A 115,343-nucleotide genomic window follows, 5' to 3' on the forward strand; every position below is an offset into this window, starting at 1 on the left:
TTCGACGTCATCACCGGCGCGCAGGCCAAAGCCCCGGCCAACGCGCCCGCCTACACTAAGGTCTTCGCGGAGAGCCTGATACAGGAAGCGCGCGAGGACGACCGCATCGTCGCCATCACAGCCGCCATGCCGAGCGGCACCGGCCTCGACCTGTTCGGCGAGGTGTTCCCGAAGCGGACCTTCGATGTCGGCATCGCCGAACAGCACGCGGTGACCTTCGCGGCGGGGCTCGCCACCGAAGGTTACAAGCCCTTCGCCGCCATCTATTCCACTTTCCTGCAGCGCGCCTACGACCAGGTCGTCCATGACGTGGCGATCCAGAAGCTGCCCGTGCGCTTCCCCATCGACCGCGCCGGCTTCGTCGGCGCCGACGGCGCCACCCATTGCGGCGCCTTCGACACCACTTTCCTCGCCTCGCTGCCGGGCTTCGTCGTCATGGCGGCGGCCGACGAGGCGGAGCTTCGCCATATGGTGCGCACCGCCGCGTCCTATGATGACGGCCCGATCGCCTTCCGCTATCCGCGCGGCAACGGCGTCGGCGTCGACATGCCGGAGCGCGGTTCGCTGCTCGAAATCGGCAAGGGCCGCATCCTCAAGGAAGGGACCAAGGTCGCGCTGCTTTCCTTCGGCACGCGGCTGCAGGATTGCCTGCTGGCGGCCGAGGAGCTCGGCGCCGCGGGTCTCTCCACCACCGTCGCTGACGCCCGCTTCGCCAAGCCGCTCGACGAGGATCTCATCCGCCGGCTCGCCCGTTCGCACGAAGTGCTTGTGACCGTGGAGGAGGGCGCCATCGGCGGCTTTGCCAGCCAGGTCCTGCATTTCCTCGCGCATGAGGGCTTGCTGGAAGGCGGCCTCAAGGTGCGCCCGCTGGTGCTGCCCGACGTGTTCACCGACCACGCCAAGCCCGAAAAGATGTATGCCGATGCCGGCCTGGACTCGGCCGGCATCGTGCGCACCGTCTTCGCGGCGCTCGGCCATGGCGTGCAGGCGCAGCGCGCCTGAATCGGAACGTCAAGATGCTCAATCAGTTTGCCGGCTTTCGGATGTAAGCGTTTGTTAACGCTTCCGTTTGGCGGTTCGCTTACCCTGTCTCTTGGCCGATTTTCAACGGCGCCCGGCTAAGACGTTGGTCCTAGGCAGGGATAAGAACAATGAAGTCGTCCATTTGCGGCATGGCGCTCTTGGCGGCCGTGATTGCGCCGGCGGCAGCCGAAACGCGTTACGACTGCAATATCGAAAAGGCGGCGATGGATATCGTCGCCGGCAAGATGGGCAACATCCGCGGCGGCTTCTCCTACAAGCAGGTTCCCCAGCTCGTTGTGCGGCCGGATGCCTCGCCACCCGCGCCGGTGCCGGCCGAGCCTCCGCACGAGGAAGCCTCCGGCAATGACGGCCTGGCACCGGCCGTCGAGCGTCGGGTCTCGCGAACCGTTTTTTAAAACCACATATCGCGAACGCAACGCCCATCGCGCGGCAAGTCGTCGAATGTGTCGAGGCCGTCGAAATGGTCGATCGGCAGATCGGCGATCTGCTCCGGCGGCGCCAGCCTGACATTGACCGCAATGCGCGTGCGGCCGCTCTTGCTTGAGCGCAGGCCGCGCCAGGCGACCACGCAGGCGCAGGTCGGGCAGAACAGGATTTCCAGCGCGGGCTCCGCCACCTCGGCGCGTGTGTACGACTTCAACGGTCCGGCGACGCGGATGCGCTCGTCGGCATGATCATAAGCCCAGAGCGCGCCGTAGCGGCGGCAAAGCGTGCAATTGCAGGCGGTGATTCCACCGGGATCGCCTTCCAGCGTCCAATGAGCCGCGCCGCAATGACAGGTCCCCTTCAGCATCGCCACCTCCGATCGACAGCCGCCGTGGCGGCATTCTGTAGCCTCTTGCGTCATATTCAACCCATTGCGTTCGCGTCCGGCTTTCGCCAATGAAGGCCGATGGGTTCCCCTTTGCCATCAAGCCAGCGCCAGCGGCTCGACGAATTGCTCGTCGGGCGCGGCTTGTTCGCCAGCCGCTCGCGTGCGCGCGATGCGATCGAGCGCGGCACGGTAACGGTCGACGGCACAATTGCCCGCAAGCCGGGACAGCCCGTCGCGTCGGATTGCCTGATCGCGATCGACGACCCGGCTCAGGCCTATGTGTCTCGCGCCGCGTTGAAGCTGATAGCCGGGCTCGATCGTTTCGGCCTGGACCCTTCCGGCAGCGAGGCGCTCGATGTCGGCGCCTCGACCGGCGGCTTCTCCCAGGTGCTGCTCGAGCGCGGCGCGGCGCATGTCACGGCGATCGATGTCGGCCACGGCCAGATGCACCCAGACATTGCCGGCGACCCGCGCGTGACGGTGATCGAGGGATTGAACGCGCGTGATCTGACGGCGGCCGATCTCGGCGACCGCGTTCCCGGTTTCCTGGTTTGCGATGTCTCCTTCATCTCGCTGAAGCTGGCGCTGCCGCCGGCGCTGGACTTGGCGGGCGAGGGCGCCAAGGCAGTTCTTTTGGTTAAGCCGCAATTCGAGGCCGGACGCGAAGCGATCGGCAAGGGCGGCCTGCTCAAGGATCCGGGCGATGCCGAGCGCATTGCCGGGAATTTGCGCCATTGGCTTGCGGACATTTCCGGCTGGCGCGTGCTGGGACTCCACCCGTCGCCGATCGAAGGCGGTGACGGCAACCGCGAGTTCCTGCTTGCCGGCATCAAGGACGCAGGACCATTGCGATGAGCACACGCTTCACCATCGCCAGGCTCGGCTCGCAGGGCGACGGCATTGCAAATGCCGAGGGCGGGGAGGTTTTTGTCCCGTTCACGCTGCCGGGCGAGACGGTCACGGCCGCGCGCCAGAAGGACCGCGCTTCGCTGATGTCGGTGCTGGAAGCCTCGCCGCTCAGGGTCGATCCGGCCTGCCGCCATTTCACCGAATGCGGCGGCTGCGCACTGCAGCATTTCGAAGCGGAAGCCTACCAGCAATGGAAGCGCGAGAAGGTCGTGCAGGCGCTGAAGGCCAAGGGCATCGGTTGCGATGTCGCTGCGCTGGTGCCTTGCGCGCCACACACCCGCCGCCGCGTCACCTTCAGCGCCAGGCGCACAGAGGCTGGCATGCTGCTCGGCTTCGTGCGCGCGCTTTCATCCGAGATCATCCCGATCCAGGAATGCCCGATCTCGCTGCCGACGATCGTCTCGGCGCTCGATAAATTGCGTGCCCTGACCGGATTGGTCTGCGCCACGCCGAAAGCGTTTCATATGACGGTGACCGTCACCGCTTCGGGCCTCGACATCGCCGTCCATGACGCCGGCAAGCTTGGCGACTACCAGCGCCGCATCGCGTCGAATTTCGTCATGGCCGAGGGCTTGGCGCGGCTTTCCGTCGACGGCGAGATCGTCGTCGAGCCGAAGAAACCGGTGGTGCAGTTCGGACCGGTCGCGGTCGCCGTGCCGCCCGGCGCCTTCCTGCAAGCGACGGAAGCCGCCGAGCAGGCGATGGCGGACCTTGTCGGCCAGCATCTGTCGCGCGCCAGGAAGGTCGCCGACCTGTTCGCCGGCTGCGGCAGCTTCGCGCTTCGGCTTGGCGCGAAGTCGGAGGTCCATGCCGTCGAAGGCGATGCGCCGGCGCTCGCCGCGCTCGACCGTGCCTACCGCTTCGCCAGCGGGCTGAAGCGGGTGACCAGCGAACGTCGCGACCTGTTCCGCCGGCCGCTGACCTTCAAGGAGTTGAACGCTTTCGACGGACTGGTCTTCGATCCGCCGCGCGCCGGCGCCGAGGATCAGTCGAAGCAGATCGCGCGCTCCGACGTGCCGCTGGTCGCCGCCGTCTCCTGCAATCCGGTGACGCTCGCGCGTGATCTGCGGATCCTCATCGATGGTGGCTACACGCTGAAGAGCGTGACGCCAATCGACCAGTTCCTGTGGTCGCCCCATGTCGAGGCCGTGGCGCTGCTGGAAAAGCCGGGAAGGCGACGGTAGCCAGCCAACATGATCACATTTCGTTGAAGCCGCCGCTTCCGGCGCCCTTGCTCGCGAGCCGCCGGAATCGCGCCGCAAAGCCGCCTCTTTGCACCGTCTAGTCTGGATTCGCTGGAGGAGGGGAAGGGCCTCGTCAGCGTTGGCTCTTACCCACGGTGGCCTGAAAATGCGGATGCTCCAGAAATTCCTCGCTTCGCTTGTTCTCATCATCCTCGTCGCCGTCTCGGCGACCGGCGCGCTTGCGCAACAGCAAAAGCGCCTTGCATTCGTCATCGGCAACGCCGCCTATCCGTCGGGCGCGCTGGCGACGCCGGCAAACGATGCCGGCCTCATCGCGCAGACCTTGCAAGCGGCCGGCTTCGATGTGGTCGGCGCGCGCGACGTCGACCAGGAATCGTTGCGTGGCGCGCTGCGCGATTTCCTTGGAAAGGTTTCCGCCGCCGGTCCGGACGCGACCGTTTTCGTGTACCTCGCCGGCCGCGGCGTGCAGTTCGAAGGTGAGAACTATTTCTTGCCGGTCGATGCCCAGATCGCCAATCCGGCCGACGTGCCGCTGCAGGCCATGCGGCTCTCCGACATCACCAGGTCCCTGGCGGGACTACCGACCAAGGTCAATATCGTCGTCCTCGACGCGGCCCGGCCGAATGCCCTTCCGAAAATGAGCCAGCCGCTGGCCAGCGGTCTCGCGCTGGTTGACCCCGACCCCAACATGCTGATTGCGTTCAATGCGGCGCCTGGAACGGTTGCGCCGGAAGGCAAGGGCCCATACGGCGCTTATGCTCGGGCGCTCGCCGAGATGATGCGTGAAGGCGGCTTGTCGCTTGACGATGTTTTCGACCGCACGCGGCTACGCGTCAACGAGGTGACGCAAGGCGCCGAAGTCCCTTGGGACGCCTCGAAAATCACCGCGCCTTTCGTCTTCTTCGACCGCGCTCCGGACGCGCCCCCGCCGAAAGTTTCCGAGGCCGAAGAACGGGCCAACCGAAGCAGGCCAGTCCGCGACTTCAATGCGCACGACGCCTATGTCGCGGCGCTCGATCGCGACACGATGCGCGGCTACGAGGATTTCCTCGACGCCTATCCGCACGATCCGATGGCCAAGCGCGTGCGCGCCATCGTCGCGGCGCGGCGCGAGGCGATCACCTGGCGCCAGACCTGGATGCGCGATACGCCGGAGGCTTATTGGTCCTATCTTGAACGCTATCCGCACGGCCCGCATGCCTGGGACGCGCGGCGCCGGCTGGAGCATTTCGACGCCGAGCTAGAGCCGCCGCCGAGCTTCTCCGTAATCGTCTATGACGTGCCGCCGCCCCCGCCGGAGGAAATCGTCTATGTCGACAGGCCGGTGCTCTATTTCGATGATCCCGATTTCGACTTCGAGCCGCCGCCGCCGGTCGATGTGATATTCCTGCCGCCGCCTCCGCCGGATTTCGTCGCGCTGCCGCCGCCCCCGCCGCCGGACGATGTTTACGTTCTGCCGACGCCGGTCTTCGTCCCCGTGCCGGTCTGGGTCAGACCGCCGCACGACGTCGTGCCGCCGCCCAACGACATCATCTTCAACAACATCCACAACACGACCGTCATCAACAACATCAACAACACGACGATCAACAACGAGACGGCCAACCAGGCTGGACAGCCGAGCGCCAATGCACCGGGCGGTCTCACTGCCGGGCAGAAGATGGCGGTTGGTGCGGGCGCGGCCGCCCTGGCGGCCAAAGTGGCACTGCCGCCGTTGCTGCAGAAAAGGGCAGTGCTGTTCAAGCAAAATCAGGGCGGCCAGCCGCTGAAGCCCGGCCAGGCTGCAACACAGGGCCAGCAGCTCAGTGCGACTCCGCAACCGCTGAAGCCGGGCCAGGCCGTCACGCAGGGCCAGCAGCCGGGCGCGACGCCGCAGGCGAGGACGATGGGCAAGCTCTCGACCGATCACGCCTTGCCGGGAGCTGACGGCAAGGCGCTGCCGCTCGTCAACGGCAAGCCGGTGCTCAACGGCCAGAACGTGCCCAACAGGAAGGTGCTGGGCAAGCAGGGCACGGTCAACGGCAACCCGAAGGCTACCGGGGGTGCTGGCGCCCCCGTTATGGGCAATGGCCAGCAGAACGGAGCAGTCACCGGTCAGGGCAAGAATGGCAAGTTGCGCAAGCTACCGACCGTCAATGGCGCGCCGGGCGAGAACGGACAGAACGCCCAGCAGAGTTTGGGGAAGAACAACCCGAACGCTTTGTCCGACCAGAACGCAGGCAAGCCGAAGAAGCTGACACGCAAGGATTTGTCGGCAGGACGGGCTGCTGTCGGACCGAGCGATCAAGGCTCTGCCAACGGAGGCGACAGGAGCAAGAAGTTCCACAAGCTGCCTACCGTGAATGGCGCGCCGGCCGACAACCGGCCGAGCGTGCAAGAGCGACTCAGGAAGAACAATCCGAACGTATTCTCCGGCCAGGACCAGGGGGCGGCCAATGGGAATAGGAAGTTCCGTAGGCCGCCGAACGGCGAAGAGGGTTCGGGCGCGGGCGCCAACGTCCAGCGTAACTTCAAGCAGGAAAAACCGAACGTGCAGGTGCTCAGGCCGCAAAAGCCGGAGTTCCAGGCGCAGCCAAAGCCTCAGGTGCAAGAGCGGCGCCTGCCGCAGCCGGGGCCTCAGGCACAGGAGCGGCGCCTGCAACAGCCGAGGCCTCAGCCTCAGGAACGGCGCCTGCCGCAGCAACCCAAGGAGCAGCCGCAAGGCAACAAGAAGCCCACCTGCGGGCATCCGGGCGAGCCGCCCTGCAAGTAGCAGGCTCGTCGCAGGCCGGGACGGCAGCTCAGTTGATGGGCCGGCCTTCCTGGCCCATCAGTCCGCCGATCAAGCGATCATGGGCCCGTGGCGGCGTCGATCCGCCTGAGGGGACGAGCGGCCGGGCAGGCAATGTCGGTTATGAGCTTGGAGACAGCCGTTTCGCCGTGCCGCCCCGCTGGTTGAGCGAAACCCAGACATTCGGGTTCTGCTGCGACTGTCGCTTCAGGAAATAATAGCCGGTGGCGTTCCACGGCCGGATTTCGTCGACCAGATTGTCCAGCACGAGATCGCCCTTGTCGGTCTTCACCGTCAGGATGGTGTGGCCCTCATTGTGCAGGTCGCGCACCACCGTCATCAGCAGCGCCTGCCGGGGAAATCCCGCTTCCTGGAGAAGCTTGCGCTTGTAGAGCGCGTAGATCTTGCAATCGCCCTTGCCGTCCGTCGGATAGTCCCAGTGGTCCATCATCGTGCCCCAGTGGTCGTAGTTGCTGACGGGCTTGATGGAACGGTTCGCCTTCTGGTTTATCCGCTTGAGTATGCTCAGGTTCTGGGCGGTCAGCTTGACGCTCGCGGCCGGCAGGGCGGGTACCTTGCACTCCTTCGGCCGGCGATGACAGAAATCGAGCCAGCCATACGGCACGCTGGTGCTGGCGCCCACGGTGGCGGAACTGGCGCCAGTGGCAGATTGTGCCGCCATTCGCTTTAACCATGTCGACTGGGCCGCCGCGGCAGGGCTGGCCTGCAGCGAAGTTGCACCAATCAACGAAACGAAACCAAGAAGGAAAGAAGAGGTCAGGACGCCAGGGGAACGCTGCATTGCCGACACCACCGCAACGAGAAGACTGGCGGCAGGCTAATGCGCAAACATCCGCCCCGCCAATTAAACAATTAATAATGTCCTAACACGATTGTGTTCACTTCAAGGTGCGGCCCGCGCTCAGGCGAGAAAACGTGAGCGCTCAGCCCTTGCCGGACAAACGCGCTCGACGAAAGCCGGCATGACCTGCGTGGCCGGCCCCTCGATCTGCTTGTCGAAACGCAACGCCCAACCGGCGCATTTCAGGTTGAGCTCGACGATCAGCGCGCCGGACACCGACCGAGAACTATCGTTTGGCGGATGCTACCGGGACATGCCGACGCGCTCAAACGCGAGCACGGCGCCGTGCCTCAGCGAGCACGCCTGCGTGCATCTCTTCCAGCGTCTTCGGTTTGCGCCGGGATGGCAGAGAGCCAAAAACATCCTTCGGCCGCGTCGCCGAAAACGCTGGCGAGAGCTTCGAACGCACCCCCTTCGCCCCCTTGGTCGAGACGATCATCATGAGTTTTTCAGAGGCGGACATCGTGGCCTTTCCGGCGTTCACGCTCAAACCCTGGTGCCGCCCACCGTCATCTGGTTCATCCTGAGATGCGGCTGGCCGACGCCGACGGGCACGCCCTGTCCGGCCTTGCCGCACATGCCGATGCCGCTGTCGAGTTGCATGTCGTTGCCGACCATGCTGACGCGATGCATGGCATCCGGTCCGTTGCCGATCAGCATCGCGCCCTTGATCGGCTGCGTCACCCTGCCATTCTCGATCATGTAGGCCTCGGTGCAGCCGAACACGAATTTGCCCGAGGTGATGTCGACTTGGCCGCCGCCGAAGGAGACCGCGTAGATCCCGTTCTTGACCGAGGCGATGATCTCTTCCGGCTGCATGTCGCCCGCGGTCATGTAGGTGTTGGTCATGCGGGGCATCGGCTGGTGCGCATAGCCCTCGCGGCGGCCGTTGCCGGTCGCCTTCATGCCCGTCAGCCGGGCGTTCTGGCGGTCCTGCATATACCCGACCAGTATCCCGTCCTCGATCAGCACATTGCGCGCCGAAGGCGTCCCTTCGTCGTCGACGGTGAGCGAGCCGCGCCGCTCGGGAATGGTGCCGTCATCGACCACCGTCACGCCCTTCGCCGCCACCTGTTGGCCCATCAGGCCGGCGAAGGCCGACGTCTTCTTGCGGTTGAAGTCGCCTTCGAGCCCATGGCCGACCGCCTCGTGCAGCATCACCCCCGGCCAGCCGCTGGACAGCACGATGTCGAACGTGCCCGCCGGCGCCGGAACCGCTTCCAGGTTGACCAGCGCCTGCCGCAACGCCTCGCCTGCCGCGTGGTTCCAGCTTTCCTCGCTGACGAACTCGCCGAAGCTCTTGCGGCCGCCCATCCCGTAGGAGCCGCTCTCCTGCCGGTCGCCGTTGCCGACCACGACCGAGACGTTGATGCGGACCAGCGGGCGGATGTCGCGCACGATCTGGCCGTCGCCGCGCACGATCTCGACATGCTGCCAGGAGGCGGCGAGCGAGGCCGTCACCTGGCGCACGCGCGGATCCTTGGCCCGCAGCCAGCCGTCGATCTCCTGCAACAGCTTGGCCTTGGCCTCGAAGGACGGCGAGGGGATAGGGTTCTCGTCGCCATAGAGGTGGCGATTGGTGCGGGCCGGCGCCCCGGCAAGCTGCCCGGAATAGCCGCCCTTGACCGCCGAGACGGCATCGGCCGCGCGCAGCAGCGAAGCTTCGGAAAGATCGCTCGAATGCGCGTAGCCGCTGGCTTCGCCGGCCACGGCGCGCAGGCCGAATCCCTGGTCGGTGTTGAAATTGGCCGTCTTCAGCCGGCCGTTGTCGAACATCAGCGCTTCGCTTTCGCTGTATTCGAGGAACAGCTCCCCGTCGTCGGCGCCCTTGATGGTGTCGGCGACGATCTCTTTGACGCGATCGTCGGAAATGTCGAATTGGCCGATCAGGCTGTTCATGGCAGATCCATTCGTGGAAACAAAATCGTTGCACCGGATGTAGGCGCGAAGCCGCCGTCGCACAATCGCCAACCGGGGTGAAGCCGGTTATTGCGCCGCCGTCACCCGCCGCTCAGGAAGTTCTTGATGTTGCCGGTCATCGCATCCCAGTTGGAAAACTGTTCCTGGAGATTGGCTTTGGTGATGCCGCCGGCGAAAGAGACGTCCATCTTGAAATTCGAGCCGTCGCCCGAATAGGCCTTCACCCAGCGGTATCTTGCGTTCCAGGCGTTGGCCTGCTCGGCGGTCAGCGGGTCGGTGTAGCCGGTCGAGAATTGCAGCGACTTGCAGTTCTCGTGGTCTTCGCAGCCATAGAAATAGATAACGTATCTGACGCCCTCGATCCGCCCGGAAATCATCGGATCGCCATTGTCGTCCTTGCCCATCTTGGCCGAGCCGAAACCTTTGGCGATATCGAGGATGGCCGCCGGCTCAGGCTTCTGGAGGATTTCGTCATCCTCGGCCCGTGCGGCCGAAACCGCGGCGACCAGCGCCAGACAGGTGAGGAAGGCGGATACATTCGCGCGCATTGAGCCTCCTGGCCGCCAAACGCGCATTCGCCATCGGACCTCGGCGTCAGGAGCTGCGCGTGGGCAAGAAGATCAAGGTAGGGCGGCGAAACCTTCCGCAAAGCCCTTGAGGTCGACGGGAATGCCGATGCCTTCCTCAGGCGTCTGGAAGACGATGAAGGTGGCCGAGGTGCCGCTCTTCAATGTATCGAGCAGCGGCTTCTCGAGGATCACCTCGGCATAGCAGCCGTCCTGGAAGCAGCGCACAAAATAAGCACGGCCGATATCCTTGCCGTCGACATTGAGGCCGAGTCCGTTGGGAAGCAGCACACCGAGCGGCGCCAGAACGCGCAGGATCTCGGCCTTATTGTCGGCGGTGCGCAGCACCACGACCGAAAGGCCCATTTCAGGACGATCCTCGGCGACGACGTTCTGCATCATCACGCATTGCTCGGAGGTCGCTCCCGCCGGCGTATCGCAGATGATCGACCACGCGCCATGCGTCGACTTCACCGTGCCGCTGGGCGGCGTGGCATTGTTCGGCTGGGCGGCGGCGCCAACGGCTATGCCGACGCCGAGCAAGGCGACGGCAAGAACGACCTTCGCCAAGGTTCTCGAAAGCCAGGAAGTCATGACGGCTCCATTGCGAATCACGGCACTTTAAGCCGCGCCGGGGCCAAGTAAAGGACGAGACCGTCGCCGGCGCGCCCCGATACCGGCAATTGCGTGCTTTTCCAAAGCAAATTCGCCCGAATTGGGGCCATTGCGCATCTAGCATGGCGAGCGCCGAACACGGCCTTCGGGTTGCGCGCAAAAATGCCGCACGGTTTCCTCCGCTCCTTTCTTGCGGAGGGAAAAAGAGTATGGTTTGAACCACCCAGGGACAGACCGGGATTCCCAATCCCGGCATCGTCCGTTATTGGTGCGACAAGATCGCGGGAAGCGGGAGACAAGAGGGCGATGAGGAAATTCCTGGCAAGCGCTGAATTCTTGGCAGGTGCGGCAGCTTCGGCCGTGCTCTTCTCCAGTGCGGCGGCCCATGCCGACCAGCCGCGGGAATGGGAGGTGACCTTCCAGGCTCCGGCGACCGACATGATGCGGCAGATCGAGCGGTTCGGGAACTACACAATGTGGTTCATCGTCCCGATCACCATCCTCGTGCTGGTGCTTCTGCTGGTCTGTATCGTCAGATTCCGCGCCAGCGCCAACCCGGTGCCCTCCAGGACCAGCCACAACACGCTGATCGAGGTGATCTGGACCGTCGGTCCGGTGATCGTGCTTCTGCTCATCGCCATTCCTTCCTTCCAGCTGCTCACCGCCCAATACACCCCACCGGAAGAAGCCAAGCTCACCGTCAAGGCGACGGGCAACCAGTGGAACTGGGATTATGAATACCAGGTCGACAAGACCTTCTCCTTCAATTCGGCGGTTCTCCAGGATGCCGACAGAGCCAAGGCCGGCAAGGAAGATCGCGCCCGATATCCGCGCCTGCTGGCGGTCGACAACGAGCTGGTCGTGCCGGTCAACACCATGACCCGCGTGCTGATCACGGCGACCGACGTCATCCACTCCTTCGCCGTGCCGTCCTTCGGCATCAAGATGGACGCCGTGCCCGGCCGCACCAACGAGACCTGGTTCAAGGCGGAGAAGGAAGGCCTCTACTACGGCCAGTGCTCGCAGCTCTGCGGCAAGGACCACGCCTTCATGCCGATCGCGGTGCGCGTCGTGTCCGACGCGCAGTTCAAGACCTGGCTGGAGACGGCCAAGACCAACGTGCCTGCCGCCAACAAGGCGCTGATGGCCGAGATCGATGGTACCAACAAGGTGGCGGCCGCCGGCAACTGATGCCGCAGGTTAGCAAGATTTAGGGAACGGAGCGGAACATGGCAGAGGCTGCAGCTCACGATCACGACGACCACAGGCCGCATGGCTGGGTCCGCTGGGTCTACTCGACCAACCATAAGGACATCGGCACGCTCTACCTGATCTTCGCGATCATCGCCGGCATCATCGGCGCCGCGCTCTCGGTCGCCATCCGCATGGAGCTGCAGGAACCGGGCATCCAGATATTCAGCGGCCTGGCGCAGATGGTCTACGGCATGCAGGGCGACGCCGCCATCGACGGCGGCAAGAGCATGTACAATGCTTTCGGCGCCGCGCACGGCCTGATCATGATCTTCTTCATGGTGATGCCGGCGCTCATCGGCGGTTTCGCCAACTGGATGGTGCCGATCATGATCGGCGCGCCGGACATGGCCTTCCCGCGCATGAACAACATCTCGTTCTGGCTGCTGCCGCCGGCTTTCATCCTGCTGCTCTGCTCGATGTTCGTGCCCAGCGCTCCGGGCGCTTTCGGTCCTGGAGGCGGCTGGACGATCTATCCGCCGCTCTCGACGTCCGGCCAGCCGGGACCTGCGCTTGACCTGGCGATCCTGTCGATCCACATCGCCGGCGCCTCGTCGATCCTCGGCGCCATCAACTTCATCACCACCATCTTCAACATGCGCGCCCCCGGCATGACGCTGCACAAGATGCCGCTGTTTGCCTGGGCGGTGCTGATCACCGCCTTCCTGCTCTTGCTCTCGCTGCCGGTTCTGGCGGGCGCCATCACCATGCTGCTCACCGACCGCAATTTCGGCACCGCCTTCTTCGTGCCGGACCAGGGCGGTGACCCGATCCTCTTCCAGCATCTGTTCTGGTTCTTCGGTCACCCCGAAGTGTACATCCTGATCCTGCCGGGCTTCGGCATCGTCAGCCATATCGTCTCGACATTCTCGAAGAAGCCGGTCTTCGGCTATCTCGGCATGGCCTACGCCATGGTGGCGATCGGCGCCGTCGGCTTCATCGTCTGGGCGCATCACATGTACACGACCGGCCTGTCGCTCGACACGCAGCGTTACTTCGTGTTCGCCACCATGGTCATCGCGGTGCCGACCGGCGTGAAGATCTTCTCCTGGATCGCCACCATGTGGGGCGGCTCGATCTCCTTCAAGCCGCCGATGCTGTGGGCCCTGGGCTTCATCTTCCTGTTCACCATCGGTGGCGTCACCGGGGTCCAGTTGGCCAATGCCGGTCTCGACCGCTCGCTGCACGATACCTATTTCGTGATCGCCCACTTCCACTACGTGCTGTCGCTGGGCGCCGTGTTCGCCATCTTCGCCGGCTGGTACTACTGGTTCCCGAAGATGACCGGCTACATGTACTCGCCGGTTATTGCCAACACCCATTTCTGGGTCACTTTCGTCGGCGTCAACCTGATCTTTTTCCCGCAGCACTTCCTCGGCCTCGCCGGCATGCCGCGCCGCACCGTCGACTATCCGGACGCATTCGCCGGCTGGAACATGATCTCGTCCTACGGCTCCTACATCGCGGCCGTCGGCGTTGCGATCTTCCTCTACGGCGTGTTCGAGGCCTTCCAGAAGAAGCGCGTCGCCGGCGCCAATCCCTGGGGCGAGGGTGCCACCACGCTCGAATGGCAGCTGCCTTCGCCGCCGCCGTTCCACCAGTGGGAACAGCTGCCGAAGATCAAGTAAAGGCAGCATCCCGACGCAAGCGAGGTCGCCGGCGAGCCCGGCGATCTTGCCAACGCAACAATGGACCCTAAGTACGCATGGCCCTTGCCGACGACAGATTGATGGAGGAAGCGGGCTTTCGCATGTCGGAAGCAACAGCAGGCGATTTCTTCGCCCTCCTGAAGCCCCGCGTCATGTCGCTGGTCGTCTTCACGGCTTTTGTCGGTCTGGTCGCGGCTCCCGCCGCCATCAATCCGCTCATGGCGGTTATCGCGATCCTGGCGATCGCCATCGGTGCCGGTGCCTCCGGCGCGCTCAACATGTGGTACGACGCCGACATCGACGCCGTCATGACCAGGACCGCGGGCCGCCCGGTGCCGGCCGGTCGCGTCACGCCAGGCGAGGCGTTGAGCTTCGGCCTGGTGCTCTCTGTGCTGTCTGTGATGACGCTCGGCGTGCTGATCAACTGGCTGTCGGCGTCGCTTCTCGCCTTTACCATCTTCTTCTACGCCGTCATCTACACGATGTGGCTGAAGCGCTGGACGCCGCAGAACATCGTCATCGGCGGCGCCGCCGGCGCCATCCCGCCGGTGATCGGCTGGGCCGCCGTGACCGGGTCGGTCAGCCTCGAGAGCGTAATCCTGTTCCTGATCATCTTCCTGTGGACGCCGCCGCATTTCTGGGCGCTGGCTCTCTTCAAGTCCGACGACTACGCCCGCGCCGGCATCCCGATGATGCCGAATGTGGCCGGCCATGCCTCGACCCGCCGGCAGATCTTCGCCTATGCGGTGATCCTGGCGCCGGTCGGCGTGTTGCCCTGGGCGCTCGGCTACACCACGGCCGGTTATGGCGTGGTTTCCGCCGGGCTTGGCCTCGGCTTCGTCTGGTATGCCTGGAAAGTGCTTGCCATGGCCGACGACGACCGCGCGATGAAGCCCGCCAAGGCGCTGTTTGCCTATTCGCTGCTCTATCTCTTCGCCATCTTCGCCGCCTATCTCGTCGATTGCGTCGTCGGGCGCGCACTCATGATGGGGGGAGTATGATCGTGGCCGATAAGAACCTCGAACTGGTCACGTTGACCGAGCGTCAGCGCAAGGCGCGCCGCAACCGCTCCATCGCCATCGGCGTCGCGCTGGCCGCATTGGTCATCATCTTCTATGCCGCCACCATCGTGCGCTTCGGCCACCACGGCGCGAGCCTCACCGGCTCGGGCCTGCTTGGGGGCGGCTGATGAGCAGCGACGCGAGCAAGCCCCGCAAGGTAAACAACGGCGTCGTTGCCGCCGTCTGCCTCGCCTTCTTCACCGGCATGGTCGGCATGGCCTATGCGGCGGTGCCGCTCTACAAGATGTTCTGCCAGGTCACCGGCTATGGCGGCACCACGCAGCGCGCCGAGAAGCAATATGCCGGCCGGGTGCTCGATCGCGACATCACGATCCGCTTCGACGCCAACACCAATGGCATTCCGTGGCAATTCGAGCCCGTCGCCCGTTCTGTGACGATCAAGATCGGCGAGACGACCCAGGCGCATTATAGCGCCACCAACAAGTTCGACCGCCCCATCACCGGCCGCGCTTCGTTCAACGTGCAGCCTGAAATGGCCGGCGCCTATTTCAACAAGGTGGAGTGCTTCTGCTTCACCGACACGACGCTGAAGCCCGGCGAGACGCTGGACATGCCGGTCGTGTTCTATGTCGATCCAGACATCGTCAATGTGCCGGAACTCAAGGACTTGAAGACGATCACCCTGTCCTACACGATGTTCCCGGTCGAAAAGAAACAGCCGGTCGCCTCGTCGGCGCCGGCCGCTGGCAACAGCAGCAAAGTTCCAGATTCCGAAGCAAGCCTCGGGGGTTGATATGGCAGACGCGCACGCAAAACCACAACACGACTACCATCTCGTCAATCCTAGCCCCTGGCCTTTCCTGGGCTCGGTCGGCGCGCTTGTCACCGCCGTCGGCGGCGTCTGCCTGATGCAGTATCTGAAGGGCGGCAACTTCCCGGTCTTCGGCCACAACATCGCCAATCCGTGGCTGTTCTTCATCGGCATGATCATCGTGCTCTACACGATGTTCGCCTGGTGGTCGGACACCATCAAGGAAGCGCATGAAGGCTACCACACGCGCGTCGTATCGCTGCACCTGCGCTACGGCATGATCATGTTCATCGCCTCCGAGGTGATGTTCTTCGTCGCCTGGTTCTGGGCCTTCTTCGACGCAAGTCTCTTCCCCGGTGAAGCGAACCAGTATGCCCGTACCGCCTTCACGGGCGGCGTCTGGCCGCCGAAGGGCCTGGAGGTGCTCGATCCCTTCCACCTGCCGCTCTACAACACCATCATCCTGCTTCTGTCGGGCACGACGGTGACCTGGGCGCACCACGCGCTGCTGCATGGCGACCGCAAGGGCCTTATCAACGGCCTGGTGCTGACCGTCGGCCTCGGCATGCTGTTCACCATGGTGCAGGCCTACGAGTATATGCACGCTCCGTTCGGCTTCAGGGATTCGATCTACGGCGCCACTTTCTTCATGGCCACCGGCTTCCACGGCTTCCATGTCATCATCGGCACCATCTTCCTGCTGGTCTGCCTAGTGCGTGCTATGCGCGGCGACTTCACGCCGAAGCAGCATTTCGGCTTCGAGGCAGCCGCCTGGTACTGGCATTTCGTCGACGTGGTCTGGCTGTTCCTGTTCAGCGCCATCTATGTCTGGGCCTCGAACGGCGCGCTGATCGAAGGCCACTAAACCGACGGGTTTCGGAGTCCCAAGAGGGCGGCTGCGGCGACGTGGCCGCCTTATTATTTGGGGCGAAAGGGTCTACGGTGCGGACATGAACGAAGACAAGGCGATCTGGCCCCCTATCGATCCGATCTCGGCCGGCCTGCATGGCCGCTGCCCGCGCTGCGGCGAGGGCAAGCTGTTCTCCGGTTTCCTTACCATCGGCAAGCGCTGCTACAATTGCGGGCTAGATTATTCCTTCGCCGATGCCGGCGACGGACCGGCGGTGTTCGTCATCCTGATCATCGGCTTCATCGTCGTCGGCTTGGCGCTGTGGATGGAGGTGACGCTCAGTCCGCCGCTCTGGCTGCACTTTATCCTGTGGATACCATTAGCGCTGGTGCTCTGCCTGACGGCGCTGCGCCTCATCAAGGGCGTGCTGATCACCTTGCAATATTCCAAGAAGGCCGCCGAAGGCAGGCTGGAATCGCACGAATGAATGGGACGACGGACTCGGTGGCCGGCCGTTCGCGGACGCGCCCAGCGTTGCTGATTGGTCTCGGCCTTGTCCTGTTCGCCGTCCTGATTGGGCTCGGCACCTGGCAGATCCAGCGCCTGCACTGGAAGGAAGACCTGCTTGCGACCATCGACAAGCGCAGCCATTCCGCGCCGTTGCCGCTGGCCGATGTCGAGAGGGAGTTCGCCGCTTCCCATGACGTCGACTACACGCCGGTGACGGTGACCGGCACTTTCCTGCACCGGGGCGAGCGACACTTCTTTTCCACCTGGCAAGGCGACAGCGGCTTCAACGTCTACACGCCCCTGCAGCTCGAGGACGGCCGCTTCGTGCTCGTCAACCGCGGCTTCGTTCCCTACGACCTCAAGGATCCGGCCAAGCGCCAGCAGGGCGAAATCGCCGGCAAGGTGACGGTAACCGGGCTCGCCCGCAATCCGCTGCCCGCAAAGCCGTCGATGATGCTTCCCGACAATAACGTCGCCAAGAACATCTTCTATTGGAAGGACCGCGACGTCATGGCGGCGACCGCCGGCCTGCCGGCCGGTTTCGTCCTGGTGCCGTTTTTCATCGATGCCGACAAGACGCCGAATCCTGGCGGCCTGCCGGTCGGTGGCGTCACCATCATCGACCTGCCGAACAACCACCTGCAATATGCCGTCACCTGGTACGGGCTGGCCGCCGCCCTTGCGGCCGTGCTGATCCTGAGGTTACGCCGCCCGGCGAAAGAGCCGTGAGCGCCGCCGCTCTTGACAGCGCAGGGGTGCGCACCTCATTTCGCGTCCAGCGCTACGACTTAACCGGCCCGAATTCATGATTGAGAAAAAGCCACCGCTGACGATCAGGCTCTGCCAGCCGCGCGGCTTCTGCGCCGGCGTCGACCGCGCCATCCAGATCGTCGTGCTGGCGCTGAAGAAATACGGCGCGCCGGTCTATGTCCGCCACGAGATCGTGCACAACCGCTACGTCGTCGAAGGGCTGCAGAGCCTCGGCGCCGTCTTCATCGAGGAACTCTCCGAGATTCCGCCGGAGCATCGGCAGTCGCCGGTAGTGTTTTCCGCGCATGGCGTGCCGAAATCGGTGCCGGCGGACGCCGAGGCGCGTAATCTCTTCTACCTCGACGCCACCTGCCCGCTCGTCTCCAAGGTGCACAAGCAGGCGATGCGCCACCAGCGGCTCGGCCGCCATGTGCTTTTGATCGGCCATGCCGGGCACCCGGAAGTGATCGGCACGATGGGCCAGCTGCCGGAAGGCGCCGTGACGCTGATTGAGACCGAGGCCGACGCCGCGCGTTTCGTGCCCGCCGACGCTTCGGCGCTGGGCTTCGTCACCCAGACGACCTTGTCGGTCGAGGACACCGCCGGCATCATCCGGGCGCTGCAGGAGCGGTTTCCGCAACTGCATGCGCCGGCCGCCGAATCGATCTGCTACGCCACCACCAACCGCCAGGAAGCGGCCAAGGAGACTGCGGTCGGGGCTGATCTCTTTCTCGTCGTCGGGGCTCCCAATTCGTCCAACTCGCGCCGCCTTGTCGAAGTGGCGGAGCGTGCGGGTGCGACGATGTCGCTTCTCGTGCAGCGCGCCGCCGAAATTCCGTGGGATGAGATCGCCGGGATCAGGACGCTTGGTCTGTCGGCCGGCGCCTCGGCGCCGGAGATCATCGTCGACGAGATCGTCGACGCCTTCCGGCAGCGCTTCGACGTCACCATCGATCTGGCCGTCACGGCCACGGAAACGGAGGATTTCCCGGTGATGCGGGTGCTGCGCGATGTCGAACTGACGGCGGCCGACATGGCCTTCGTCAACGGAGCGGCTTGAAACCGGATGGCCGTCTACACCGACGTCAACGAAGGCGAACTGACCGCGTTCCTCAAAGCCTATCCGGTGGGAGAACTGCTCTCTTACAAGGGCATCGCCGAAGGCACCGAGAATTCCAACTTCCTGGTCCACGCCTCGACCGGATCCTACATCCTGACCCTCTACGAGAAGCGCGTCGACAAGGCCGACCTGCCGTTCTTTCTCGGCCTGATGGGCCATCTCGCCAGGAAGGGCATTTCCTGCCCGCTGCCGGTGACTGCGCATGATGGCACCGTCATCGGCACGCTGGCCGGCCGTCCGGCCGTCATCATCACCTTCCTCGAGGGCCTGTCGCTCAGGCGGCCGACCGCCGCGCATTGCGGCGAAGTGGGCAAGGCGCTCGCGGGCCTCCATCTTGCCGGCCAGGATTTTCAGATGAGAAGGCCGAACGCGCTGGCGATCGACGGCTGGCGCAAGCTCTGGGCCGCCTCGCGCCACCGCGCCGAAGAGGTCGAGCCGGGCTTGGCGGCCGAGGTCGATGCCGATTTCAGGGATTTCGAGTGCAACTGGCCGACCGGCCTGCCGCAGGGCATCATCCACGCCGATCTGTTCCCGGACAATGTCTTCTTCCTTGGCGAGAGGCTGTCGGGGCTGATCGACTTCTACTTCGCCTGCGACGATCTCTACGCCTATGATGTCGCCACCTGCCTCAACGCCTGGTGCTTCGAGAAGGATTTTTCCTTCAACCTGACCAAGGGAGCGGCGCTGCTTTCCGGCTATCAGTCGGTGCGGCCGCTCTCGGGCGACGAGAAGGCGGGGCTGCCGATGCTGGCGCGCGGCTCGGCGCTGCGCTTCATGCTGACGAGGCTCTATGACTGGCTGACCATTCCGGATGGCGGGCTGGTGATGAAGCGCGACCCGACCGAATATATCCGCCGCATGCGCTTCCACCGCGCCATCAAGTCGCCATCCGAATACGGGCTGACATGACCAAGCAGATCGAGATCTTCACCGACGGCGCCTGCTCGGGCAATCCCGGGCCGGGCGGCTGGGGCGCGGTGCTGCGCTACAACGGCGTCACCAAGGAACTGTCGGGCGGCGAGGCCGAGACCACCAACAACCGCATGGAGCTGCTCGCCGCCATCACGGCGCTCAACGCGCTGAAGGAGCCTTGCGCGGTCGACCTCTACACCGACAGCAAATACGTCATGGACGGCATCTCCAAATGGATCCATGGCTGGAAGAAGAACGGCTGGAAGACCGGCGACAAGAAGGCGGTGAAGAATGGTGAGCTCTGGCAGGCGCTCGACGAGGCCAACCGGCGCCACAAGGTGACCTGGCATTGGGTGAAGGGCCATGCCGGCCATCCGGAAAACGAACGCGCCGACGAGTTGGCCCGGCAAGGCATGGCGCCGTTCAAGAAAGGCCCTGTGAAGACTGCGGTGGCGGCGCAGCCCGCGACGCAGCCGAAGCGGCCAGCGGTCGCCAGGGCGCGACGCTCGACCCAGAGCTATTGATTTTGATGGCTGGATTCGCGCTCTGACCGGGGACGCATGTCGTGCCGATCGCCTATTACATCACCCATCCCCAGGTCCGCATTGACGCCAATGTGCCTGTGCCGGAATGGGGACTGTCCGATATCGGCCGGGCAAGGGCCGTCGCCATGCTCGACCAGCCCTGGATCGGCTCGATCGGCCGCATCGTGTCGTCCGCTGAACGCAAGGCGATTGAAACTGCCGAAATCCTGGCGGACCATCTCGGCCTTGCGGTCGAGGTGCGCGAGCGGATGCTCGAGAACGACCGGTCGGCAACCGGCTTCCTGCCGCCGCCGGAATTCGAGGCGGCTGCCGACCAGTTCTTCGCTAACCCGCACGAGAGCATCCGGGGCTGGGAACGCGCCATTGATGCGCAGAGCCGCATTGTGGGGGAGGTCGAAGAGGCGCTCGCCGCCAGTGGCGGTGGGAACGTCGCTTTCGTTGGCCATGGCGGTGTTGGAACGCTTCTGCTGCTTTTGCTCGATGGCAGGGAGATCAGCCGTACCGCGGATCAACCCGCGGGCGGTGGTAACTACTTCGCCTATGACGTTGCGTTGCGCCGCGTCCTGCACGGTTGGCGGCCGATCGACGAACCGGTACCGCATCACGCCAATTGATCGTCACCGGATCAGCAGCGCCGTCGAGAACATGCCGAGCGCGAACACCGTGTGCGCCACGAGGTTGAGCGCGCGCACCTTTGTCGGATTGGGCAGCTTGGATGCCGCCCAGCCGGCGCCCATGCCTGGCGCCAGCAGGAACCAACCGGCTCCAACCGTGACGATGCCGAGGATGAAGGCCGGCAGGAAAGTCGGCGCCGCCAGCCAGCCGGCGCCCGCGAGCACCACCAGGACCACGCCGTAAAGGATGCCGACCAGATAGTGGAATCCCAGCCCAGCGCCTTTTCATGCGCATAGGGCGTGGCCTTGCCGATATCGTCGTGGAAGACTTTCCCGGGCAGGTGCCAAACCCAGCGCCCGACCATGCCCCAATTGGGCAAGGGCTGGCCGATCGCCTTGTTGAGGATGATCGCCCAGATGTCCATGAACACCGTGGCGCCGATGCCGATCGCTACCGCGCGCCAGATGGTGTCGAGCATCAGAGCTGCTCAAGGATTTTGGCCGCGCCGCTCTCGTTGACGCCAGGCTTTGTCTCGACATTGAGCGCGGTGACCTTGCCGTCGTCGACGATCATCGAAAACCGCTTGGAGCGCAGGCCCATGCCGGCCGCGGAAAGATCGTTGTCGAGCCCCACGGCCTTGGCGAAATCACCGCTCCCGTCGGCGAGATAGAGGATATTGCCTTCGCCGCCGGAGAAGCGCGCCCAGGCGCCCATGACATGCACATCGTTGACCGAGACGACGGCGATCGTGTCGACCCCGCGCGCCAGGATGGCGTCATGGTTTTCCAGATAGCCCGGCAGATGGTTGTTGCTGCAGGTCGGCGTGAAGGCGCCGGGGACGCCGAACAGCACCACCTTCTTGGCGGTGAAGATCTCTGTGCCTTTTATATCCTTCGCGCCATCGGCGGTCATCGTCTTGAAGGTCACGTCGGGCAGTTTTTCGCCAACCGAAATGGTCATGGGGAGCCTCGTTTGGGAGAGATGGGAAGAACCGACGTCTTCGATATCGGACTGCGCGGACTCCGGCAACCTCTTCACAGCCGCTGGATCAAGGGAAAGGCAGCAACCCGTCCACCGAACCCTCTGCGCTGGTCAGCGTGTAATACAGCCCGCCATCGGTCGGCGTCGCCGACGGCCGGTCGAGGATCGGCACTGTGAAGACGAGCTTGCCGTCCTTCTGGCTGCGCACCGGCGCGCCGAACATGTAGTCGCGCTTGCCGGCGATGAAGAAGTCGACGGATTCCGGATCGCCGGGCGACTGCGCCTGGACGACAAGCGTTTCGTGGTCGCCCGGCAGCACGCTGATGCCGAAATCGGGCCGCGCCGGGGAGGGCAGCGTGGCGAGCGCGGTCTTCACCAGTGCTGCGTCGATCGCGTTGTCGGGATCGGAGCCGGGGTCGACGCTGAGCCGGGTCTGCACCGGAATGCAGATCGTCTCGCAAATGCCGAGGAAGACATGGGCGTCGATGGTCGCCGGTTGGCCGGGCGAAGACACGGTAAAGGTCACCGGCAGCGACACCGGACGGTCGTAGCCGGCCCATTTGCCGTAGCCGTCGTCATGCCGCTGCGGCGGCGGGAACGACAATTGGGCGTCGGCGATGTTGGTGCTGCCGGAGATGTCGAGCTGCGGCGGCACGCCGGCATCACCCGGATCGCGCCAATAGGTCTTCCAGCCGGGCTTCAAGGCTATGTCGAGCACGCCGTGGATCTTGCCGGCCTCGTCGGGCTTGCCGGTGGTCACCAGCCGGACCTTGCCGCCTTCACTATTGTACCAGTTCGAAGAGGAGGCCTCGGCCGGGAGGCCCGCAGCCCACCCGAAAACGATGCCGAGAACCAGTATTTTCATATATCGCATGGCGGTGATTTGACCGTCCGTTCTTGGCCGCGCAATGACTTCGTCACCTTCCCGGTATCATATTTGCGTGACATCGGGGACCGGCACCATCTTTTCGGCGCTGCCGAAACGCGTTACGCTCAAGCCATGGACTTGCTGCGCCACAAGAAGGCGGCCGCCGGCCGCGGCTTCCTCGACGATCAGTTCCTGATTGCCATGCCGGGCATGAAGGACGACCGTTTCGCGCGCTCCGTCATCTACGTCTGCGCCCATAGCGACGAGGGCGCGATGGGCCTGATCATCAACCAGACGCAGCAGATGCTGTTTCCGGACCTGCTGGTGCAGCTCGGCATCATGAACGAGCAGGAAGCGATCCGCCTGCCGGCGCATACACGCGATTTCGTCGTGCGCAATGGCGGGCCGGTAGACCGCAGCCGCGGCTTCGTTCTGCATTCCGGCGACTATCGCGTGGAATCCTCGCTCAACGTCTCCGACGACATCTGCCTGACGGCAACCGTCGACATCCTGCGCGCCATCTCCACCGGGCGCGGCCCGCGTCATGCGCTGATGGCGCTCGGCTATTCCGGCTGGGGCGCCGGCCAGCTCGAGACGGAGATCGCCGAGAACGGCTGGCTCACCTGTCCGGCGACGCCCGAGCTTCTCTTCGACACCGACATCGAGCGCAAATACGACCGCATCCTGGCCTCGATCGGCATCGACCTTGCCCATCTGAGCGCCGCCGCTGGGCATGCTTAGCCTACCGTGCCGAGCAGACGCAGAGGCCGTTTCGAAACTCGCTCATGCGAGTCATATGGTGGTGATTTCGAGAACCGGAGCGGAGCGTGCTTAATGCACGTGAGCACCGGAAGCGCAGAAAGCGCCGCCAGATTGCCGCAGGAGTAGAGTTTCCAAACGGTCTCTAAGCCTGGGTCAGCGGATACTGCTCCCTCAGCGTCTTCAGCACCTGGTCGCCGGGCATCGGCGCGCCGAACATGAAGCTCTGGACATATTCGCAGCCCATCTGGCGAAGCTCCAGCGCGTCGCTTTCGTCGGAGATGCCTTCCGCCACGACCGAAAGCCCAAGCTCATGCGCCATGTTGACCATGGATTTGAGCAGCACCGCGCGCTTCGGCGTCGCGTCGTCGACGAAGCTCTTGTCGATCTTGATCGTGTCGAAGGGGAAGCGCGTCAAATAGGACAGCGAGGAATAGCCGGTGCCGAAATCGTCGAGCGACAGTCCAATGCCGAGCTGCTTGAGCTTGCTCAGCACATGCGCGGTCTGCTCGGGATTGTCCATCACGAGCGATTCGGTGAGCTCGAGCCGGAAGCAGCGCGGTTTCAGATTGGCGCGCGCGATGACGGAGCGGACATCGCTGACTAGGTCGCGGCGGATGAGCTGACGGCTGGAGAGGTTGACCGAGACCGACAGCGGCGCGTCGCCGATCTGCTTTTGCCAGGCGGCCAGGTCCTCGGCCGCCTGCTGCATGGCGAACAGGCCGAGCTGCACGATCAGTCCGCAATTCTCGGCCACCGGGATGAAATCTCCTGGGGGGATCATGCCGCGGCGCGGATGGTCCCAGCGCAGCAGCGCCTCGAAGCCGGCGACGCTGCCGTCCTCCAGCCGCACGATCGGCTGGTAGGCAAGCGTGAACTCGCGCCGCTCGATGGCGCGGCGAAGGTCGGATTCGAATTGCAGCCGGTCGGTGCCGACGGTGCGGAAGGCAGGGCGGAACGGCTCGATCCTGTCGCCGCCGAAGCGCTTGGCCTGGTGCATGGCAAGCTCGGCATCCTTGACCATGTCCTCGGCCGAAGTCTGCGCCGTCGTCCAGGTGATCAGGCCGATCGAGGCAGTCAGCACGATCTCGCGCTTGGCGAAGGTTATCGGATTGTTGATCGCGTGCTTGATGGCGTCGGCCACGGCCGCGATGCGGGCCGGGTCCTGCTCTGAAAGCAGCATCAGCGCGAACTGGTCGCCGGCGAAGCGCGACAGTGAATCCTTCGGCTTCAGGAGCCGGTGCAGCCGGCGGGCGACGGTAAGAAGGATGGTGTCGCCGGCGGAAATGCCGAGACCGTCATTGACCTGCTTGAAGCGGTCGATGTCGATGATGAAGACCGTAGGGCGCACCTTGTCCTCGGTGCGGGCGATCGAGATGATCGCCTCCAGCCGGTTCATGAACAATTCGCGGTTCGGCAGGCCGGTCAGGTTGTCGTGCACGGCGTCGTGCAGCAGCCTTTCCTCGGATTTCTTCTGCTCGGTGACGTCGACCATGGTGCCGACGCAGCGGATCACCTCGCCGTCGGAGCCGATCACCGGGCGGGCGCGCAGCGAGAACCAGTGATAATGACCATCGGCGCCGCGTAGCCGGAAATTCTGCGCGACCTTGCCGCGGCGGTGCTCCAGCACCACGTCGAGCGTGGTGCGGAACGTGTCGCGATCGTCGGCATGCAGCACCGGCAGCCAGTTGCGGGCCGCACCGCCAAGGCTGTTCGGCGCCAGGCCGAGCTGCAGGCTGATGTCCGGCTTGGTCACCACGCGGTCTCGCAGCACGTCCCAGTCCCAGACGATGTCGCCCGAGCCGGCCACCGCCAGCGCCTGCCGCTCGAGATCGGAGAACAGGCTCTGGTGCAGCACGCCGCCGGCAAAGGCATGCTGCATGACGGTGAAGCCGATGAGCAGGATGATCAGGATCAGCCCGCCGCCCAGCGCCGGCTGGGCGATATCGTTGTCGAGCATGCCGGTGATCGCCATCCACGACCCGCATAGCCAGAGCAGCACCATGACCCAGCTGGGCACCAGCATGATCGCCCGGTCATAGCCGCGAATGCCGAGGAAGATGATCAGGCCGAGGCCGGTGAGCGCGGTGGCGGCGAAAGAGATGCGGGCAATGCCGGCGGCGACCGCCGGATCGACGATGGCCACGCCGGCGATCAAAAGCAGGCCGAGGATCCAGACCAAGGCGCCATAGCTGAAATGGCCGTGCCACCGGTTGAGGTTGAGATAGGCGAACAGGAACACCACGAAGGTTGCCGCGAGCGCCACCTCTGTGCCGGCCCGCCAGATCTGCTCGTTACCGGGCGATATCTCGATGATCTTGTTGAGGAAGCCGAAGTCGACGCAGATATAGGCGAGCACCGCCCATGCAAGCGCCGCGGTCGCCGGGAACATCGAGGTTCCCTTGACCACGAACAGGATCGTCAGGAACAGCGCCAGAAGGCCCGAGATGCCGATGACGATGCCGCGGAACAGCGTGTAGGAATTGACCGAGTCCTTGTAGGAATCCGGTTCCCAGAGATAGACCTGCGGCAGCTTCGGCGAGGCGAGTTCGGCGATGAAGGTCACCACCGTACCGGGGTTCAGCGTCACCCGGAACACGTCGGCGTCCGGGCTTGTCTGGCGGTCGAGCGCGAAGCCTTCGCTGGGCGTGATCGCGGCGATGCGCGTCGAGCCGAGGTCGGGCCAGAAGATACCGGAATTCACCAGGCGGAAATGCGGCGCGACGATCAGCCGATCGAGCTGCTGGTCGGTAGTGTTGGCGAGCGCGAAGACGGCCCAGTCGCCACTCGATCGCGCGTCATTGGCCTCCACTTCGATGCGCCGCACGATGCCGTCGGGGCCGGGCGCGGTCGAAACCTGGAAATTCTCGCCCTGATTCCGGTAGATCTGCACGGCGCCGGAGAGGTCCAGCGCCTTGTCGTCGCGCGCGATCTTGATCGGCTCGACGGCGAAAGCGGGCACCGCCGAAAAAAGCGTGATGACGACCGTCATGATGAGGGCGAACAGCGACGCTAATCGCGGAGAATTCGTCACAGTCAGCCCTTCGTTCCATCGCCCGGCGGATCGTCCGCGATCCGGGCGTAGAGATAGTGATCCTGCCAGATGCCATTGATCCTGAGATAGGATCGCAGCAGTCCTTCGCGCCGGAATCCGGCTTTTTCAAGCACGCGGATCGACCGGGCGTTTTCGGGAATACAGGCAGCTTCGATCCGGTGCAACCTGAGCGTATCGAAGGCGAACCGCGACACCAGCTTGACCGCCTCGGTCATCAGGCCGCGGCCGCCGAAGCGTTCGCCGATCCAGTAGCCGATATGACCGCTCTGCGCGACGCCGTGGCGGATGTTGCCGAGCGTGATGCCGCCGGCAAGCTTGCCGCTCGATTTTTCGAAGATGAAGAAGGCGATGGCCGTGCCTTGCGCGTAATCCTCGCGGTAGCGGCTGATGCGCAGCCGCCAGGCGGCGCGGTCGAGCTCGTCCGGCTGCCAGCGCGGTTCCCAGGGTTCCAGAAAGGCGCGGCTTTCGCCGCGCACCGCCGACCATTCGCGGTAGTCGTTGGTGAGCGGCACGCGCAGCGTGACCTTTTCGCCTCTCAGTGCCGGCAGGTCGCGGCGAAAGAAAGGGAGCGCGAACACGGCGCTTGTAGGGTCAGACGGCTAGCCGGCGGGCCGTCGTCTGCGGACCCGCAAGCGATTCGAGGATCGCCTCGTAGGGCGCAAGCGTGCCCACGGGCCCGACTGCGGTGAGCGTGGGCTTGGTCGAAAACAGCCGCGAGGAGAGATCGGTCAGCCGCTCGACGGTCAGCGCCGAAAGCCGCTCCATCAATTCCTCCTTGGCGATCGGCCGCCCGAACAGAAGCAGTTGCCTGGCGATCTGCGAGGCGCGGCTGGCCGGGCTTTCGGCAGACATGATGAGGCCGGCGCGATATTGCGCGCGCGCCCGGTCGAGCTCGTCCTGCTGGATGCTCTCGCCGGCCTTCTGCAATTCGTCGATGATCACCGGCACCAGCTTGGCGATGTCGCTCTGCCCGGTCGCGGCATGCACGCCGAAAATGCCGGTGTCGGAAAATCCCCAGTGGAAGGCATAGACCGAGTAGCAGAGGCCGCGCTTCTCGCGCACCTCCTGGAACAGCCTCGACGACATGCCGCCGCCCAGGATCATCGAAAGCACCTGCGAGGCGTAGAAATCGCGCACGTGATAGGCGCGGCCCTCAAAGCCCAGCACGATCTGCGCATCCATCAGGTCGCGATCCTCGCGGAAGTCGCCGCCGACATATTGCGCATATTGCGGGATATTGCCCGCCGCCTTGGAACGAAAGCCGCCGAGCTGTTTTTCCACCTCGCGCACGAAATTGTCATGCTTGACATCGCCGGCGGCCACGATGACCATCCGCTCTGCGTCATATTGTCGTTCGATGAAGTTGTGCAGCTGCTTGGAGGTGAAGGATTTGACCGTCTCCGGCGTGCCCAGGATCGAGCGGCCGATGGTCTGATGGCGGAAGGCCGTTTCGGTGAAGCGATCGAAGACGATGTCGTCGGGCGTGTCGTGCGCGGCGCCGATCTCCTGCAGGATCACATGCTGCTCGCGTTCGAGCTCGTCGGGATCGAATTCGGACTCCTGCAGGATGTCGGCCAGGATATCGACCGCCAGCGGCACGTCGTCCGAAAGCACCCTGGCGTAGTATGAGGTCGTCTCGACGCTGGTGGCGGCGTTGATCTCGCCGCCGACATTCTCGATTTCCGAGGCGATCTCGAAGGCGCTGCGGCGCCTTGTGCCCTTGAAAGCCATGTGCTCGAGCAGATGGGCCATGCCATGCTCGTCGTCCCGCTCATTGCGGGCGCCTGACTTGACCCAGGCCCCTAGGGCAACCGATTCGATGCTTGGAAGGGTTTCGGTGGCGACTGTCAGGCCGTTCGACAGACGGCTTACCTCAACACCCATATGGCAAGTACTCCTTAACGCGCCGCCCGCGAGTGGCGGCTCACGTAATCTTCCACCATTTTCAAGTCGGATGGAAGTATCGTGTATTTTTCGTCGGCTGTCATCAAGCCGCCTAGCCATGCGGGCAGGGCAGGGGTGATGCCGCACGCAGCCTCGACCGCCGCCGGGAATTTCGCCGGATGCGCGGTGCCGAGCACCACCATGGGCACCGGACCGGAGGCGTGGGAAGCGGCGACATGAACGGCCGCCGCCGTGTGCGGATCAAGCAGGTAGCCGCTGTTCTCCAGAGTCGCGCGGATGGTGGCGGCAACCTCCTCGACGGTAGCGCGGCCGGCGTCGAACTCGGCGCGGATTCGCTTGAGCTCGCCGTCCTCGATGGTGAAGGCGCCCGATTGCTTCAGCCCGTTCATGTAGCGCCTGACCGTCTCGGCGTTGCGGCCGGCCGCCTCGAACAGCAGCCGCTCGAAATTCGAAGACACCTGGATATCCATCGACGGCGAGGTCGTGGCGAACACGCCCCTGGTGCGGTATTCGCCACTCGCCAATGTGCGCGCCAGGATGTCGTTGTCGTTGGTGGCAATGATCAGCCGATCGATCGGCAAGCCCATGCGCTTGGCGGCGTAACCAGCGAAAATATCCCCGAAATTGCCGGTCGGCACGGTGAAGGACACCGGCTGGTCGGGTGCGCCGAGCGACAGGGCCGAGGAGAAATAATAGACGATCTGGGCCATGATGCGGGCCCAGTTGATCGAATTGACGCCCGACAGCGACACCCGGTCGCGGAAAGCGTGGTCGTTGAACATGTCCTTCACCAGGCCCTGGCAATCGTCGAAATTGCCCTCGACCGACAGCGCATGGACGTTGGCGGCGCTCGACGTCGTCATCTGCCGCTGCTGCACCGGCGAGACCTTGCCATGCGGGAAAAGGATGAAGATGTCGGTGCGGTCGCGACCGGCGAAGGCGTCGATCGCAGCACCTCCCGTGTCGCCCGAGGTCGCGCCGACGATGGTGGCGCGCTGGCCGCGTTCGGCAAGCACATGGTCCATAAGGCGGGCGAGCAGCTGCATCGCCACGTCCTTGAAGGCCAGCGTCGGACCGTGGAACAGCTCGAGGATGAAGGTGTTTTTCCCTGTCTGCACCAGCGGGCAGACGGCCTCGTGCCGGAACGTGGCATAGGCTTCGCGCACCAAGCGCTCGAAGGCGGGCGCCGCGATCTCGCCGCTGAGGAACGGCGTCAAGACGCGGATGGCAAGGTCTGGATAGGCAAGTCCGCGCATGGCGCGGATGTCGGCGGCCGAAAACTGCGGCCACTCGCGCGGCACGTAGAGCCCGCCGTCGCGCGCCAAGCCTGCCAGCACCGCGTCCGAAAATCCAAGCGCGGGCGCATCCCCGCGGGTACTCACATATTGCATCGTCAAGGCCCACTGCTGCCGGTCGCGTCATCCACGGCAATTGGTTAATTTTCCGAGCCGGCTCAGTCGCATTTTTGCCGCGCGGTTGCTATACGTCACCGGCTTTGTGAGAGGGAAGTGCAGTTTCATGGCGTTTTATTCGGTCAACCGTCGTTTTGTCGCGGGTCTGGCGCTCACCGGCTTTATGCTTGCCGCCGCCGGCTGCCAATCGAGCGACAATGGCATTCTTAACTTCGGCCTAACCAAGAAGGATCCGGCCGCACCGCCGCCGCCGCAGGATCCCAAGATCCTCGCCAGCCAGTTGCGCGCCTATTGCCCGAAGGTGACGCTGCGCGACGGCACCGCCTATTTCAACACCTATGCCAAGGGCGCCACTGCAAAGCCCAGGAAAAAGAAGCTTGATCCGGCGGCGCAAGCCGAGGCCGAGGCAGCTGCTGCTGCTCAGACCGGCCCCAACGGCCAGCCGATCGATCCGGACCATGACCCGTCGAAGATCATCTACCAGGCCTCGATCACCGACGTGACGCGCGATTGCACCCATGCCAATGGCCAGATGTCGATGAAGATCGCCGTCGCCGGCAAGGTCGTGCCGGGGCCGATGTTCGCGCCCGGCACCATCACCATGCCGATCCGCATCGCGGTTCAGCACGGCGACGAGGTGCTTTATTCGCAATTGCATCCCTACCAGGTGCAGGTTACCGACCCGTCGGCCGCTACCCAGTTCGTCTTCGTCGACAACAACGTCGTGGTGCCTGAGCCGACCGCGCGCGACTACCAGGCCTATGCCGGCTATGACGAGAACACGCCGGCCGCCTCGGCGGACAAGTCGAAAGGCAAGCGGAAGAAGCGCGCTCCGGCGACGAACTGAGCGAAGGCAGAAAACACAGCATGTTTCGTTGGCCAACGAAACATGCTGTTCGTTGTCTATTCAGGTAATCCGGGTCTACTCAGGTAATCCGGCTGCCCGTAATGCGCTACCAAGAACCTGCGCGAGCGCAGGCGCGCAATTCACGCCTGCAAACTGGCGGCTGTAGCGAAAGCCGGGCTGAAGCTCGATCACGCGGGCGGCGGCCGCCCTCGCTTCGTCCAATCGGCCAAGCTTGACCAGCGCGGCGGCCAACTGCACATAGGTGATGCTATGCGCCGGGTTGGCTTGAACGGACTTGTAGGCAGCACGGCAAGCCTCTTCGTAATGGCCGCGCAGCAAATGGCTCATCGCCTGCGCGTCGAATGCGGCCCAAGCCCATGAATCGAAAGGGCTCAGCCGCATGCCCTGCTCGCTCCACTCTATCGCGCGCTCCGCTTCACCGCCCCATCCGAGCATGACGCTGCCGAGGATATAGGTCAGCGCCGATGACGGGCTGATGGCAAGCGCGGCTTCCAATGCCGCAAATGCACCGGCGCGATCATGCGCATCCATTCCGATGGAAAAGCCCGCCCATGTCAGGGCGAGCGCGTCATCCTGCCCGTGGACGATGGCCGACCGCGCGTGGCGGATCGAAGACGCACGGTTGATCTCCCGCAGGCCGGCGCGAAGGAACAGGCAATGATGGCACATCGCGGCATTGCCATGCGCCAGCGCATAGGCCGGTTCGAGCGCGATCGCGCGCTCTAGGAGCACCAGCGCCCTGGTCACCTGCTCCGGCATGCCTGAATCCACGTCAGGCTGGGCCTGCAGCACGAGATCGTAGGCATCGAGACTGTCGGGGCGCTTGCGCCTGACTCGTTCGATTTCGGCTTTCCGCACGCTTGGCGCAATCGCGCCCACCGCTGCCAGGGCGATCTCGTCCTGGAGCGCAAAGATGTCGTCGGAACTGCGGTCGTAGCGCTCGGCCCAGACATGTGCGCCGGTCGATGCATCGATCATCTGCGTGGTGACACGCACGCTGCCGCCGGCCTTGCGCACGCTGCCTTCGAGCACATAGCGAACACCAAGCTCGCGGCCGACCCGCTTCACGTCGACGGCGCGACCTTTGTACGAGAAAGTCGAGTTTCGCGCGATGACGAACAGCCATTTGATGCGTGCCAGGCCTGTGATGATGTCGTCGACCATCCCATCGGCAAAATACTCCTGCTGCGGGTCGCCGCTCAAATTCGAGAATGGCAGGACTGCGATGGAGGGCTTTTCAGGCAAGCTCGGCGCCGAGGCGGCGCGGGCGGCCGCCGGGATATCGGGAACATTGGCGGCGCCGGCCGGTCCGATGTAGCGATAGCCGCGGCGCGGCAGTGTTTCGATCCAGTCCGCGACATTCGCCGCGTCGGCCAGTGTCCGGCGCAAGGCTGCGATCTGAACCGTCAGATTGTTGTCGGCAACCGCCGATCCGCCCCAGCCGGCTTCGATCAGCGCGTCCTTGGACACGGGTTGGCCCGCGTTCTGGATCAGCAGCCGCAGCAGAGCCACGGCACGCCGCCCGAGCATGGTCGGCTCGGCCCCGTAGAAGAGAATCCCCACCTCAGGATCGAGGCGGAACGGGCCGAACTGGTAGACGTCGCCCCTGGCTGTCATTTGAGTCTTTTAGCAAATTTTTGGCAACGGATTCACGACTTTTCGGCGTGAGCGGCCGATGTTGCGCGAACGCTTGCCGGAAACAAGCGCCCTGTCAGAGGAGGATCATATGAGCGCTGATGCCGTCATCCGCATGCCCGACGAGAAGAAGGGCGTCATGTTGCGTGGCCATCCAATGGCTTTCCTCGTTACCGATGAAAATACCAGGCATACGAGCATGTTCGACTGGACGATTCCGCCGGAGTTCGCCACCGGGCGGCATGTTCACCGGGTGCAGGAGGAGACTTTTTACCTGCTCGAGGGCGAGTGTGAATGGCATGTCGGCGACAGGACGATCCGTGCAACGCCAGGAACCTTCCTGTTCATCCCGCCGGGAGTGCCGCACAACATCACCAATGTCAGCGAAAGGCCGGCGCGCGTGCTGATGACCGTCTCTCCACCCGGTCACGAGCATTATTTCGAAGAGCTTGCCGAACTGGCGGCGCACGGTGCCCCGGATCCGAAAGCGCTCGCCGATCTGCGAAACCGCTACGACACCGACCAACTGTCGACGCTGACGACGCGCGCATAGGCGCGATCCTCGGTCTTCCAGAGCAATTCCAGGAAAAGTGTGAGCGGCTTTCCGCCCGGAATTGCGTAAAAAAAGGGATAGAGCGGTTCGCCGTCTCCGTGAAACGGTGAAACGCTCTAGGCGTCCTCGGACCACTCCGACAATGCAGCGATCGTGCTGCTGAGTTCCGCCCAGCGTCGGATGACCGTTTCGGCGCCCGCCTCGGTCAGCGCATCGGCATGGCCCGGATAGCTGTGCCCGGCGCCGGTGAAGCCGATGACGCGCATGCCGGCCGCCCTCGCGCCGGCGATGCCGTGCACTGAATCCTCGATCACGAAGGTGTTCTTCGGGTTGGCGCCGAGCTTTTCGGCGGCATAGAGGAACACGTCCGGCGCTGGCTTGGTCTTCTTGCTGGGTATGTCCAGCCCGGAAAAGATACGGCCGGCGAAGAACGGCAGCAGCCGCACCTTCTCCAGCATGAATTCGACCCGCTCGGTGCGCGAGTTGGAGCAGACGGCGCGCGGCGCCGTGACGGCGGCTACCGCCTCGCGGGCGCCCTCGATAATGCGCACGTCGCTGCGCAGCTTGCGGTCGACCAGTTCCTCGGCGCGGTCGATCAGCGAGGCCTGGAACGGGACCTCGGACTTCTCCTCGAGCCGCAGCATGATGTCCTTGAAGGTCAGCCCGGCATAGGTCTCGAAAATCTCCTCCGCCGAGATCTCGAACCCGGCCGATGTCAGAAGCTCGGCCTCGACGCGCGCGGCGACGATTTCAGAATCGACGAGCACGCCGTCGCAATCGAAAATGACAAGATCTGGCTGGGGCATGGCAATCCGCGTCGTTGGGGGAAGGGCCTGACGGCTCAAGCGGCGCGGCATACACCAACGGGCCGGCCCGCGCAAACCTCCCCAGCCGGGCCGCGAGCCTTCACCGAATGTTTACGCTGATCGGTAACCATAACGGAGAGTAAAACCGTAACGCGTTCTTTTGGGTGTTTCGATGTCTGCCGTGCGTCTTCTCGACGAGCTTTCCCATGCTCCCTCGCAGTCCGAATGGCTGGACACGATCCTGAAAGGCGATTGCGTCGCCGCGCTGGACCGGCTGCCGGAAAAGTCGGTCGACGTCATCTTCGCCGACCCGCCCTACAATCTGCAGCTCGACGGCGACCTGCACCGGCCTGACCAGTCCAAGGTCGACGCCGTCGACGACGACTGGGACCAATTCGAGAGTTTCGAGGCCTATGACGCCTTTACCCGCGCCTGGCTTCTCGCTGCACGCCGGGTGCTGAAGCCTAGCGGCACCATCTGGGTCATCGGCTCCTATCACAACATCTTCCGGGTCGGCGCCCGCATGCAGGATCTCGGCTTTTGGATCCTCAATGACATCGTCTGGCGCAAGACCAACCCGATGCCGAATTTCCGCGGCCGCCGCTTCCAGAACGCGCATGAGACGATGATCTGGGCTTCGCGCGATCAGAAGGCCAAGGGTTACACCTTCAATTACGAGGCGCTGAAGGCTTCGAACGACGACCTGCAGATGCGCTCCGACTGGCTATTCCCTATCTGCACCGGCGGCGAGCGCCTGAAGGACGAGAACGGCAACAAGCTGCATCCGACGCAAAAACCGGAGGCGCTGCTGGCCCGCATCATGATGGCCTCGACCAAGCCGGGCGACGTCGTGCTCGATCCCTTCTTCGGCTCTGGCACCACGGGCGCCGTCGCCAAGCGCCTCGGCCGCCACTTCGTCGGCATCGAGCGCGAGCAGGCCTATATTGACGCCGCCAATGAGCGCATCGCCGCGGTGCGCCCGCTGGAGGGCGCCGACCTCACCGTGCTTTCCGGCAAGCGAGCCGAGCCGCGCGTCGCCTTCATCAGCCTGATCGACAACGGTCTGGTAACGCCGGGCGCCACGCTCTACGACGCCAAGAAGCGTTGGGCGGCAAAGGTGCGTGCCGACGGCACGCTGGCGATCGGCGACAGCGCCGGCTCGATCCACAAGATCGGCGCCGAGGTGCAAGGTCTGGATGCCTGCAACGGCTGGACCTTCTGGCACTATGAGCGTAGCGGCGGCCTCACCCCGATCGACGAGCTGCGCCGCATCGCCCGGCTCGGCATGGAGCGGGCAGGGGCCTGAGCGGCCGTCCGCTCTTGAATCAAGACTTCAACGGATCGCCGCAAGCGATTCAGTTCAAGCCGCAATCCCGAACCGTTCAAGGTCCGCTTTAAGCGTCCTGGCATCGGTGAACAGCACCGCCTGCCAGCCGGCGGCCCTTGCGCCGTCGACATTCTTCTGGCTGTCGTCGATGAACAGCGAAGCTGCGGGATCGAGCCCGAACGAAGCGACGTGGTGGTCATAGATTGCGCGGTCCGGCTTGATCAGGCCGATATCGCCGGAAACGGTGATGCCGCGCGGTTTTTCAAGGAACGGAAAACGGGCCCGAGCCTCGCGGAACGTGTCCGAAGCCCAGTTGGTGAGCAGCGTCACGTCGCGGCCATCCTCGATCAGACCCTCGAGAAGCGCTACGCTGTCGTCATAGGCATGCGGCACCATGTCGTGCCAGTGGCGGCGGAAGTTGCGGATATTTTCGGCGTGATCAGGATGCTCGGCGATCAGCAATGACTCGGCTTCTTCCCAGGTCCGGCCACGATCCTGCTCGAGGTTCCAGGCGCTGGTGCAGACATTGTCGAAGAACCATTTCCGCTCCGCGACCTCCGGGATCAGCCGGCTGAACGGGATGTCCGGATCGTAGTGGACCAGCACCTTGCCGATGTCGAACACGATATGGCGGATTTCGGTCATTGCATGCCTTTCGGTTTCTTGATCGCGCCCGGTATCGCCGCTTCGATTACCTTTTTCATGACGGTGGGCAGCGCTTCCCCGGAAATTTCGTGGGCCAGCGACCAGAAATGCCCAGCAGGCGCATCGCCTTTGATGTGGGCATGGAAGATGTCGAGTTCGAGCGCGAAATGGGTGAAGACATGCCCTATCTGCCCGGCGCGGCGCCAATCGGCGGCAAAAGGCGCGGCGTCGGCCGTCGTGGCGCCGTCAATCCGCGCCGTCCAGCCCGTGGTCGGCACCTCGGTCATGCCGCCAAGCAGGCCCTTTTCCGGCCGTTTGCGTAGCAGGATGGCGCCGTCGTCACGCTCGGCGACGAAGGCGGCGCCCTTGCGCAGCGGCTTGTCGTCCTTCGGCAGGCGGATCGGGAAACGTTCCGGATCCCCGCTGAGAATGGCGCTGCAATCTTCGCGCACCGGGCAGAGCATGCAACGCGGCCGCTTCGGCGTGCAGATCGTCGCACCGAGATCCATCATCGCCTGGGCGAAATCGCCGGGCCGCGTTTGCGGCACGAGCTTCTCGACCAGCGCCCGGATTTGCGGCTTGGCCTCGCTAAGCGGCGTTTCGATCGAAGAGAGCCGGGTCACGACCCGCTCGACATTGCCGTCGACGACCGCGGCCGGCCGGTCGAAGGCGATCGCCGCGATCGCCGCAGCGGTATAGGCGCCGACGCCCGGCAATTCGCGAAGGCCGGCCTCGGTGTCGGGAAAGCGGCCGCCCCGCTGCGCCACAATGTCGGCGCAGGCCTTCAGGTTGCGCGCCCTGGAATAGTAGCCGAGCCCGGCCCAGGCCTTCATCACGTCCTCGGCGGGCGCCGCCGCCAGCGCCTCGACCGTCGGCCATTTTTCGACGAAGGTGCGGAAATAGGCCTTCACCGCCTCGACCGTGGTCTGCTGCAGCATGACCTCGGACATCCAGACGCGATAAGGATCGGACCTGATCCCGCGCGCGAACGCGCCGGGCGTGACGCGCCAGGGCAGGTCGCGATGATGCGCGTCGTACCAGGCGAGCAGGCGGGCAGCGATGCCCGCGTCGTCGGACGCGGCTTTCTGTGATGCCTTGCGGGTCTGGTCTAGCGGTGCCATTGATCGGACGAGTTGGGGACTGGAGAACGCACATGGCAGGGAAAAGGCCCTTCGGCAATCCCGTTCCGGTGAGCGATCTCGCGACCGAGATCCTCGATCCGGTGCTGAGGAAGCGCGCCGGCATCTCGATCGGGCTGGTGCAGTCCTGGGAGGCGATCGCCGGGCCGCGCCTGGCCACCCATTCGCGGCCGGAGAAGATCCAGTGGCCGCGCCGCCTGCACGAGGACGATCCGTTCGAGCCGGCGACATTGATCATCGCCTGCGAAGGCATGGCGGCGCTGCATCTGCAGCATGAGGCCGGCGAGGTCATCAACCGCGTCAACGCCTTCCTGGGTTTCAATGCGATCGGCCGCATCAAGATCCTGCAGAAACCGGTGCTTTCGCAAAAGGCGCGGCCGAAGCCGGCGCCGCGACCCTTGAGCGAAGCGGAGAAGTCGAAGCTTTCGCACCTGGTCGGCAAGATCGAGGATGACGGCCTGCGCGCTTCGCTGGAGCGGCTTGGCGCCACAATTATGGGTGAACGGAAGCCGAAAGGGTCGTAAGAAGCGTCATGAATGCGTCACCAATCTCGCGCATTCGTGATGCTTATGATCAAGTTTCGCGATTGGATTGGGGATCGCGATGCCTTAATTCGCGCCAACTCTCGCCTTTTCTAGCCCTTGCATTGCAAAATCCAACCGATATCAGGTGATTCGCATGAACCGTGCCCCGTCTGGCAAGACCTTGTCCCGCAGAAACCTTCTGACTGCGCTGGCCGCTGTTCCTGCGGTAGCGCTGCTGGCCGCATGCAGCGACTCTGGCGAGGAGGCCAAGGCCGCCGACGTGAAGCCTGCCGACCCGTCGACGCCGGCTAAGCCGGCCACCACTCCGGCCGCGGTCCAGGTGCCCGAGGCGCAGGGCACCGTCGACATGGCTGAACTTCTCAAGCCCGGTGCGCTGCCCGACAAGCAGCTTGGCAAGGACGACGCCAAAGTCACCATCGTCGAATACGCCTCGATGACCTGCCCGCATTGCGCGCATTTCAACGACACGACCTTTCCTGAGTTGAAGAAGAAGTATATCGACACCGGCAAGGTCCGTTACATCCTGCGCGAATTCCCCTTCGATCCGAGCGCCGAAGCCGGCTTCATGCTGGCGCGCTGCTCCAAGGACAACTACTTCGCCATGGTCGACGTGCTGTTCAAGCAGCAGCCGAGCTGGGTCGGGGTCAACAACACCAAGGAAGCGCTGCTGCAGATCTCCAAGCTCGCCGGTTTTACACAGGAGTCCTTCGAGGCCTGCTTGACGGACCAGAAGCTTCTGGACGATGTGAGAGCAGTCCAGAAACGCGGAGCGGACGAGTTCAAGGTCGACTCGACGCCGACCTTCTTCATCAACGGAAAGACCTACAAAGGGGCGATGTCGATTGAGGAAATGTCGGCCATCATCGACCCTCTGCTCTGACATCCAGGCCGCGCCGAAGCGGTCCGGCTTCGGCGCCATGGCCTGTAGTGTAGGAAGGCGCGAATGAAATTTTCGCGCCTTCGCCTCCTCGGTTTCAAATCCTTTGTCGAGCCCGGCGAGTTCGTCATCGAACGCGGGCTGACCGGCATTGTCGGGCCGAACGGTTGCGGCAAGTCGAACCTCGTCGAAGCTCTGCGCTGGGTGATGGGCGAAAGCTCCTACAAGAACATGCGCGCGTCCGGCATGGACGACGTGATCTTCTCCGGCTCCGGCGCCCGCCCGGCACGCAACACCGCCGAAGTCACGCTTTTCCTCGACAATACCGACCGCACCGCGCCCGCCGCCTTTAACGACGCCGACGAATTGCAGGTCTCGCGCCGCATCGAGCGCGAGGCCGGCTCGCTCTACCGCATCAACGGCAAGGAAGCGCGCGCCAAGGACGTGCAGCTTCTGTTCGCCGACCAGTCGACCGGCGCGCGCTCGCCTTCCATGGTCGGCCAGGGCCGCATCGGCGAGCTGATCCAGGCCAAGCCCCAGGCGCGCCGCGCGCTGCTGGAAGAAGCCTCCGGCATCTCCGGCCTGCATACGCGCCGACATGAGGCCGAGCTCCGGCTGAAGGGCGCCGAGCAGAACCTCGAACGGCTGGACGACGTCGTCGGCGAGCTGGAAGGCCAGATCGATAGCCTGAAGCGCCAGGCGCGCCAGGCCTCGCGCTTCAAGAACCTGTCGGCCGATATCCGCAAGGCGGAAGCGACGCTTCTGCATCTGCGCTGGACGCTGGCCAAGACCCAGGAAGGCGAGGCGCGTTCGGCGCTCGCCATCGCCACCACGCTGGTCGGCGACCGCGCCGCCGCCCAGATGGCGGCGGCCAGGGAACAAGGGATCGCCGCGCACCGGCTGCCGGATCTGCGCGACGCGGAAGCCGCCGCCGCGGCCGCCTTCCAGCGGCTGTCGATTGCCAAGACCCAGATCGAGGAAGAGGCCGGCCGCATCCGCGCGCGCCAGACCGAGCTCGAACGCCGCCTGCAGCAGCTCGACGCCGACATCGCCCGCGAGGAACGGATGGTGCGCGACAATGCCGACGTCCTCGAGCGCCTGCGCGCCGAGGAAGCCGAGCTCAACTCGGACAATGCGGGCGCAGCCGAGCGCGAGGCGACCACGCGCGCCGCTTTCGAACAGGCCGGCGCGACGCTCTCGCAAAGCGAGGCAAAGCTTGCCGCGCTGACCGCCGAGCGCGCCGAGGCGGCCGCCTCGCGCCATCAGATCGAGCGCACGCTGCGCGAGACCGCCGAGCGCCGCGACCGTTTCGCCCGCCAGCTCGCCGACGTCGATCGCGAGCTTTCCGACGTCGTCGCGCGCATTGCCGGCCTGCCCGATCCGGCCGAGAAGCGGCTTCTGGTCGAGGATGCGCTTGCCCGGCTGGAAGAGAGCGAGGCCGGCATTATTGCCGCCGAGCAGGCCGTCGCCGAGGCGCGCGCGGCCGAAAGCGCCGCCCGGCCGCCGCTGCAGGACGCCAGGGCGGAACTGGCGCGCATCGAGACGGAAGCGCGTACGCTGGCGAAGATCCTCAACGCCACCAGCGGCGGCGATCTTTTCCCGTCGGTGCTTGAGCAGATCAGCGTCGAGCGCGGCTACGAAACCGCGCTGGGAGCGGCCTTGGGCGAGGACCTCGATGTCCCGCTCGACCGCAGCGCTCCTGTCCATTGGGGCGAAAGCGCGATCCAGCCTGGAGATGCGGCGCTCCCCGAAGGCGTGAAGAGCCTTGCCAGCGTCGTGCGCGCGCCGGCGCAGCTTGCGCGCCGCCTCGCCCAGATCGGCATCGTCGATGCCGCCGACGGCCGCCGCCTTCAAGCGCTGTTGGCGCCCGGCCAGCGGCTGGTGAGCCGCGATGGAGCGTTGTGGCGCTGGGATGGCCTGACCGCGAGCGCCGACGCCCCGACCGCCGCCGCCCAGCGGCTGGCGCAGAAGAACCGCTTGGCCGAGCTCGATGCCGAAGCCGTGCAGGCGACGCGCGTCGTGCGTGAGGCGGAGGAAGCGCTGGCGCGCGCCGAACAGGCGATGCGCCAGGCAAGCGAGGCCGAGCGCAATGCGCGCCAGGCCGGACGCGAGGCCCAGCATGCGCTGGATGCCGCCCGCAACGCGCTGGCCGAGGCGGAGAAGGCCGGCGGCGAGCTGGTGAGCCGCCGCGCAGCCCTGGACGAAGCCCGGGCTCGCATCGTCGAAAGCCATGAGGAGACGCAGGCCGCCTTCCTCGAAGCCGAGGAGATGCTGAAGGACGCGCCCGATCTCGGCGATCTCCAACTGCAGCTCGAACAGGCTTCCGCCAATGTCGCGCGCGACCGCGCCACGCTTGCCGATGCGCGCGCCGTGCATGAAGGGCTGCGCCGCGAGGCCGAGGCGCGCATGCGCCGGTTGGACGCCATCGGCGCCGAGCGCAGGAATTGGGTCGAGCGCGCCGAAAACGCCTCGACGCAGATCGCCGCTCTCGGCGAGCGCAAGGCCGAGGCCGAAGCCGAGCGCGAGCGGCTGGCCGACGCGCCGGACGAGATCGACGCCAAGCGCCGCGCGCTCTTGACCCAGCTTTCCGAAGCCGAAGCGCTGCGCCAGGCAGCAGGCGACCGCCTGCAGGAAGCGGAAAACCAGCAGGCAGAGCTGGATAAGGCCGCGACCGCCGCCATCCAGTCGCTCGCCGAGGCGCGCGAAACCCGCGTCCGGGCCGAGGAGCGGCTCACCGCCGCCGACGAGCGTCGCGCCGAAGTCGAGGCGCGCATCCAGGAAGCGCTGAACACGCCGCCGCATCTCGTCATCAAGCATACCGGCCTCGAAGCCGACGATCCGATGCCCGACATGGGCGAGATCGAACGCCAACTCGACCGGCTGAAGATCGAGCGCGAGCGGCTGGGCGCCGTCAATCTGCGCGCCGAGGAAGAGCAGAAGGAATTGTCCGAGCGGCTTGAGACCATCGTTTCCGAGCGCGAGGACATCATCGAGGCGATCAGAAAACTGCGCCAGGCCATCCAGAGCCTCAACCGCGAGGGCCGTGAGCGGCTACTGGCGGCCTTCGAGGTGGTCAACGGCCATTTCCAGCGGCTGTTCTCGCACCTGTTCGGCGGCGGCACGGCCGAATTGCAACTCATCGAGTCCGAAGACCCGCTGGAAGCGGGCCTTGAAATCCTCGCCCGCCCGCCCGGCAAGAAGCCGCAGACCATGACGCTGCTGTCCGGCGGCGAGCAGGCGCTGACGGCGATGTCGCTGATCTTCGCCGTGTTTCTCACCAATCCGGCGCCGATCTGCGTGCTCGACGAGGTCGACGCGCCGCTCGACGATCACAATGTCGAGCGCTTCTGCAATTTGATGGAAGAGATGGCGAAGACGACCGAAACGCGCTTCGTCATCATCACCCACAATCCGATCACCATGGCGCGCATGGACCGGCTGTTCGGCGTCACCATGGCCGAGCAGGGCGTCAGCCAACTGGTCTCGGTCGACCTGCAGGCCGCCGAGGCGATGCGCGAGGCGAGCTGAGCTCGCCTTTCTCAGGATTGCACGACCAATCCTACTTTTCCGGAGCGGTCGCCGGCGCCGTATACCTGCGTCGCACGGCCTCGATCACCAGCTTGCGGCTCTCCTCGGCCGACAAGGACTTGTTCTTCTCCGCCTCCGCCGTTTCCCGGGCGAGGTCCTTGTCCCTGATCTGCTGGCGGAACCATTTGGAATAGTCGCCGGCGCGCAAATGGTGCTCCCATGTCTTGTCATCGATGCCTTCCGCCATCTGCGCAAAGATGATGAGATTATGGGCCCTGAGGTTCATCGCCTTCTTCGGCCCGGTGAAATAGAAGCTGCCCGCCTCGTCGAGCTCGCCTTCGGCATATTTGCGGCTGTGCCGCTTCAGCGACTGGTCGGGCTCGATCGCCTTGACCGTGATCGGCTTCTTGCCGTCGTGCGGGCGCCAGAACAGCACCCGGTCGCCCTTGGGCGATGGAATGTCCTTTGGCGCCTGGAGCCCTGTTTCCTTGCAGAAGGTCCTGATGACGCCCTTCGCCTTGGGCCCAAGCGCGATCACCGCCGTCACGAGGCCGAGAGCATCGGTCGAGATGGCTTCGGGATGGACGGTGATCAGCACAGTGCCGGGCAGTTCGATCGACAGCACCGAACGCGTATCCCCGCGTCGCTGGGGCATCAAATGATGCGCTTCGTCGATGATCAGCCAGTGCGGCCTTGCCGTGCGGTAGCGGACGTTGCCGAGGCCGGGCAGCAATTCGGCGAAGAAATCGGGCCGCTCGTCGACCTTCAGCGCCAGGCCGTTGACCACGATGTTGGTCTGCGGTTTCTCGATCAGTTCCAGCAACTGTTCCTTGTTCGGCGCGGTCGAGCCGTTGCCCAGCGGCACCGCGCCTTTCAGTCCGTCATAGTCGCCCTCGGGGTCGAAAATGCAGAATTGCAGACCCTTTTCGACCAGCCGCTCGGTGAGCGCCGTGGCTAAGGTCGATTTGCCGATGCCCGAGCTTCCGGCGATCAGCACCGTTTCCATCGGCGACAGATAAATGTCCTTGCCGCGCGAGGTTCCGAGCAACACACCGCCCAAACGTTTCTTGGCCAGCAGGTAATCGTGCTTAATCAGTCTGCGGATCAGCTCCTCCACGCCCTTGCCGCGCGCCTCCTTGGTGACGAGGTCGGCGGTTTCCTTGACGGCGGGCAATGCGTTGGCCACCGCAACGCTGCAGCCAGAGGCCCTGAGGAAAGCGTGGTCGTTTTCGGCATCACCGACTGCCACGACATTATGCGGTGACAGTTTCAGGTCGTCGAGCGCCGCCGCCAACCCGGTCGCCTTGTTGATGCCGGAAGGGAGGATCATCACCGCGCCCTTGTTGAAGATGATCTCCAGCTCCAGGCCGAGCTTCTTGATGACGTCGAGCACAGTGGCCTGATGCGGTTCCCATGTGGCGACGATCGAGCGGCCGACCGACAGCGGCTTCACGCCGCGCTTCTTCAGCCTGTCGACGAGATCCGCGGAAGGCGAGGGCGAGATCGTGCGCTCCTCCTCGCTGGCCGGCGTGTAGATCAGCGCGCCGTTCTCGGCCACGACCTTGTCGAACAGGGAAAGTTCGGGAAACACCTCCTTGAGATCGGGCAGCTCGCGCCCGGTGACCAGGATGAGCTTTCGCCCGGATTTCTTCAGCTTCTCCAGGGCCGAGATCGTGCTCGCGGTGACCAGGCCGTCATGCGCCAGCGTGCCGTCATAGTCGGTGGCCAGTGCCATGAAATACATCGGTTGAACCTCTCCGCTGGCTGTTGTGTCCGTCCGTCTGCAACGAACAACGCCTGCCGCCGGAAAAGGTTTAGGCTGACGATAAGTCGCGGATTTGGGCATCGACTTTCCCGATTTTCGGAAGAATGTCGGGCCGCTTTGAGCCGCTAAACAGGTTTTTCGACAAGATGAGCCTAAGGCATGCCTGCGGCGCGCTGCCCTGTGGGACGAGGCGGAGCAAAGCCGATCGGCCGCCGAAGAGCCTAATCCAGGCTTGCCGCGCGGCAACGTCTTCGCTACTGCCATTGCATGGCGACGCACGAACTCATCAACACTATTTGGCACAATGTTCTCGGCACGGTCGCGCCGGTGCTCACAATTGCATCCGGCGATGTCGTGACGACGGAAACCCTGGATGCTCGGGGCTTCGACAAGAACGGTGTGCAGCGGGCCCGAGGACCAAACCCGATGAACGGGCCGATCTTCGTGAAGGGAGCCGAACCTGGCGATGCGCTCCGCGTGGACATCCTGCGCATGGACCCGATCCGCTCTTCCGGCTGGACGATCTCGTCCTTGGCCGCGAATGTTATCGATCCGGAGGCTGCCCGCGATCTGCCGGTAAGGGACAAAGTCACCTGGCGGATCGACCTCGAATCGCGAACGGTGATGCTGGAGGAGCCGCCGCCAGGCCTTGAACGGTTCATTTTGCCGGTTGAGCCGATGATCGGCTGCTTTGGCGTGGCGCCATCAATGGGCCAGGCTTTCTCCACTGCGACAAGCGCGGAGAATGGCGGTAACATGGATTACCGCGGGTTTCGGCCCGGCGCGACCGTTTGGTTTCCTGTTGCCACAGAGGGAGCGCTCTTCTTCGCAGGCGATTGCCATGCGGCGCAGGGCGATGGGGAGATCGTCGGAACCGGTATCGAAACCTGCTTTGAGGTTGAGCTTCGCTTGACCGTGGAGAAAAACAGGCGGCTGGTGTGGCCTCGCGGTGAGAACGAAACCCATATTTTCTCTATGGGCAACGCGCGGCCGCTTGATCAGGCCCTGCAGCATGCGACAACGGATATGCTCAACTGGTTGACCAGCGACTATGGCTTGTCCGCCGAAGCAGCATCTCATCTGATGGGCCAAGTTGTCCGGTATCACGTCGGCAACGTCTTTGACCCTGCCTACACGATGGTTTGCCTTATCGAAAAGCGGTGGCTAACGAAGCCAGCCTCTGCCGGCTGACGGGCAAAGGCAGGAAAGAACGCCTTCCGTCCGGTCAGAACAAAGAGATAGGGCGGCTCGCCGTTCCATGACGAGGTGAAACATAGTCTGGCTGGCCAGATTCGCGTGATGGCGGTTGGCTGGGGCGCCAGGATTCGAACCTGGGAATGTCGGTACCAAAAACCGATGCCTTACCACTTGGCGACGCCCCAGCAGGCGGGCCGTGCCCGCTGCGCGCGGCCTTATAGGACGAGCCGGTGGAAAGCTCAATGCAGGAGATCAACTAAAATCGGCGGCGATGCGGGCCGCCATTCCGGCCGGTTCGTCGCCCATCGCTGGCGGTGGAGAGCAATCCGCACGCGCTGCGTGGCAGTTCGCGGTTGTGCTGGCACGCGGCGGTTCACCTCAGGCTCTCAGGAAGCAGGCGATCATCCTACCTGCGCCCTGGCCACGCGCGCGCGGCAATCCTCCAGGACGGCCGCAAGCGTATCTTCGAAGGGATGCTCCGGCGCCCAGCCGAGCAAGGTCCGGGCGCGGGTCGCATCGCCGACGATGCACGGCAGGTCACTTGGTCGCAGCCGCAGCGGATCCTGCTCCATGACGATCTCGGCGCTGCTTTGCGCGAGCAGCAGATCGAGCACGTCTCCCATCCGCCAGGACACTCCGGATGCAATGTTGAAAATGGTGTTCGGCGCAAGGTCGCGGCTGTTCAGGACCGTGCGGGCATAGGCGTCGGCGATGTCGCGCACATCCAGGAAGTCGCGCCTTGCGTCGACGTTGCCGACGCGGAAGCCACCCCGAACACCGCTTGAGCCGAATTTCATCAGTCCGTTTTTACTGTTGGAGGTGCTGCCGTTCACTGGAATGAGCCCGGCTGCCCCCTGGCTGTCAACAGCAAAACAACCTGAAATCGCGACTTCCCTAATGTCCCCAAACGGCAAGTTCGTTGCCGGCTGGATCGGTGAAGTGGAATCGCCTGCCGCCCGGGAAAGAAAAGATCGGCTTGACGACGGTGCCGCCGGCACCCTCGACCGCGTCCAGCGTTTCCTCGAGATTTTTGGAGTAGATGACCGGGAGCGGCTTGGCCGGCGCTTCGCCGGCATCTGCCTGGAAGCCGCCGTCGAGGCCTTCGGCAAAGGCGGAATAGGTCGGGCCATAATCGGTGAACGACCATGAAAACGCGGCGCTGTAGAAGGACTTGACGCTGTCCAGCCTGCCGCCCGTCGCCGGCAGTTCCAGATAGTCGAGTTTTCCGTTGAGTTTCATCCCGCTACTCCACCATGTTCCCGTTATGTTCTATATTGCTATGGCCGCTCCGGCAAGTCTTTTTGACGCAGCTTTGCTTAATCGATTGTAGTGGCGGCAAGGGCCGGTCGGTGCCTTGCCTTTCGCACTGCAGCATCCTATCGCTCGGATCGCGAAGGCGGGGAACCTGGCCGTGGCCCGGCTGTTTCTATCTTCCACGAACTGGAGGGCAAGCATGACCAAGTGGGTTTACACCTTCGGCGACGGCGCCGCCGAAGGCCGAGCCGGCGACCGTAACCTTCTCGGCGGCAAGGGTGCCAACCTGGCCGAGATGTGCAGCCTCGGGCTGCCGGTGCCGCCCGGTTTCACCATCACCACCGAGGTCTGCAACGCCTATTACGCCAACGGCCGCACCTATCCCGAAGGGCTCGAGGCGGATGTCGTCGCCGCGCTCGACCATGTCAGCCGCATCACCGGCCGCCGCTTCGGCGATCCGTCGAAACTGCTTCTGGTCTCGGTGCGCTCCGGCGCCAGGGCCTCCATGCCCGGCATGATGGATACGGTGCTCAATCTCGGCCTCAACGACGAGACGGTCGAGGCTTTGGCCGCCGATTCCGGCGATGCGCGTTTTGCCTATGACAGCTACCGCCGCTTCATCCAGATGTATTCCGACGTCGTCATGGGCCTCGACCATGAAGTGTTCGAGGAAATCCTCGAGGACCAGAAGGCCAGCCTCGGCCACGAGCTCGACACCGAACTGACGGCCGCGGAATGGCAGGGCGTGATCTCGCTCTACAAGGCCAGGGTCGAGGAAGAGCTCGGCAAGCCGTTCCCGCAGGACCCGCACGAGCAGCTCTGGGGCGCGATCGGCGCCGTGTTCTCGAGCTGGATGAACAACCGCGCCATCACCTATCGGCGCCTGCACGACATCCCGGAAAGCTGGGGCACGGCGGTCAACGTCCAGGCTATGGTGTTCGGCAATATGGGCGACACCTCCGCCACCGGCGTTGCCTTCACCCGCAATCCCTCGACCGGCGAAAGGCAGCTCTACGGCGAGTTCCTGGTCAACGCCCAGGGCGAGGACGTGGTGGCCGGCATCCGCACGCCCCAGAACATCACCGAGGCGGCCCGCATCGCCGCCGGCTCCGACAAGCCGTCGCTCCAGAAGCTGATGCCGGACGCCTTCCAGGCTTTCGTCGACATCTCCGACCGGCTGGAAAAGCACTACCGCGACATGCAGGACCTCGAATTCACCATCGAGCGCGGCAAATTGTGGATGCTGCAGACCCGCTCCGGCAAGCGCACCGCGAAGGCCGCGCTGAAGATCGCCGTCGAGATGGCGAAGGACGGGCTGATCACCAAGGAGGAGGCGGTCGCCCGCATCGATCCGGCCTCCCTCGACCAACTGCTCCATCCGACCATCGACCCAAAGGCGGCGCGCGACGTTATCGGCGTGGGCCTGCCGGCCTCGCCGGGTGCGGCCACCGGCGAGATCGTCTTTTCGTCCGCCGATGCCGAAGATGCCAAGGCGCAAGGGCGCAAGGCGATCCTGGTGCGCATCGAGACCAGTCCGGAAGACATCCACGGTATGCATGCCGCCGAAGGCATCCTCACCACGCGCGGCGGCATGACCAGCCATGCCGCGGTGGTGGCGCGCGGCATGGGCAAGCCCTGCGTATCGGGCGCCGGTTCGCTGCGCGTCGACTACAAGGCCGGCACGCTCATCTCGATGGGCCAGACCTTCCGCAAGGGCGATATCATCACCATCGACGGCGGCAACGGCCAGGTGCTCAAAGGGGCGGTAGCCATGCTGCAGCCGGAGCTCTCCGGCGATTTCGCCGCCATCATGGAATGGGCCGACGCCGCGCGCCGCATGAAGGTGCGCACCAACGCCGAAACGCCGCTCGATGCGCGCATGGCGCGCTCTTTCGGCGCCGAGGGCATCGGGCTTTGCCGCACCGAGCACATGTTCTTCGACGGCGACCGCATCGTCGCCATGCGCGAGATGATCCTGGCGGACGCCGAGAAGGACCGGCGTGCGGCGCTGGACAAACTTTTGCCGATGCAGCGCTCGGATTTCCTCGAACTGTTCGAGATCATGGCCGGCCTGCCGGTGACGATCCGCCTGCTCGACCCGCCGCTGCACGAATTCCTGCCCAAGACCGAGGCCGAGCTCGCCGAGGTTGCTTCCGCCATGAACGTCTCGGCCGACAAGCTCCGGCAGCGCACGGAAGCGCTGCACGAATTCAATCCGATGCTTGGCCATCGGGGCTGCCGGCTCGCGGTCTCGTATCCGGAGATCGCGGAGATGCAGGCGCGCGCCATCTTCGAAGCGGCGGTCGAGGCCGGCCGCAAGGCCGGGGCGCTGGTGGTGCCGGAAATCATGGTGCCGCTGGTTGGCCTGGTGAAGGAGCTGGAATACGTCAAGGCGCGCATCGATGCAGTGGCGCAAAGCGTCATGCAGGAGACCGGCACCAAGATCGACTACCTGACCGGCACGATGATCGAGCTGCCGCGGGCGGCGATCCGCGCCCATGTCATTGCCGAAGCGGCCGAATTCTTTTCCTTCGGCACCAACGATCTTACGCAGACGACTTTTGGTATCTCTCGCGATGATGCCGCGTCCTTCCTCGAAACCTACCGGCAGAAGGGCATCATCGAGCAGGATCCCTTCGTGTCGCTCGATGTCGACGGCGTCGGCGAACTGGTGCGGATCGCGGCCGAAAAAGGCAGGGCGACGCGGCCCGCCATCAAGCTCGGCATCTGCGGCGAGCATGGCGGCGATCCGGCCTCGATCCGTTTTTGCGAGAAGGTCGGCCTCGACTATGTGTCGTGCTCGCCCTACCGCGTGCCGATCGCCAGGCTTGCAGCCGCGCAAGCTGCCGTGGCCACGGCGAAGAGCGCGGCAAAACGCACCTGACGGGCTTGGAGCAATTCCAAGAAAAGTGTGAGCGATTTTCCGTCCGGAATTGCGTAAAAACAATAAGATAGGGCTTTTCACCGTTTCCGTGAAAGCCCTGGGCGTTCCGATGCCTTACGGTTTTGTATGCAATGTCACGCGAACGTGCGCGTGACGACCCTGAATCTCGACACCGTTCCAAGGGAGTTTCCGACACCGGATTTATTGGTGCCAGAAACCCATGCTGCAGATTTCCCCCACCGCTTTCCGATCGATTCTGATCGTGCAGACCAAGTTCATCGGCGACATCGTCCTTGCCTCGGCGCTGGCGAAGAACCTGCAGCTTCAATATCCGGGCGTCAGAATCGTGTTTCTCTGCGAGGCGCATTTCGCCGGCTTCCTGACGGGGCACGGCATTGCCACCGAGGTCGTCCCCTTCAGCCGTGCCAAGATGCGGGGTTCGCCGCTCGAGCGAGGGCTCGAGCTCTTCCGCATGGTGCGGACATTGCGGCAACACAGCTTCGACATGACGATCGATATCACCGACTCCAAGACCTCGCGGATCATTTCCGAACTGGTCAACGCTCCGGTCAGGGTCGGCTATTTTCCGACGGAGCGGCCTTTGCGCTGGCATGAGCGCCAACCCGCCAACGTCCGGATGAAACCCTACGGATTCGGCAAAAAGCATTATCTCTATCGCTATTTGTCTCCGCTGGAGGCGCTTGGTATCGCCCTGCGCGTCAGGGCTCCGGCCATTCGACCGTTGCCCTTCGAGACGACGCGCGCGCTGGCGCTGCTCGCCAGGCATAAAATTCAGCCAAACGCCTTTATTGCCGTTCATGCCGGCGCAAGCTTCGTGGGCCGGCGCTGGCAGCCGGAGCGCTTCGCCGAAGCAATCGACAGGATCGCACGGGAAACCGCCCTGCGGGTGGTTCTGGTCGGCGGCCCGGACGAGAGCGAAGCGACCGACAGGATCATCGCGGCGGCAAAGACGTCTGTCATCAACCTTGCTGGCATGCTGCGGCTGGAAACCTTGCTGGCGCTGCTCAAGGAAGCGCGGTTGTTTCTCGGTAATGAAAGCGGGCCCATGCATATAGCGGCCGCGACAGGCACGCCGGTGGTGGGCCTGTTCGGCCTGACCAACCCGGTCCGTTGGGCTCCGCTCGGCGTGCCGAGTATCTCGCTCAGGCCATCCATGCCTTGCGACTGCGTCGGCGGCGACCTGTGCCGCCGGACCGATCCGAGCAAGGCATGCTGTGTCTGGCGCCTGGATGTCGATCCGGTCGTCGAGGCTGCGCTGGAGCTCCTGGCACGGACGGAAATGCCATTGGAGACCGCTGTCTGACACAGGCGGAGATTTGGTGCCGTCCATTCGCCGCATTGCAAAATAACAAAATATAGAATTTCGCAATTGCATGAAATAGCGAAGCGCTCTGCCGGGACGTGCGAGTCACTCTGGTCCAAGGCCTTGCCGTCTTGTATATGAGAGCCACGTGAAACATGCGCGTGGCGGCCCCGGATGTCGACGTCTCAATTCAGTTCGGGTGCCCCGACACGGATATTGCAAGGCCCCTTCGAAGACGTCCGCTCGATCCTGATCCTGCAAACGAAATATATCGGCGACCTGGTTCTTGCCTCGGCGCTGGCGAAAAATCTGCAGATCGCCTATCCGAACGCCAGGATTGTCTTCCTTTGCGAGGCTCGCTGCGCAAACTTCCTGACTGCCCACGGTATCGCGGCTGAGACGGTGGTTTTCAAGCGGTCGAGCGCGCGCGGCACGATTTTGCAACGCGGCGTGGAACTCTACCAGGTGTTGCGAAAGCTGCGTCGCTTGGCTTTCGATATGACCATCGACTTGACCGATTCAAGAACGACGCATTTCGTCGCCATGGTCGTCAACGCCAGGATCCGGGTCGGCTATTTCCCGACTGAGAGGCCCTTGCGCCGGTTGGAGCGCCAATCCGCCAATGTTCGGGCCAAGCCGTTCGGCTACGGCGAGAGGCACTTTCTCTATCGGAATCTTTCGCCGCTGGAGGCGCTTGGCGTGGACCTGCGGGTGAGATTTCCCTCAATCCAGCCGCTGCCGCAGGAAACCGCGCGCGTCCAGGCCTTGCTGGACAAGTTCAGACTCCGGCGCAATGCCTTCCTGGTGGTACATGCCGGCGCAAGCTTCCCGGGGCGCCGCTGGCTGCCCGAGCGCTTTGCCGCGGTCATCGACACGATATCGACCGAAACCGGTCTCCCCGTCGTTCTGGTCGGCGGTCCCGATGAGGCCGAAGCGAACGAGAAAATCATGACCCTGGTAAGAACGCCGGTGGTCAACCTGGTAGGGGCGCTATCGCTTGAAACGCTGCTGGCCCTGCTCAAAGAGGCGCGGCTGTTTCTCGGCAACGAAAGCGGCCCGATGCATATGGCAGCGGCCGCCGGCACCCCGGTGGTTGGCCTGTTTGGGCTGACCAACCCGATCGTGTGGGGGCCTGTCGGGGTGCCCAGCATCTCGCTGCGACCCTCCATGCCTTGCGAGTGTGTGGGCGGCGACCTGTGTCACCGGACCAATCCGAGCAAGGCATGTTGCGTCTGGCGCCTCGATGTCGACACGGTCGCCGATGCCGTGCTCCAACTGCTGGCGCGGACGGAAGGGGACCCGGACACTGCGGTGTAGGGCGAAAGCAAATTTTCGCGACTGTCGCTTCTTGTGCTGTTTGCCGTCCCGATTTTCGCCTAGATGCCGGTCTTGTAGAGGCAAAGTTTGTTGGCGCGGCGCGACTATGGCCGTGCGCGCCGGGTTGGAATGGATGATGGGTTTTCGAAATTTCCTTTGCGCGATGGCGCTGTCGCCGCTCGCGGCGTCGGCGGGCAATGCTGCGACACTGCTCGAGCCGACGCTGCATCTGAAGCCGCAGGGCGTTGAAGGCGGCGGCGGTCGCGTCGCCCTGACGCTCGATGCTTGCGGCGGCAAGACCGACACAAGAATCCTTTCGGCGCTTGTCGACAACAAGATACCGGCGACGATATTCGTGACCGGCATCTGGCTGAAGCGCAATGCCGAAGCCCTCGAGATCATGCGGGCGCATCCCGACCTGTTCGAGCTGGAAAACCATGGCGGCCGCCACATTCCGGCGGTCGATGCGCCGCGCAAGATCTATGGCATCCGCAGCGCCGGCAGTCCGGATGCCGTCCAGGCCGAGGTTCAATCCGGCGCCGCCGCCCTTGCCAGGGCAGGAGGGCCGGCGCCCAAATGGTTCCGCGGCGCCACCGCCGAATACAGCCCTTCGGCGATCGCCATGATCCGCAGGCTGGGCTTCAAGATCGCCGGCTTCTCGATCAATGGCGATGGCGGCTCGTTGCTCGGCGCCAAAGAAACGGCGCGCCGCATAGGCGCCGCCAAGGACGGCGACGTCATCATCGCCCACATCAATCAGCCGACCCATGCGGCCGGCGAGGGCGTGGTTCAGGGCCTGCTCGCCTTGAAACAGAAGGGCATGACCTTCGTGCGCCTCGACGACGCCGAAGGCATTGGGAACGACGGCACGACGGACTGAAGTGCCACGATATCCAGGTGAGGCCGCCCGCGAACAGCGAGTTTCCTGCGCTTCCGGTCTTGGCCAGCCGATAAGGCTCAGCCCGGTTCTGCTTCGACCGTCACCTTGTTCGTGTAGAACGCGCCGTGATTGCGGATCTCGGTCATTTCGTCGAACGGTTGTTCGTAAGCCCACATCGCGTCATGCCGGCTTCGCCGGCCGGCTGGACGCTCCAGTAGCTGGCATCGCCCTTGTAGGGGCAATGCGTGGAATGCTCAGTGGCGGCGAGCTTGCTGAAGTCGATGTCGTCGAAGGAGATGTAGAAGGCGGCTGGGTAGGGCGGCTCCGACAGCACCTTGGCCCGGGCCGAGCGGGCGATGACGGTGTCGCCGGCGCGCACGGTGACGTTGCCCCGATACAGTTCGACGGTGATCACCTTGTCGGGATTGCGCTGGAAGCCGGGGGCGGGGTTGGCGGGCTTGTCCATAAGTGGTCTCCTGGAGCAATTCCAGGGAAAGTGGGAAGCGTTTTCCGTCCGGAATTGCATCGAAACGAAGTGGAAGCGTTCATCGTTTCGGTAAAACGATGACATGTTCTCGGGGAAGATTTACATGTGTCGGCCAAGCGCATCGCGCAAGCGCGGATCCCGCCGTACGTCATCACCATTCATTGAACGTCTGTTTTCCGGCGGTCAGGCGGCCGTCTTGAAGGCGTCCATGAGGCCGGCATAGGCAGCGGCAATACCCGCGACGGGATTGGTGCTGCGCGCCGCGGTCTCGACCTTCAGCGCACCGCCGCTGGTCGGCAGCGTGAGGAGCAGGAATTGCCGGTTGCCGGCGTCGCCGATGCAGGCGGCGGCGACATGTTCGCCCTCGGCGCCGTTTTCAACGCGCATTTTGAACAGCAGCGTTCCGCCGACGGCCTCAAGCGCGCCGCCGACAACTTCGGCAAATTCATCTTCGGAAACGGTTTTGACGTCCGGCGTCAGGTCGTCCAGACTTTCGGCAAGCGTGCTTTCGAGGGCTTTTTCGTCGAGCTGCGCGTCCATGCGAATCTCTCCATTCGCCAATCTCACCCAGCCCGTTAATGAAGCTTAACGGCGACGATGGCCGGATTATGGCGGTTTTGCCGGTTCTTCGATTCGTCCACGTCCTTCGACTTATGACGGCTGGACAAACCGACCGTTCATTCCACAATGCGTGAAAAGATGACGCGAATGCGCAAAGGGGAGGAATTGATGCTCGGATTGATGCAGGAATGGCCGCTGCTTTGCCATAAGCTGCTCGACCATGCCGAACGCCAGCACGGCAGCCGGGAAATCGTGTCACGTTCGATCGAAGGTCCGATCGTACGCACCACCTTTGCCGAAATCCATCGCCGGGCGCTCAAGGTTGCGCAGCGGCTGGAGCGTGACGGCTTCGTACTCGGCGATCGCATCGCGACCCTCGCCTGGAACACGGCCCGCCATATCGAAGCCTGGTACGGCATCATGGGCATCGGCGCGATCTATCACACGCTCAATCCGAGGCTTTTTCCCGAGCAGATCGCCTGGATCATGAACAATGCCGAGGACAAGGCGATCTTCGTCGACCTGACCTTTGTGCCGCTCCTGGAAAAGATCGCCGGCGCGGTACGATCGCTGCGGCGGGTGATCGTGCTGACCGACCGGGCGCATATGCCCCAGACGTCGCTGGCGAACGCCGTCGCTTACGAGGAATGGCTGGCAGAGGCCGACGGCGCCTTCGCCTGGAAGACCTTCGACGAGAACACCGCCGCCGGCATGTGCTACACCTCCGGAACGACGGGCGACCCGAAGGGGGTTCTCTACAGCCATCGTTCCAACGTCCTTCACGCCATGATGGCGGCGATGCCCGACGCCATGGGCCTGTCGACGCGCGATGTCGCCCTGCCGGTCGTGCCGATGTTTCACGCCAACGCTTGGGGGCTCGGCCAGAGCGGGCCGATGATCGGCGCCAAGCTGGTGATGCCGGGTTGCAAGATGGACGGCGCCTCGATCTATGAGTTGCTCGATACCGAAAAGGTGACGTTCAGCGCCGCCGTGCCGACCGTCTGGATGATGCTGCTGCAATATCTGGAAGAAACCGGCAAGAAGCTGCCATATCTGAAGAAGGTCGTGATCGGCGGGGCGTCCTGTCCACGCGCCATCACGGCCAAGTTCCAGGACAACTACGACGTGCAGGTGGTGCATGCCTGGGGCATGACCGAGATGTCGCCCCTGGGCACGCTCTGCACCTTGAAGCCGCAATATGAGACGCTGACCGGCGAGGCGCGGCTCGATATCCAGGCCAAACAGGGTTTTTCGCCCTTCGGCGTCGAGATGAAGGTGACCGACGACGACAACAACGCGTTGCCCTGGGACGGCAAGACCTTCGGGCATCTCAAGGTGCGCGGTCCCGCAGTGGCGCGCGCTTATTATGGCGGCGCCGGGGCCGAGCAGTTCGATGCCGATGGCTGGTTCGACACCGGCGACGTCGCCCACATCGACGCCAGTGGCTACATGCAGATCACCGATCGCGCCAAGGACGTCATCAAATCCGGCGGCGAGTGGATATCGACCATCGATCTTGAGAATCTCGCGGTCGGCCATCCGGACGTGGCGGAAGCGGCGGCCATCGGCATCCCGCATTCGAAATGGGGCGAGCGGCCGTTGCTCGTCGTGGTGAGCAAGCCCGGCAGGGAGCCGAGCAAGGACGACATCCTCACCTTCATGAGCGGCAAGGTGGCGAAGTGGTGGATGCCCGACGACGTCGCCTTCGTCGGCGAAATTCCGCACACCGCCACCGGCAAGATCCAGAAGACCAGTTTGCGCGCCCGGTTCAAGGACTACCGCCTACCGACGGATTGACGAAAAATGTTCGATCTTCGGCTTCAAGCCCGCGCCAAAAACCTCTAAGTCTCGGTTCGGACTGGGGTAATGCGGCAGACCATGGCTACAATTCCTGAACGGCAGACGTCGAGGGCGGCCGGCTGGTCGCGTCGGATCGGGGCATTTTCTCTCGTCCTTCTGCTCACCGTCGTTGCGAGCTATCGGCTCGACCTTGTGGAGACACTGCCTTTCCTGTGGGTGCTGGCGGTCGTGGCGTTGCTGGCGGCGCTTGCCCTGTTGCTGGCGGGCCTTGCCTTCTCGCGGGTCTGGAGTTTCGGCGATCGCGGCGGCCGCGATCTCAGCATCGGCGCATTGCTGGCGCTGCTGGTGCTGGCCCCCTACGGCGTCGCGGTCTACTGGGCGACGATCTATCCGCCGCTGCGCGACATCTCGACCGATCTCGACGATCCGCCGGCGCTGGACACCAGCGACCGCACCGCCGACATGAACGAGCTGTCGCCGCCGACGCCGGGCGAACAGAGCCTGCAGGCCGATGCCTATCCGCTGGTCAACGGGCGCAGCTACAATCTGCCTTTCGAAACCGTGGTCGACGCTGTCGAAACCGTGCTCGACCGCCGCGACTGGCAGCTGACGGCGCCTTATCCCGACATCAACGGGCAGAGCGAGGCGACGATCAATGCGCTGGCCAAGGGCTTCGTGCTCGGATTGCCGGCCGACGTCGCCATCCGCATCACCGACGACGGCGATCAGGTGATCGTCGACATGCGCTCGGCCTCGCGCTACGGCCGCTACGATCTAGGCGACAACGCCGCCCGCATCACGGATTTCCTTGGCGAGCTCGACCAGGAGGTCGCCGGGCAGGTCGGCGCGGCGCCGGCTGAGTGATCACGCGGCGGGGCTGAAAATGCCGTCGATCGCCGGATCGCCTTCTGTGGCCACGAGCCCGCGGGCAACCAGATCCTCGAGATGGGCAAGCACCGAAAGACCGGCGGCGCCGTGTAGCCGCGGGTCGGTGTCGCGATAGATCGCCGAGACCATTTCCTTGATAGTGCGGTCTCCGGCCCGGATGCGCTCGAGGATTGCCCTTTCGCGCATCTTGCGATGAGTCTTCAGGCCGCGCATGAACCTGCCCGGTGCGGTCACAGGTCCGCCATGGCCCGGTAGCAGCAAGCGATCCTCGCGCGCGAGGAGCTTGTCGAGGGAGCTCATATAGTCGGCCATGGCGCCGTCCGGCGGCGCGACAATCGAGGTCGACCACGCCATGACATGGTCGGCTGAAAACAGGGTGCCGGTTCCCTCCAGGGCAAAAACGGCGTGGTTGGCGGTGTGGCCGGGCGTCAGCACGGTGCGAATGGCCCAGCCGTCACCCACAGTCAACGCATCGTCGGCCAGCACGACGTCGGGAACGAAGGCGAGATCGGCGCTGGCATCGAGCGGATTGACCTCGCTGATGCGCAAAGCGCGGGCCGGCCGATGCGGGCCTTCGGCGAGCGTCGGCGCGCCGGTCAGCTCTTTCAACCGCGCCGCAAGCGGCGAATGGTCGCGATGCGTGTGGCTGACGAAGATGTGGCTGACCGGCCGGCCGGCCATTGCCTTGAGCAGCGTTTCGAGATGGGCGTCGTCTTCCGGCCCTGGGTCGATCACCGCCAGCGTCTCGCGGCCGACCAGATAGCTGTTGGTGCCGTGGAAGGTGAACGGGCTCGGATTTCTGGCGGTGATGCGCAGCACATCCGGCGCAACCGCAACAGCCTGGCCGTAGGCGGGATCGAAGCTGGTGTCGAATTCAAGGGCCATGCCGGCGGGCTCCGTTGCAACGCGGCAAAATGATTGCCGCCCAATACGGAAGCCAATATAGGAAAATCAATGCGTGTCGCCCAAAACTGCGCAGCGGTTTTGGGTGAACGGCATGCATCAACACAAATTTGCAAAGCGCGTCGTTGAATCCGTTGATGCGCGGCGCACTTTAAAAGCCAGCAAATCAGCCAGAATGGGGAAGACCATGGCAACTGCAACCACGATGCGTCCGCTTGTTTCTCTCACCCTGCCGGATCGCGGCGCTGCCCGGCTCGCGAGCCAACTCTTCCTGGCGCTTGCCGGAACCCTGCTGCTGACGCTTTCGGCCAAGACCAAAGTGGTGCTCGGCCCGGTCGACATTTCGCTGCAGACGCTTGCCGTGCTGTTGATCGCCTCTGCATTCGGCCTGCGCCTGGCCGTCGCGACGCTTCTTCTCTACCTCGCCGAGGGTGCTTTTGGCTTGCCGGTCTTTCAGGGTACGCCGGAAAAGGGCATCGGCATCGCCTATATGCTGGGCTCGACCGGTGGCTATCTTGCCGGCTTCATGGTCATGGCGGCGATCGCCGGCTGGGCCGCGGATCGCGGCTGGGACCGCAATCCCTTCAGGCTGTTCGGCGCCATGCTGGCGGCGGAAGTCGTCATGATGGCCATGGGCTTTGCCTGGCTGGCGATCCTCATCGGGCCGGAAAAGTCCTGGCAGTTCGGCGTCTTGCCTTTTATCGTCGGTGACCTGATCAAGGTGGCCTTGGCCGCCAGCCTCGTGCCGGCCGTGTGGGCGTTGCTCAAGCGCGGCTGAGCCCGAGCCAAGAAAGCCGGCGGGCCGAGCACCCGCCGGCTTTTTCGCCTTCACACGCGCCCAATCGCATGACTGCAAGGGGCGGCATTAAATCCGATATTAGTACATGCTGGGGCATAAACGGACGAGCCGACACACGAAACGCGACCGCGGGCATCTCGATATCTGAGCGCGCCCCGGCAGCTCGACGGAGAGCCTGTTGAAGGGAATAATCCTGGCCGGGGGCAGCGGAACACGCCTCTATCCGCTCACAATAGCGGTTTCCAAGCAAATCCTGCCGATTTACGACAAACCGATGATCTATTACCCGCTGAGCGTGCTGATGCTCGCGGGAATACGCGAGATCATGGTGATCTCAACGCCGCGTGACCTGCCGATTTTCCAGGCTCTGCTCGGCGACGGCTCGGAATTCGGTCTTGAGCTGTCCTATGCCGAGCAACCACAGCCCAACGGCCTAGCCGAGGCTTTTATCATCGGTCGTGATTTCATCGGCAAGGACAACGTGTCGATGATCCTCGGCGACAACATCTATTTCGGCGACGGCCTATCCAAGCTCTGCCGGACGGCGGCTGCGCGCGAAAGCGGGGCTTCGGTCTTCGCTTATCATGTCGAGGATCCCGAGCGTTATGGCGTGGTCTCGTTCGACAAGGCCACCGGCATGGCTTTGACGATCGAGGAAAAGCCGCTCAAGCCGAAATCCAACTGGGCCGTCACCGGCCTCTATTTCTACGACAACAGGGTAGTCGACATCGCCTCCACCATCCGACCCTCGGCACGTGGTGAGCTTGAGATCACGGCGGTCAACAACGCCTATCTCCATCGCGGGGAACTGCAAGTCCACCGGCTCGGCCGCGGCTATGCCTGGCTCGACACGGGAACGCATGACAGCCTGCACGAGGCGTCATTCTTTGTGCGTACTATTGAACATCGGCAAGGAATCAAGGTCGCTTGCCCCGAGGAAATCGCTTTCGAGCAAGGCTGGCTCGACGCCGACAAGGTTCTGGAACGCGCGGCGCGCCTCGGCAAGAACGAATATGCCGCCTATCTGCGCAGGCGGGTCGCCGACCTGACGGAGGATCAAGGTGCTTGAGGTCAGGACGCTCGGCCTGGAGTGTGTGCTGGAGATCGTGCCGAAGCGGCATGGCGACGCGCGCGGCTATTTCTGCGAGACCTGGAACGCGGAGCGGTTTGCACAAGCGGGTATCGACCTGACCTTCGTGCAGGACAACCATTCCTATTCCGCGGCCGCCGGCGTCCTGCGCGGCCTGCACTATCAGCTGCCGCCCCGCGCCCAGGACAAGCTGCTGCGGGTTGTGCGGGGCAGCGTGTTCGACGTCGTCGTCGATATCCGCCGCTCCTCGCCGACATTCGGCCAATGGTCGGCGCTGGAGATTTCAGCGGAGAAAGGAAACCAGATCCTGGTGCCCAAGGGATATGCGCACGGCTTCGTCACGCTCGTGCCGGACACCGAGATTCTGTATAAGGTCACCGATACCTATTCGCCGGAGCATGACAGGTCGATCCGCTTCGACGACCCGGCAATCGGCATTGCGTGGCCGTCGTTCGCAGGCGATTTTCAGCTCTCGGACAAGGATCGCAAGGCGCCACTGCTAGGCGAGGCGGAGGTTTTCGCGTGAGGGAAGAGGGCGGGCTGAATTTCCTGGTCACTGGCGGCGCCGGCTTCATCGGCTCGGCCGTGTGCCGGCATCTGTGCGCCAATCCGGCCTACCGCGTCACCAATCTCGACAAGCTCACCTATGCGGGCAACCTCGCTTCGCTAAGGCCGATCGAGAATGCGCATAATTACCGCTTCGAGCAGGCCGACATCTGCGATGAGCGCGCGGTGCTGGAGATCTTGCGCCGCGACGACATCGATATCGTCATGAACCTGGCCGCCGAAAGCCATGTCGACCGCTCGATCGACGGGCCGGGCGCCTTCATCGAGACCAACATCGTCGGCACCTACCGCATCCTGAATGCGGCGCTGGAATATTGGCGCGGCCTGTCCGAGGAGCGCAAGGCGGGCTTCCGCTTCCATCATGTCTCGACCGACGAAGTCTTCGGCGACCTGCCCTTCGACGGCGGTATGTTCGTGGAGGAAACGCCCTATGCGCCGTCCTCGCCCTATTCGGCGTCGAAGGCCGCCTCCGACCATCTGGTGCGGGCCTGGCACGAGACCTATGGCCTGCCTGTGGTGCTGTCCAACTGCTCGAACAATTACGGCCCCTATCATTTCCCGGAAAAGCTGATCCCGCTGGTCATCCTCAACGCGCTCGACGAGAAGCCGCTGCCGGTCTACGGCGCCGGCGCCAATGTGCGCGACTGGCTGTTCGTCGACGATCACGCGCGGGCCCTGGAACTGGTGGCCACCAGGGGCCGGCCGGGCGAGAGCTACAATGTCGGCGGCAATTCCGAGCGCACCAATCTCGGCGTGGTCGAGGCGATCTGCGATTTGCTCGACCTGAGGCGCCCGCGCGCCGGCGGCAAGCGCCATCGCGAACTGATCGCCTTCGTCACCGACCGCCCCGGCCATGACCGCCGCTATGCGATCGACGCCTCCAAGATCGCGCGCGAACTCGGCTGGACGCCAAAGGAGAATTTCGACAGCGGCCTGGCGAGGACCGTCGACTGGTATCTCGACAACAAATGGTGGTGGGGGCCGATCCGCGAGCAGCGCTACGCCGGCGAGCGGCTGGGCCGGACCGCAGCGGAGAAGCGCCCGATAGAAAACGTCCCAATTGAAAACGCGAAGGTTCAAGGCAACCCGGCCGGGAACGCGGCCGAGAGCAGGAAGGTAACGACGTGAGGCTTGCCGTCACCGGACGCGAGGGCCAGGTCGCCGCAAGCCTGGTCGAGGCGGCGCGGGGCCGCGACGATGTCGAAGTCGTCGCAGTCGGCCGGCCGGCGCTCGACCTTGCGCGGCCCGATACGGTGCTCGCGGCGCTGGAAGCGGCAAGGCCGGACATCGTCGTTTCCGCCGCCGCCTACACCGCCGTCGACCAGGCCGAGGACGAGAAGGACCTGGCCTTCGCGGTGAACGCAACCGGCGCCGGCAAGGTGGCGGAAGCCGCGGCGAGGCTCGGCGTCCCCGTCATCCATCTGTCGACCGACTATGTCTTCGACGGCACCAAGGACGGCGCCTATGTCGAAACCGACTCCACCGCCCCGCTCGGCGTCTACGGCGCCTCCAAGCTCGCCGGCGAAGACGCGGTCGCCATGGCCAACCCGCGCCACCTCATCCTGCGCACCGCCTGGGTCTACAGTCCCTTCGGTAAGAACTTCGTCAAGACGATGCTGAGGCTGGCCGGCGACCGCGACGAGATCGCGGTCGTCGCCGATCAATGGGGCAATCCGACGTCGGCGCTCGACATCGCCGACGCGATCCTGCATGCGGCGCCGAAGCTGGTCGACGACAGGAATTTCGCCGCCTTCGGCATCTACCATCTGGCAGGCGAGGGCGAGACCAACTGGAGCGGCTTTGCCCGTAATGTCCTCGACACAAGCCGGGCGTTTGGTGGCCCGCACGCGATGGTGCGCGATATCTCGACGAGCGACTATCCGACCAAGGCCAGGCGGCCGGCCAACTCGCGGCTGTCGAGCGCGAAGTTTGCGGGTGTGTTTGGGTGGACGGCGCCGGGGTGGCGGAGTTCGGTCGAGGCCGTTATACGACGTGTTCAGATTGGAAGGGCTCGGATCCCTGTGGAATAGCGGACAGCGCGTATCTGCTGTCTTGGCCTGCGTTGTTTAGGGTCCAGCTGTGCGAAGGTTAAGCCAGAGATTGACAAGCCACGTCGCGAAACCTAAGCACGAGCAGCTTGCGGGGCCGGGGGGCTCGGCAACTCAAGGAGACCTTCTTGAAAGGCACTATCCTTGCTGACAGCAGAGGAACGTTCCTCTGTTCATCAATATTAGAAAAGTCGAATATTAATTCGAATATACAGCAAGCCACTCCGGCGGCTGATCTATAGCTATGTGTTGTCTGATGCTTCGCATCCGCCGCAATGCTGTCGCAGGGCTCGCGAAATCGATGTCAGTTTACCTAACTTGCGTCGGGCCAGATTTCTTCGGAAAGGATGGCAAACGGTGGCTTTGAAGTTCGGTACCAGTGGGCTGCGCGGTCTCGTCAGCGAGCTTCGAGGGCCACCGGCGTACACCTATACAGCCGCGTTCCTGCGCATGCTCCGGGACCGGGGCGCATTGAATGAAGGCTCGAAGGTCTATGTCGGACGTGATCTTCGCGCGTCCAGTCCACAAATCGCGCAGCTTGTTCACGCGGCGATCGCCAAAGCCGGTCAGGTGCCGGTCGATTGTGGAGCATTACCGACGCCAGCGCTCGCGCTTCACGCCAGCAGCAAAAAAGCTCCGGCAATAATGGTCACGGGTAGTCACATACCCGACGACAGAAATGGCCTCAAATTTTACCGGGCGGACGGCGAGATCGACAAGCGCGACGAACGCGACATCGTCGAGACCCACGCGGCCATGGGGGACATCGTACCGTCACTGTCTGAAGTTGATCCCGAGCGGTCAGGTGCCGAGCCATCCCAGGGTTACATGAACCGGTTTCTGGGCTTTTTTGAAAAAGGCAGCCTTTCTGGCCTGCGCATCGGCGTTTACCAGCATTCTTCCGTGGCAAGAGACATCGTTGTCGATGTTCTTCGCAGACTGGGGGCCGAGACGATTGCTCTGGGCAGGGCCGAAGGCTTCATTCCGGTAGATACCGAAGCTCTCAGACAGGAGGATGTGGCGCTTCTCAAGCAATGGGCGGCGGCGGAACCGTTCGATGCGATCGTGTCCACCGATGGCGACGGCGACAGGCCGCTCGTGGCGGACGCTGGCGGTATTTTCGTGCGCGGCGATCTTGTAGCTGCCATCACCGCGCATTTCTTGGGTGCCGATTGCGTCGTCACGCCGGTCAGCTCCAACTCAGGTCTGGAACGTTGCGGTTATTTTGGAAGGGTGATCCGCACGCGCGTGGGTTCGCCCTACGTCATTGAAGGTATCGCGACCGCTCTCGCCGAGGGCGCAAAATGTGTCGTCGGGTTCGAGGCGAATGGCGGCGTTCTGCTCGGCTCGCCCGTCAAGAAAGGTGGGCGTATCCTTCCGGCTTTGCAGACGCGGGATTCGGCGTTGCCAATCCTTTGCGTGCTTTCGGCGATTGCAAAGACCGGCCGTCCGCTCGCGGAGATAGCGGCCGACTTTCGCTTTCTCGCCGGCGCAAGCGGTCGGCTTGAAGACGTGCCGAACGAGAGTAGCGCGTCCTTTCTCGGCAAGCTGGCGACTGACGCAATCTATGCCAACAAGATCTTCTCGGCTCTCGGCGGCCTTGCGAATATTGACAACCATGACGGTGTGCGTATCACCGCGCGTAACGGAGAAGTTGTGCATTTCCGTGCGTCGGGCAACGCGCCTGAACTGCGCTGCTATGTCGAGGCAAGAGCGGAATCGCGCGCAGACGAATTGCTCGGTTGGGGCCTCGCTCTCGGCCGGGATCAAATCTTGGAAAGTTGAAGTTTGACCAATATCGTTCCTGTCATCATCAGTGGCGGCGTCGGTTCCCGGCTATGGCCGATCTCCCGCGCATTGCATCCAAAGCCCTTCATCCCGCTGCCGGAGGGCGGGACGCTCATTCGAAAGACTTACGCCCGCACCGTGGAGCTCGAAGGCGTCGATCATGTCGTGACTGTCACCAACCGTGATCTGCTGTTTCTTACCGCCGATGAATATGCGGAGGTCGCGGCTCCGGAGGTGAAAAACACATTCCTGCTGGAGCCGTTCGGCCGTGACACCGCAGCCGCAGTTGCGCTCGCGGCACTGCACGTCGCGCATGAGAACCCGGACGCCATCCTGGTCGTGCTTCCCGCGGATCACCTAATAGTTGATCAGTCTGGCTTCCGCGCGAGCGTCGCGAAAGCGGCGGCGCTTGCGGCCTCCGGCCAGATCGTCACATTCGGCGTGAAGCCTGACCGCCCGGAAACGGGCTTTGGCTACATCGAGGCCGAGGGGGATAGAGTTCTTCGGTTCGTGGAAAAGCCGAATGCGGTCACGGCAGCCCAATTCATCGCCAGCGGCCGTTTCTTCTGGAACTCGGGGATGTTCTGTTTCACCGCCCGCTCGATGCTCGAAGCCATGCAGGAGTTGTGCCCGGACATCTTGTCCAGTGCACGCAGGGCTCTCGAGAAAGGCAGGACAGCGGATAGCGCCGACAGACTTACTGTCGAGGTGGATAGGGACAGCTTCGCGGCCGTTCCCGCCGTTTCCATCGACTATGCGGTAATGGAGAAGGCAGGCAACGTGGGTTTCGTGCCCTGCGGTTTCGATTGGTCGGACATCGGCTCATGGTCTGTGCTGTCGGAGCTTGTTCCGGCCGATGACAAGGGCAACCGCGCCACTGGCGAGGCAATCCTGCACGACACGGCGAACTGCTATGTGCACAGCGAAGACCGGCTGGTCGGCCTTGTCGGCGTCTCGGATCTTTTGATCGTGGACACGCCGGACGCGTTGCTGGTCGCGCACAAGGACAAGGCACAGGAGGTGAAGGACCTCTACAGCCGCCTCAAGGCGGAGGGGCACGAGACGGCGACGCTGCATCGCACGGTGCATCGCCCATGGGGCACTTATACCGTGCTGGAGGAAGGACACCGCTTCAAGATCAAGCGGATTGAAGTGAAGCCAAATGCCCGCCTGAGCCTACAGGCGCATCACCACCGCTCCGAGCATTGGGTGGTGGTGAGCGGTACCGCCAAGGTCGTCAACGGCGAGAGCGAAATCCTGCTCACGATCAACCAGTCCACCTATATCCCGTGCGGCCACAAGCATCGCCTGGAAAACCCGGGCATCCTTCCGCTCGTCATGATCGAGGTGCAAAGCGGGGAATATCTCGGCGAAGACGACATAGTGCGGTTCGATGACGTTTATGGCAGGGCCTGACGGTTCATCGGCTCGCAGGGCCGGAGCGAACAATAGTATCGAGCGTTGATGGCAAAGGCAGCATTGATAACCGGCATTACCGGTCAGGACGGCGCCTATCTGGCGGAGCTTTTGCTTGCCAAGGGCTACGAGGTCCACGGACTTGCACGACGCTCGAGCACGGCCGACGTCAACACGACGCGTCTGAAATGGCTTGGCATCGAGAAGGACGTCAGGATCGTCGACGGGAACCTGATGGATCTGTCCGGCCTGGCGCGAACCATGCGCGACGTAAGGCCCGACGAAGTCTACAACCTCGCCGCTCAGTCCTTCGTCAAATCGTCCTGGCAGCAGCCGATCCTGACGGGCAACGTCACCGGCATGGCCGTGACCAACGTGCTTGAGGCGCTACGCCTCGAAATTCCCGAAGCGCATTTCTACCAGGCCTCGTCGTCGGAAATGTACGGGTTGACCCCGGAGCCGATGCAGTCGGAGGCCACGCCTTTCCATCCGCGCTCTCCTTATGCCGTAGCGAAGCTCTATGGCCATTGGATCACCGTCAATTATCGCGAAAGCTTTGGCATTCACGCCTCGAGCGGCATCCTGTTCAACCACGAATCGCCGCTTCGCGGCATCGAATTCGTGACCCGCAAGGTCACGGACACGGTAGCGCGGATCAAGAAGGGTCTGGCCAGCGAACTGCGGCTGGGCAACATCGACGCCAAGCGAGACTGGGGCCACTCAAAGGATTATGTCCGCGCCATGTGGCTGATGCTGCAGCAGGATCAGCCCGAAGACTACGTGGTCGCCACCGGCAGGACGACGACGGTGCGGGACATGTGCCGTATCGCGTTCGAACATGTGGGGTTGATGATAGACGACCACCTTGTCATCGATCCCGACCTATTTAGGCCAGCGGACGTCCCAACACTGCTCGGCAACCCGGCAAAGGCAAAGGCAAAGCTGGGTTGGGAAGCCACGATCTCTTTGGAACAGATGATCTGCGAGATGGTGGATGCGGATCTCGAAAGGGTCGGCGATTAACGACTTCAGGGCTCGGGGGAGCTAGCAAAATATACCGAGAGCATTGATGAAAAAGACAGCACTGATAACTGGCATTACCGGGCAGGACGGCGCCTATTTGGCGGAGTTTTTGCTAAACAAGGGATATGTTGTTCATGGAATAAGACGCCGTACCTCTCTGTTTAACACAGACCGTATCGATCATTTGTATCATGACCCACACGAAAAAGGCGTCGATCTAACCTTGCACCATGGCGATCTTACAGATTCGTCAAGCCTGATGCGCATAATCCAACTCGTTAAGCCAGATGAGATTTACAATCTCGCGGCACAGAGCCACGTAGCAGTTTCATTTGAAGAACCGGAATACACCGCTAATTCCGACGCGCTAGGTGCCTTAAGAATTCTGGAGGCTATACGTGTTATTGGTTTGGAAAAGAAAGTTCGATTTTACCAGGCTTCAACATCGGAGCTTTATGGGCTTGTGCAAGAGATACCCCAAAGCGAAAAAACCCCATTTTATCCGCGATCGCCTTACGCAGTTGCTAAGTTATACGCGTATTGGATTACGGTAAACTATCGGGAAGCGTATGGGATATACGCTTGCAATGGAATTTTATTCAATCACGAGTCACCAACAAGAGGTGAGAATTTCGTCACTCGTAAAATTACACGGGCGTTGGCCCGTGTTAAACTTGGAATGCAGGAAAAATTATATTTGGGAAATCTTGACTCCCTACGCGACTGGGGCCACGCCAAAGACTATGTCGAAATGCAATGGCTTATGCTTCAGCAGAGGACCCCAGAAGATTTCGTCATCGCAACTGGTGAGCAACACTCGGTCCGCGAGTTTGTAACTCTTGCGGCCTCGGAACTGGATATTGAGATAAGGTGGGAGGGACATGACGTCGACGAAAAAGGATACGATGCCAAAAATGGCAAGTGCATCGTGGAGGTCGACCCCCGCTACTTCCGTCCGACAGAAGTCGAAACACTGCTTGGTGACGCCAGTAAGGCTCGGAATAAACTTGGTTGGCAACCTAAGATTAAATTCGCCGAATTGGTCAAAGAAATGGCCCGGGAGGACTTCAAGGGCGCCCAACAAGAGCAGCTTTTGGCAGAGCACGGATATCAGCGCTTTGGTCGCGCGGAATAACCATGGCACGAATTCCTGTATATGAGCCATTCCTCGGCGGAAACGTATCGGCATATGTCAACGAATGCCTGACGGCCGGATGGATCTCTTCCCGCGGAGCCTTCATAGCGAGGTTTGAAAACGCATTTGCCGAGTATGTCGGCGCGGAGCACGCGACCAGTGTAGCAAACGGCACCGTAGCTCTTCACCTTGCGTTGGAGGCGCTAGGCATCGGCGCCGGACACGAAGTCATCGTCCCCAGTTTTACCTATGTGGCGTCGATCAACACCATTTTGCAAACTGGAGCGCGACCGGTTTTTGTAGATTCGCTGCAGGACACGCTGCAGGTAGATCCGCACGCCATAAGAAACGCCATCACGCCGAACACCCGCGCGGTAATGGCGGTGCATTTGTATGGCCATCCCTGTGACATGGACGCGATCTCGACCCTTTGTCGCGACCATGATCTCCTTCTTATTGAAGATTGCGCGGAAGGTTTCGGGACCCGTTGGAAAGGCCAGCATGTCGGTACGTTCGGTGATGCTGCCACCTTCAGTTTCTTCGGAAACAAAACCATCACCACTGGGGAAGGCGGGATGGTGCTGGCGCGATCGGCCGACGTGATTGATAGATGCCGACGACTAAAAAGTCAGGGCGTGTCTCCAGATCGTGAGTACTGGCACGACATGCTCGCCTACAACTACCGCATGACAAACATTCAAGCAGCGATCGGACTGGCTCAACTTGAGATAGCCGATGGCCTTCTTGCGAGCAAAAAGAGGATCGCGCATAGCTACAAGCAAGCCCTTGCCGGGCTGCCTCTGCGGACCCATGAGCCGGTCGGACCGGTGGATCATTCCTTCTGGATGTGCTCCCTTCTGGTCGACAGTCCAGTTCAACGAGACCCGCTGCGCAGACATCTGGCGGAATATGAGATCGAGACCAGGCCCTTTTTTCCGCCCGCCCATCTCATGCCGCATTGCCGGGCTGATATCGAGTTGCCTGTAGCGGAGAACATCAGCGCTCGCGGAATCAACCTACCGAGCTATCCAGGGTTACCCCCTGAACAGCTTGAGCGCATCTGCGGAACCATCGTGTCCTTTTTTCGATCGCACGAAATATGAGCCTGCTTGATTATATGAAGGGCGTATGGGCAGCGCGCTACTTCTGGTGGCACTTGTCGATGTCGGATCTCCGCGCACGATGGAGGCGTTCTTTTTTTGGCGTCTTCTGGTCAATCCTGCAGCCGCTCGGATTGACCCTGCTTCTGTCACTGGTCTTCAGCAACATTTTCGGAAGCACGCTCGGCGCCTACGCGCCATACATCCTCTCGGGGATGATTGTCTGGGAATACGTCACGACGACGGTGATTGGCGGAGCATCAGCTTTCGTTCAAGCCGCTCCCTACATTAAGCAAACCAAGCACCCGCTGGCGATTTATACGCTGCGCAACGTTTTGACAGGATTGTGCGTGCTAGGCATGGCCAGTACAGCGCTGATAATCTGGGTGCTTGTCGTATTTCCGCAAAATCTTTCGTGGAGTTGGTTCGCCGCGCTTACGATCTTTCCGATACTGGCAATGATCGCTTGGCCATGGGCAACTTTGATGGCTTATATCGGTACCCGTTTCCGGGACCTGCCGCATGCGCTTGGCCTCGTGATGCAGGCTATGTGGTTCGTGTCGCCGATCTATTTCGAAACTTCCGTATTTCGTAAGGGCAATTTGCATGTCCTTCTGGATTTTAACCCTATCTATCATCTGCTCCAAATTATTCGCGCTCCGCTTTTGAGTGGCGAATGGCCCACTGCCGCCAACTACCTTTGGTGCTTTGGCACTATTGCCGCGCTGTCGGCGGCAGCTGTGCTGGTGGGCAGGTTCGCGGAAAGGAGGGTGATCTTTTATCTATGACAAATCGGATACGCCTCCAGTCGGTTAATCTCCACTACGCTTCGGTTGGCTTCAGGGAGCGCTCCCTGAAATCAATGCTGTTGTCGCTCGCGTCGCTGACAAGAGAACGGGAGAAGATCGTCGACATACACGCCCTGAAAAATCTTAGTCTTAACATTGGGCCTGGCGAGCGTGTCGGCTTGATCGGACATAATGGGGCCGGCAAGAGCACCTTTCTCAAAATGGTCGCGGGGCTATACCCAATATCTTCCGGCAAGCGTGCGGTCGAAGGGACGATTCGGTCGCTATTCGATCTGAGTCTAGGTTTTGAACCAGACGCCACCGGTCGGGAGAACATCCTCTATCGAGGGCTTCTTCTGGGCCTCTCTCCAAAATTCATGCGTTCGATTGAGGATGAGGTTGTTGCTTTTACCGATATCGGGGAATTTATCGATTATCCAATAAAGACGTACTCGGCAGGTATGCAAGTGCGCTTGGCATTTGCGATTTCGACCGCCGTTGGGGGCGATATTCTCCTCCTTGATGAAGTGATCGGCGCCGGTGACGCGAATTTCATTGGCAAGGCACGAAAGCGAATATTGGAGCTCGTCGAGCAGGCCGAGATTCTGTTGTTAGCTTCTCATGATTTCGTAACGCTGCAGTCCATCTGTGAAAGGGGGATCGTGTTTCACCATGGAGAGATCATTTTTGACGGGAATATCTTCGACGCTATAGCCAGCTACAATAAAGCGAACGGGATCGCTACTGAGTGATGGATATGAACCTCGAACGCTTACCTTCATCCAGCGAGGTACCCTCCGGAAATTCAAAGCGTTTCCGGGTGGACAGTACCCCGCGTATAATGTGGATTCTCAATCACACAGCAGCTAGAAAATTCGAAATCCCTATGCTCCGGAAACTGGGATATGAGGTCTTTACTCCGAAGATTTATCCCAACGATGCAAATTTTCGAAGCGCCTCGGTCGATTACTCGGAGGACGTGAACCTAACCATCCCGGAAGACGATCTTGAAATTCTGAACCAATCCGATTGGTATGCTGGCCCTCATCGAGAGGTGTGGGAAATCGCCAATAAGTATTTCGACATAGCGTTCTTCATTGTCTTTGATCCGAAGGGAGTTGAAGCGATGTGTCGTCGTTTCAGCGGGGAACTGGTTTGGCGTACGTACGGATTGGCGGGCGAAAACTCGTACAGCAAGATTTTGGAGTCCTTGCCGCAGTATCGACGAGCACAGGCAGCCTTTCGGCGCCTCGGCTCGCGCTTTTGGTTTGCAGAAGGATATTCCAATCTCCACGAGATCGAGAGCCCCTGGCTTCAGAGGCGTACCGTCTATCTACCACTTGGTATGGCCGGTGCCTCGACGCCAAACGAAACGGAGTGGGTGGGAGGGGACAAGCGAATGCTATTCGTCTGTCCCGATATAGGCTTCAATCCAGCCTACGCAGAAATATACGAGGAGTTCAGGCGTGAATTTAAAGGGTTCCCGTACGCGATCGGGGGAGCCCAGTCGATCGAAGTGCTCGATTCTCACATACTCGGCTATCTGCCTCTGGAAGAGCATAGAAGAAACATGCAGCACATGCAGGTCATGTTTTATCACAGCAGGGAGCCGCGCCACGTTCATTATCATCCGTTCGAAGCTATCAAAGTAGGTATGCCTCTTGTCTTTATGGCTGGGGGCATGTTGGACCGACTGGGAGGCTTAGCGCTTCCCGGACGAGCCAAATCCTGGGAGGAAGCCCGAAGGAAGGTTCGCCGCCTGTTGGATGGTGACAAAGCATTTATAGATAAGGTGCGCTCCACACAGCCGGTGCTGCTTGAGGCAATGAAGGCAGAACATGCCCAAGACTCATGGGCCAAGGGTCTGCGAACGATTGAACTTGCTTCGGGGAACCGAGAGCGCAAGGAGCGAATAAACAGCCAACGAATAGCAATCCTCTGCTCGCATCGAAACATGCAGGAGGCCGTGCGTATCTATCGAGAACTAACAAGCCAGTCCCAAGTCGCAAATGAGAGCCTGAGCATCGTTCTTGGGGTTGAAAATCCAGAATCGGAATTTAATCGCAAGCTAAAAAAGAAAGCTGCAAAAGCCGCTATTGCGGCATTTAAACGAGACATCGATGAGATTGATGCCCGGTGTAGGATATTCGAATGGAAGTATATTTCAAAAGCTTCCGCGGAGCGGGCGCTCACTTACGCGGGGATAGGAAGGGCTCTCTACGACAACGCTTTCTTAGTTCCTGACGATGAAATGAACTTCTTCGAAGATAGTGATCTTTGGATCGTAGTCGGGGGGCGAACGCCTGCGCCAGTGCTGCCTATGAAGCCGATTGTCGTTGTCGTACAAGATTACCCGAAAACCGGTTTGCCACCAAACGACGATCGTTGGCAGGCGCGCCTAGGATACATTCCTGAGCCAGACGCAGTGATCGCTTTCGATGAACGAACGGTGTTGCATCTCGTCAACATGGAAGGCTTAGACCCCAAGATTGTCCACTTCGTTAAAGATGGTGCTTCGCCACCGAACTCTCTTTTGGAAACCGTGCTGGAATGCCTGTGAAAACATTTGGAATATATCTGGCATATGGTCCGCTTGTTGATTTACGAACCGAGGGATTGGGTCGCCATCTTGCTGAGTTTCTTAGAGCGTCGGCAAGCTTTAAGGATGTAAAGTTTGTCATCGCGGCACCGCGATGGCTCAGGCGCCCACTAGAACAACTCTTGGAGAACTTTGATCTGGAGTTTGGATTCTTTGAAGTGATTTCTCCTAAGCATATGTCCTTGTTGGGAATATTATATCAGATTCGCGCGGCGTTATTAGGTCGTCGAACTCAGTTAAGAGAAAGAATTCGTGGAAAGGGATATCTAAGAGCCGTAAAAGAATCCCTCACCATGATGACAAAGTCATTTATATTGGTTATTTTGGGATCTCGAAGCCCATTCGCGCTACTTTTGGTCGTTGTTCTCGGAATTACTGCATTACCCATCTTGGTAGTGGCGCTGGCATTTGCTGTAGCTATAACTGTGATGGCCAAAACGTCTGCAAAACTTCTACCGCGGTCGCCCATCGCAAGAGTCAAGCGGTACCTCAATAGAAATGGCTTGTTTACTCGCCTCAGCCACAGCGCCTATCGCTTTATGTGCGATTCGGAGGCATCGGCGGTGGCCGACGAAGCTAACAAACGCCGCAATGTCGAAGCATGGTATTCACCTGCCGCGTTCTGGCCCGAGTTCAATCAAATCAAAGCGCCGCGCCTAATGTGCGTACCAGACGTTGTGCCGATTCATTTTCCTGTGGGTTTCGCCATTGAGGAGCCAAATGGCGATCGCAGAATGCAAGACTTCAAACGAATTGAGGCGGCAATTGAGGGCGGTGATCGTTTTGTAACCTACAGTAGCGACGTAAAGAACAAGACGTTGGTAGACCGCTTTCACGTCGATCCTAATCGCGTTAGCGTCATTCCACACGGCGCGAACCGGCTTGACCGGCTGATTAAGGTGACTGGATTCCCTGATACCGAGGAAGCTACCGACTCTGTGAGTGTGCAGAATTTTTGGGGCGCCCTCTCAAGAACGGTAAATAATAACAACGCCACTTGGTACGCGTCGAAAGACCTAGGTTTTTTGTTTTACGCTAGCCAAATACGACCCAACAAAAATATAGTGAACCTGCTCCGAGCTTATAATTACCTAAGGCGAAGCCAGAACCTGCCATATAAGCTGCTATTGACTGGAGAGTGGCGAGAGTCAATCAACGTGGTACGCTTCATGAACGAGAACCGGCTCCACAACGACGTCCTTTTTGTGCGAGGGTTGAGTGAAAGGGAGCTTGCAGCCTGCTATAGACTCGCAACATTGGCGGTAAACCCTTCACTAGCTGAGGGAGGAATGCCATTCACCTTTACGGAAGCGGTCTCCGTCGGAACGCCGGTAATTATGGCAGATATCCCGGTTTCCCGTGAAATCATCAGGGACGTTGAGGTTGCTCGCCGGACGTTCTTCGATGCGGCCGACCACAGGAGTATTGCCGATGCCATCAGCGCTGCATTGGCTGACCGAGACGGTCTTTTTGCAGTTCAGCGGGAGTTTTATGATCGCCATTTGGTTGGCCGATCTTGGACCGAGGTGGTCGGTCAATATATAGAAGCGCTGGACAATATTTCTCATGGACAGTGTGTGTGAAGAATGAAGCAGAGAGGCAGGGATGCTTAATTGATCATCCGATCGAAGGCTAATGATGACAAGTGTGGGTTTCCAGCGCAGCGTTCCGGTTGAACTCTCGATCCTAGAGGTTCCTCTGGCTTTCGTCCACATCCCCAAGACAGCAGGTACGTCCTTCATTCGTTATCTCGAAGGCCACTTTCTGAAAAGTGAAATCGCGCCGCCGTTTCTTGGTGATTTCAACGCTATCCAGATTTCGGATCCCTCCAAGAAGCTATTTTGGGGACATTTTCGTCTAGTTGATATCGCCCGCTATTTGCCGCATGCGCTGTTTCTCACGTTTTTGCGGCACCCGGTTTTGCGATCGTATTCTCAATACAAGTCATGGCACGATCCGCGGAACTTTCCAAAGGATGACCCGTGGCGGAATGTGATGACCACTGAGCAGATCGATGACATCGAGTTTGCGCAGAAAGTCAGTTTCGAGGAGTTCGTGAGCGGGCGGAGAGCGCGATTTGAGACCGAATTGCGCGATGTCCAAACTCTAATGCTGTCCAGCCACCAACCAGGAACGCCGCAGTTCCTGCCTTCGGCTAAGGATAATCTTTTGAGCATGGCGTTCTTTGGGATCGTTGAGGAGTTCGATCTTTCCATTAGGCTACTGCAGCAGCACATACTGGGATTTAAAAGTTACGACGTGGCGCCGCAGCTAGAGAACCGTAGTGATACGAGCCCGCTGTCGCTCTCGAAAAAAGGCGCGGATCGCCTATCCGACATGCTTCAAAACGACATGGAGCTTTATAGGTTCGCAATCGAAATTTTTTCGGAACGAATAAAAGGGACTGTCCGGTGCGGTCGTTGAGTTTCTCCGAAACGGACGCGGAACTACTAAATGAGCCTGCCGGCAACGTTTTTGTCGAGCGCGAAAGCGTCACACGACCGTCATGATAAAAGGTCTTTTCATCATGGGGTTTGGGGGGCACGCTCGGAGCGTAGGCGATATAGCATTGGCTGCGGGCTTTGACGAATTAACTTTTGTCGACGCGCAGGCAAGGGAAGGTGAAGAATTTGCCGGCTTCCCTGCCGTCACGGCTCTGCCTGAGAAGCTCACACGGCCGGGTTGGTTCGTATTTCCGGGTTCGGGTGACAATCAACGACGACGGATACAATGTGACACTGCCCGTCTCCCTCTTGCAACGCTTGTGGCACCAACCGCCTCCCTAGGGGCGCAATGCGAAATCGGCCAAGGTTCATTTATCGGCCACCAAGCCCATCTGGGGCCGCTTGCAAAAATCGGCCAAGGCACCATCATCAATAGCGGCGCCGTCGTTGATCATGAATGCGTGGTCGGCGATTTTGCGCATATTTCCATCAACGCAACGGTGGCCGGACGCTGCCATATCGGCGCCCAAGTAATGGTCGGCGCCGGCTCCACGGTAATCGATGGGATTAGTATATGCTCCCACGTGAATGTCGGCGCCGGCGCAACAGTTGTCCGAGACATTGAAGTGCCTGGTGTGTATATCGGAACGCCCGCACGCCTGGTCCGTAGCTGAACGGGGATGTTTCTGATGCTAGAACTAAGCAGAGAAATACGACCCGGTTTATGAAAATCGCCATCGACGGCAGGAATCTCGGATCGGCCACCGATGGCATCGGCCGGTTCGTCCACAATGCGATCAAGGCTCTGGCGGCGCAGGGCACCAATGTGGTGCTCTACGCGCCGGACGTGGTCAGCGAAAGCTATGACATTCCGTCTGGTGTTTCCGTGCGGTCTGCCGGCTTCAAGGGGCCTCTCGCCAGGACCTTTTGGGGGCAGTCGGTGCTGCCCTCCCAGGCTCGGCGCGACGGCGTGGAAGTTCTCTGGGGGCCGTCCCATCGGCTGCCTTTCGTTCTCGATGGCCGCATCGCCCGTGTTGTCACCATCCACGATCTCGTCTGGTTGCACGCGCCCGAAACTATGCGAACCCGCACGTGGATCGGCGAGCGCCTCCTGATGAAACCCGCTTTGCGAAAGGCCGACATCGTCGTCGCGGATTCGACGGCCACGGCAAGCGCGTTGACGGCTGAGTTTCCGTGGCCGAAAGCGCCGGTCAGGACGGTCTTTCCAGGTACTGCTGCGCTGCCGGCCCCCGGCGATGTTTCGAGCTTGGAGCCGCTGGGCATCACCAAGCCCTACGCGCTCTTTGTCGGCACGCTCGAGCCGCGGAAGAATCTCGCCAATCTGATAAAGGCCTATGGCCTGCTGCCGGCCGGCACCCGCGCGGGTTGCGATCTTGTCATCGTCGGCGCCAAGGGATGGAAACAGACGGGCCTGGCCGATCTCGTGCGCGTCGGTGGGCTCGAGGCCAACATCAAGTTCACCGGCTTCGTCGACGATGGCGTGCTCGCCACGCTTTACGCGAATTGCCTGTTCCTGGCGATGCCGTCGCTCTATGAAGGATTCGGCTTTCCGATCGTCGAGGCCCATTCCTTCGGCAAGCCGGTGCTGACGTCGAACACGTCGTCGATGCCGGAAGTCGCCGGAGACAGTGCCGCCCTTGTCGACCCGAACGATCCGGCGGGGATCGCCGCGGCATTCGGCCGGCTCTGTACGGACACCGAGTTCCGCAACCGGATCGCCGCCGGCGCGCGCAGCAATGCCGGGCGCTTCACTTGGGAAAATCACGCCAAGGGCATGCTGCAGATATTCGAAGAGGCCATACGGCAAAGACGAAAGACCGACGCGTGAAAGTCCTGCACTTCTTCAAAACCTACTGGCCGGATACCTTCGGCGGGGTAGAGCGGACGATCCATGCCATCGCCGAGAGCACGGCCCGGCACGGTGTCGAAACCCAGGTGCTCTCGTTGAGCCGCAAGCCGGAAGAAAACACCCGACGCCTTGACGGACATATGGCCGTCAAGGCGAGGCTCGATTTCGAGCTGGCGTCGACCGGATTTTCGCGTGAAGCCTTTCGCAAGTTCCGTATGCTCGCCGCAGGGGCCGACCTGGTCCACTACCATTTCCCATGGCCGTTCATGGATATCGTCCATTTCCAATCCGGCCACGGCAAGCCGACTGTAGTTACCTATCATTCAGACATAGTCAAACAGCAGCTCATCCTGCCCTTCTACCGGCCCTTGATGATGCGCTTCCTCAGGAACGTCGATGCGATCGTGGCGACATCGCCAAACTACCTCGAGTCGAGTCCCGTTCTCAGGGCATTCAAGACCAAATCGAAGGTCATCCCCATCGGCATCGACGAGGGCGCCTATCCGACGCCAAGCGAGGTCGACGACGCCTGGTGCCGATCGACGGTCGCGGAGCCCTTCGTGCTGTTCGTCGGCGTCTTGCGCTACTACAAGGGGCTGGATGTCCTGATCCGTGCAGCCGGCAAGACGCGGTGCAAGATCGTCATTGCCGGCTCGGGCCCGGTCGAGCGGGAACTTAAACAACAGGCAAAGACGCTGGGCCGCGACAACGTGATTTTCCTCGGCGAGATAGCCGAGCCGCGCAAGATGGCGCTGCTCCGCAACTGCGTCGGCTTTGTCTTTCCTTCGAATCAGAGATCGGAGGCCTACGGTCTTTCGCTCGCAGAGGCGGCCATGTGCGGCAAGCCGATGATTTCTTGCGAAATCGGCACGGGCACGAGCTATGTCAACGAGGCTGGCCAGACCGGGCTGGTCGTGCCCCCATCGGACCCGGTACAGCTTGCCGAGGCGATAAACCGGCTGGTCGAGCAACCGACCGAGGCGGCGAAGTGGGGGCGAGCCGCGCGGGAGCGCTACGTTCGCCTGTTCACCGCCGACAGGATGGGGAAATCCTATTCCGAACTCTACCGCCAGCTCGAGAACCGCAAAGGTTGAACGCCATGGCCGACCACCCGTCTGCCCGGCTCAATGACGAGCCCATTGTCGCACTGTGGCCCGCTGAGCTTATGGCACTTGGCAGATCGGCGCTCCCGCAAAAAACTTCTGGCTCTCCCGTCCTCTCCGCGCTAAGGCGATAACCGGGCGACGGGGCCGGGGATTGCAATCTGAAGTGGCGGTGGACGATGTTTTGTCCAGAGCCGTTCTGATAGTATCTCCGCGCCTGGAGTCAGTGCTACCCAATGACCGCCTACGTAGAAGCCGTATCGGAACTTCGACCGAGGATGCGGCGCGCCATCATCATGATCCAGGACCTCGTCATGGTCCTGGTCGCGCTGGCGCTTAGCCTCATCCTGTCGCAGTCGCGGCTGTCGTTCGACGCCTTCTCCTCCGGCGGGCTGGCCTGCTGGGCGCTCATCGTGCTCGTCGCCCATCTGCTGTTCCGATCCAGCGGCCTCTACAACACCGTCTGGCGCTTTGCCTCCACGCCCGACTTCTTCAACATCCTCAAGGGCTGCGGCAGCCTGACGGTGGTCCTCTATCTGGCCTCGCTTGCCTTCCGCTTATTCTTTCAGCCGGTCGCCGGCCTCAACGAGCGCCAGTTCATCGTCTTCTTCCTGGTCTCCTTCACCATCATTTCGGCGCCCAGGCTCTATTATCGCTTCCTGCGCGACGGCGCGAGCTGGCGCATCCTGCGCCGCACCGCGGGCGATGCCTCGACCAAGCAGGCGCTGTTCATCGGCCGGCTGAGCGAGGCGGACGTGATCGTGCGCTTCACCCGCACGACCGCGCCCGCCGAATACGCCATTGCCGGCATCATGGCCATCGAGAGCGACGCGCCGCTCGGCACCCAGATCCAAGGGGTCCCGGTCGTGGCGCTCAGGCCTCGCCTGGTCGAGGTGCTGGAAGACTATGTCAAGGGCACGCAAAGCCTCGACCTCCTGATCTTCGGCCAGGGGGTCGAGCGCGAAATCGAGGATTATGCCGAGCTGGTGCGCGTCGCCCGCCACAGCGGCATCGGCGTCGTCCAGTTTTCCGGCCTGTCGGAGCTGGGGCAGGGCGGCAAGCTGGTTCTCGATGCGGTCGAGATGGAAACCATCATGCGCCGTTCGGCGGTCGCCACCGACACCGCGCGCATCGGCGCCTTCGTCGGCGGCAAGCGCGTGATGGTCACGGGCGGCGCCGGCTCGATCGGCCGCGTGCTCGTCAAGCGCGCGCTGGAGCTCGGCGCCGAGGCGGTGCTGGTGGCGGACAATTCCGAGTTCGGCATCTTCCAGCTCGATCAGCAGACCGACGACGCCGACCGCGGCCGGCTGACCAGCCGCATCGTCGACGTCACCGACCGGCCTCACATGACGCGCCTCGTCAACGAGTTCAAACCCGCCATCATCTTTCATGCCGCGGCGCTGAAGCACGTGCCGCTGCTCGAGGAGAACTGGGAAGCGGCGATCGAGACGAATGTCTTCGGCACGCTCGCCTGCGCCGAGATCGCCGCCGAATGCGGGGTGCCGCAGTTCCTGCTGATCTCCAGCGACAAGGCCGTCGACCCGACGTCGGTGCTGGGCGTCACCAAGCGGGCAGCCGAACAGATCGTCTCCTCGCTGCATGAGGCCCAGGCGGCCTTGCTGCCGCGTGCCGGCGCGGCGAACGGCCATGCCGGCACGCCCGATTTACGTCATTCGGGCACGAAATTCATCGCCGTACGCTTCGGCAATGTCTTCGGCTCCAACGGCTCGGTGGCGACCATCTTCCAGGCGCAGATCGAGGCCGGCGGTCCAGTCACCATCACCGACCGGCGCATGACCCGCTATTTCATGACCGTGACCGAGGCCGTCGATCTCGTCATCATGTCGGCCGCCGATGCCGAGCAGCGCCGGGGCGCGGACGACTACGCCATCTACATGCTCGACATGGGCAAGCCCGTGCCGATCCTCGAAGTCGCCGAAACCATGATCCGCATGGCCGGCAAAAGCCCCTACACCGATATTCCGATCCGCTTCACCGGCATCAGGCCCGGCGAGAAGCTGCACGAGACGCTGCATGCGGAAAACGAGGAGGTGGTCAAGCTCGACATCGCCAAGATCTTCGGCCTCAGGACAGGCGTCGTCGAATGGCCGAAGATCGAGGCGGCCCTGCCGGCGCTGGTGGCCGCCATGCACGATCGCGACAAGGCCGCGGCGCTCACCGTCCTGGCCGGGCTCTACAGGGCGGAAGAAGACGAAGACATTGGCGGCCTGCGCGAAGAGGCGGCGCTGAAAGCGGCCGGACAGGTCGGCTAAGCATGTCTCCCGAAAGTGGAAATCTGTTCCGGGATAAAGACACGCATAAAACCAAAGACTTGAAGCGCGCTATGCGCTTTAGACCTGCGCCATGCGTCCGCTGGCCATTAAAGCTCGCTCGAACGCCCGAATGGTTCTGAACCGTTACCAGATCAGCAGCGTGACCATTCTCACGGGCATCATGTATGGCGCGACCTTCGTCGCCGGATCTGAGCCATGACGGTGAAGCGCGCTCTCGACCTTGCGGTCGCTGTTCCGATGCTGGCGCTGACGTCGCCCGTCCTGCTTGTCGCGATGCTGGCGATCCGGGCAACGTCGGCTGGCCCGGCCATCTTCTCGCAGATCCGCGTCGGCCGGGGCGGAGCCCTCTTTGCCTGCCGCAAATTGCGCACCATGTATCGCACAACGCCGTCCTTGCCCACGCACGAGGCGCCGGCCGGTTCGGTCACCGCGGTCGGCAAGGTGCTGCGCGCAACCAAGATCGACGAATTGCCGCAACTCTGGAACGTGCTCAAGGGTGAGATGAGCCTTGTCGGCCCGCGCCCGTGCTTGCCGACGCAGACGGAACTGATCGAACGGCGCAAGGAACTGGGCGTGCTTGCAGCACTTCCAGGCATCACGGGGCTGGCGCAGATCAAGGGGATCGACATGTCCGATCCAACACTTTGCGCTGAAACCGATGCGGCCTATCTCAAGGCCGCCTCGACCGGCCTCGACCTCAAGATATTGCTGGGCACGTTCTTCCGCGCATAGGTTGACCGTTCACGCACGCGGCGGGCCGCTTCCCTGTCGTGCCAGTTCCTCAAGCCGGCCGAGCGTATCCGTTTCCCGCTGCCAGCCTTCCGAGGCCAGCAATGACGAATCGCAGACCTGTGTCGCCGCCAAAGCCTGCCACGCAGCCTGTCTGCCGGCGAGCGTTGCCAGGATCCGGAACGGCCAGACCGGCGTGGGGAGCAGCCTGGCCTGCCGGCCGTACCCACGCCGGAACGCGGTGATGATTTCGGCCATCGCAACCGGCGAAGCGTCGCTGAGCACATAGATCTGGCGCGGCGGTGCGGGACGGGTCAAAAGATGCGCCACGGCGCCGGCCATGGCGTCATGCGAGACGAGCGAACGAACCGCCATCAGAGCGGCTGTCGGCAACGGCAGGCTTGTGGCCGCCAGCCGCATCAGCGCGCGCAGATTTCCCTTCATGCCCTCGCCATAGACCGGCGGCAGCCGCAGCGCCGTCGCGCCATCGCGTCCGGCCGTTGCAAAAGCCTCCAGCATCGCGATCTCACCTTCGCGCTTGGAGCGCCCGTAGGCGCATTGCGGGGCAGGGAGCGTGGTTTCGTCGATGGTGCCGCTGAAACCGGCGCCCACCGCGGCGCGGATCGAGGAGAGATGGATGAAACGCCCGTCGGTGCGCGCCGCGGCAGCCTGGGCGAGCCGTCCGGTCAGCGTCGCATTGACCGTCCGGAAGTCGGCCGCGCCGGCGCTGCGATCATTGTTGAGCGCCGCGCAGTGGACGACATGCGTCACGTCGCGCATCAACGCCAGGAAGGCTTCGTGCGGCGCATCGGCGCCGGGCAGCGCGACGGCGTCCACACCTACCAGCCGTTGCGGCAGGCGCGAAGCGATCCGTATGTCAAATCGGGCTTCGCGCAATCGACCGACGAGTCGGCGCCCGACGAAGCCCGTCGCGCCGGTGACCAAGACCTTCATGGTTGCCGGCTGGCGCCCAGCGCCACCGCAGGCGAGGCTTTGCCGGTCGGCGCTACCGTCCGCCCGGACGCAAGGTAGGTTCCCGAAATCAGGAACACCATCAGCGTCGCGTCGAGGATATCGTGGCCGACGAGGATGCCGGTCATTCCCGCGGTGAGATAGGTGATGACCGCGACGAGGATCATCGTCGCGCCGAACCGCTCCACCGGATCGACGCTGCGGCGCAACGTCCTTGCCGCGTTCCATGCGGCGACGATGAAAATCGACGCCAGGGCCAGTGCCCCCAGCAGGCCAGCCTCGACCATCGCCGTCAGGAAGCCGTTGTGAAAATGGCTGAAGCCCGCGCTTAGGCCGAACTGCTCGTGAAAACCCTGCTTCATCAGCGCGCGGCTGGCCGAGATGCCATGGCCGAAAATCGGCATCTTGCGAACCGCGGCAAAGCCGATTTCCCACATCGCCACGCGCAGGCCGAGCGCCGTCGAATGGTCGCCATTGGCGTTCAGCGCGTCCCAGTCGCTGACCAGGAAGTCGGTTCGATCCAACACGACGCGAGAGCCGATGGCGGCGATCACCACGGCGACCACGAGGCCGATCGCCACGAAGCGCGCCACGCTGGCGCCGGTGAACCGGCGGCGATTGACGAGAAGCACGACAATGCCGGCAATCGGCACGGCCACCCAGATCATGCGTGATCCCGAATAGACGATCGCCATGGCTCCGGCGATCGCCGCCAGGACCAGCGGCTTCCAGCGTTTCTCGATGCCCGACAGGGCGCCGGCGAGGCATGTCATGACGGCAAGGCAAGTAACGGTTGCGAAGACGATCGGGTTTCCGGCGCCGCCCTCGGCCCTCACGCCGAGCCGATAAGACTGGAATACGGCGATCGCCAGCGCGCCGAAGCACGCCGCGGTGCTGGCCAGGATGGCGATGCGTGCCAGCGCGGTCTTCTCGGTAATGCTCCAAGTCGAATAGGAGATCGGGAAAAGCAGGAAGGTGATCAGCGGCAGGAAAAACCGCAGATCGGCGGCCAGCGTGCCGTTGACGATCGAAGCGAGAACCATGGCCGCGCAATAGGCGTAGATCGCCGCGGTCAAGGCGAGCATCGACCCGTCGATGTTGAAGCGTCGCCGCTTCGTGGCGAGCAGCAGCACGGACCACACGCCGCCGGCGTTGAAGGTGATGCTGACCAGCGATCCAAGCACCGGCGGCGAAAAAAAGCAGATGATCGAGAAATAGAAATTGATCTGTGAGGGGGTGAGGTGGCGTCGGAGCTTTGTAAACGGGTTCAAAATGCTTGCTTCGCAATTTTCAGGTTGCGCCCGGATATCCTTGGAGCCGGCGGCCAGAGGCCGTCTCGCCGATTTCCGTTTGCCGCGCCTTGCCCGTTCCCCGAGCCCGTATAGCGGCTGGCTCCGTCCTGCGATAGTGCGGTCGACACTGTTCCGACAGAAAACCGCCGATCCGGCGAACATCGGGAGCCCCGAATTCTTCGAAGGCGACGTCTTTCCCGCTTCCCCGTTTCGACAGCTCTGGCAGGAATTTCCGCTTTGCCGGCCATGCTTGGAAAATTCGTTCTATAATGGCCTTGCGCCGCGCCGGTCTTGCATTGTTATCGGCGGCACCGATCTGTTAGAACGCCCGCACGAAACAGTTTGTCCGAAGTGAAATTTGCGCTCGGGGCGTCATGGGATGCGTCCGCAATGCAAGATTTCCTCGACCGCACGAGAGAACGCTCGACGCTCCATGAATATCGCGCTCACGCATCTGCAGCGGCTCGAGGCCGAATCCATCCATGTCTTCCGCGAGGTCGCGGCGTCTTTCTCCAAGCCGGTGATGCTCTATTCGGTCGGCAAGGATTCTTCCGTGCTGATGCACCTGGCGATGAAGGCCTTCTATCCTGCCAAGCCGCCTTTTCCCTTCCTGCATGTCGACACCACCTGGAAGTTCCGCGAGATGATCGCCTTTCGCGATCAGATGGCGCAGAAGCTCGGCTTCGACCTTTTGGTCCATGTCAACGAGGATGGCGTGCGCGAGGGTATCAATCCCTTCGACCACGGCTCCAACACCCATACCCATGTGATGAAGACCGTGGCGCTGCGCCAGGCGCTCGACAAATACGGCTTCGACGCGGCGTTCGGCGGCGCCCGTCGCGACGAGGAGAAGTCGCGCGCCAAGGAGCGCATCTTTTCCTTTCGTAACGCCCAGCATGCGTGGGACCCGAAGAACCAGCGGCCGGAAATGTGGAAGATATTCAACACCCGCATCGCGCCGGGCGAGTCGATCCGCGTCTTTCCGCTGTCCAACTGGACCGAGCTCGACATCTGGCAATACATCCTGCAGGAGAACATCCCGATCGTGCCGCTCTATTTCGCCAAGGAGCGGCCGGTGGTTGAACGCGACGGCATGCTGATCATGAAGGATGACGACCGCATGCAACTGCGCCTCGGCGAGACGATCGAGAACCGCTTGGTGCGCTTCCGCACATTGGGCTGCTATCCGCTGACCGGCGCGATCGAATCGGAAGCCGACACGCTGGAGGCGATCGTCGGCGAGATGCTGACCGCCCGCACCTCCGAGCGCCAGGGCCGCCTCATCGACCGCGACGAGGCCGGCTCGATGGAAAAGAAGAAGCGCGAGGGTTATTTCTGATAATGCGCCACATCATGGCCAAAAGCCTCGCCCCGACCGATTCGATCCGCGACTACATGGCCGCGCAGGAAAAGAAGTCGCTGCTGCGCTTCCTAACCTGCGGCTCGGTCGACGACGGCAAGTCGACGCTTATCGGCCGGCTGCTCTCCGACACCAAGCAGATCTTCGAGGACCAGCTTGCCGCGCTCGAGAAGGATTCGCGCAAGCACGGCACCACCGGCGACGACATCGACTTCGCGCTCCTGGTCGACGGACTGGAGGCGGAGCGCGAGCAGGGCATCACCATCGACGTCGCCTATCGTTTCTTCGCTACGCCCAAGCGCAAGTTCATCGTCGCCGACACGCCCGGCCATGAGCAGTACACGCGCAACATGGCGACGGGCGCCTCGACAGCCGATCTCGCCATCGTGCTGATCGATGCGCGCCAGGGCGTGCTGCGCCAGACCAGGCGTCATTCGATCATCGCCTCGCTGCTCGGCATCCGGCACATCGTGCTTACGGTCAACAAGATCGACCTCGTCGGCTTCGACAAAATCGTGTTCGACCGGATCGTCGCCGACTACGCCGAGTTCGCGCGGGAGCTGGGCTTTGTGAGCGTCGCGCCGATCCCGATGTCGGCGCGCTTCGGCGACAACGTCACCAGCCGCTCGGAACGCACGCCCTGGTATTCCGGGCCGTCGCTGATCGAGCATCTGGAAACCGTGTCGGTCGACGAGGCCGCCGTCGAGCTGCCGTTCCGCTTCCCGGTCCAGTATGTCAACCGGCCGAACCTCGATTTCCGCGGCTTTGCCGGCACCATCGCCTCGGGCACCGTTTCGCAAGGCGAAGAGGTCGTCGTTGCCAAGTCGGGCAAGGCATCCCGAGTCAAGCGCATCGTCGCGCAGGGCGGCGACCTCGAGCAGGCGGTCGCCGGCCAGGCGATCACGCTCGTGCTCGAGGACGAGGTCGAGGTGTCGCGAGGCAACCTGCTGGTTTCGCCGGCAGCTAGACCCCAGGTCGCCGACCAGTTCGCTGCCAACATCGTCTGGTTCGACGAGCAGGCGCTGCTGCCCGGCCGCTCCTATATTCTGCGAACCGAAACCGACCAGGTGAGCGCGACTGTCACCGACCTGAAATACCGCGTCAACGTCAATGATTTCGCGCACGAGGCGGCGAAGTCGCTCGACATCAACGAGGTCGGTGTCTGCAATCTCTCGACGCGCGCGCCCATTGCTTTCGATCCTTTCGCGGAGAACCGCACCACCGGCGCCTTCATCCTGATCGACCGCATCACCAACGCCACCGTCGGCGCCGGCATGATCCTGCATTCGCTGCGCCGTGCCGAAAATATCCACTGGCAGTCGCTCGATGTCGGCAAGCGCGGCCGTTCCGACCTGAAGAATCAGCGCCCGGCGGTGTTCTGGTTCACCGGGCTCTCCGGTTCAGGCAAGTCGACCATCGCCAACCTGTTCGAGAAGAAGCTGTTCGCCTCCGGGCGCCACACCTATATCCTCGACGGCGACAATGTCCGCCATGGCTTGAACCGCGATCTCGGCTTCACCGACGCCGACCGCGTGGAGAACATCCGCCGCGTCGCCGAGGTGGCCAAGTTGATGGCCGACGCCGGGCTGATCGTCATCGTCTCGTTTATCTCGCCCTTCAGCGCCGAAAGGCGCATGGCGCGCGAGCTGATGGCTGAGGGCGAGTTCGTCGAGGTGTTCGTCGACACGCCGTTCGAGGAATGCGCACGCCGCGACCCGAAGGGCCTTTACGCGCGCGCCCTGAGCGGCGAGATCAAGAATTTCACCGGCGTCGATTCGCCCTATGAGGCGCCGGAAAACCCGGAAATCCATCTCAAAACCCTCGGCAGGAGCCCGCAGGAAATGGCGGAAGCCCTGGAACACTGGCTGACCGAGCGCGACATTGCCGAGGAGCAGTATGACAATGGCGGCGGCATCTGACGACGAGGCGATGCTGGGCGTCTTCGAGCGTCTGGCGTTGGAGGCGGGGCGCGAGGTGATGCGCGTCTTCCGCGAAGGCGGCGCCGTCGACAGCAAAGCTGACTCTTCGCCGGTGACGGAAGCCGATCGCGAAAGCGAGAAGATCATCCTGGCCGGCTTGCGCGCCGCCTATCCGGACATCCCATGCGTGGCCGAGGAAGAGGTGGCGGCGGGCATCGCCACGCCCGACCTTGACGGCGCCTTCTTCCTGATCGATCCGCTCGACGGCACCAAGGAATTCGTGAACCGCCGCACCGATTTCACCGTCAACATCGCACTGGTCCGCCATGGTGTGCCGGAAGTCGGCGTCGTCTTCGCGCCGTGCACCGGGCGCTTCTTCAGCGGACGGCCCGGCAAGGCCGAGGCGCTGGAGGTCGATGCTGATTATTGCATCACCGAACGCCGGCCTATCAATGTTCGCGAAAGCGGCACGCCGCTCGCGGTCGTGGCCAGCCGCTCGCACAACACGCCGGAGACCGAGGAGTTCATCCGCGATCTTGGCGCCGCGGAGATCGTTTCGATCGGCTCATCGCTGAAATTCTGCCTGCTCGCCGCGGCGGAGGCGGATGTCTATCCACGCTTCGGCCGCACCATGGAATGGGACACGGCGGCAGGCGACGCAGTGCTGCGTGCCGCCGGCGGCATGACGCGCACGGTGGACGGCCGACCGCTCGTCTACGGCAAGCGCAACCAGGCCAGCGACAGCGATTTCGCCAACCCGCATTTCATCGCGCGCGGGAAGAGCGCGCCTTAGGGTTTTGGTGATTGGCCGCTAACCATGCTTCGTCATCCTAGCGCGGAGCGAGGAGCGAAGCGACGCGCGCAGACCCTAAGATCCATGCCGTTACGCTAACGCGTTGCAACGGTTACAGAATTCTACTCCGCAGCGCTTTCCGATGCAGGTCACAGCATGGATCCTCGGGTCAAGCCGGTCAAGCCCGAGGATGACGAAGCGCTGTTTCAAGCCGCCGCGACATGCGCCGAGTTCGACCCGATGTAATTGCGGATGGTCTCGATGATGCGGTCCTGGTCGGCTTCGCTGAGATAAGCGTGCATCGGTAGGCAGAGGATCTGCTTCGGCAGTTCTTCCGAGACGGCAAGGCCGGTCGGCGTGCGCGGATAATGCTTGTAGGCGACCTGCTCGTGCAGCGGCTTCACGTAATAGATCACCGATGGAATGCCCTTTTCGCCGAGATGGGCCTTGAGCCCGTCGCGTTTCGGGGTCTCGATCGCGTACTGCGCCCAGGCTGAGCGGCCGTGACCCAGATTGCGCGACGCCTTGACGACATCGCCGAGACCCTTTGCATAGCGGTCGGCGACGACCTGGCGCGCCACCATTTCGTCTTCGAGGATCGCGAGCTTCTCGATCAGGATCGCCGCCTGCAGCGTGTCCAGGCGCGAATTGATGCCGACGCGGACATTGTCGTATTGCGTCTCGCCCTTGCCGTGGAAGGCGAAGGAACGGAGCTTGTCGGCCAGCGCGCCGTCATTGGTGAACATCGCGCCGCCGTCGCCGTAGCAGCCAAGCGGCTTGGCGGGGTAGAAACTGGTTGAGCCGACATGACCGAAAGCGCCGCACATCGTGCCGTCGGCGGAACCGCCCATCGACTGCGCGGCATCCTCGATCACCAGGAGGTTCTCGCGCTTGGCGATCGCCATGATCGCGTCGTAGTCGGCGGCAAGCCCGAACAGGTCGACCGGAATGATCGCCTTCGGCTTCAGCCTTCCTTCCTTCTTGATCATCGCGATCGCCGCTTCGAGGCTGGCGATGTCGATGTTGTAGGTATCGCGGTCGACGTCGACGAAGACCGGCTCGGCCTTGGCCAGCGCCACCACTTCGGCCGTCGCGGCGAAGGTGAAGCTCGGCACGAACACCGCGTCGCCCGGACCGATACCGGCGGCAAACAGCGGCAGGAGCAGCGCATCGGTGCCGTTGGCGCAGGCGACCACATGCTTCACGCCGATATAGGCCGCGAGATTGTTCTCGAATTCGGTGACCTGGGGGCCGAGGATATAGCGGCCGTCTTCGACCACCTTGTCCATCGCGGCCTTCAGCCGGTCGCGGATTCGTTCGCGCTGCGCGCCAAGATCGATGAACTGCATGTCGGCCTCAAAATGCCAATAATCCGGCCCGCTGGTATCAGACTTGGTCGGCACGAGAAAGCCGGCCAGTGGCAAGGTCAATTGCGCAAGTGTCGCAGCCTGTTACCGCCTTTTGCCCGCGCACTGCCCGAAGAAGGCGGAAATCGGGTTAAAACGAGCATTTTCAACGCCTTTTATCGCGCCGTTCCCTTTTTTGGAAACATAAAGTGATCGCTTGGAAAAGCCCTTCGGCCAATCCGGACAACCACTCAGGCGATTTCGTGCCGCCAGGGCGGGTTGGCGCCGGCCCGCGACACTGTCACCGCCGCCGCCTTTGCGCCGAGCTCCAGCGCCTTGCGGATCGCGTCGTCGGAGAGGCTGCCGATCGCTGCCTTGGTCAGCAGGCCCTGCTCGTGCAGCGACGCAAGGATGCCGGCATTGAAGGTGTCGCCGGCGCCGACCGTATCTACGACCTTCACCTTCTGCGGCATGACCATGACCTTGTGCGCCTTGCTGTAGCCGACGGCGCCTTCGCCGCCATGGGTGACGACGATCAGTTTCGGTCCGCGATCCAACCAGTTGCGTACGACCTCCTCATGGGAGCCGGCCTCGTCGAACCATTTCAGGTCCTCGTCCGAGAGTTTCACGATGTCGGCCATCGCCATCATCTCGCGAATGCGCCTGAGATGCTTGGCCTTGTCCGGGATGAAGTTCGGCCGGATGTTGGGGTCGAGCATCATCACCCGGGCGTCGTGCTCGCGCCGCATGAACTCCTCATAGGCCGACCCAGCCGGCTCGGAGATCAGGCTGATCGCACCGAACAGCATCGCCTCGATCTCGGCGCCAAGCTTCGGCAGGTCCTCGATGGTGAGCATGCGTCCGGCGGTGTTCTCGTCATAGAAGGTGTAAGTCGCCTGGCCGTCGGTGAGCCGCACGAAGGCGAGCGTCGTGGGCTTTGGCGACGTGTGCGCATAGGTGGAGCTCACTTTGCTCGCGCCGAGCGCCTCGCGGAGCTGGCCGCCAAACAGGTCCGAGGAGAGGCCGGAGAAGAAGCCGGCCGGAGCGCCTAGCCGGCCGAGCGCGATCGCCGAGTTGAACACCGCGCCGCCGACATAGGGCACGAAGGCCGCTTCGCCTTCCGTGGTCGTGCGCGGCAGCATGTCGATCAGGGCTTCGCCACAGCAGAGGATCATGTCGTCTTGGTCTCCGGCGGATGGATCACGCCCTTGCGGATGATGATGTTGGCAAAGAGCCTGGGTTCGCTGGTCGCCACGATCGCGTGCGCGGCCTTGACGCGTGCATAGAAGTCAGGCCCGGCCAGCGCAACCACCTTGTGCCCAGGCGCGCGCCTGGCGCAAACCGCTTCCATCTCGCGATGCACGGGGTCGGCCAGTGCCGGATCGCCCTTCACCGAAGCACGGAACAACGCCTCCGGCACCGCCTCGTCCACCGGCAGCACGCTGAGCACGGCGTCGAGGACGGGAATCACCTGGTGGCCGTCCGCGCGGATCAGCCGCCGCGCCTGTTCCTCGGCCGGATAGTTGCCGTCGACGATCGCGATCTCGTCGCCATGCCCCATGGCCCTGAGCGTCGCCAGGAACTGGGGCCCTAGCAGCGAGGGGATGCCGATCAGCATGTCAGGCGCCCCCGGACGTGTTCGGTCCGATCAGGAAGCGCTCGGAGAGCGGCAGGCTGGCGCCGCCCATGGCGCGTGCGTGGATGCCGACCGTTCCTTCGCGAACGATAGGCAGCTTCAGCCCTTCGGCGTCGATGGTGGCAATCGCTTCCGTCACGGCATCGACCAGTCGGCGCCGCACATCGAGCGGCATCCAGCCGTCGATCACCGCCGCCTCGAAATCGATGACGGACGAGGCCGAGACGATGGCATAGGCAAGCGCACGCGAGGCGCTGGCGATCCACGCGTCGAGTTCGGCGCCGATGTCGCCCCATTCCTGCGGCGAGGTCCAAAGGTACGAGCCGTCGATGCCCTTGGCGGAAAGCGCCCGTTCCAGCATCGCGATCGACGCGACGTCGATGAGTTGCGTCGGCTTGCCGTCCGGCCCTGGCACCGGCATCGAGCCCAGCGCGCCGGCGTTGCCGTTAGGCCCGCTATAGAGGCGGCCATTGAGCACGATGCCGCCTCCGGCAAAAGCGCCGATGTAGAAATAGACGAAATCGCGCGCTCCGCCTGCCCGCCCGAAGACGAGCTCCGCGCCGCAGGCCGACGTCGCATCGTTCTGCAGGTAGACGGGGAACTCGCACTGCGCCTGGATGTCGGCGCGGATGTCGCGATGGCGCCATTCGTCCATGATCTCGCGCGGCGCGCCGGCCGTGTCGGCCCAGTTCCATAGCTCGAACGGCATGGCGATGCCGAGCCCGGCAATGCGCTTGTCCTGCGCCGGCGTAAGCTCGCTTCGCATCGCCTTGATGCCGGCAGTGACGAAGTCGACGGTCTCGCGCGGCGCCGGATAGCGGTAGGAATGCTGCAGCATGCCGCGCACATTGCCGAGGAAGTCGATCAGCACGAGCTCGGCCGAGCGGCGGCCGATCTTGAGGCCGATGAAGAAAGCGCCTTCCGGGTTGAGCGCCATCGGGATCGAAGGCTGGCCGATCTTGCCGCGCAGCGGCGCCTGGCGCACGAGCAGCTTGTCTTCCTCGAGCTCGCGCATGATCACCGACACGGTCTGGGCCGACAGGCCGGTCACGCGCGCGATGTCGGATTTGGCCAGGCTCCCATGCTGACGCACCAAGGACAGCACGAGCCGCTCATTGTGGTCGCGCATGCCGCTCTGGTTGGTGCCGCGATGCAGCCGGCTTTCCAAAGCCTCGGGCGAACCGTGCCTCGCAATGCCGGTCTCCACCCTTTTCCTCCCGTCTGTTTCCCCTCGGGGCTTTTCGTTCAGAATGGGTGAACAGCGCAAGAGTGTCAATAATAAATAAGAGTGATTTATTTATTGACAGCCGTAGCGGACTGGTGTCTTTTTGACATCGCGCCCACACTGGGAGAACTTCGGTGGGCGCTCCGCAGGCGCCGGTTGGCCGGCGCCGGAGTGGTTCACTGGGAGGAAATCATGCGTAAATGGACTATCCTGAAGGCGGCCGTTGCCGGTCTCGCCTTTTACGGCGCGATGGCTACGGCCTCGTATGCCGCCGACATTGTCGGCCTGATCACCAAGACTGAGGGCAATCCGTTCTTCGTCAAGATGCGCGAGGGCGCGCAGGCCAAGGCCAAGGAACTCGGCCTGACGCTGCAGACCTTTGCCGGCAAGTTTGACGGTGACAATGACAGCCAGGTCGCGGCCATCGAGAACCTGATCTCGGCTGGCGCCAAGGGTTTCGCCATCGTGCCGAGCGATTCCAGCGCCATCGTGCCGACCATCAAGAAGGCGCGCGACGCCGGCCTGCTGGTCATCGTGCTCGACACACCGCTCGATCCGATCAATGCTGCCGATGCCACTTTCGCCACCGACAATTTCAAGGCCGGCGAGCTGATCGGCGAGTGGGCCAAGGGCACGCTGGGCGACAAGGCCTCCAGCGCCAAGATCGCCTTTCTCGACCTCGCCACCAACCAGCCGACCGTCGACTATCTGCGCGACCAGGGCTTCATGAAGGGCTTCGGCATCGACATCAAGGACCCCAAGAAATACGGTGACGAGACCGATCCGCGCATCTGCGGCCACGAAATGACCGGCGGCGCCGAGGATGGCGGCCGCACCGCCATGGAAACGCTGCTGCAGAAATGCCCGGACGTGAACGTGATGTACACGATCAACGAGCCGGCGGCGGCCGGCGGCTACCAGGCGCTCAAGGCGGCCGGCAAGGATGACGGCTCGGTGTTGGTGGTTTCGATCGACGGCGGCTGCCCGGGCGTCAAGAACGTTGCGGCCGGCGTCATCGGCGCAACCTCGCAGCAATATCCGCTGAAGATGGCCGCCATGGCCATGGAAGCGATCGAGAAGTTCGCCAAGACCGGCGAGAAGCCGAAGCCGACCCCCGGCAAGGAGTTCTTCGACACCGGCGCCACACTGATCACCGACAAGCCCGTCAAGGGGGTCGAATCGATCGACAGCAAGAAGGGCGCGGAACTTTGCTGGGGCTGATGCCTTCCTAACACCCGCAGTAACGGATTAAACTCGCTGAAAGGGCGGCTCCGGCCGCCCTTTCCCGAAACACGGGATCCTGGGAGGGGATAAAATGAGCGACGACGCAACCGGCTCGGTCTCGGCCGAGCGCGGCCTTCACGGCCACGACCAGTCCGTGGCGAGCTTTGATGAGGACCGGGGTTCATTTCTCAAAACCCTGCAGCGCTTCCTGCACGAATATCCCACGGCCGTCCCGTTCATCGTCCTGGTCATAGGCATCTTGATTTTCTCGATCGCGGCAGGCGGACGGTTCTTCGCGCCGTTCAATCTTTCGCTTGTGCTGCAACAGGTCACCATCATCGCCTTTCTGGGCATCGCCCAGACGCTGGTCATCCTCACCGCCGGCATCGATCTTTCGGTCGGCGCCATGATGGTGCTGTCGTCCATCGTCATGGGCAGGCTGACCGTCACTTACGGCGTGCCGGTCGAATTGAGCTTCGCGCTGGGCCTGCTCACCGGCCTTGTCTGCGGCCTGATCAACGGCGTTCTGGTGGCGGTGATCAAGCTGCCGCCTTTCATCGTCACGCTCGGCACCTGGAGCGTCTACGGCGCGATGGTCATCTACGTCTCGCATTCCGAGACCGTGCGCGCCCAGGACATCGAGGCGGCGGGACCGCTGCTGCAATGGCTGGGTCACACCATCAGACTGGGTGGCGGCGCGGTGCTGACCTACGGCGCCATCGCCATGATCCTGACGGCGCTGATCATCTGGTATGTACTGAACCGCACCGCCTTCGGCCGCCATGTCTACGCGACCGGTGACGACGATGAGGCTGCGCGCCTTGCCGGTATCAACACACGCGGTGTGTTCATTGCCGTCTATACGCTCGCCGGCTTCATCTGCGCGGTCGCCGCCTGGGCGCTCATCGGCCGCATCGGTGCTGCAAGCCCGCTCGGCAACCAGACGGCCAACCTCGATGCCATCACCGCCGTGGTGATCGGCGGCACCTCGCTGTTCGGCGGCCGCGGCTCGCTCGTCGGCACGCTGTTCGGCGCGCTGATCGTCGGCGTCTTCCGCAATGGCCTCGCGCTCGCCGGCGTCGACTCGCTCTGGCAGGAGTTCACCGTCGGCATCCTCATCATCCTCGCCGTCACCATCGATCAGTGGATCAGGAAGATTTCGGCATGAGCACGCAGCAGCCAATTCTTCAGGCCAAAGGCCTCAACAAGCGCTATGGCAGGGTGGTGGCGCTCGACAACGCCGATTTCGACCTGATGCCGGGCGAGATCCTCGCCGTCATCGGCGACAACGGCGCCGGCAAGTCGACGCTGGTCAAGGCGCTGTGCGGCGCGGTCATCCCGGACTCCGGCGCGATCGAGCTCAACGGTAGCCCGGTGCATTTCCGCTCGCCGATCGAGGCGCGCATGGCCGGCATCGAGACCGTCTATCAGAACTTGGCCCTGTCGCCGGCACTGTCGATCGCCGACAATATGTTCCTGGGCCGCGAGCTACGCAAACCCGGCTTTGCCGGGCAGTGGCTGCGCCGGCTCGACCGCTCGGCCATGGCGCGCATCGCCCGCGAGAAATTGTCCGAGCTCGGGCTCATGACGATCCAGAACATCAACCAGTCGGTCGAAACGCTGTCTGGCGGCCAGCGCCAGGGTGTCGCGGTGGCGCGCGCCGCGGCTTTCGGCAGCCGCGTCGTTATCATGGACGAACCGACCGCGGCGCTCGGCGTCAAGGAAAGCCGCCGCGTGCTGGAGCTGATGCTTGACGTCAAGAAGCGCGGCCTGCCGATCGTGCTCATTTCGCACAACATGCCGCATGTCTTCGAGGTGGCCGACCGCATCCACATCCATCGCCTGGGCCGTCGTCTCGCCGTCATCGACCCCAAGCAGTATACGATGTCCGACGCCGTCGCCTTCATGACCGGCGCCAAGGCTCCGCCGGAGGTGTTGGAGGTCTGATCGCGCCGCATTGTCGCGGGATGGTAGAGTGCCGCTGCTTAAATCGGTCGAAACTATGCTGCAACGCACTAGATAGGCTGGGAGGATCGGTGAAAGCCGCTATGATCAGGCCAGTTGCACGAGAGGCGAAATGACATCCGCCATGACGATCGAAGTCCCTGTCCTCGACAATCCCGACCCCAGGACACTCGCCGAAGAGGTCTTGATGTCGCTCAAATACCGGGTCGGCAAGGACACTACGGTCGCCACGCCCTATGACTGGCTGACGGCCTCCATCAAGGTGGTGCGCGACCGCATCGTCGACCACTGGATCCAGGCGACCAAGGAAGCCTACGACCAAAAGGAAAAGCGCGTCTATTACCTCTCGCTGGAATTCCTGATCGGCCGCCTGATGCGCGACGCTTTCTCCAATCTCGGCCTGATGGAGAACATGCGCGAGGCGCTGTCCTCGCTCGGCGTCGATCTCGACCTGATCGCCGGCCTCGAGCCGGACGCAGCACTTGGCAATGGCGGCCTCGGCCGTCTCGCCGCTTGCTTCATGGAAAGCATGGCGACCGTCGATATCCCCGCCCATGGCTACGGCATCCGCTACGCCAACGGCATGTTCCGCCAGGAAATCCAGGGTGGCTGGCAGGTCGAGCTGCCGGAGACCTGGCTCGACCACGGCAACCCTTGGGAGTTCGAACGGCGCGAGCGCTCCTTCGAGGTCGGCTTCGGCGGCTCGGTGGAGTCCATTACCTCCAAGGACGGTCGGCTCGAACGCCATGTCTGGAAACCGATCGAGCATGTGCTGGCCGTCGCCTATGACACGCCGGTGGCCGGCTGGCGCGCCAGGCGCGTCAACACGCTCCGGCTCTGGTCCGGCATGCCGATCGACCCCATCCTGCTCGACAAGTTCAACGCCGGCGACCACATCGGCGCGCTGGCCGAAAGCAACAAGGCCGACGCGCTGTCGCGCGTGCTCTACCCTGCCGATTCCCATATGGCCGGTCAGGAGCTGAGGCTCAGGCAGGAATATTTCTTCTCCAGTGCCTCGCTGCAGGACATCGTCCAGCGGCATTTGAGCCAGTATGGCGACCTGAAATCGCTGCCCGACAAGGCGGCGATCCACCTTAACGATACCCATCCTGCGGTTGCCGTGCCGGAACTGATGCGGCTCCTGATGGACGTCCACGGCATGGATTTCGACCTTGCCTGGGACACCACCAAGCGTACCTTCGGCTATACCAACCACACGCTGTTGCCCGAGGCGCTGGAAAGCTGGCCGGTGCCGCTCTTCGAGCGGCTTTTGCCGCGCCATATGCAGATCGTCTACGCCATCAACGCGCAGGTGCTGCTCGAGGCCCGCGCCACCAACCAGTTCTCCGGCGATCAGATCGCCCGCATCTCGCTGATCCAGGAAAATGGCGACCGGCGCGTGCGCATGGGCAATCTGGCCTTCGTCGGCTCGCATTCGATCAACGGCGTCTCGGCGCTCCACACCGAGCTGATGAAGGAGACGGTGTTCGCCGACCTCCACAAGCTCTATCCCGACCGCATCAACAACAAAACCAACGGCATCACGCCGCGGCGCTGGCTGATCCAGTGCAATCCCGGCCTGACCGCGCTTGCGCGCGAGGCGATAGGCGACCGCTTCATGGACGACATCGAGAAGATCAAGGATCTCGATCCGCTCGCCGATGACGCGGCTTTCCGCGAAAAGTTCGCCGGTGTGAAGCGGCAGAACAAGGTGCGGCTCGCCAACCTTGTCGCCGATCGGCTCGGCATCAAGCTCGACCCGTCGGCGCTGTTCGACATCCAGGTCAAGCGCATCCACGAATACAAGCGCCAGCTGCTCAACATCCTGGAGGCGATAGCGCTCTACGATCAGATCCGCTCGCATCCCGAGCGGGATTGGATGCCGCGCGTCAAATTCTTCGGCGGCAAAGCGGCCCCCAGCTATCACAACGCCAAGCTGATCATCAAACTGGCTAACGACGTCGCGAAAGTCATCAACGGCGACCCGTCGGTGCGCGGCCTGCTGAAGGTCGTGTTCGTGCCGAACTACAATGTCAGCCTGGCCGAGGTGATGATGCCGGCCGCCGACCTTTCCGAGCAGATATCGACCGCCGGCATGGAGGCATCGGGCACCGGCAACATGAAGTTCGCGCTGAACGGCGCTCTGACGATCGGCACGCTCGACGGCGCCAATGTCGAGATCAAGGAACATGTCGGCGACGACAATATCTTCATCTTCGGCCTCACCACGGCCGAAGTCGCCGAGCGGCGCAACAACGGCTACAATCCGCGCGGTGTGATCGAGGCCTCGCCCGAGCTGTCGCAGGCGGTGTCGGCCATTTCCTCCGGCGTCTTCTCGCCCGACGATCCCGGCCGCTATCGCGACCTGATGAACGGCCTCTACCAGAGCGACTGGTTCATGGTGGCGGCCGACTTCGATTCCTACGCTGCCTGCCAGCGCGAGGTCGACGCCGTCTGGCGCAACAGCCCCGACTGGTACGCGCGCGCCATCCGCAATGTCGCCCGCGTCGGCTGGTTCTCGTCCGATCGCACGATCCGCCAATATGCGAAAGACATCTGGAACGTGCCCGTCTGATATGATTGCATGAGGCCGCGAGCAATGTGGTCTCGCAGAAAACAACATAGTGTCCGGGGAGGGAACACCGCCTGATGAGCAAGCCGCGCGCGACCGCTGCGACAAGCGGGCCGGACGGACTGGCGCCAGCCGGTGATGTCGCGGCGATTGTCGCCGGAACGCATGGCGACCCATTCGCGGTTCTGGGCGTGCAGGAGGGCGGCAAGGGTTTCGTCGCGCGCTGCTTCGTGCCCAACGCCGAATTCGTTACCGCCTACACGCTGACCGGCAAGGAGATCGGCGAGCTCTCCCGACGCGACGACGCCGGCTTCTTCGAGGGCAAGATCTCGATCCGCAAGCGCCAGCCGCTGCGCTATCACGCCAGGAATGCCGGCGGCGACTGGTGGCTGACCGATCCCTATTCCTTCGGCCCGGTGCTCGGCCCGATGGACGATTACTATATGGCCGAGGGCTCGCATTTACGGCTCTTCGACAGGCTAGGCGCCCACATCATCGATCATGAGGGCGCGACCGGCGTGCATTTCGCCGTCTGGGCGCCCAATGCCAGGCGGGTTTCCGTGGTCGGCGCCTTCAACGACTGGGACGGCCGCCGCCACACCATGCGCGACCGCAAGGACACCGGCATCTGGGAATTGTTCATCCCCGATCTCGTCGCCGGCCAGCCCTACAAGTTCGAGATCATCGGGCCCGATGGTGTCAGGCTGCCGCTCAAGGCCGACCCGTTCGCCTTCGAGTCCGAGCTGCGCCCCGCGACGGCTTCGGTGACGGCGCCGCCGATGGCGCATAAATGGGGCGACGAGGCGCATCGCAACTATTGGCAGAAAGCCGATCCCCGGCGCGAGGCGATCTCGATCTACGAGGTCCATGCCGGCTCCTGGCAGCGCCGCGACGACGGTACGTTCCTGTCCTGGGACGAACTCGCCGCGCGGCTGATCCCCTATGTCATCGACACCGGCTTCACCCATATCGAGTTCCTGCCGATCTCGGAGCACCCTTACGACCCGTCGTGGGGCTACCAGACGACCGGCCTTTATGCGCCCACGGCCCGTTTTGGCGATCCCGACGGCTTCGCCCGTTTCGTCGACGGCGCGCATCGCGCCGGCATTGGCGTCATCCTCGACTGGGTGCCGGCGCATTTCCCGGTCGACGAGCATGGGCTGGTGAAGTTCGACGGCACCGCGCTTTACGAGCATGCCGACCCGCGCCAGGGTTTCCATCCGGACTGGAACACCGCCATCTACAATTTCGGCCGCCGCGAGGTGGTGTCGTTCCTCGTCAACAACGCGTTGTTCTGGGCCGAGAAATACCACGTCGACGGTCTGCGCGTCGACGCGGTCGCCTCGATGCTCTACCTCGACTATTCGCGCAAGGCGGGCGAATGGATCCCCAACGAGAAGGGCGGGCGCGAGAACCTGCAGGCCGTCAGTTTCCTGCAGAAGATGAACAAGGAACTTTACGGCCACCACCCCGGGGTGATGACGATCGCCGAGGAATCGACCTCATGGCCGAAAGTGTCGCGTCCGGTGCATGAAGGCGGGCTTGGCTTCGGCTTCAAGTGGAACATGGGCTTCATGCACGACACGCTGGAGTATCTCTCCAAGGAGCCGATCTACCGCAAGCACCACCACAACGAGATCACCTTCGGCCTGGTCTACGCTTTCTCTGAGAATTTCGTGCTGCCGCTCTCGCATGACGAGGTCGTGCACGGCAAAGGCACGCTGCTCCACAAGATGGCCGGCGACGACTGGCAGAAGTTCGCAACGTTACGCGCCTACTACGCCTTTATGTGGGGCTATCCCGGCAAGAAGCTCTTGTTCATGGGCCAGGAATTCGCCCAGCGCCGCGAGTGGAGCGAGGAACGCGCGCTCGACTGGAACCTGCTCGAATTCGCGCCGCATCGCGGCGTCTGGCAGACGGTGCGCGACCTGAATTACCTCTACCGTTCGCGCCCGGCGCTGCATGCGCGCGACTGCGAGCCGGAGGGCTTCTCCTGGCTGATCGTCGACGACCGCGACAATTCGGTCTTCGCCTGGCTGCGCAGCGCGCCGGACGGCAACCCGATCGCCGTCATCGCCAATTTCACGCCGGTGCCGCGCGAGAACTATCGCGTGCCGCTGCCGAAGGCGGGAAAGTGGCGCGAAATCATCAACACGGATGCCGTCGACTATGGCGGCTCCGGCATGGGCAATGGCGGCATGATCGAGGCGAGCGGGGAAGGGGGCGGCATATCGGCGACGATGCTTCTGCCGCCGCTGTCGACGATCATGCTCGAATTCGTCGCGGAAGAAGCAGATGATATCTGACCTTGCTCAAGTCTCGGTTCGGGCAGCTTGTTTGGGAGGGTAACAAAATGGCAGAGATCAAAAGGACCCAGCCGCTGGCACGCGATGCCATGGCCTATGTGCTGGCCGGCGGCCGCGGCAGCCGCCTCAAGGAATTGACGGACCGGCGCGCCAAGCCCGCAGTCTATTTCGGCGGCAAGACGCGCATCATCGATTTCGCCCTCTCCAATGCGCTGAACTCCGGCATCCGCCGCCTCGGCGTCGCCACCCAGTACAAGGCGCATTCGCTGATCCGCCACCTGCAGCGCGGCTGGAACTTCCTGCGGCCCGAGCGAAACGAAAGCTTCGACATCCTGCCGGCATCGCAGCGCGTCTCGGAAACGCAGTGGTATGAAGGCACGGCCGACGCCGTCTACCAGAACATCGACATCATCGAGGCTTACGGCCCCGAATACATGGTGATCCTAGCCGGCGACCACATCTACAAGATGGACTACGAGCTGATGCTGCGCCAGCATGTCGATGCCGGCGCCGACGTCACCGTCGGCTGCCTGGAAGTGCCGCGCATGGAGGCGACCGGCTTCGGCGTCATGCATGTCGATGCCAAGGACAATATTATCGCTTTCGTCGAAAAGCCGGCCGATCCACCTGGCATCCCCGACAAGCCGGAATTCGCGCTCGCCTCGATGGGCATCTATGTCTTCAAGACCAAGTTCCTGATGGAACAACTGCGCCGCGACGCCGCCGAGCCCGGTTCCAGCCGCGACTTCGGCAAGGACATCATCCCCTATGTCGTGCAGCACGGCAAGGCGATCGCTCACCGCTTCGCCAAGTCCTGCGTGCGCTCCTCGCACGAGGCCGAACCCTATTGGCGCGACGTCGGAACCGTGGATGCCTATTGGGAAGCCAATATCGACCTGACCGACATCACGCCCGAGCTCGACCTTTACGACCGCGACTGGCCGATCTGGACCTATGCCGAATTGAAGCCGCCGGCAAAGTTCGTGCATGACGAGGACGGCCGTCGCGGCGAAGCGATTTCCTCGCTGGTGTCCGGCGACTGCATCGTCTCCGGGGCCTCGCTGCGCCGCAGCCTGATCTTCACCGGCGCGCGCATCAATTCCTATTCCAAGCTCGAGGAAGTGGTGATGCTGCCCGACGTGACTGTCGGTCGCAACGCGAGCCTCAAGCGCGTCGTCATCGACCACGGCGTGCAGATTCCCGAGGGGCTGGTGGTCGGCGAGGATCCGGCGCTCGACGCCAAGCGTTTTCGCGTATCGGAAAAGGGCATCTGCCTGATCACTCAGGACATGATCAACAAGCTGTCAACCCGCCAGGGTTGATCAGGGTCGGTCGCCCGGCAAGCTGATGACTTGATCAACAGATTGTCACTTTGACCTGTCACGTTGAGATCGGAATGTGGAGCGCATGCAGGTTCTGTCGGTCACGCCCGAAATCTTCCCGTTGATCAAGACCGGCGGGCTTGCCGACGTGACCGGCGCCCTGCCGATTGCGCTGGCCGGCAAAGGCGTGGCGATGCGCACGCTGGTTCCCGGCTATCCTGTCGTGATGGCCGCCTTCGCCAAGAAGAAACCCGTCTACCAGTACCCGCTGCTGCAGGGCGGCAAGGCTGCGATCCATGCCGTCAAGGTCGGCGACCTCGATCTCTTCGTGCTCGACGCGCCGCATCTCTTCGATCGCCAGGGCGGCCCTTACGGCACCGCTTCCGGCGCCGACTGGCCGGACAATTGGCGGCGCTTCGCGGCCTTGAGCCAGGTCGGCGGCGCCATCGCGGGCGGCGCGATCTCCGGCTACCAGCCCGACATCGTGCATGCGCATGACTGGCAGTCGGCGATGACGCTAGCCTATATGCGCTACGGCAAGGCGGTCGGCGTGCCGTCGCTGATCACCGTGCACAACCTCGCCTTCCAGGGCCAGTTCGGCGCCGGCATCTTCGGCGAGCTCGGCCTGCCGGGCGTAGCGATGCAGCTCGACGGGGTCGAATACTATGGCGGCGTCGGCTTTCTGAAGGCCGGTCTCCAGGCAGCCTGGGCCATCACCACGGTGAGCCCGACCTATGCGCAGGAGATACGCTCGCCGGAATTCGGCATGGGCCTCGACGGCCTGATCAACATGCGCGCCACCGACCTCTACGGCATCGTCAACGGCATCGATGTCGACATCTGGAATCCCGAGACGGACAAGCATCTGGTCGCCAATTATTCGGCCGAAACGCTAAAGGCACGGGCCAAGAACCGCAAGGCGGTCGAGGAACGGTTCGGCCTCGAGGCGGACGGCAGCCCGATCGTCTGCGTCGTCAGCCGGCTGACCTGGCAGAAGGGCATGGACATCCTGGCCGCGGTCGTCGACGGCATCGTCGCCGCCGGCGCGCGCCTCGCCGTCCTGGGTTCGGGCGATGCCGGCCTCGAAGGCGCGCTGCTTGCCGCGGCGGCGCGGCATCGCGGCCGCGTCGGCGTCGTCGTCGGCTATGACGAAGGCCTTTCGCATGTCATGCAGGGCGGCTGCGACGCCATCATCATCCCTTCGCGCTTCGAGCCCTGCGGGCTGACCCAGCTATACGGCCTGCGCTATGGCTGCGTGCCGGTCGTCGCTCGGACAGGCGGTTTGGCCGATACCGTCATCGACGCCAACGAGGCCGCCTTGTCGGCCGGCGTCGCCACCGGCTTCCAGTTCGCGCCCAACAATGGCGGCGCGATGCTGCATGCCATCCAGCGGATGGTCGAGCAGCATGCCCGGCCGGCGGTCTGGGCCTCGATCCAGCGCCAGGGCATGAAGGCCGATGTCTCCTGGGACAAGAGCGCCGAAAAATACGTCGAACTCTACCGTTTGCTGCTTTCGAAAAGGGCTGCCTGACGCATGATCAAAACCGTCCCCACCAAACCCTATGCCGACCAGAAGCCAGGCACGTCGGGCCTGCGCAAAAAGGTGCCGGTATTCCAGCAGGAGCACTATGCCGAAAACTTCATCCAGTCGATCTTCGACGCGCTGGACGGTTTCCAGGGCAAGACGCTGGTGATCGGCGGCGACGGCCGCTTCTATAACCGCGAGGTCATCCAGAAGGCGATCGCAATTGCCGCCGGCAACGGTTTCGGCAAGGTGATGGTCGGGCAGGGCGGGATTCTGTCGACGCCGGCCGCCTCCAACATCATCCGCAAATACAAGACCTTCGGCGGCATCATCCTGTCGGCCAGCCACAATCCCGGCGGCCCGCATGAGGATTTCGGCATCAAGTACAATGCCGGCAATGGCGGCCCGGCGCCGGAGAAGATCACCGACGCGATCTTCGCCAAGTCGAAGGAAATCAAGAGCTTCAAGATCGCCGATATCGGCGAGATCGACATCGATAAAATCGGCACGGTAAAAGCCGGCGACATGACGGTCGAGATCTTCGACCCGGTCAAGGATTACGCCGAGCTGATGGAAAGCCTGTTTGATTTCGAGGCGCTGCGTAAGCTCTTCAAGTCGGGCTTCCGCATGCGCTTCGACGCCATGCACGCGGTGACCGGACCATATGCCAAGGAGATTCTCGAACGCCGGCTCGGCGCCCCGGACGGCACCTGCCGCAACTTCAAGCCGCTGCCGGACTTCGGCGGCCATCATCCGGACCCGAATCTGGTGCACGCCAAGCATCTCTATGACGAGATGATGGGACCTGACGCGCCGGACTTCGGCGCGGCCTCGGACGGCGACGGCGACCGCAACCTGATCATCGGCAGGGGCATCTTCGTCACGCCGTCGGATTCCGTGGCGATGCTTGCCGCCAATGCTCGCCTGGCACCGGGCTACAAGGACGGCCTGAAAGGCATCGCGCGCTCAATGCCGACCAGCGGCGCCGCCGACCGCGTCGCCGAAAAGCTCGGCATCGGCATCTATGAGACGCCGACCGGCTGGAAGTTCTTCGGCAACCTGCTCGACGCCGGCATGGCGACCATCTGCGGCGAGGAAAGCGCCGGCACCGGCTCCAACCATGTGCGCGAGAAGGACGGGTTGTGGGCCGTGCTTCTGTGGCTGAACATCCTTGCCGTACGCGGCGAGAGCTGCAAGGACATCGCCACCAAGCACTGGGAGACTTACGGCCGCAACTACTATTCGCGCCACGACTATGAGGAGGTCGAGAGCGACCGCGCCAATGCGCTGGTCGACGAGCTGCGCGCCAAGCTGGGCTCGCTGCCCGGCACCACCGTGCGCGGCCTGAAGATCGCCAAGGCCGACGATTTTGCCTATCACGATCCGGTCGATGGCTCGGTGAGCGAGCATCAGGGTATCAGGATCCTGTTCGAGGGCGGCTCGCGGGTCGTGCTGCGCCTCTCCGGCACCGGCACCTCTGGTGCGACGCTGCGCGTCTATATCGAGCGCTACGAGCCGGACAAGGCGCGTCACGATCTCGACACGCAGGAAGCGCTGGCCGACCTCATCGCCGCCGCCGACGACATCGCCGGCATCAAGAGTCGCACTGGCCGCAACAAGCCGAGCGTGATTACTTGAGGGTGGTGTGGCGCGACTTTCCTTCCCCCCCAGGGGGGGAAGGTGGATCGGCGTGCAGCGCCGAGACGGATGAGGGGTGTTGGCCGGATCGCCGTCATCGCCAAGCTGGAGCACCCGCCATCCGTCGCCTTCGGCGACACCTTCTCCCGCAAGGGGAGAGGGGGGAGCCCGCATGACCCTCGGCGCCACCGTCACCCCCGAAGGCGTCCGCTTTGCCGTCTGGTCGTCATCGGCGAGACGCCTGTGGGTCTCGCTTTTCGACGACAGCGGCGCACGCGAGATCGACCGGCTGGAGCTCAAGCCGGAAGGCGAGGGCGTGCATGCGCTCCTTGTCCCCGGCCTTGGCGACGGCACGCGTTACGGCTTTCGCGCCGACGGCGACTACGCGCCGGATCGCGGCCTGTGGTTCGACCCGGACAAGCTTCTTACCGACCCCTATGCCGTCGAGGTCGACCGTCCGCACCAATATCATTGGCGGCTTGCCGCCAAACGCAACGAAGGCGCCGACACCGCCTCGCTGATGCCGAAGGCGATTGCGCGTTCCTTGCTCGAGCCGGTGCCGGCCAAGCCGCCGCTGTTCCGGCCCGGCGGCCTGATCTACGAGCTTAACGTCCGTTCCTTCACAAAATTGCATCCGGAAGTGCCGGAAGCGCAGCGCGGCACCGTCGCGGCGCTCGTCCATCCGGCCATCATCGAGCACCTGAAGCGTCTCGGCGTCTCGGCCGTGGAACTGATGCCGGTCACCGCTTGGATCGACGAGCGGCATCTGCCGCCGCTGGGCCTCAGCAACGCCTGGGGCTACAATCCCGTCACCTTCATGGCGCTCGACCCGCGTCTGGCGCCCGGCGGCCTCAACGAGTTGCGCGACACCATCGCCGCGCTGCGCAAGGCGGGCATCGGCACCATCCTCGATCTCGTCTTCAACCACACCGGCGAGAGCGACCGGCTTGGGCCGACGCTGTCGCTGCGCGGGTTCGATGCGCGAGCCTATTATCGGCATCAGGCGGACGGCCGGCTGGTCAACGACACCGGCACCGGCAACACCGTCGCCTGCGACCATCCGGTTGTGCGGGAGATGGTGCTCGACACGCTGCGCCACTTCGTCCGCTTCGCCGGCGTCGACGGCTTCCGCTTCGATCTGGCGCCGGTGCTCGGGCGCGTCGACGGTGCCTTCGATCCGGAAGCGCCCCTGCTTCAGGCCATCGCCGGCGATCCCGCGCTCGCCGACCGCGTGCTCATCGCCGAACCATGGGATATCGGCCCAAACGGCTACCAACTCGGCAATTTCCGCCCGCCCTTTCTGGAATGGAACGACCGCTACCGCGACGATGTCAGGCGGTTCTGGCGCGGCGATGCCGGCGCGATCGGCTCGCTCGCCACCCGGCTTGCTGGGTCCTCCGACGTCTTCGGCAGGGACGACCGGCCGACGAGCCGTACGGTCAATTTCATCGCCGCGCATGACGGCATGACGCTGGCCGACATCGTCGCCTATGAGCGCAAGCACAACGACGCCAATGGCGAGCAGAACCGCGACGGCCATAATGACAATCTGTCCTGGAACAACGGCGCCGAGGGCGAGACGGGCGAGGAGGCGATCGCCATCGCCCGCCTCAACGACCGGCGCGCGTTGCTCGCCACGCTCTTTGCCTCGCGCGGCACCATCATGCTGACGGCCGGTGACGAGTTCGGCCGCACGCAGAAAGGCAACAACAATGCCTATGCGCAGGACAACGCCATCACCTGGCTCGACTGGGCTGGCCGCGATCGGGCTCTTGAGCAATATGCATCGTCGCTCGCCACGCTGCGCCGGGCCTTTCCTGCGCTGGCCGATACGCACTTCCTGACCGGCGAGCCGGCCAACGGATCGGAAATCCCCGACGTGGCCTGGCTGACCGAGACCGGCGCGCCGCTCGGCGAAGCCGACTGGAATGATCACGGCCGCCATCGCCTCGTCATGCTGCTCGGCGACAACGAGGGCGGCCGCCTTGCCGTGATGATCAATGGCGACCGCCGGCAATGCGTCTTCACCTTGCCCGCGCGGGAAGGCTTCGAATGGCTCCCGGCGGTCGAGACGCAGGCGGTCGATCCTGCGCGGCCGCTACCCGGCCGGAGCGTCGGTTTCATGATCGAGCGGCGTGCCGCTGGATCGCGCAACAAGAAGGGCTCGTGATGGTTGGCGACAATTCCGGACAAGGGAGCGAATGGTGGCGCGGCTGCGTCATCTACCAGGTCTATCCACGCTCCTTCCAGGACACGACCGGCAACGGCAGCGGTGATCTCAAGGGCATCACAGCGCGGCTCGCCCATATCGCGTCGCTCGGCGTCGACGCGATCTGGCTGTCGCCCTTCTTCAAGTCGCCGATGGCCGACATGGGCTATGACGTGTCCGACTATCGCGATGTCGACCCGATGTTCGGCACACTCGAGGATTTCGACGCCTTGGTCGCCGAGGCGCACCGGCTCGGCCTGAAGCTCATCATCGACCAGGTGATCTCGCATTCTTCCGATAAGCACGAATGGTTCGTCGAAAGCCGCGCCAGCCGCGACAACGCCAAAGCTGACTGGTATGTCTGGGCCGATGCGAAGCCGGACGGCAGCGCACCCAACAATTGGCAATCGCTGTTCGGCGGCCCGGCCTGGGAGTGGGATGCTACCCGCCGGCAGTACTACATGCACAATTTCCTGGCCGCGCAGCCGGACTTGAACTTCCACAACCCGGAGGTCCAGGACGCGCTGCTCGACACCCTTCGCTTCTGGCTGGAGCGCGGCGTCGACGGCTTCCGGCTCGATACCGTCAACTACTATGTCCACGATCGCTGGCTGCGCGACAACCCGCCGTTGGCGTCAAGCGTCGCCGGCACCAACGGGTCCACCAGCACCTATGGCTTCCAGGAGCATCTCTTCGATAAGACGCGTCCCGAGAACCTCGATTTCCTGAGACGCTTCCGCGCGCTGCTTGACGAATATCCGGGCCGCGCCGCGGTCGGCGAGGTGGGCGACGAGGAGCGTTCCTTGCAGACGCTCGCCGCCTATGTCTCCGGCGGCGACAAATTGCAGATGTGCTACACCTTCGACTTGCTCAGCCCGCAATTTTCCGCCGCCCATGTGCGCGGCTGCGTGGAGGCGTTCGAGACGACTGCCCCGGACGGCTGGGTCTGCTGGGCCTTCTCCAACCACGATGTCGTGCGCCATGTCAGCCGCTGGACCAGACCCGGCGAGAACCCGGACGCGGTGGCGAAGTTCTCGATCGCGCTGCTGTCATGCCTGCGTGGGTCGATCTGTCTCTACCAGGGCGAGGAACTGGGGCTGGAGGAAGCCGAGCTAGCCTACGAGGACCTGCGCGATCCCGTTGGCATCCGCTTCTGGCCGGGTGTGAAGGGCAGGGACGGCTGCCGCACCCCGATGGTCTGGGAAGCGGAGGCCGAGAATGCCGGGTTTTCGACGGCCAAGCCCTGGCTGCCAGTGCCGCAGGCGCATCGCGCTCGGGCGGTCGACGTCGAGAATGGTGAGGAGCGGTCGGTGCTTGCCGCCTATCGGTCGATCCTTGCCTTGCGCAAGAGCCATCCCGCACTGATCCAAGGCGCGATCCGCTTTCTCGGCGCCGATGGCGATGTGCTCGCTTTCCTGCGCGAGCGTGACGGCGAAAGGCTGCTTTGCGTCTTCAATTTCTCCGCCGAGGCCACAGGCTGGGCGCTGCCCTCGGAGATCGGCGAGGCTGAGATAGCGGCATTTGACCTTGACGCCGCCGGCGTTCTCACTGGTGTTGTCGAGGACAGCGTGTTGGCACTGCCGCCTCTGGGCAGTTTCGTCGCCAGAATCGGCTGACGGCAACTTACTGAACCAGCACCGAACGCCCGCAGGTCGCGCCGGTCACCCGGACGTCGGCCTCTCCCACGCGCACGCCAAGCGCCCCAAGAACGTTGTAGACCAGGCTGTCGACCGGCGCGGTCACGCCGTTGAGCAGCGTCGTCACCGCCGGCTTCACCGTGCCGAGCAGGGCGGTCAGGTCGAGGCCGAGCCCCAGCGCATTGACCGAAAGCGTCAGGTTGTCGACCAGCGATGTCGTCAGCGACTGCGTCAGGTTCTTCGTCGACACCGTCTTGATCGCCTTGTTGGCGATGTCGGTGGCGTTGTAGGTCAGAGTGGTCGGCGTCATGTTGGTGACCGAGAAGGCCGACGAGCCCGTCACCTGCAGCACGGGGGCGAGCAACAGCTTCAGGTCCGCAATATCGGCGTCGGAGAATGACTGCGGCTTGGTGAAATCCGCGAAGCCGCTTGCGCTGCTGTTGGCGAGATGGGCTGAGACCACGCCCGGCTGCGCGGCGATCGAAACCTTGATGCTGGAGGGACCCGTCGGGCAGCTGATATCGGTCAGCTTCGCTTCGGCATAGGCCACTTCGACATTGAGCGGCAGGTGGACGGCGACAAGACTGGTGCCGCCGCCGAGATTGGAATTGCCAAGTGTCACACTGGCGTTGAGCTTGATTCGGGTCTGCGCCGTGCGCACCACGGTGCCGGCTTCTCCCACCGCCAGCCAGGCCGAGTTCTGCATCGGCTCGCCGATGGCGATCGCCAGCGTCGTCGATGCCAGTCCCGGAATAGTGGCGCCGAGATTGACCGCGACCTGGTTCGTGCCGTTCGCCAGAGCGGCCGCCGCGGTGAGCATGCTGAGCGCGCTGGCCGTCACGTTGAGTCCGGCCGGCTTTTGCCCGAGGCCGAGATCGCCGACGGAGCCGAGATCGATGAGGGTGCCGAGCGGAATCTTGGCGGTGTTGGTGGCGCTGGAGGCCATGGTCTGCAGGGCGATCTTGGCCGTGCGGTCCAGCCCCGGCACGTTGGCCATCGCGGTGGCGATCTGGCCGATCGTCGCCTTGGAGGCGAGCACGTCGGAATAGCTCACACCCGTCAGATGCAATTGCGTCGCCAGCGCATCGGTGAACGAAAGAACGTCGACATCGGCCGACACCAGTGAATTGTAATCCATCACGCTGAGCGAGATGCCGTTGCCGCCCAGAAGACCGCCGAGAAGCGCGTTGAGAACGCCGCCATTGAGGCTGGCAAGCCGCGAGCCGACCGAAAAAGCCGCTTGCGGCTGCGCGCTGGCGATTGCCGTCGTGCCGAGAGTGGGCGGCGCCATGATCGAGCCGGCGAAATAGAGCGTGCCCTGCTTCTTCAGGGACACCTGCACGGCATTGTAGGGTAGCTTGCCCGCCTCGAACCGGCTGCCGGCGGCAATGGTGCTGACGCCCGTGTAGCGCCCCGGCACGATCTGGACGACCGCCTTGGTGGCGGTCGGCGCCACGGTGGTGCCTTGTTGCTGCACGGCGACCGAGGTGATGCCGTTGTCGGCGAGCGTCGTCAGCACCGCCTGCTGGGCATTGGTGATGTTCGAGGCAGCGGTGATGGCGGCAAGGTCGACAATCGACTGCGCGGCCCGGCGCTCGTTGTAAAGCGAGCCTTCGTCGATCGCGAAGGCGGTCAGCGCCAGCGCCACTGGCGTGCATAGCGCCGTCATGACGGCGAAATTCGCGCTACGGTCGGCGAGCAGCTTCCGCGTCGCCGCAATCAATCCCCGCTTGGCCCGCATCATATCCCTCCGACGCGGATCGTCGACTGGCTCTGGATTGTCGTGCCCGGCAGCGGCAGCGTCCGGAATAGGTTCCAGATCGGCAGGTTGCGCGCATCGTAGGTGACAGAGACGACGAACTGGCTGCCGTCGGCGACGCTGTCCTGCGCGTTGACGGTCAGCTTGTTGGGGTCGACGAACGGATAGCCCGAGACGTCGTGAGCGACGAAATCGGTAACCAGCGCCTGCCGCTCGGTCTGGTTGAGGCCGGCAATCGCCGTGCGTGCCGCATCGGCGGCGATCTGCTGCACCGAATGGCTGGCGCCGAAATAAATCCCATATGCAACCATGCCGAGCAGAAGCAGGATGAAGATCGGCGCAAGCATGGCGAATTCGATTGCCGACGTGCCCGTGGCGTCAGCCCGGAAACGACACCACAGAACGGGGGAATTTCGGTTTTTCAGCATGGTGCGCAGAATGCCAAAACCTGCCTGCAAAAACAGAAAACGCCTCGAACAACCAGCAGGTGTGCCAAGTTGAAAGCAAGCTCTAAGCTTTAGTTTTCGCTGTTTAAGCGTGATGACGCTCACTTTGCGTCAAGCAGGCAATGGTTGAAATAAGATTTCGCTGTGTCTAGTCTCCTGCCACCAGCCGCCGGAAGGGACCGGCGGCACGCCTGAAACGGGGCCGTTTCAACGGTTCCGGGGTGTCAAAACTTAAAAAAGGCGCGGCTGAGGGGCCGCGCCGACAGGGAGAACTTCATGCTGAAAAACGTGCTGAAGGCGACAGTGTTCGCCACCACCATGGCTCTGGCGACCGGGGCCTTCCATACGCCTGCCTTCGCCGAAACGGTCTACAACCGTGGCGCCGCCGCCGAGGCGGAGACGGTCGATCCGCACAAGACGTCGACGGTCTACGAGGCCGATATTATACGCGACCTGTTCCAGGGCCTCGTCATGCATGATCAGAAGACGAACCTCATTCCGGGCGCCGCCGAGAGCTGGACGGTGTCGGATGACGGCACCGTCTACACCTTCAAGCTGCGCAAGGACGGCCTCTGGTCCGACGGCACCCCGGTGACGGCAGACGACTTTGTCTATTCGTTCCATCGGCTGGAAGATCCCGCCACCGCTGCGGAATATGCCTCGATGCTCTATCCGGTGAAGGGCGCCGAGGACTTCAACACCAAGAAAGGCAAGGCCGAGGGTATGGGCGTGAAGGCGATCGACGCCAACACGCTTGAAGTCACGCTGAAGGCTCCGACGCCCTATTTCCTGGAGATGCTGACCCACCAGGCGACCTATCCGGTCAGCAAGGCTTCCATGGACAAGCTCGGCGCCGACTGGATCAAGCCGGGCAAGCTGGTTTCCAACGGCGCCTACACGCTGGCGGAGTGGGTTCCCAACGATCACATGAAACTGGTCAAGAACCCGAAGTTCTGGGACGCCGCGAGCGTCAAGCTCGATGTGGTCAACTATATCCCGACCGAGGATCGCTCGTCGGCAATGAAACGCTTCGAGGCTGGCGAACTTGACAGCTATGGCGATCTGCCGACTGAACAACTCGCCGATCTCAAAACCAAATTTGGCGACCAGGTCCGTGTCGGGCCATATCTCGGCACCTATTATTATGCGATCAAGACCGACAAGGCGCCTTGGGACAATGTCGAGCTGCGCAATGCCATCTCGATGGCGATCGACCGTGACTTCCTGGCCGAGAAGGTCTGGCAGAACTCCATGCTGCCTGGATATTCGATGGTGCCGCCGGGCATCGAGGGCTACACGCCGGCACTGGCCAAATATGCCGACATGCCGCAGATCGACCGCGAGGATGCGGCCAAGAAGATCCTGGAAAAGCTCGGCTACACGCCCGAGCATCCGTTGAAGATGGAGATCCGCTACAACACCTCGGAGAACCACAAGAACACGGCGGTCGCCATCCAGGAACAGCTGAAGCCGCTCGGCGTCGAGGTGACGCTGCTCAACACCGACACCAAGACCCACTATAGCTTCCTCGAGCAGAAGGGTAACTACGACGTCGCCCGCGCCGCCTGGATCGCCGACTACAAGGATCCGGAGACCTTCCTCGGCATCTCGCGCAAGGCGAGCGGCAACAACTACTCGAACTACAACAGCCCTGCCTATGAAGCCGCTATGGACAAGGCAGCTGCCGCCGGCGGCAAGCCTGAGGAGCGCATGAAGGACCTCGCCGCAGCCGAGCGCATCCTCGTCGACGACGTCGGCGAGATCCCGCTTCTCTACTACAGCTACCACGACATCGTTTCCTCGAAGGTGCATGGCTTCGAAGACAATGTGATGGACATTCATCCGTCCCGCTTCATCTCCAAGGACTGACAAGAAACCTTGGCCGTGCCGCCGCTCTCTTTTTGGGAGCGGCGGTCGCGGTCTGTCGTCGTGCCGGGCCGAAAGTCGGATTGGATTTTCAGGTTGCCCGGTGCGAAGATCAGAGATGCCGGCGCGCCACGGATCTTCGACTGGAGAGCCTGTCGCCCTGGCTGAAGCGGGGCGCCGATGCTGCGTTATGTCTTCCGGCGGCTGTTGACCGCCATCCCGACACTGTTCGTCATCGTGACAGTGGCGTTTTTCCTGATCCGCGTCGCGCCAGGCGGCCCGTTCAACCAGGAGCGGGGCTTGAGCCCCGAGATCAGGGCCAATCTCGAAGCGCAGTTCGGTCTCAACGATCCGCTCTGGCTGCAATATGTCCACTATCTCGGCAATCTTTTGCGCGGCAGTTTCGGCCCGAGCTACAATTTGCCGGATTTCACCGTCACAGAACTCTTCGCCAAGGGCCTGCCGATCTCGGTGCAGATCGGTACATCGGCACTGGTGCTGGCGCTGCTGTTGGGCTCGATCCTCGGCACGATCGGGGCGCTCAACCAGAATAAAATAGGCGATTATTCGGTGATCGCCTTGGCCACCGCCGGCAGCACCATCCCGACCTTCGTCACCGCGCCGGTGATCCAGCTCGTGTTCGGACTTTCCTGGAAGCTGTTGCCGATCGGCGGCTGGGGTGACGGCGCCTTGATCAACAAGGTCGGACCGGTGCTAACGCTGGCCCTGCCGCAGATCGCCATCGTCGCGCGCCTGATGCGCGGCTCGATGATCGAGAGCCTGCGCTCGCACCATATCCGCACCGCCCGCGCGCTCGGCCTCTCCGACTGGTCGGTGGTCGTCAAGCACGCACTGCGCGGCGCTGTCCTGCCGATCGTCTCCTTCACCGGCCCGGCCGCAGCCGCGCTGTTGACCGGCTCGATCATCGTCGAGACGATCTTCTCCATCCCCGGGGTCGGCCGCTACTTCGTCGATGCCGCGCTCAACCGCGACTACACGCTGGTCATGGGAACTGTGGTGGTGATCGCGCTCTTCACCATCGTCTTCAACCTGATCGTCGATCTTCTCTACGCGGTGGTCGACCCGAGGGTGCGCTATGACTGAGCTCGCCGTCGCCGTACCCGAGCCGATCGTGGGCCGCTCGCTCTGGGGCAATGCCTGGGCGCGGCTGAAGCGCAACCGCGCCGCCATGCTCAGCCTCTATTATCTGGCTTTCATCGCCGTCATCAGCATTTGCGGCCCCTGGGTCGTACCGCATCAATACACGACCATCTATGGCGACTATGTGCGCATGCCCCCGAGCCTCTCGGCCTATCCGAAGCCCGACATGATCCAGGGCGCGCTGGGCGACGCCATCAAGCGCATGCGCGCCGACATCAAGGAATGGCACCAGGACGGCAATCGCGTCATCGTCACCGTCACCTCGACCAAGCCGATCGACGATCGCAACGTCCGCTATCTCGACCGCTCGGACGCCTTCGACGACACCAGGATCGAGAACAAGTCGCCCGACGGCCTCGAAGTGACGATGAGCTCGGCCGTGAAGCAGCAATATTTCTTCTTCGGCACCGACAACACCGGCCGCGACCTGCTCTCGCGCACGCTGATGGCCGGGCGCATTTCGCTCGCCATCGGCCTGCTTGCCGGCGTCGTCGCCGGCGTCATCGGCGTCATCTACGGCGCGGCGGCGGGCTTCGCCGGCGGCAGGGTCGACGAGGTGATGATGCGCATCGTCGACGTGCTCTATTCGCTGCCATTCATCTTCTTCGTCATCATGCTGGTGGTGTTCTTCGGCCGCAATTTCGTGCTGATGTTCCTGGCCGTCGGCGCTGTGTTGTGGCTCGACATGGCGCGCATCGTGCGCGGCCAGGCGCTGTCGATCCGCAGGCAGGAATATGTCCAGGCGGCGGAAGCCATGGGGGTCGGCCAGCGCGGCATCCTGCTGCGCCATGTCATTCCGAACCTCCTCGGGCCGGTGGTCATCTACATGACGCTCCTGGTGCCGCAGGTCATCATCCTGGAGAGCTTCCTCTCCTTCCTCGGTCTCGGCGTGCAGGAGCCGATGACCAGCTGGGGCGTGCTGATCTCGGTCGGCGCCAAGAACATCGGCTATGCCAACTGGCTGCTCCTGTTCCCGGCCTTCTTCCTCGTCTCGACGCTGTTCGCGCTGAATTTCGTCGGCGACGGCCTCCGCGACGCGCTCGACCCGAAGGATCGATAAGATGGGGACGCCCGACATGGCCGCCGAAACGATCCTCAGAGTCAAGGACCTGCGCGTCCGCTTCCAGACCCTTGACGGCACGGTCGAGGCCGTCAAGGGCATCAACGTCAAGGTCAACGCCGGCGAGACGGTCGCCGTCGTCGGCGAATCCGGCTCCGGCAAGAGCCAGACGATGATGGCGGCGATGAGCCTGCTTTCCTCCAACGGCGAGGCCACCGGCCAGGTCGACTATCGCGGGCAGAACCTTCTGACGATGACCAAGAGCGAGCTCAACAAGGTGCGCGGCCGCAAGATCAGCATGATCTTCCAGGAGCCGATGACCTCGCTCGATCCGCTCTACACCATCGGTAACCAGCTGATGGAGCCGATCCGGCGGCATCGCGGGCTGAATGCCCAGGCGGCGCGCGAAGAGGCGCTGAAGCTGTTAAGGCTGGTGCACATCCCCGATCCCGAACGGCGGATGAAATCCTATCCGCACGAGATGTCGGGCGGCCAGCGGCAGCGCGTCATGATCGCCATGGCTTTGGCCAACGATCCCGACATCCTGATTGCCGACGAGCCGACGACCGCGCTCGACGTCACCATCCAGGCGCAGATCCTGATGCTGCTCGCCGAACTGCAGCGCAAGCTCGGCATGGCGATCGTCTTCATCACGCATGATCTCGGCATCGTGCGCCGCTTCGCCGACCGCGTCTATGTCATGCGCCAGGGCGAGGTGGTGGAGGAGGGCGAGGCGGAAGCGCTCTTCGCCAACCCGCAGCATGCCTATACCAAGATGCTGCTCGCAGCCGAGCCGACCGGCAGCAAGGCACCACCGCCAACCGATTCGCCGGTGCTGCTCGAGGGCCGCAATGTCGAGGTCGCCTTCAAGATCGGCGGCGGTTTCCTCGGCGGCGAGCCGCTGATGCTGCGCGCGGTGGACAAGATCTCGGTCCGGCTGAAGCGCAATCAGACCATCGGCATCGTCGGCGAGTCGGGCTCGGGCAAGTCGACGCTCGGTCGCGCGCTGCTGAGGCTGCTGCCCAGCGACGGCGTTATCCGCTTCGGCGGCCGCGACATATCCGAGGCCGATCGCCAGGCGATGCGGCCGCTCAGGCGCGAATTGCAGCTCGTCTTCCAGGATCCGTTCGGCTCGCTGTCGCCGCGCATGACGGTCGGCCAGGTGATCACTGAAGGGCTTCTGGTGCACGAGCCTTCGCTGACGGGCAAGCAGCGCGACCAGCGCGCCGTCGAGGCGCTGCGCGAGGTCGGCCTCGATCCCAACGCGCGCAACCGCTACCCGCACGAATTCTCCGGCGGCCAACGCCAGCGCATCGCCATTGCCCGCGCCATGATCCTTAAGCCGAAAGTGGTGGTGCTGGACGAGCCGACTTCGGCGCTCGACCGCTCGGTGCAGAAGCAGATCGTCGAGCTGTTGCGCAAGCTGCAGGCCGACCACGGACTGTCCTACCTCTTCATCAGCCACGACCTCGCGGTGGTGCGCGCCATGGCCGACTACATTATCGTCATGAAGCAGGGAAAGATCGTCGAGGAAGGTCCGACGCAGGAGATCTTCGACAATCCGCGCGAAGCCTACACCCAGACGCTGATGAACGCGGCGATCGACACGGCACGATTCAGGATGAGCGCTTGAAGCCGGGGCAAGCCTTGGCCTCGCTCGCCTAATGCGCGGATGGGCACCTCTGGTTCCGCGTCGCGACGATCACCTGCTGCTGTTGCTGCAGCCGTTCGATCCGGGCGCTTTCGCGATTGGCAACCACCGTCTTCACACGTTCGCCGCCGAGCAGCCAGGTCGGCACGCTGGTGTTGGCGACCTTGCCGCGAGCGATCGCGGTGCGTGAAATATCGGTTGCGGTCTCGCCGACCGCATTGTTGAGCTCGGGGCAGTTCATCTTGTCGTATTTCGCCGGGCTGATCGACGCCGTGGTCGACGAGCAGCCCGCCGCCAGAAGCAGCGTCGCGATCAAGATGGCTGTGCGCTTGAATGTCATTTTCTCATTGTCCGCTCTGCAGGCTCCGCGCTCCACGGGAGGACAGGACGCCATTAGGCCAAAGTAAGAGCCGGCTGTCGAGCCTAATGGATGGTGATAGCTACTTCGGCTGCCTCTCGACGCGGAACCGTTCATGCTGAAGGGCACTCGAAGCAATCGCTCGGGTCTCCGCTCAAGCCGCCGCTACAAACCAGGACATTGCTATCGTCGCCCCGGAGTGGCGCCGTGCGGCGGTGATGGTTTCAGCCCAGGCTCTTTAGACCTCGGATAGATTTTGCCGGTATTGATCGGAGAAAAGGAGCAGGAAAGTCATGACCGAAATCTGGCACTCACTCCTCGCTAATCTTGCGTTGGTCTCCATCCTGGTCGTCGCCTGGGACCTTGTGGCTGATTTTACCGGACGCCTTCCACGGCTGATACAGT

The 115,343-nt window shown here is 63.1% G+C and carries 100 protein-coding genes, 1 tRNA gene and 2 pseudogenes (2 of these 103 cut by a window edge); 69 read left to right on the forward strand and 34 right to left on the reverse strand.

The window, feature by feature from the left end:
* Window positions 1-1,002: the 3' portion of a 1-deoxy-D-xylulose-5-phosphate synthase gene (gene dxs / locus FJW06_RS04010; protein WP_140748339.1), read on the forward strand. 906 nt of this gene lie to the left of the window's left edge; the window shows 1,002 of its 1,908 coding nt (coding positions 907-1,908); its start codon lies beyond the left edge, outside the window; it ends in the stop codon at window positions 1,000-1,002.
* 149 nt (window positions 1,003-1,151) lie between these two features.
* On the forward strand, window positions 1,152-1,439 hold the full coding sequence (locus FJW06_RS04015; RefSeq protein ID WP_140748342.1) for a hypothetical protein: 288 nt from the start codon (window positions 1,152-1,154) through the stop codon (window positions 1,437-1,439).
* On the opposite strand, the gene FJW06_RS04020 is transcribed toward FJW06_RS04015, so the two are convergent.
* The gene (locus FJW06_RS04020) at window positions 1,436-1,837 is read right to left on the reverse strand and encodes a GFA family protein (protein ID WP_140748345.1); all 402 of its coding nucleotides are present in this window, start codon (window positions 1,835-1,837) and stop codon (window positions 1,436-1,438) included. The two genes, FJW06_RS04015 and FJW06_RS04020, sit on opposite strands and share 4 nt — an antisense overlap.
* Window positions 1,838-1,936: 99 nt before the next feature.
* Here FJW06_RS04020 and FJW06_RS04025 point away from each other — a divergent pair, with 99 nt between their 5' ends.
* The 3 genes from FJW06_RS04025 to FJW06_RS04035 all read left to right on the forward strand — a co-directional run bounded on the left by FJW06_RS04025 (window position 1,937) and on the right by FJW06_RS04035 (window position 6,724).
* Entirely contained in the window at window positions 1,937-2,713 is a 777-nt protein-coding gene (locus FJW06_RS04025) for a TlyA family RNA methyltransferase (protein WP_140748347.1), read from the forward strand.
* Window positions 2,710-3,951 (forward strand): class I SAM-dependent RNA methyltransferase, encoded by a 1,242-nt coding sequence (locus FJW06_RS04030; RefSeq protein WP_140748349.1) that lies wholly within the window; start codon window positions 2,710-2,712, stop codon window positions 3,949-3,951. The genes FJW06_RS04025 and FJW06_RS04030 overlap by 4 nt, the downstream gene beginning before the upstream one ends.
* 166 nt (window positions 3,952-4,117) lie before the next feature.
* A complete protein-coding gene (locus FJW06_RS04035) occupies window positions 4,118-6,724 on the forward strand; it encodes a caspase family protein (protein ID WP_140748352.1) in 2,607 nt (868 codons plus the stop codon).
* 139 nt (window positions 6,725-6,863) lie between these two features.
* On the opposite strand, the gene FJW06_RS04040 is transcribed toward FJW06_RS04035, so the two are convergent.
* The 6 genes from FJW06_RS04040 to FJW06_RS04060 form a co-directional block, all read right to left on the reverse strand.
* On the reverse strand, window positions 6,864-7,544 hold the full coding sequence (locus tag FJW06_RS04040) for a transglutaminase-like cysteine peptidase (RefSeq protein WP_181178144.1): 681 nt from the start codon (window positions 7,542-7,544) through the stop codon (window positions 6,864-6,866).
* Between the two features lie 120 nt (window positions 7,545-7,664).
* Complete coding sequence (locus FJW06_RS30020) at window positions 7,665-7,820, reverse strand: hypothetical protein (RefSeq protein WP_181178128.1); 156 nt, start codon at window positions 7,818-7,820, stop codon at window positions 7,665-7,667.
* A 49-nt stretch (window positions 7,821-7,869) separates the two neighbouring features.
* Entirely contained in the window at window positions 7,870-8,067 is a 198-nt protein-coding gene (locus FJW06_RS04045; RefSeq protein ID WP_140748355.1) for a hypothetical protein, read from the reverse strand.
* Between the two features lie 23 nt (window positions 8,068-8,090).
* On the reverse strand, window positions 8,091-9,503 hold the full coding sequence (gene tldD / locus FJW06_RS04050; RefSeq protein ID WP_140748358.1) for a metalloprotease TldD: 1,413 nt from the start codon (window positions 9,501-9,503) through the stop codon (window positions 8,091-8,093).
* A 101-nt stretch (window positions 9,504-9,604) separates the two neighbouring features.
* Window positions 9,605-10,072: a YbjN domain-containing protein gene (locus FJW06_RS04055; RefSeq protein WP_181178129.1), complete on the reverse strand. Its 468-nt coding sequence runs from the start codon at window positions 10,070-10,072 to the stop codon at window positions 9,605-9,607.
* Window positions 10,073-10,144: 72 nt separating this feature from the next.
* Complete coding sequence (locus tag FJW06_RS04060; RefSeq protein ID WP_140748364.1) at window positions 10,145-10,684, reverse strand: invasion associated locus B family protein; 540 nt, start codon at window positions 10,682-10,684, stop codon at window positions 10,145-10,147.
* A gap of 327 nt (window positions 10,685-11,011) precedes the next feature.
* On the opposite strand from FJW06_RS04060, the gene coxB reads away from it, so the two are divergent.
* The 12 genes from coxB (at window position 11,012) to FJW06_RS04120 (ending at window position 20,739) form a co-directional block, all read left to right on the forward strand.
* Window positions 11,012-11,896, forward strand: coding sequence for a cytochrome c oxidase subunit II (gene coxB / locus FJW06_RS04065; RefSeq protein WP_140748367.1), 885 nt, complete (start codon window positions 11,012-11,014; stop codon window positions 11,894-11,896).
* A 38-nt stretch (window positions 11,897-11,934) separates the two neighbouring features.
* On the forward strand, window positions 11,935-13,584 hold the full coding sequence (gene ctaD / locus FJW06_RS04070) for a cytochrome c oxidase subunit I (RefSeq protein WP_140748370.1): 1,650 nt from the start codon (window positions 11,935-11,937) through the stop codon (window positions 13,582-13,584).
* 77 nt (window positions 13,585-13,661) lie between these two features.
* Window positions 13,662-14,606 carry a heme o synthase gene (locus FJW06_RS04075; protein WP_140748373.1) on the forward strand — a complete coding sequence of 315 codons (945 nt, stop codon included), beginning with the start codon at window positions 13,662-13,664 and terminating at the stop codon, window positions 14,604-14,606.
* On the forward strand, window positions 14,603-14,794 hold the full coding sequence (locus tag FJW06_RS04080) for a hypothetical protein (protein ID WP_140748376.1): 192 nt from the start codon (window positions 14,603-14,605) through the stop codon (window positions 14,792-14,794). The genes FJW06_RS04075 and FJW06_RS04080 overlap by 4 nt, the downstream gene beginning before the upstream one ends.
* Window positions 14,794-15,420, forward strand: coding sequence for a cytochrome c oxidase assembly protein (locus FJW06_RS04085; protein ID WP_140748379.1), 627 nt, complete (start codon window positions 14,794-14,796; stop codon window positions 15,418-15,420). The genes FJW06_RS04080 and FJW06_RS04085 overlap by 1 nt, the downstream gene beginning before the upstream one ends.
* Window position 15,421: 1 nt before the next feature.
* The gene (locus FJW06_RS04090; RefSeq protein WP_140748382.1) at window positions 15,422-16,303 is read left to right on the forward strand and encodes a cytochrome c oxidase subunit 3; all 882 of its coding nucleotides are present in this window, start codon (window positions 15,422-15,424) and stop codon (window positions 16,301-16,303) included.
* An 85-nt stretch (window positions 16,304-16,388) separates the two neighbouring features.
* Window positions 16,389-16,775 (forward strand): DUF983 domain-containing protein, encoded by a 387-nt coding sequence (locus FJW06_RS04095; RefSeq protein WP_140748385.1) that lies wholly within the window; start codon window positions 16,389-16,391, stop codon window positions 16,773-16,775.
* The gene (locus tag FJW06_RS04100; RefSeq protein WP_181178130.1) at window positions 16,772-17,527 is read left to right on the forward strand and encodes an SURF1 family protein; all 756 of its coding nucleotides are present in this window, start codon (window positions 16,772-16,774) and stop codon (window positions 17,525-17,527) included. Before FJW06_RS04095 ends, FJW06_RS04100 begins: the two co-directional genes overlap by 4 nt.
* A 76-nt stretch (window positions 17,528-17,603) precedes the next feature.
* On the forward strand, window positions 17,604-18,608 hold the full coding sequence (gene ispH, locus FJW06_RS04105) for a 4-hydroxy-3-methylbut-2-enyl diphosphate reductase (protein WP_140748388.1): 1,005 nt from the start codon (window positions 17,604-17,606) through the stop codon (window positions 18,606-18,608).
* A 6-nt stretch (window positions 18,609-18,614) separates the two neighbouring features.
* Entirely contained in the window at window positions 18,615-19,577 is a 963-nt protein-coding gene (locus FJW06_RS04110; protein ID WP_140748391.1) for a homoserine kinase, read from the forward strand.
* On the forward strand, window positions 19,574-20,104 hold the full coding sequence (gene rnhA, locus FJW06_RS04115) for a ribonuclease HI (protein ID WP_140748394.1): 531 nt from the start codon (window positions 19,574-19,576) through the stop codon (window positions 20,102-20,104). Before FJW06_RS04110 ends, rnhA begins: the two co-directional genes overlap by 4 nt.
* A 41-nt stretch (window positions 20,105-20,145) precedes the next feature.
* Entirely contained in the window at window positions 20,146-20,739 is a 594-nt protein-coding gene (locus FJW06_RS04120) for a histidine phosphatase family protein (RefSeq protein WP_140748397.1), read from the forward strand.
* Between the two features lie 3 nt (window positions 20,740-20,742).
* On the opposite strand, the pseudogene FJW06_RS04125 reads toward FJW06_RS04120, so the two are convergent.
* The 3 genes and pseudogenes from FJW06_RS04125 to FJW06_RS04135 all read right to left on the reverse strand — a co-directional run bounded on the left by FJW06_RS04125 (window position 20,743) and on the right by FJW06_RS04135 (window position 22,595).
* Window positions 20,743-21,218: pseudogene (locus tag FJW06_RS04125) on the reverse strand (DUF2938 domain-containing protein).
* A complete protein-coding gene (locus FJW06_RS04130) occupies window positions 21,218-21,700 on the reverse strand; it encodes a peroxiredoxin (RefSeq protein ID WP_140748399.1) in 483 nt (160 codons plus the stop codon). Before FJW06_RS04130 ends, FJW06_RS04125 begins: the two are co-directional and overlap by 1 nt.
* A gap of 88 nt (window positions 21,701-21,788) precedes the next feature.
* Window positions 21,789-22,595 (reverse strand): protein-disulfide reductase DsbD domain-containing protein, encoded by an 807-nt coding sequence (locus tag FJW06_RS04135; protein WP_140748402.1) that lies wholly within the window; start codon window positions 22,593-22,595, stop codon window positions 21,789-21,791.
* Between the two features lie 126 nt (window positions 22,596-22,721).
* Between FJW06_RS04135 and FJW06_RS04140 the strand changes: the two genes are divergently transcribed.
* Window positions 22,722-23,330: a YqgE/AlgH family protein gene (locus FJW06_RS04140; RefSeq protein ID WP_140748798.1), complete on the forward strand. Its 609-nt coding sequence runs from the start codon at window positions 22,722-22,724 to the stop codon at window positions 23,328-23,330.
* 163 nt (window positions 23,331-23,493) lie between these two features.
* Here the strand turns inward: FJW06_RS04140 and FJW06_RS04145 are convergent, their stop codons facing one another.
* The 4 genes from FJW06_RS04145 to thrC are packed head-to-tail and all read right to left on the reverse strand — an operon-like array spanning window position 23,494 to window position 29,699.
* On the reverse strand, window positions 23,494-26,382 hold the full coding sequence (locus FJW06_RS04145; RefSeq protein ID WP_181178131.1) for an EAL domain-containing protein: 2,889 nt from the start codon (window positions 26,380-26,382) through the stop codon (window positions 23,494-23,496).
* Window positions 26,383-26,384: 2 nt separating this feature from the next.
* Window positions 26,385-26,981, reverse strand: coding sequence for a GNAT family protein (locus FJW06_RS04150; RefSeq protein WP_140748408.1), 597 nt, complete (start codon window positions 26,979-26,981; stop codon window positions 26,385-26,387).
* Window positions 26,982-26,994: 13 nt separating this feature from the next.
* A complete protein-coding gene (locus FJW06_RS04155) occupies window positions 26,995-28,287 on the reverse strand; it encodes a pitrilysin family protein (RefSeq protein WP_140748411.1) in 1,293 nt (430 codons plus the stop codon).
* 14 nt (window positions 28,288-28,301) lie between these two features.
* A complete protein-coding gene (gene thrC / locus FJW06_RS04160) occupies window positions 28,302-29,699 on the reverse strand; it encodes a threonine synthase (RefSeq protein ID WP_140748414.1) in 1,398 nt (465 codons plus the stop codon).
* A gap of 127 nt (window positions 29,700-29,826) precedes the next feature.
* Here thrC and FJW06_RS04165 point away from each other — a divergent pair, with 127 nt between their 5' ends.
* Window positions 29,827-30,567: a hypothetical protein gene (locus FJW06_RS04165; RefSeq protein ID WP_140748417.1), complete on the forward strand. Its 741-nt coding sequence runs from the start codon at window positions 29,827-29,829 to the stop codon at window positions 30,565-30,567.
* Window positions 30,568-30,642: 75 nt separating this feature from the next.
* On the opposite strand, the gene FJW06_RS04170 is transcribed toward FJW06_RS04165, so the two are convergent.
* The gene (locus FJW06_RS04170; RefSeq protein ID WP_140748420.1) at window positions 30,643-32,205 is read right to left on the reverse strand and encodes a winged helix-turn-helix domain-containing tetratricopeptide repeat protein; all 1,563 of its coding nucleotides are present in this window, start codon (window positions 32,203-32,205) and stop codon (window positions 30,643-30,645) included.
* A 109-nt stretch (window positions 32,206-32,314) separates the two neighbouring features.
* On the opposite strand from FJW06_RS04170, the gene FJW06_RS04175 reads away from it, so the two are divergent.
* Window positions 32,315-32,776 carry a cupin domain-containing protein gene (locus FJW06_RS04175; RefSeq protein WP_140748423.1) on the forward strand — a complete coding sequence of 154 codons (462 nt, stop codon included), beginning with the start codon at window positions 32,315-32,317 and terminating at the stop codon, window positions 32,774-32,776.
* A 116-nt stretch (window positions 32,777-32,892) separates the two neighbouring features.
* On the opposite strand, the gene FJW06_RS04180 is transcribed toward FJW06_RS04175, so the two are convergent.
* The gene (locus FJW06_RS04180) at window positions 32,893-33,582 is read right to left on the reverse strand and encodes an HAD family phosphatase (protein WP_140748426.1); all 690 of its coding nucleotides are present in this window, start codon (window positions 33,580-33,582) and stop codon (window positions 32,893-32,895) included.
* A gap of 172 nt (window positions 33,583-33,754) precedes the next feature.
* On the opposite strand from FJW06_RS04180, the gene FJW06_RS04185 reads away from it, so the two are divergent.
* Entirely contained in the window at window positions 33,755-34,888 is a 1,134-nt protein-coding gene (locus FJW06_RS04185; protein WP_140748429.1) for a site-specific DNA-methyltransferase, read from the forward strand.
* Between the two features lie 54 nt (window positions 34,889-34,942).
* On the opposite strand, the gene FJW06_RS04190 is transcribed toward FJW06_RS04185, so the two are convergent.
* Window positions 34,943-35,554, reverse strand: coding sequence for an HAD family phosphatase (locus FJW06_RS04190; RefSeq protein WP_140748432.1), 612 nt, complete (start codon window positions 35,552-35,554; stop codon window positions 34,943-34,945).
* Entirely contained in the window at window positions 35,551-36,675 is a 1,125-nt protein-coding gene (gene mutY / locus FJW06_RS04195) for an A/G-specific adenine glycosylase (RefSeq protein WP_140748435.1), read from the reverse strand. Before mutY ends, FJW06_RS04190 begins: the two co-directional genes overlap by 4 nt.
* Window positions 36,676-36,707: 32 nt before the next feature.
* Between mutY and FJW06_RS04200 the strand changes: the two genes are divergently transcribed.
* From FJW06_RS04200 to smc, 3 genes are all read left to right on the forward strand, one after another.
* Window positions 36,708-37,217 (forward strand): DUF721 domain-containing protein, encoded by a 510-nt coding sequence (locus FJW06_RS04200; RefSeq protein WP_140748438.1) that lies wholly within the window; start codon window positions 36,708-36,710, stop codon window positions 37,215-37,217.
* A 154-nt stretch (window positions 37,218-37,371) separates the two neighbouring features.
* Window positions 37,372-38,118, forward strand: a complete 747-nt coding sequence (locus FJW06_RS04205; RefSeq protein ID WP_140748441.1) for a DsbA family protein — start codon at window positions 37,372-37,374, stop codon at window positions 38,116-38,118.
* Window positions 38,119-38,181: 63 nt separating this feature from the next.
* Window positions 38,182-41,643 (forward strand): chromosome segregation protein SMC, encoded by a 3,462-nt coding sequence (gene smc / locus FJW06_RS04210; protein ID WP_140748444.1) that lies wholly within the window; start codon window positions 38,182-38,184, stop codon window positions 41,641-41,643.
* 31 nt (window positions 41,644-41,674) lie between these two features.
* Here the strand turns inward: smc and FJW06_RS04215 are convergent, their stop codons facing one another.
* The gene (locus tag FJW06_RS04215) at window positions 41,675-43,387 is read right to left on the reverse strand and encodes an HAD family hydrolase (protein ID WP_140748447.1); all 1,713 of its coding nucleotides are present in this window, start codon (window positions 43,385-43,387) and stop codon (window positions 41,675-41,677) included.
* 288 nt (window positions 43,388-43,675) lie between these two features.
* Between FJW06_RS04215 and FJW06_RS04220 the strand changes: the two genes are divergently transcribed.
* A complete protein-coding gene (locus FJW06_RS04220; protein WP_140748450.1) occupies window positions 43,676-44,599 on the forward strand; it encodes an acetamidase/formamidase family protein in 924 nt (307 codons plus the stop codon).
* Between the two features lie 116 nt (window positions 44,600-44,715).
* Here FJW06_RS04220 and FJW06_RS04225 read toward each other — a convergent pair.
* From FJW06_RS04225 to FJW06_RS04235, 3 genes are all read right to left on the reverse strand, one after another.
* Window positions 44,716-44,790 (reverse strand) — tRNA-Gln (locus tag FJW06_RS04225).
* Window positions 44,791-45,006: 216 nt separating this feature from the next.
* The gene (locus FJW06_RS04230; protein WP_246674517.1) at window positions 45,007-45,438 is read right to left on the reverse strand and encodes a GDP-mannose 4,6-dehydratase; all 432 of its coding nucleotides are present in this window, start codon (window positions 45,436-45,438) and stop codon (window positions 45,007-45,009) included.
* Between the two features lie 61 nt (window positions 45,439-45,499).
* On the reverse strand, window positions 45,500-45,844 hold the full coding sequence (locus FJW06_RS04235; protein WP_140748453.1) for a VOC family protein: 345 nt from the start codon (window positions 45,842-45,844) through the stop codon (window positions 45,500-45,502).
* 214 nt (window positions 45,845-46,058) lie between these two features.
* Between FJW06_RS04235 and ppdK the strand changes: the two genes are divergently transcribed.
* The 4 genes from ppdK (at window position 46,059) to FJW06_RS04255 (ending at window position 52,264) form a co-directional block, all read left to right on the forward strand.
* On the forward strand, window positions 46,059-48,743 hold the full coding sequence (ppdK, locus tag FJW06_RS04240) for a pyruvate, phosphate dikinase (protein ID WP_140748456.1): 2,685 nt from the start codon (window positions 46,059-46,061) through the stop codon (window positions 48,741-48,743).
* A 220-nt stretch (window positions 48,744-48,963) separates the two neighbouring features.
* A complete protein-coding gene (locus FJW06_RS04245; protein ID WP_140748459.1) occupies window positions 48,964-50,067 on the forward strand; it encodes a glycosyltransferase family 9 protein in 1,104 nt (367 codons plus the stop codon).
* Between the two features lie 174 nt (window positions 50,068-50,241).
* Window positions 50,242-51,384 (forward strand): glycosyltransferase family 9 protein, encoded by a 1,143-nt coding sequence (locus FJW06_RS04250; protein ID WP_140748462.1) that lies wholly within the window; start codon window positions 50,242-50,244, stop codon window positions 51,382-51,384.
* Between the two features lie 136 nt (window positions 51,385-51,520).
* A complete protein-coding gene (locus tag FJW06_RS04255; protein WP_181178132.1) occupies window positions 51,521-52,264 on the forward strand; it encodes a polysaccharide deacetylase family protein in 744 nt (247 codons plus the stop codon).
* 77 nt (window positions 52,265-52,341) lie between these two features.
* On the opposite strand, the pseudogene FJW06_RS04260 reads toward FJW06_RS04255, so the two are convergent.
* Together FJW06_RS04260 and FJW06_RS04265 are read right to left on the reverse strand one after the other, a co-directional pair.
* Window positions 52,342-52,730 (reverse strand): annotated as a pseudogene (locus tag FJW06_RS04260) (DUF427 domain-containing protein).
* Window positions 52,731-52,934: 204 nt separating this feature from the next.
* Window positions 52,935-53,291, reverse strand: a complete 357-nt coding sequence (locus FJW06_RS04265) for a hypothetical protein (RefSeq protein ID WP_140748468.1) — start codon at window positions 53,289-53,291, stop codon at window positions 52,935-52,937.
* A 189-nt stretch (window positions 53,292-53,480) separates the two neighbouring features.
* Here FJW06_RS04265 and FJW06_RS04270 point away from each other — a divergent pair, with 189 nt between their 5' ends.
* On the forward strand, window positions 53,481-55,109 hold the full coding sequence (locus tag FJW06_RS04270; protein WP_140748471.1) for a fatty-acid--CoA ligase: 1,629 nt from the start codon (window positions 53,481-53,483) through the stop codon (window positions 55,107-55,109).
* Window positions 55,110-55,190: 81 nt separating this feature from the next.
* Window positions 55,191-55,976: a DUF1499 domain-containing protein gene (locus tag FJW06_RS04275; RefSeq protein WP_140748474.1), complete on the forward strand. Its 786-nt coding sequence runs from the start codon at window positions 55,191-55,193 to the stop codon at window positions 55,974-55,976.
* Here the strand turns inward: FJW06_RS04275 and FJW06_RS04280 are convergent, their stop codons facing one another.
* Window positions 55,977-56,885 (reverse strand): MBL fold metallo-hydrolase, encoded by a 909-nt coding sequence (locus FJW06_RS04280; RefSeq protein ID WP_140748477.1) that lies wholly within the window; start codon window positions 56,883-56,885, stop codon window positions 55,977-55,979.
* A gap of 205 nt (window positions 56,886-57,090) precedes the next feature.
* Between FJW06_RS04280 and FJW06_RS04285 the strand changes: the two genes are divergently transcribed.
* The 20 genes from FJW06_RS04285 to FJW06_RS04380 all read left to right on the forward strand — a co-directional run bounded on the left by FJW06_RS04285 (window position 57,091) and on the right by FJW06_RS04380 (window position 79,699).
* Window positions 57,091-57,681: a biotin transporter BioY gene (locus tag FJW06_RS04285; protein WP_140748480.1), complete on the forward strand. Its 591-nt coding sequence runs from the start codon at window positions 57,091-57,093 to the stop codon at window positions 57,679-57,681.
* A 199-nt stretch (window positions 57,682-57,880) separates the two neighbouring features.
* Window positions 57,881-58,771, forward strand: a complete 891-nt coding sequence (gene rfbA, locus FJW06_RS04290) for a glucose-1-phosphate thymidylyltransferase RfbA (RefSeq protein WP_140748483.1) — start codon at window positions 57,881-57,883, stop codon at window positions 58,769-58,771.
* Window positions 58,764-59,318 (forward strand): dTDP-4-dehydrorhamnose 3,5-epimerase, encoded by a 555-nt coding sequence (gene rfbC, locus FJW06_RS04295; protein WP_140748486.1) that lies wholly within the window; start codon window positions 58,764-58,766, stop codon window positions 59,316-59,318. Before rfbA ends, rfbC begins: the two co-directional genes overlap by 8 nt.
* Before the next feature lie 14 nt (window positions 59,319-59,332).
* Window positions 59,333-60,487, forward strand: a complete 1,155-nt coding sequence (gene rfbB / locus FJW06_RS04300; protein ID WP_246674527.1) for a dTDP-glucose 4,6-dehydratase — start codon at window positions 59,333-59,335, stop codon at window positions 60,485-60,487.
* Window positions 60,484-61,389 (forward strand): dTDP-4-dehydrorhamnose reductase, encoded by a 906-nt coding sequence (gene rfbD, locus FJW06_RS04305; protein ID WP_140748489.1) that lies wholly within the window; start codon window positions 60,484-60,486, stop codon window positions 61,387-61,389. Before rfbB ends, rfbD begins: the two co-directional genes overlap by 4 nt.
* 375 nt (window positions 61,390-61,764) lie before the next feature.
* Window positions 61,765-63,192 carry a phosphomannomutase gene (locus FJW06_RS04310; RefSeq protein WP_140748492.1) on the forward strand — a complete coding sequence of 476 codons (1,428 nt, stop codon included), beginning with the start codon at window positions 61,765-61,767 and terminating at the stop codon, window positions 63,190-63,192.
* A gap of 3 nt (window positions 63,193-63,195) precedes the next feature.
* Window positions 63,196-64,611 carry a mannose-1-phosphate guanylyltransferase/mannose-6-phosphate isomerase gene (locus FJW06_RS04315; RefSeq protein ID WP_210238950.1) on the forward strand — a complete coding sequence of 472 codons (1,416 nt, stop codon included), beginning with the start codon at window positions 63,196-63,198 and terminating at the stop codon, window positions 64,609-64,611.
* A 48-nt stretch (window positions 64,612-64,659) separates the two neighbouring features.
* A complete protein-coding gene (locus FJW06_RS04320; protein ID WP_140748495.1) occupies window positions 64,660-65,634 on the forward strand; it encodes a GDP-mannose 4,6-dehydratase in 975 nt (324 codons plus the stop codon).
* Between the two features lie 46 nt (window positions 65,635-65,680).
* Entirely contained in the window at window positions 65,681-66,769 is a 1,089-nt protein-coding gene (gene gmd / locus FJW06_RS04325) for a GDP-mannose 4,6-dehydratase (protein WP_140748498.1), read from the forward strand.
* A gap of 2 nt (window positions 66,770-66,771) precedes the next feature.
* Window positions 66,772-67,872, forward strand: coding sequence for a DegT/DnrJ/EryC1/StrS aminotransferase family protein (locus FJW06_RS04330; protein WP_140748501.1), 1,101 nt, complete (start codon window positions 66,772-66,774; stop codon window positions 67,870-67,872).
* Between the two features lie 2 nt (window positions 67,873-67,874).
* Window positions 67,875-68,657 carry an ABC transporter permease gene (locus FJW06_RS04335; protein WP_181178145.1) on the forward strand — a complete coding sequence of 261 codons (783 nt, stop codon included), beginning with the start codon at window positions 67,875-67,877 and terminating at the stop codon, window positions 68,655-68,657.
* Window positions 68,654-69,409 carry an ABC transporter ATP-binding protein gene (locus FJW06_RS04340; RefSeq protein ID WP_140748507.1) on the forward strand — a complete coding sequence of 252 codons (756 nt, stop codon included), beginning with the start codon at window positions 68,654-68,656 and terminating at the stop codon, window positions 69,407-69,409. The genes FJW06_RS04335 and FJW06_RS04340 overlap by 4 nt, the downstream gene beginning before the upstream one ends.
* Before the next feature lie 89 nt (window positions 69,410-69,498).
* Window positions 69,499-71,217, forward strand: coding sequence for a hypothetical protein (locus FJW06_RS04345; RefSeq protein WP_140748510.1), 1,719 nt, complete (start codon window positions 69,499-69,501; stop codon window positions 71,215-71,217).
* Window positions 71,208-72,839, forward strand: coding sequence for a glycosyltransferase (locus FJW06_RS04350; protein ID WP_140748513.1), 1,632 nt, complete (start codon window positions 71,208-71,210; stop codon window positions 72,837-72,839). Before FJW06_RS04345 ends, FJW06_RS04350 begins: the two co-directional genes overlap by 10 nt.
* A 52-nt stretch (window positions 72,840-72,891) precedes the next feature.
* A complete protein-coding gene (locus tag FJW06_RS04355; protein ID WP_140748516.1) occupies window positions 72,892-73,680 on the forward strand; it encodes a sulfotransferase family 2 domain-containing protein in 789 nt (262 codons plus the stop codon).
* 103 nt (window positions 73,681-73,783) lie between these two features.
* Entirely contained in the window at window positions 73,784-74,374 is a 591-nt protein-coding gene (locus FJW06_RS04360) for a NeuD/PglB/VioB family sugar acetyltransferase (protein WP_281404876.1), read from the forward strand.
* Window positions 74,375-74,424: 50 nt separating this feature from the next.
* Window positions 74,425-75,549, forward strand: coding sequence for a glycosyltransferase family 1 protein (locus FJW06_RS04365; protein WP_140748522.1), 1,125 nt, complete (start codon window positions 74,425-74,427; stop codon window positions 75,547-75,549).
* Entirely contained in the window at window positions 75,546-76,664 is a 1,119-nt protein-coding gene (locus tag FJW06_RS04370; RefSeq protein WP_140748525.1) for a glycosyltransferase, read from the forward strand. The genes FJW06_RS04365 and FJW06_RS04370 overlap by 4 nt, the downstream gene beginning before the upstream one ends.
* Before the next feature lie 245 nt (window positions 76,665-76,909).
* Window positions 76,910-78,946, forward strand: coding sequence for a nucleoside-diphosphate sugar epimerase/dehydratase (locus FJW06_RS04375; protein ID WP_181178133.1), 2,037 nt, complete (start codon window positions 76,910-76,912; stop codon window positions 78,944-78,946).
* Window positions 78,947-79,162: 216 nt separating this feature from the next.
* Window positions 79,163-79,699, forward strand: a complete 537-nt coding sequence (locus FJW06_RS04380) for a sugar transferase (RefSeq protein ID WP_140748528.1) — start codon at window positions 79,163-79,165, stop codon at window positions 79,697-79,699.
* Window positions 79,700-79,708: 9 nt separating this feature from the next.
* Here the strand turns inward: FJW06_RS04380 and FJW06_RS04385 are convergent, their stop codons facing one another.
* Both FJW06_RS04385 and FJW06_RS04390 read right to left on the reverse strand, forming a co-directional pair.
* Window positions 79,709-80,650 carry an NAD-dependent epimerase/dehydratase family protein gene (locus tag FJW06_RS04385; protein WP_140748530.1) on the reverse strand — a complete coding sequence of 314 codons (942 nt, stop codon included), beginning with the start codon at window positions 80,648-80,650 and terminating at the stop codon, window positions 79,709-79,711.
* Complete coding sequence (locus FJW06_RS04390) at window positions 80,647-81,939, reverse strand: O-antigen ligase family protein (protein WP_246674519.1); 1,293 nt, start codon at window positions 81,937-81,939, stop codon at window positions 80,647-80,649. The genes FJW06_RS04385 and FJW06_RS04390 overlap by 4 nt, the downstream gene beginning before the upstream one ends.
* A gap of 454 nt (window positions 81,940-82,393) precedes the next feature.
* Here FJW06_RS04390 and cysD point away from each other — a divergent pair, with 454 nt between their 5' ends.
* Genes cysD through cysQ form a run of 3 tightly spaced genes read left to right on the forward strand, consistent with a single transcriptional unit; the run spans window position 82,394 to window position 86,032 of the window.
* Window positions 82,394-83,299, forward strand: a complete 906-nt coding sequence (gene cysD, locus FJW06_RS04395; RefSeq protein ID WP_246674520.1) for a sulfate adenylyltransferase subunit CysD — start codon at window positions 82,394-82,396, stop codon at window positions 83,297-83,299.
* Window positions 83,300-83,301: 2 nt separating this feature from the next.
* A complete protein-coding gene (cysN, locus tag FJW06_RS04400) occupies window positions 83,302-85,239 on the forward strand; it encodes a sulfate adenylyltransferase subunit CysN (RefSeq protein ID WP_181178134.1) in 1,938 nt (645 codons plus the stop codon).
* A 10-nt stretch (window positions 85,240-85,249) separates the two neighbouring features.
* Window positions 85,250-86,032, forward strand: a complete 783-nt coding sequence (cysQ, locus tag FJW06_RS04405; RefSeq protein ID WP_181178146.1) for a 3'(2'),5'-bisphosphate nucleotidase CysQ — start codon at window positions 85,250-85,252, stop codon at window positions 86,030-86,032.
* Between the two features lie 206 nt (window positions 86,033-86,238).
* Here cysQ and FJW06_RS04410 read toward each other — a convergent pair whose 3' ends face one another.
* From FJW06_RS04410 to FJW06_RS04425, 4 genes are all read right to left on the reverse strand, one after another.
* The gene (locus FJW06_RS04410; protein ID WP_140748545.1) at window positions 86,239-87,381 is read right to left on the reverse strand and encodes a DegT/DnrJ/EryC1/StrS aminotransferase family protein; all 1,143 of its coding nucleotides are present in this window, start codon (window positions 87,379-87,381) and stop codon (window positions 86,239-86,241) included.
* 248 nt (window positions 87,382-87,629) lie between these two features.
* A complete protein-coding gene (locus tag FJW06_RS04415) occupies window positions 87,630-88,553 on the reverse strand; it encodes a carbohydrate kinase (protein ID WP_140748548.1) in 924 nt (307 codons plus the stop codon).
* Entirely contained in the window at window positions 88,550-88,996 is a 447-nt protein-coding gene (locus FJW06_RS04420) for an RbsD/FucU domain-containing protein (RefSeq protein WP_071073975.1), read from the reverse strand. The genes FJW06_RS04415 and FJW06_RS04420 overlap by 4 nt, the downstream gene beginning before the upstream one ends.
* Window position 88,997: 1 nt before the next feature.
* The gene (locus tag FJW06_RS04425) at window positions 88,998-90,221 is read right to left on the reverse strand and encodes an ROK family transcriptional regulator (protein WP_140748551.1); all 1,224 of its coding nucleotides are present in this window, start codon (window positions 90,219-90,221) and stop codon (window positions 88,998-89,000) included.
* A 210-nt stretch (window positions 90,222-90,431) separates the two neighbouring features.
* On the opposite strand from FJW06_RS04425, the gene FJW06_RS04430 reads away from it, so the two are divergent.
* The 10 genes from FJW06_RS04430 to FJW06_RS04475 all read left to right on the forward strand — a co-directional run bounded on the left by FJW06_RS04430 (window position 90,432) and on the right by FJW06_RS04475 (window position 106,616).
* Window positions 90,432-91,460, forward strand: coding sequence for a sugar ABC transporter substrate-binding protein (locus tag FJW06_RS04430; RefSeq protein WP_140748554.1), 1,029 nt, complete (start codon window positions 90,432-90,434; stop codon window positions 91,458-91,460).
* 94 nt (window positions 91,461-91,554) lie between these two features.
* A complete protein-coding gene (locus tag FJW06_RS04435) occupies window positions 91,555-92,631 on the forward strand; it encodes an ABC transporter permease (RefSeq protein WP_140748557.1) in 1,077 nt (358 codons plus the stop codon).
* Window positions 92,628-93,410 carry an ATP-binding cassette domain-containing protein gene (locus FJW06_RS04440; RefSeq protein ID WP_140748560.1) on the forward strand — a complete coding sequence of 261 codons (783 nt, stop codon included), beginning with the start codon at window positions 92,628-92,630 and terminating at the stop codon, window positions 93,408-93,410. The genes FJW06_RS04435 and FJW06_RS04440 overlap by 4 nt, the downstream gene beginning before the upstream one ends.
* A gap of 130 nt (window positions 93,411-93,540) precedes the next feature.
* Entirely contained in the window at window positions 93,541-96,003 is a 2,463-nt protein-coding gene (locus FJW06_RS04445; protein ID WP_140748563.1) for a glycogen/starch/alpha-glucan phosphorylase, read from the forward strand.
* Between the two features lie 74 nt (window positions 96,004-96,077).
* Entirely contained in the window at window positions 96,078-98,306 is a 2,229-nt protein-coding gene (gene glgB, locus FJW06_RS04450) for a 1,4-alpha-glucan branching protein GlgB (protein WP_140748566.1), read from the forward strand.
* 47 nt (window positions 98,307-98,353) lie between these two features.
* Window positions 98,354-99,628: a glucose-1-phosphate adenylyltransferase gene (gene glgC, locus FJW06_RS04455; RefSeq protein ID WP_140748569.1), complete on the forward strand. Its 1,275-nt coding sequence runs from the start codon at window positions 98,354-98,356 to the stop codon at window positions 99,626-99,628.
* Between the two features lie 85 nt (window positions 99,629-99,713).
* Window positions 99,714-101,159, forward strand: coding sequence for a glycogen synthase GlgA (gene glgA / locus FJW06_RS04460; RefSeq protein WP_140748572.1), 1,446 nt, complete (start codon window positions 99,714-99,716; stop codon window positions 101,157-101,159).
* Between the two features lie 3 nt (window positions 101,160-101,162).
* Window positions 101,163-102,791, forward strand: a complete 1,629-nt coding sequence (locus FJW06_RS04465) for an alpha-D-glucose phosphate-specific phosphoglucomutase (RefSeq protein ID WP_140748575.1) — start codon at window positions 101,163-101,165, stop codon at window positions 102,789-102,791.
* Between the two features lie 172 nt (window positions 102,792-102,963).
* Window positions 102,964-104,961, forward strand: coding sequence for a glycogen debranching protein GlgX (gene glgX, locus FJW06_RS04470; RefSeq protein WP_140748605.1), 1,998 nt, complete (start codon window positions 102,964-102,966; stop codon window positions 104,959-104,961).
* Entirely contained in the window at window positions 104,961-106,616 is a 1,656-nt protein-coding gene (locus FJW06_RS04475; protein ID WP_140748608.1) for an alpha-glucosidase family protein, read from the forward strand. The genes glgX and FJW06_RS04475 overlap by 1 nt, the downstream gene beginning before the upstream one ends.
* 7 nt (window positions 106,617-106,623) lie before the next feature.
* On the opposite strand, the gene FJW06_RS04480 is transcribed toward FJW06_RS04475, so the two are convergent.
* Together FJW06_RS04480 and FJW06_RS04485 are read right to left on the reverse strand one after the other, a co-directional pair.
* Window positions 106,624-108,381, reverse strand: a complete 1,758-nt coding sequence (locus tag FJW06_RS04480; protein ID WP_140748610.1) for a pilus assembly protein TadG-related protein — start codon at window positions 108,379-108,381, stop codon at window positions 106,624-106,626.
* Entirely contained in the window at window positions 108,378-108,947 is a 570-nt protein-coding gene (locus tag FJW06_RS04485) for a TadE/TadG family type IV pilus assembly protein (protein ID WP_246674521.1), read from the reverse strand. The genes FJW06_RS04480 and FJW06_RS04485 overlap by 4 nt, the downstream gene beginning before the upstream one ends.
* Before the next feature lie 171 nt (window positions 108,948-109,118).
* On the opposite strand from FJW06_RS04485, the gene FJW06_RS04490 reads away from it, so the two are divergent.
* From FJW06_RS04490 to FJW06_RS04505, 4 genes are all read left to right on the forward strand, one after another.
* The gene (locus tag FJW06_RS04490; RefSeq protein ID WP_140748612.1) at window positions 109,119-110,711 is read left to right on the forward strand and encodes a peptide ABC transporter substrate-binding protein; all 1,593 of its coding nucleotides are present in this window, start codon (window positions 109,119-109,121) and stop codon (window positions 110,709-110,711) included.
* Between the two features lie 177 nt (window positions 110,712-110,888).
* Window positions 110,889-111,812, forward strand: coding sequence for an ABC transporter permease subunit (locus FJW06_RS04495; protein WP_140748614.1), 924 nt, complete (start codon window positions 110,889-110,891; stop codon window positions 111,810-111,812).
* Window positions 111,805-112,929 carry an ABC transporter permease subunit gene (locus FJW06_RS04500; protein WP_140748616.1) on the forward strand — a complete coding sequence of 375 codons (1,125 nt, stop codon included), beginning with the start codon at window positions 111,805-111,807 and terminating at the stop codon, window positions 112,927-112,929. The genes FJW06_RS04495 and FJW06_RS04500 overlap by 8 nt, the downstream gene beginning before the upstream one ends.
* Window positions 112,930-112,945: 16 nt before the next feature.
* Window positions 112,946-114,562, forward strand: a complete 1,617-nt coding sequence (locus tag FJW06_RS04505; RefSeq protein ID WP_140748813.1) for an ABC transporter ATP-binding protein — start codon at window positions 112,946-112,948, stop codon at window positions 114,560-114,562.
* Window positions 114,563-114,590: 28 nt separating this feature from the next.
* On the opposite strand, the gene FJW06_RS04510 is transcribed toward FJW06_RS04505, so the two are convergent.
* Window positions 114,591-114,920: a hypothetical protein gene (locus FJW06_RS04510; protein WP_140748618.1), complete on the reverse strand. Its 330-nt coding sequence runs from the start codon at window positions 114,918-114,920 to the stop codon at window positions 114,591-114,593.
* Between the two features lie 311 nt (window positions 114,921-115,231).
* On the opposite strand from FJW06_RS04510, the gene FJW06_RS04515 reads away from it, so the two are divergent.
* On the forward strand, window positions 115,232-115,343 hold the 5' portion of the coding sequence (locus FJW06_RS04515) for an ATP-binding protein (protein WP_140748620.1). Its footprint extends 2,330 nt past the window's final position; 112 of the gene's 2,442 nt are visible here — the first part of the coding sequence; it begins with the start codon at window positions 115,232-115,234; its stop codon lies off the right edge, out of view.

Origin of the sequence: Mesorhizobium sp. B4-1-3, assembly GCF_006439355.1 — a bacterium.
Lineage (GTDB): Bacteria > Pseudomonadota > Alphaproteobacteria > Rhizobiales > Rhizobiaceae > Mesorhizobium.

Excerpts from the sequence above, each read along its gene's own strand:
- FJW06_RS04275 (WP_140748474.1), top strand. The coding sequence starts at position 55,191 with ATGGCTACAATTCCTGAACGGCAGACGTCGAGGGCGGCCGGCTGGTCG.
- coxB (WP_140748367.1), top strand. The coding sequence starts at position 11,012 with ATGAGGAAATTCCTGGCAAGCGCTGAATTCTTGGCAGGTGCGGCAGCT.
- FJW06_RS04175 (WP_140748423.1), top strand. The coding sequence starts at position 32,315 with ATGAGCGCTGATGCCGTCATCCGCATGCCCGACGAGAAGAAGGGCGTC.
- tldD (WP_140748358.1), bottom strand. The coding sequence starts at position 9,503 with ATGAACAGCCTGATCGGCCAATTCGACATTTCCGACGATCGCGTCAAA.
- FJW06_RS04075 (WP_140748373.1), top strand. The coding sequence starts at position 13,662 with ATGGCCCTTGCCGACGACAGATTGATGGAGGAAGCGGGCTTTCGCATG.
- glgC (WP_140748569.1), top strand. The coding sequence starts at position 98,354 with ATGGCAGAGATCAAAAGGACCCAGCCGCTGGCACGCGATGCCATGGCC.
- cysQ (WP_181178146.1), top strand. The coding sequence starts at position 85,250 with ATGCTGGGCGTCTTCGAGCGTCTGGCGTTGGAGGCGGGGCGCGAGGTG.
- FJW06_RS04025 (WP_140748347.1), top strand. The coding sequence starts at position 1,937 with ATGGGTTCCCCTTTGCCATCAAGCCAGCGCCAGCGGCTCGACGAATTG.
- FJW06_RS04095 (WP_140748385.1), top strand. The coding sequence starts at position 16,389 with ATGAACGAAGACAAGGCGATCTGGCCCCCTATCGATCCGATCTCGGCC.
- FJW06_RS04435 (WP_140748557.1), top strand. The coding sequence starts at position 91,555 with ATGAGCGACGACGCAACCGGCTCGGTCTCGGCCGAGCGCGGCCTTCAC.
- FJW06_RS04245 (WP_140748459.1), top strand. The coding sequence starts at position 48,964 with ATGCTGCAGATTTCCCCCACCGCTTTCCGATCGATTCTGATCGTGCAG.
- FJW06_RS04375 (WP_181178133.1), top strand. The coding sequence starts at position 76,910 with ATGACCGCCTACGTAGAAGCCGTATCGGAACTTCGACCGAGGATGCGG.
- FJW06_RS04440 (WP_140748560.1), top strand. The coding sequence starts at position 92,628 with ATGAGCACGCAGCAGCCAATTCTTCAGGCCAAAGGCCTCAACAAGCGC.
- FJW06_RS04465 (WP_140748575.1), top strand. The coding sequence starts at position 101,163 with ATGATCAAAACCGTCCCCACCAAACCCTATGCCGACCAGAAGCCAGGC.
- FJW06_RS04280 (WP_140748477.1), bottom strand. The coding sequence starts at position 56,885 with ATGGCCCTTGAATTCGACACCAGCTTCGATCCCGCCTACGGCCAGGCT.
- FJW06_RS04420 (WP_071073975.1), bottom strand. The coding sequence starts at position 88,996 with ATGCTGATCGGCATCCCCTCGCTGCTAGGGCCCCAGTTCCTGGCGACG.
- FJW06_RS04020 (WP_140748345.1), bottom strand. The coding sequence starts at position 1,837 with ATGCTGAAGGGGACCTGTCATTGCGGCGCGGCTCATTGGACGCTGGAA.
- FJW06_RS04495 (WP_140748614.1), top strand. The coding sequence starts at position 110,889 with ATGCTGCGTTATGTCTTCCGGCGGCTGTTGACCGCCATCCCGACACTG.
- FJW06_RS04045 (WP_140748355.1), bottom strand. The coding sequence starts at position 8,067 with ATGTCCGCCTCTGAAAAACTCATGATGATCGTCTCGACCAAGGGGGCG.
- FJW06_RS04205 (WP_140748441.1), top strand. The coding sequence starts at position 37,372 with ATGAACCGTGCCCCGTCTGGCAAGACCTTGTCCCGCAGAAACCTTCTG.
- FJW06_RS04505 (WP_140748813.1), top strand. The coding sequence starts at position 112,946 with ATGGCCGCCGAAACGATCCTCAGAGTCAAGGACCTGCGCGTCCGCTTC.
- FJW06_RS04350 (WP_140748513.1), top strand. The coding sequence starts at position 71,208 with ATGCCTGTGAAAACATTTGGAATATATCTGGCATATGGTCCGCTTGTT.
- FJW06_RS04155 (WP_140748411.1), bottom strand. The coding sequence starts at position 28,287 with ATGGGTGTTGAGGTAAGCCGTCTGTCGAACGGCCTGACAGTCGCCACC.
- FJW06_RS04090 (WP_140748382.1), top strand. The coding sequence starts at position 15,422 with ATGGCAGACGCGCACGCAAAACCACAACACGACTACCATCTCGTCAAT.
- thrC (WP_140748414.1), bottom strand. The coding sequence starts at position 29,699 with ATGCAATATGTGAGTACCCGCGGGGATGCGCCCGCGCTTGGATTTTCG.
- rnhA (WP_140748394.1), top strand. The coding sequence starts at position 19,574 with ATGACCAAGCAGATCGAGATCTTCACCGACGGCGCCTGCTCGGGCAAT.
- FJW06_RS04220 (WP_140748450.1), top strand. The coding sequence starts at position 43,676 with ATGGCGACGCACGAACTCATCAACACTATTTGGCACAATGTTCTCGGC.
- FJW06_RS04215 (WP_140748447.1), bottom strand. The coding sequence starts at position 43,387 with ATGTATTTCATGGCACTGGCCACCGACTATGACGGCACGCTGGCGCAT.
- FJW06_RS04415 (WP_140748548.1), bottom strand. The coding sequence starts at position 88,553 with ATGATCCTCTGCTGTGGCGAAGCCCTGATCGACATGCTGCCGCGCACG.
- FJW06_RS04100 (WP_181178130.1), top strand. The coding sequence starts at position 16,772 with ATGAATGGGACGACGGACTCGGTGGCCGGCCGTTCGCGGACGCGCCCA.
- FJW06_RS04510 (WP_140748618.1), bottom strand. The coding sequence starts at position 114,920 with ATGACATTCAAGCGCACAGCCATCTTGATCGCGACGCTGCTTCTGGCG.
- FJW06_RS04340 (WP_140748507.1), top strand. The coding sequence starts at position 68,654 with ATGACAAATCGGATACGCCTCCAGTCGGTTAATCTCCACTACGCTTCG.
- FJW06_RS04255 (WP_181178132.1), top strand. The coding sequence starts at position 51,521 with ATGGGTTTTCGAAATTTCCTTTGCGCGATGGCGCTGTCGCCGCTCGCG.
- FJW06_RS04140 (WP_140748798.1), top strand. The coding sequence starts at position 22,722 with ATGGACTTGCTGCGCCACAAGAAGGCGGCCGCCGGCCGCGGCTTCCTC.
- FJW06_RS04475 (WP_140748608.1), top strand. The coding sequence starts at position 104,961 with ATGGTTGGCGACAATTCCGGACAAGGGAGCGAATGGTGGCGCGGCTGC.
- FJW06_RS04035 (WP_140748352.1), top strand. The coding sequence starts at position 4,118 with ATGCGGATGCTCCAGAAATTCCTCGCTTCGCTTGTTCTCATCATCCTC.
- glgB (WP_140748566.1), top strand. The coding sequence starts at position 96,078 with ATGAGCAAGCCGCGCGCGACCGCTGCGACAAGCGGGCCGGACGGACTG.
- FJW06_RS04430 (WP_140748554.1), top strand. The coding sequence starts at position 90,432 with ATGCGTAAATGGACTATCCTGAAGGCGGCCGTTGCCGGTCTCGCCTTT.
- FJW06_RS04235 (WP_140748453.1), bottom strand. The coding sequence starts at position 45,844 with ATGAAACTCAACGGAAAACTCGACTATCTGGAACTGCCGGCGACGGGC.
- FJW06_RS04060 (WP_140748364.1), bottom strand. The coding sequence starts at position 10,684 with ATGACTTCCTGGCTTTCGAGAACCTTGGCGAAGGTCGTTCTTGCCGTC.
- ctaD (WP_140748370.1), top strand. The coding sequence starts at position 11,935 with ATGGCAGAGGCTGCAGCTCACGATCACGACGACCACAGGCCGCATGGC.
- glgX (WP_140748605.1), top strand. The coding sequence starts at position 102,964 with ATGACCCTCGGCGCCACCGTCACCCCCGAAGGCGTCCGCTTTGCCGTC.
- FJW06_RS04015 (WP_140748342.1), top strand. The coding sequence starts at position 1,152 with ATGAAGTCGTCCATTTGCGGCATGGCGCTCTTGGCGGCCGTGATTGCG.
- FJW06_RS04180 (WP_140748426.1), bottom strand. The coding sequence starts at position 33,582 with ATGCCCCAGCCAGATCTTGTCATTTTCGATTGCGACGGCGTGCTCGTC.
- ispH (WP_140748388.1), top strand. The coding sequence starts at position 17,604 with ATGATTGAGAAAAAGCCACCGCTGACGATCAGGCTCTGCCAGCCGCGC.
- cysD (WP_246674520.1), top strand. The coding sequence starts at position 82,394 with ATGAATATCGCGCTCACGCATCTGCAGCGGCTCGAGGCCGAATCCATC.
- FJW06_RS04165 (WP_140748417.1), top strand. The coding sequence starts at position 29,827 with ATGGCGTTTTATTCGGTCAACCGTCGTTTTGTCGCGGGTCTGGCGCTC.
- FJW06_RS04185 (WP_140748429.1), top strand. The coding sequence starts at position 33,755 with ATGTCTGCCGTGCGTCTTCTCGACGAGCTTTCCCATGCTCCCTCGCAG.
- FJW06_RS04130 (WP_140748399.1), bottom strand. The coding sequence starts at position 21,700 with ATGACCATTTCGGTTGGCGAAAAACTGCCCGACGTGACCTTCAAGACG.
- FJW06_RS04285 (WP_140748480.1), top strand. The coding sequence starts at position 57,091 with ATGGCAACTGCAACCACGATGCGTCCGCTTGTTTCTCTCACCCTGCCG.
- FJW06_RS04330 (WP_140748501.1), top strand. The coding sequence starts at position 66,772 with ATGGCACGAATTCCTGTATATGAGCCATTCCTCGGCGGAAACGTATCG.
- FJW06_RS04190 (WP_140748432.1), bottom strand. The coding sequence starts at position 35,554 with ATGACCGAAATCCGCCATATCGTGTTCGACATCGGCAAGGTGCTGGTC.
- FJW06_RS04320 (WP_140748495.1), top strand. The coding sequence starts at position 64,660 with ATGGCAAAGGCAGCATTGATAACCGGCATTACCGGTCAGGACGGCGCC.
- gmd (WP_140748498.1), top strand. The coding sequence starts at position 65,681 with ATGAAAAAGACAGCACTGATAACTGGCATTACCGGGCAGGACGGCGCC.
- FJW06_RS04085 (WP_140748379.1), top strand. The coding sequence starts at position 14,794 with ATGAGCAGCGACGCGAGCAAGCCCCGCAAGGTAAACAACGGCGTCGTT.
- FJW06_RS04250 (WP_140748462.1), top strand. The coding sequence starts at position 50,242 with ATGTCGACGTCTCAATTCAGTTCGGGTGCCCCGACACGGATATTGCAA.
- FJW06_RS04365 (WP_140748522.1), top strand. The coding sequence starts at position 74,425 with ATGAAAATCGCCATCGACGGCAGGAATCTCGGATCGGCCACCGATGGC.
- FJW06_RS04410 (WP_140748545.1), bottom strand. The coding sequence starts at position 87,381 with ATGCAGTTCATCGATCTTGGCGCGCAGCGCGAACGAATCCGCGACCGG.
- FJW06_RS04040 (WP_181178144.1), bottom strand. The coding sequence starts at position 7,544 with ATGCAGCGTTCCCCTGGCGTCCTGACCTCTTCTTTCCTTCTTGGTTTC.
- smc (WP_140748444.1), top strand. The coding sequence starts at position 38,182 with ATGAAATTTTCGCGCCTTCGCCTCCTCGGTTTCAAATCCTTTGTCGAG.
- FJW06_RS04380 (WP_140748528.1), top strand. The coding sequence starts at position 79,163 with ATGACGGTGAAGCGCGCTCTCGACCTTGCGGTCGCTGTTCCGATGCTG.
- FJW06_RS04345 (WP_140748510.1), top strand. The coding sequence starts at position 69,499 with ATGTGGATTCTCAATCACACAGCAGCTAGAAAATTCGAAATCCCTATG.
- cysN (WP_181178134.1), top strand. The coding sequence starts at position 83,302 with ATGCGCCACATCATGGCCAAAAGCCTCGCCCCGACCGATTCGATCCGC.
- FJW06_RS04480 (WP_140748610.1), bottom strand. The coding sequence starts at position 108,381 with ATGATGCGGGCCAAGCGGGGATTGATTGCGGCGACGCGGAAGCTGCTC.
- FJW06_RS04500 (WP_140748616.1), top strand. The coding sequence starts at position 111,805 with ATGACTGAGCTCGCCGTCGCCGTACCCGAGCCGATCGTGGGCCGCTCG.
- FJW06_RS04170 (WP_140748420.1), bottom strand. The coding sequence starts at position 32,205 with ATGACAGCCAGGGGCGACGTCTACCAGTTCGGCCCGTTCCGCCTCGAT.
- FJW06_RS04110 (WP_140748391.1), top strand. The coding sequence starts at position 18,615 with ATGGCCGTCTACACCGACGTCAACGAAGGCGAACTGACCGCGTTCCTC.
- FJW06_RS04030 (WP_140748349.1), top strand. The coding sequence starts at position 2,710 with ATGAGCACACGCTTCACCATCGCCAGGCTCGGCTCGCAGGGCGACGGC.
- FJW06_RS04055 (WP_181178129.1), bottom strand. The coding sequence starts at position 10,072 with ATGCGCGCGAATGTATCCGCCTTCCTCACCTGTCTGGCGCTGGTCGCC.
- FJW06_RS04360 (WP_281404876.1), top strand. The coding sequence starts at position 73,784 with ATGGGGTTTGGGGGGCACGCTCGGAGCGTAGGCGATATAGCATTGGCT.
- ppdK (WP_140748456.1), top strand. The coding sequence starts at position 46,059 with ATGACCAAGTGGGTTTACACCTTCGGCGACGGCGCCGCCGAAGGCCGA.
- FJW06_RS04265 (WP_140748468.1), bottom strand. The coding sequence starts at position 53,291 with ATGGACGCGCAGCTCGACGAAAAAGCCCTCGAAAGCACGCTTGCCGAA.
- FJW06_RS04080 (WP_140748376.1), top strand. The coding sequence starts at position 14,603 with ATGATCGTGGCCGATAAGAACCTCGAACTGGTCACGTTGACCGAGCGT.
- FJW06_RS04355 (WP_140748516.1), top strand. The coding sequence starts at position 72,892 with ATGATGACAAGTGTGGGTTTCCAGCGCAGCGTTCCGGTTGAACTCTCG.
- FJW06_RS04445 (WP_140748563.1), top strand. The coding sequence starts at position 93,541 with ATGACATCCGCCATGACGATCGAAGTCCCTGTCCTCGACAATCCCGAC.
- FJW06_RS04200 (WP_140748438.1), top strand. The coding sequence starts at position 36,708 with ATGGCAGGGAAAAGGCCCTTCGGCAATCCCGTTCCGGTGAGCGATCTC.
- FJW06_RS04135 (WP_140748402.1), bottom strand. The coding sequence starts at position 22,595 with ATGCGATATATGAAAATACTGGTTCTCGGCATCGTTTTCGGGTGGGCT.
- FJW06_RS04490 (WP_140748612.1), top strand. The coding sequence starts at position 109,119 with ATGCTGAAAAACGTGCTGAAGGCGACAGTGTTCGCCACCACCATGGCT.
- FJW06_RS04270 (WP_140748471.1), top strand. The coding sequence starts at position 53,481 with ATGCTCGGATTGATGCAGGAATGGCCGCTGCTTTGCCATAAGCTGCTC.
- glgA (WP_140748572.1), top strand. The coding sequence starts at position 99,714 with ATGCAGGTTCTGTCGGTCACGCCCGAAATCTTCCCGTTGATCAAGACC.
- mutY (WP_140748435.1), bottom strand. The coding sequence starts at position 36,675 with ATGGCACCGCTAGACCAGACCCGCAAGGCATCACAGAAAGCCGCGTCC.
- FJW06_RS04385 (WP_140748530.1), bottom strand. The coding sequence starts at position 80,650 with ATGAAGGTCTTGGTCACCGGCGCGACGGGCTTCGTCGGGCGCCGACTC.